The organism is Shewanella saliphila (assembly GCF_014648295.1).
GTDB lineage: Bacteria > Pseudomonadota > Gammaproteobacteria > Enterobacterales > Shewanellaceae > Shewanella > Shewanella saliphila.
This window is the reverse complement of sequence record NZ_BMQV01000001.1, coordinates 288,358-389,817: the sequence shown is the minus strand read 5'-3', so window position 1 is coordinate 389,817 and position 101,460 is coordinate 288,358. Positions and strand designations below refer to the sequence as shown.

The following is a 101,460-nucleotide window of genomic DNA, read 5'->3' as shown; positions in this document are numbered from 1 at the left end:
TACTTGGTGGATTGATTGCATATTGTTTAAAAGACGAGAAGCCATCATTAAATCTAACAGCTCAAGAACTTGAGCTGTTAGATAGCACTAATATCGTGTTTGCTTAACCAGATCTGAGGTTAACTAGGTGTATATCGATCAAAAAGCCCCTATGACGATTAATGTCATAGGGGCTTTTTAGTCGCGCTCAATAAAAAGGGCGAGTTATTTATTCTTTGTCTGCCGTTTCAGGTGTATCAACAACGGCTTCTGCAGGTGTGTCGGTGTCGTTATTGGCAGCCGCTTGCTCAGCCGCTGCAGCTAAAGCGATTTTTTCGCGTTCAGCTTTAGAAATATAACGCTCAACAGGTTTGCTGCTTGGGTTCGATGGCACGACTTTGTTTTTACGCGCCTTAGCACGCTTGGCCAACTTTTTGATCATCTCTTGCTTTCTATTCATCTGACTTCTTACTGTGTAAACGACAAACTATTCATATCATTTCAGAAGATAAATGGCTTATCAAAACGTGAAGACGCTGGTCTAACTGCCTTCGGCGGCTTCACGAGAAAATTGGAGGCTAATTTTAGCGTAATTGCTGGGGAGTATACAGCAGTTTATCAAAAAGAGTTTTTGAGGCGCTATGTCGGCATAGACAATGTGATGACATCTATTTGGCTATCGACCGAACTTTTTAATGTCTTTTTCGGTCGCACCGTCATTACATTCGCCTCGAATTTCAGCGCGATTCGTTTCAACGTAACGGCTCAATTCAACAAAACCGCCTTTGCAGTAACCGCTCATTTCGATGGTTTTTTGTAACCCTAAATCAACTTGTTGATGCCAAAGTTCGAGGCGTTTTTCAGCATTTCGTTGTTCAGCTAGATAGCTTTGCAAGTCTTGTTTACGACGAGACATGCGTTGCTCATGAGGTTGGTCATTGGGCAGGGCGCGGTCGGTTGCTGTCGCGAGTTTTGCTTTATAAGTAAAAAGCTTAATCCCATCGCCTTTTATTTGAGTGCTAAAGGTATCACGAAATTGGCCAGCAAAGTCCATCGGATCCGGTGGGTTTGAACTACACGCACTCAACAACACCGCACTACAAATAACTAAGCAAGTTTTAAACACTGATATCCCCTAAAGCCAAAATAATCTAATAAATCATACCTTAAGCAACCTTGGTGAAGATAGTCCGCACTCGGGTAAATTTATTTAAAGATGTTATTTACAATGTTAAGCCGCAATTGCTACGGCTTAATGTGACTTAAACAAGGTTGCTAGGCAAAGCGCTCGTTTAGGTAGCTGGTAATGGCTTTTGATTCGTATAACCATTGAGTTTGACCGTCTTGTTCAATGCGTAAACAGGGGACTTGTAACTTACCACCTTCGGCAGTTAACAAGGCTTTATTGGGTTCTTGTTTTGCGTCAACAAGGTTAATGTTTAGGTTTTGACGACGCATTTCACGGCGCACTTTTACACAAAATGGGCATGCGGCATATTGATACAACGCTAATGATTGCGTTTGTTGGTCGATAACATCTTGTTGCTCTGGTGGGCGTTGACGTTTTTTAGGCGCAAATACAAAATTTAATAACAAAATAATTCGACCTAAAATCCAGCGAACAATAAACATATCTATCCTTAATTATTATCATGGTAAGCCCGTTACATTTTGGGTAACGGGCCAATAAAAAATTAGCCGCAGTCTACTCGAAGTTTACTTTGGATAACAGGGCTTAACTATTTTGCTTGTAACTCTAACATGGCCATTGCTGCATTTTGATTGGTGTTTATTCGGCTTTCAAGCACAAATATTTTACCTGCATCGATTTGGCCTTGTTCTACTAAATATGCTTTTACGGCGCGAGCACGTGCTTGGGCGAGCAAACCTAGGTCGTCGGCACTCACTTGTTGATTGTTTTTCAACATGTTGTATAAGCTAATATGCCAGCGGGTGGTCAATTCTTCTGGGGTTATTTCTGGTACTTCTGCCACGATGGTTTGTTTGATGTCGTTAGGTAATTGGCCTAACTCTTGTTCAAACAATACGTAAAGCGCATCGGTTAATGGCCCCGATGCTGGGAATTGGCTGGCTGACAGATGTTGAGGCAGTGCAGGCAATTTCATTGCTGCTGTTTTAGCGAGTTTTTTGTGAAGTTTACGCTCAGCTAGGGCAGGTTGGTCGTTAGCAACATCAACACTGCCTTTAATATTGAGATTGAGTAATGGTCTTTCAATCAATGCGCTCGCGAGTTTGTCTAAGGTCAATTGTTGTTGGTGTTCAATGGTACTGACACCATGATCAAAACTGACTTTATCGATGGCTTCTTCGCTACCGACAAGGCCTGCAATAAATGAAAACGGTGAGGTCACGACTTTAGTGATGACGTTACCCAGCGCATTAACAATCACGCTGCCAAAGCTAAAGCTGGGTGAGTCAATGTCGCCTTCCACATCAACGCCTAAGTCGATAACACCATGACGGTCTTGCAATAATGCTACCGCAAGGCTAACCGGCAAGCTTGTGGCTTCTTCGCTATTACTGCGTTTACCCAATTTTAGTTGGTCAATCACAAGGTGGTTGCTGCCAACCAGTGCGCTGTCTTTTAATTGGTAGTTTAAATCTAACGACAGTTGACCTTTGTCGATGTAATAACCTGCATAGGTGCCTGAATACGGATTAACCGAGGTCAGTTCGACTTTTTTAAAGTTGAGATTTAAGTCTAGATACGGTTGCTCTAGCAGCGGGTTAACATCGCCTTTTAACGTAACAGGGGCATATTTATCAATTTTACCGGCTAAATCTACTGATGCAGTGGTTTGTGGGTTTGAAGATAAATTGGTGATATCACCATTGAGTAACTCAATGCCAGAAGCAAAATTGGGTGTCAGTGAATTATCTGCAAAAAAGGCAGAGCTGTCTTTAAAGCCAATTCGATTAATGTTGATCTGCATTTGTGCGCTGTCGGCATTAGCCTCTGGAGACTCTTGCGTTGCGGCACTGACCGTTTGCGGCTCTGATACTTCAGCCTCGGGTGTGTCAGTGGCCGGGGTATTGTCATGAATTAACTGACTGATATTCGTGCTTCGGTCTGCAGAAATGATCAAACGGCTAAACAGGCTGTCGAAGTTAATCTCATCAATATCAATTTTGGCTTGTTTACGGTCATATGACAGCTGGTTTATGTCCATGGTTTCCCAGTTCAATAACGGCTGTTTGAGCACATTGTCTTTAATGTCGAGCTGGGCTATTTGGGCTTGGCCTTGGTAAATTAAGCTGTCGTTAGCATCTGCACTTAAGGTGCCTTTTGTCGAAAATATACCATCAGTAACGGTGACATTAATATAAGGAGCAATATAGGGCTGTAAGCGAGTTAGCAGCATATTATTAAAGTCGATGTCGGCATTAATGCTTTGGGCTAATACATCAATTTGTCCGTTTGAATTTAATTGGCTTTGCGCGTTAATGCCGGTTGAGAATTGGTAGTCAATCGGGCTTGAAAAATCTGACACCACTTTGCCAGTGCTAACATTTATTGGACCAAGTTGCCAAATGATGATGTTGTCGCTGGCAATACCTTCGCCTAAGGTTACTTGATACTGGTCGAGTTTAAGTTGATTTAGGGTGACTAACCATGGCTGGTCTTGCGAGGCCGGTTGTGTTGGCTGTGTTTGGGCTGCAGTATTGACGTTATCTACACTATTGACGTTTTCAGGGGTGTTTGGTGCTGATGTTGGCGCTGCAGTATTGTCCGCGTTGCTGACTAGCTCTGTGTTTTTAGGGAGTAATAAGGTCGCTAAATCAGCGCCTGTTGGGGTGATATTGAGGTTTATGTTACCCTTTTCGGTGTAAAATTCATCAATAGTCACTTGCTGTTTTGGGGTATCAACATTGATGTTGTTTATTGCCAGCACCCCAATCGATATCTTTTCATCTTGTTGATGAACAGCCTTAACGTTTTCAATGATGATGCGGGCTCGACTAATCTTAATGTCGCTTATTGGCGCGAGAGCTTCATCTTGTAGGGCGATGTTATAATGACCATTAACACTTAATTGCCCCTGAGCTAAATTAATGGCGAATAGTTGGTCGATAAACGACCAGTAGCGTGATAAGTCAATGTTAGCTAAATTGATGTCGCCTTGTAGCATTAAGGGCGATAATTGCAGTTGACCTTGCAGGTTTAACCCGCCTTGGTACTGATCTTCAATGGCGATGTTAAATTGATTGACCAAGTCTTGCTGGTCTTCAATGGCTGCCAGGATGCTATCAAATTGGCTGAGCTTAAATTGAATATTGGGGTAGCTAATCAAGGTGTCGGTCACTTGATCATCGAGCGTGAAGGTACCCTGTATAAGCTGAATATTTGCCATGCGCATTGATAACATTTCTGCAGCTTGGGGTTGCTGCTCTGCTTGTTGCGCACTACTGTCACTGGCAATACGTTCTATGATGTCACTGAAGTTAAAGACATCATGCTGTTGCTCATCTTGACGACGAGCAACACGGATTTTAGGCTGTTCTAATACGACATCTTCTAACACTAGGCCCATTATTCGCAATGATTGCCACACTTGTAAATTTGCGTATAAACGATCAAAGCTGACAAATTGTGCGTCATCGTTTTGCTCATTAATTGCAAAACCAGTCACGGTGAGCTCAGTGGTAAAGGGATTAATGCGGATGTCTTGCACAATGACCTGACGCCCGAGTATATCACCTAACTGTTGTGGTAATTGTTGCTTTGCTATCGCAGGTATTAAACCGCCTAAAATGGCGCAAAACAGTAAATACAAGCTGACAAGCCAAAATAGCCATTTTGGGTAGGCTGGACGACGTTTATAGCGGGTGCGAACTTGGGTAAAAAAGGATGTCATAGGAAATTATCTTGATCAATGCAGGGTCACAATGGTCTATAGTAACAAATAAAATGAAATACGAGGATTATTTTATAACACAAACAGATTAATTTACTTTGTTCTTCAATGATGCTAAATTGTTAAATATAAAATTTAAGTTTATGTTATTAATAGGTTTTATTTTAACCGCCATGGCGGTTATCTGTTTGCGAATACATCTAATCGATGTAATAGTTTAGATGTAATAGTTTATTGGTCACATACCAATATTCCGCTCGTTAACTTAATCTACAGCAAGCTCGACTGCTGTTATGACTACTTTCAAGGATGATTAATGCAAATTCGTCTCGCTTCGAGCACTGATCTAGCGCCACTGAGTCAACTTTTTGATTTGTATCGCCAACAACTTAACCAGCCTGCTGATTATTCAGCTTGTCATGCATTTTTAAATCATCGTTTAGTTGAAAACGACAGCATGATTTTTGTCTGTATCAAAGATGACACTATGGTGGGTTTTACCCAACTTTATCCTTCATTTTCTTCTTTATTATTATCGCCTGTTTGGTACCTCGAAGATGTTTACGTTGTGCCTGAATATCAACAAGCTGATGTTGAGGAGTTAATGTATCAAAAAGCAGAACAACTGGCTCAAAGCACTGGGGTGTTATTGATTAACCATTATGAGCAACAGGTTGTAAATGAACAATGTACAGCTTAAGACTCGCGCAATTTATTGACTGACACTGACAACTAGGTATAAACCTCGGTTCTATTTTCTGATAAAATAGCCGAGGTTTTTTTGTGTCCTCTATATAGGTTTAACATTCGAGATGTGAGCCGATAACAGGGACGAGATAATGTTAAGGAACAGAGATTGAACAAGAGCGTCGCGACAAATTTAATAGCCGCCATTTTTGTATTGGTCGGTTACGGCTTAGAACAGCAAATCGTATTCACCATTGGTTTATTTGCATTATCGGGTGCAATCACTAACTGGTTGGCCATTCATATGTTGTTTGAAAAGGTGCCCGGTTTATATGGCTCAGGAGTGGTGCCGTCGCGTTTTGAAGAGTTTAAGGCCGGTATTCAGCATTTAATGATGCAGCAGTTTTTTACTCAAGAAAATATAGATCGTTTTTTAACGAGTAGCAGTGCCAGTAATATTGATTTAACCCCAGTAATTGAAAAAATTGATTTAGCGCCTTCATTTGATGCACTGGTTGATACCATTGAAAAGTCGTCATTTGGTGGCATGCTGGCAATGTTTGGCGGTACTGAAGCGCTTATCCCATTAAAAGAGCCTTTTATTGAGAAAATGAAACAATCTTTGGTCGAACTCGCGCAAAGTGATCAATTTAACGCTATTTTAGTGAATGAACTTGAGCAACCGAGTGTCATGGCCGATATGCAAGCTAAGGTCGCTAATATTGTTGAGCAACGCTTAAACGAGTTAACCCCAGAATTAGTGAAGCAGATTGTGCAAGATATGATTAAAAAGCACCTAGGCTGGTTAGTGGTATGGGGCGGCGTGTTTGGTGGCATTATTGGCGCAATTGCAGCGATAGCGCAATGAGTTGATGGTGCTATAAGTCGATGGCGCAATAAGATACTCGCAAAGCCTCTGCACACAGTAGATACAATGTTTAATTCAATTTAACAGAGGTCAATATGAGCCAGCACAACAGTATTAATTATCTTGAAATACCGGTTAAAGATGTGCTGGCTACTAAAACCTTTTTTAACAAGGTGTTTGGGTGGCAATTTCAGGACTACGGCCCACAATACAGCTGTTTTTTACAGGTGGGCATTGACGGTGGTTTTTACCAGTCGTCTAGCCAGTTTACATTAGCAACAGGCAGCCCATTGATTGTATTGTACAGCCAAGATTTAATGGCCACTCAAACCGCAATTATCCAAGCCGGTGGTTTGATTAGCCGCGATATTTTTAGTTTTCCTGGTGGTAGACGTTTTCATTTCACGGACGTAAATGGTAATGAATATGCGGTATGGTCAGAATAAACCGACACTTGAAACCCCTTGTGTTAGGCATTGCTGCTTAGACAGTAACGATGTGTGCTTAGGTTGTCATCGCTCATTAGATGAGATCTTGGCGTGGCATTCGATGAACGATCAACAAAAAAGCGCGCTAATCGCGATTTTGCAACAGCGCGCAATCGCAAGCCAAAATCGTTAACGGTATTGGGCTTAATATTGTTATGTCGTTTGAGGCTCTATATCCGTTCTAAATAAGGTAAACCCGCGGGCTTGATAGTTTTGCAATGCACTTGGGTGATCTAACGAACAGGTATGCACCCATACTCTGCGGGTATCAGGTAGTGCCCAAGCATGCTCAATGGCTTTAGTGAGTAAATAGCCGCCAAATCCTTGACCAATAAAGCGCTCTGCTAAACCAAAGTACATGATTTCGACATTGCCATTCTCTTGTTGCTGTAATTCAAAATAACCCGCTGGCGAACCATCTACATAAGCAACATACAAATGCAGGTTGTCGGCTTCGCTATAAGCTTGCCATTGGCTGTCTGTCCACGTCAGCTTATCTGTCCACTCCCATGCCGCGCCCACAAACTGATACAGAAATCGATTAAATTGGTACTGCTTAATATTGACCTTAACCAAGCTCAAACCATTTGCCTGTTGCTTAGCTTGCAGTTGGTTTGGGGTCGTCATTTCGAGATTAAAAATACTGATATCTGCCATCTTTTACCTTTACCGAAAACCAAATTTGACTAAGTTATACAAAAACACCACCGATTAAGGTGGTGTTTGTTATGCGACTTGCAATTAATAGGCGCTAGCGTGAACGTTTTTCACTGCACGGCCCGACGGGTCGTTAATGCCTTGCAAGCTGGCGTCCCATAATAGTGCTTCTGGTGTAGAGCAAGCAACAGTTTTACCGCCAGGTACGGTTTCTGCCGCACTGGTGAGTGGGAAGAACTCTTCAAAGAAACTGCGATAGAAGTAGGCTTCTTTCGACTCTGGCGTGTTGTATGGGAAACGGAATTTAGCGTTAGCAAATTGTACGTCATCCACGTTAGCCGCAGCATGTTCTTTTAAGCCGTCAATCCAAGAGTAGCCTACACCATCACTAAATTGTTCTTTTTGACGCCATACCACTTCTTTTGGTAATTTGTGCTCAAATGCTTCACGTAAAATGTGCTTCTCAATGCGGCCGTCTTTAGACATTTTAGCTTCTGGGTTTAAGCGCATGGCCACGTCGATAAATTCTTTATCTAAAAAGGGGACGCGGGCTTCAAGTCCCCAGGCTGCCATGGCTTTGTTAGCACGTAAGCAGTCAAATAAATGTAGTTTGTCTAATTTACGCACTAATTCTTCATGGAACGCTTGTGCATTAGGCGCTTTATGGAAGTATAAGTAACCGCCAAACAACTCATCTGCACCTTCGCCAGACAATACCATTTTAATGCCCATAGCTTTGATTTTACGTGCCATTAAGTACATTGGCGTGGCAGCACGAATGGTGGTGACATCGTATGTTTCTAAGTGATAAATCACTTCTTTAATGGCATCTAAACCTTCTTGGAACGTATAGATAATGGGGTGGTGAATGGTGCCAATGGCATCCGCTACTTTTTGCGCAGCAACTAAGTCTGGAGACTCCGCTAAACCCACCGCAAATGAGTGAAGTTGCGGCCACCATGCGCCCGTTTCGCCATCGTTTTCAATACGATGCTTGGCATAAGTTTGAGTGATTGCTGAAATCACAGATGAGTCTAAACCACCTGATAACAGCACACCGTAAGGTACATCTGACATTAACTGACGTTTTACCGCGGCTTCTAATGCTTCACGTAATTCTTCAACACTGGCTGGATTATCTTTAACTGCGTCAAAGTCTTTCCAGTCACGTTGGTAGTAATGGGTTGGTTTACCGTCGGCTGAATATAGGTACTGACCCGGTAAAAACTCTTCTACGGTTTTACACACTGGCATCAGAGCTTTCATTTCTGAGGCTACATAAAAGTTACCCGATGCATCAAAGCCAGTGTAAAGCGGAATAATACCAATGTGATCACGGCCAACTAAGTAAGTGCCTTTGGCTTTGTCGTACAGTACAAAAGCAAAGATGCCGTTAAGCTTGTCTAAAAAGTCGCAACCGTATTCTTGATAAAGAGACAGGATGACTTCACAGTCTGAGTTAGTTTGATACTGGTATTTATCACCTAACTGGGCTTTAAGCTGCTTGTGGTTATAGATCTCACCGTTTACCGCTAATACTATGTTGCCGTCTTGGCTAATAAGAGGCTGTGCGCCGTGGTCTACGTCAACAATGGCTAAACGTTCGTGCGCTAAAATCGATTTGTCGTCTGCATAAATGCCAGACCAATCTGGTCCGCGGTGACGTAATAACTTTGACATTTCTAAGGCAACTTGGCGTAGTTGGCTTGCATCTGTTTTGATATCTAAAATTGAGAATATTGAACACATAATACGGCTCCAGCAGCGTTGGCTAATCTTTATCTGTTTGCTACTTTGCCAGCATTTTCGTTAACTGCCAAGTTAGTTTTTTGAGATAACGTCATAAATATGGTCTTTTTAATGATTTAATCTTTATCACTGCTATCTTTAAATGATTTTTGTGCAATGAAATGTATTATTTATTGATGAATTGATAATTATATTGCTTATATCGTCAAGATTTTTACGATTTAACAATTCATTTTAATTAAATGCATAGTTGCACTGAACGAGTGCGTTTGCCGTTTATTTGAGCAAATTGGCTGTGAACGCTGTTTTGCTGGGGATGTCGATGTCAAAGTGGGTTGATTATGCACCGATGCAATGCACAACAATTGTGCATAAAAACCATAAAAAAAGCCCATCAGCGAGTTGATGGGCAAATCCTTGGGTAGGAAGGAATAAGTTATTTGGCTGGCCGTAATGAGTGAAACTCTGAGTCGGCATAATACCCTGGCCAATGTTGATTATTGCCAAGCGTTTGTGCTGCTTGATAATAAACCGCTAAATCTTGCAGTGCACCCGATAGATCCCATTCAGCTCGATAATGATCGCATACATTGTGATAACAGCCTTTCATGGTATCGCTCATGGCAGCTTTGTATTGCGCGGTAGCTTCATCAAGCGGCTCAGCACCACCACCGGCAAATACCGCAGGTACACCTAACTTGGCAAAGCTGAAGTGATCTGAGCGAAAAAAGCCGCCTGATGCTGGGTTGCTTTCGCCAGTGGTGACCCGGTGTTGACTTGCCGCAGCCTTATCTAAATACAATTCTAATTCAGATTGGCCTTTACCTACGATGGTGTAATCTTTGGTTTTACCATAAATATTGGTGCTGTCGAGATTAAATACCGCGACGGTTTTATCGATGGGATAAATTGGGTTTGCAGCGTAATAGCGTGAGCCGAGTAAGCCTTGCTCTTCGCCTGTGGTGGCAATAAAAGTGAGCGAACGTTTAAGGCCTTGGCCAGCTTTTGCTTGCTTAGCAAATTGACGGGCAATTTCTAAAATACCCGCGGTGCCAGAGGCGTTATCTAATGCGCCATTATAAATTTGATCGCCTTGTTTGCTGTCATCTTTACCGATGTGATCCCAGTGGGCGGTAAACACAATATGTTCATCAGCCTGGCTACTGCCAGCTAAAGTCGCTACGACGTTGTAGCTGTCGGCGTATTCAGCTTTATTGGCAAATTTAATTGAGGCGGTTTGCGCTAAATCAACGTTTAATGCACTGTCGGCAGCACGGTCCATTAATGCGCTGAGTGACAAGCCGGCTTTATCAAATAAACGGTTAGCAGCGTCTAATGTTATCCAACCTTCGACTTGTACCCGAGCATCTTGTTCGGCTTTGGCGAGCACTAAATCTTGTTGAGGGCCAGTCCAGCTGTTTTCAACCACAGACCAAGGGTAAGAGGCTGGCTTAGTGTCATGAATAATGATGGCGCCCAGCGCTCCTTGTCGGCTGGCTTCTTCAAATTTATAGCTCCAGCGACCGTAATAGGTCATGGCTTTACCATTGAACTTTTGTTCATCAGGATGCGCAAAGCCGGGGTCGTTAACCAATATGACGGCAATTTTGCCATGCATGTCGAGGTCTTGGTAATCGTTCCAATTATATTCTGGGGCATTGATGCCATAACCCACGAAAACCAGTGGTGCATTTTTTATACTGACTTGATTGTTATCGTGGCGGCTGCCAAGCACCACATCTTGGCGATACTGTAAATCAATGCCTGCTAAGCTGACTTGCTGTTGTTCGCTGGCGGTATAACTCACCATAGGCACAGGTTGTAAATAGCTGCCGTTGACGGCACCCGCAAGGCCCATTTCTTTAAATGCGGCAGATAGGTAATCGAGTGTGAGTTTTTCACCTAGGGTGGTCGGTGCACGGCCTTCAAACTTGTCTGATGACAAGGTTTTAATATCAGATCTAAAGCGTTGCTCGTCGAAACTGACTGAAATGGGGGCGACCTGAGCAATGGGTGTTATTGTGCTGGCATCGTCACCATTACAAGCACTGAGAAGCGCAATAGCGCAAAAAGGAAACCATCGTTTCATGCTCTATCCTGATTATCGTTTTTATATTTTCGGATCAGCATAATGGATCAAGCCAGCGCGCGATGACAAGGGCACTGGCTTGAAAATGTGTTACCTAATGTAAATGAAATGTTTACGCTAAACGAGCTTACACCACGTCAATGTCGCCTGCACAGGCAAACACATGGTTCGGTCTGAACGGTTCTTTTTCAATATCTCCCATTTGGCTCACGCCACTGGTGACCAAAATGGTTTCGAGACCGGCTTGGAAACCCGCCAAAATATCGGTGCGCATATTGTCGCCAATAATAATGGTGTTTTCAGAATGTCCTTGAATATGATTCAGCGCCGAGCGAATAATCCATGAGCTGGGTTTACCCACGTAAAATGGCATTTTGCCGGTAATCCGCTCAATGGCGGCACACAATGCACCACAAGCTGGGCTATAAGCCGGACCATGGGTGTCTGGGTTGGTGGCAATAAAACGCGCGCCGCCCGCCACAAAACGAGATGCTTTATGGATCATGTCCCAGTTGTATGAACGGGTTTCGCCCACAATCACAAAATCTGGGTTAATGTCGGTTATGGTAAAGCCTGCGTTGTATAACTCGTGGGTGAGGGCGCCTTCCCCAATCACAAAGGCTTTAGTTCCGGTTTGGTGTTTAAGAAAATCAGCCGTTGCCATTGCCGAAGTATAAAAGCAGGTTTCGGGTACATTAATGCCCGCCGCACCCAGACGGTTTTGTAAGTCTTTACCGGTTTGAACAGGATAATTAGTGAGAATAACCAGCGGGTTGCCTTGCTCTAGTACGCGGTGAATAAATTTATCACTACCAGGAATTAACTTGTTGTCGTGCAGTAACACACCATCAATATCACATATAATATTTTTCATTCTTTCATTTCTTCCTTCAAATACAACCTGCCTACATCTAATGCTAATTCAGGCCAGAAAACAACGATTAAATGCAAAAAAATACAGGCTTGAGAGGCGTAAACCTGTGATAGTGACTAAGGCATAAATGATGAGGTTTCGATACGTTAGGATCTACTTTTTGCGATTATCTTGCTTTTTGCTCGGATGCTAAAGCACTTATTTAATACTCTTTTGAACGAGGCTCAAAAAATAAAAAAGTATACCAATGTCATTTCTATGTACGTCAGGCTAAAGTATGATGATGTTATAAATTTGTGAGGGATTATAAGTTTGTAACACTTTAGGCTGTGCCCACACACATATTAATGACGGATATCGACCTAGATCTGATTACTTGTGTGCCGTAAATGACAGTCTTTTTGCCCGGCGATATCCTATAAGATAATTTGGGATACACATTTAAGGTTCCTCAATAATGTTTGATTTATCAATAAAAAGAATGCTTCAAATAACCTGCGCACTTGCTTTATCCGCAATGATTATTCTTGCTTGGATAGGCAGTTCTCAGCAGTCACAAATTCATAAGCGTGTCGTTAACGAAGAAGCACAAGTCGCTGCCATTTTTGCACTCAAAGATACCCGATATTACGTGGTACAAATTCAACAATTTTTAACCGATGTCGGAGCCACCAAAAGTGATGAAGCAAAAGCTGAAGCGCTTGAAAGCCTAAATGGTGCACTGGCCCAGCTTGATATTCTCGTTGATGCTGCTCCAGAATTTTATCAGCAAGCCCAAGATATTAAACGAAAAGTCAACGATGTGTATAAGTCGGGGATCAATATGGCCGATGCCTATTTAATTCAGGGCACAGAGGCGGGTAATCAGCTGATGAAAGGTTCTGGCGGCTTTGATGAGGTCTCATCAGATCTTGCTGATGATTTAGACCAACTGGCTAATCAAATTGATAACCATTATAGCACCGCAGTAAAACAAACCTTGTCAGCGAATAAGACTGCGGCGCGGGTGCAGTTTTGGGGCAACCTTGCTTTGGGCGTGTTTCTTGCCATGATTTTGTTTGGGTTATATCGTGCAATTATTAATCCATTGAGGAAATTGGATGAATCGATGCGCAATGTGGCATCGGGCGCTAAAGATTTAACCGTTAAACTGGACGACAGTGGCAACACTGAAATCGCTAAAGTGGCGAGTAGTTTTAATGTGTTTGTAAAGCAAATCCACGATTTAATTACCGATTTTAATGACAATAGCCAACAATTAGGTACGGCCAGTGTGCAGTTAACAACAAGCAGCAATGAAACGTTATCGGGCATGCAACGTTTACAAAGCGAAACTGAACAAGTGGCTACTGCGATGAATCAAATGCAAGCAACGGTCATTGAAGTCGCTAACAATGCAGAGTTGGCTGCACAAGCAGCAAAAGACTCCGATACCCAAGCAGGGCAAGGTGATAAGGTTGTTCAACAGACGATTACCTCAATAGAGCAATTGGCAAATGGGGTAGAGCAAGCAGCCAGTGCGTTGCATCAATTAGAAAAAGATACCGATAACATTGGCAGTATTTTAGAAGTGATTCGCAGTATTTCTGATCAAACTAACTTACTGGCTCTTAATGCGGCCATTGAAGCTGCCCGCGCCGGTGAGCATGGCCGTGGTTTTGCGGTTGTGGCTGATGAAGTGCGTACGCTATCAAAACGTACACAAGATTCAACGAATCAAATTCAACAAATGATTTCACAATTACAAGCAGGTGTGAAAGATGCCGTGTCGGTGATGGATTCAAGCCGTCAACAAGCGTTAAACAGTACCGAACAAGCAGCCCTTGCCGGCGAGGCGTTATCGAGCATTACCCATTCTGTAGCGACGATTGCCAATATGGCGACTCAAATTGCCACCGCAGCAGAAGAACAGACAGCAGTAACAGATGAGATTAATCGCAATATTGTTAATATCAGTGATGAGGCTGGTTTAACCGCAACCAATGCGCAGCAATCTTACAGCGCCAGTGTCCAAGTTGATGAGTTGTCACAGCAGCTACGCAGCCAAATTGGTCAGTTTAAAACCCATTAATGTATAGCGCCAAATACAAAAATGCCTGTTATTGCTAACAGGCATTTTTTATTTTGTTGATGTGGTTAATGTTAAACAATTAACCGCGGATCAGGCTTAACATTCAACGATGTTAACCGCTAAACCACCTTTGGCGGTTTCTTTGTATTTACTGCGCATGTCTTTGCCGGTGTCCATCATGGTTTTGATGACTTTGTCTAGCGACACCTTATGGTTACCGTCGCCGCGCAGAGCCATGCGTGAAGCATTAATGGCTTTTACCGCGCCCATGGCATTACGTTCAATGCACGGCACTTGCACCAGGCCGCCAACAGGGTCGCAGGTTAACCCTAGATTATGTTCCATACCAATTTCAGCGGCGTTTTCAACGTGCTCAACGGTGCCGCCCATAATTTCCGTTAATGCGGCTGCCGCCATAGAACAGGCTACGCCAACTTCACCCTGACAGCCCACTTCAGCACCAGAGATAGAGGCGTTTTTCTTGTACAAAATACCGATAGCCGCAGCGGTGAGTAAATAACGGCTACACACGTCAATATCGACTTCTTGAACAAACATATCGTAGTAACACAATACCGCAGGGATAATACCGGCAGCACCGTTGGTTGGCGCGGTGACGACGCGATCGCCCGCGGCATTTTGCTCGTTAACCGATAATGCAAACAGGTCGACCCAGTCCATTGCTGTTAATGGGTCGATATTATTACGTCCTTCAGCTTTTAAACGACGATACAGAGCAGGCGCTCGGCGGCGCAGTTTTAAGCCGCCTGGTAAAATACCTTCTTTTTGATAACCGCGTTCAACGCAGTTTTTCATGGTTTGCCAGATATGCCACAAACCTTGCTTTACTTCGTCTTCGCTGGCGATACTCAGTTCGTTAGCCATCATTAAAGACGAAATACTTAAACCGTTATCACAGCACAGTTGCAGTAATTGTAACGCACTATTGAAGTCGTATGGCGCCTGTTCAATTGGCGTTGCTGGCGAGGCATTACGTTGGGTGATTTCATCTTCATCAAGAATAAAGCCGCCACCAACAGAGTAATAAGTGCGCTGATAAATGCATTCGCCTTTAGAGAAAGCATATAAGGTCATGGCATTGGCGTGTGCTGGTAGGGTTTTACGTCTGTGGTAAGTGATACCGTCATCACGAGTAAACTTCACTGAGCGTCCATCGGCGAGAGTCAGCTTTTGACTGCTAGAGACGGTTTCTAAAATGGCATCAATAGCATCGGTATCGACCGTTTCTGGATCTTCACCCATTAGGCCCAAAATCACCGCTTTACCAGTGCCATGGCCTTTACCCGTTTGGCCAAGGGAGCCAAACAATTCTGCTTGTAATTCATCGGTTTGATCCAATAAATTATTGTCTGCAACATGTTGGATAAAAACTTTACCGGCTTTCATAGGGCCCACTGTGTGTGAGCTTGAAGGGCCGATACCAATTTTAAACATGTCAAATACGCTAATCATCTTGAGTAACCCTTGTTGAGTCGTTTATTTTTTTGATTATTAATGAGTATAATCGCTTGATATCATCTTGGCGGTTTATCTCTTTTGTTGGCAGAGTATCCCACAGTTTGATGCATGACAGTTCATTAGATTTTTTTATGCATAATTTTTTACATTAGCTTGCCTTATCATGCACAATAACGGCAAGTTTACGACGCTGACAATATTATTAGGGGAACAGTTTGAGCTATTTAATGATGGATTTGGCTGGTTTAACAGTGTCTGAGCTGGAAGCTGAACAATTATGTCACCCTAAAGTGGGTGGGATTATTTTTTTTACGCGTAATTTTGAAAATAAAAATCAATTAATAGAATTGGTTAAACAGGTTCGTCACATTCGACCTGAATTATTGATCGCCGTTGACCATGAAGGTGGCCGGGTACAACGTTTTCGCGACGGTTTTAGCTTGATTCCTGCAATGGGAGATATTTTACCTGCGGCAAATATGGATTTAACATTAGCAAAACAATGGGCGAAAGAGTGCGGGTTCTTAATGGCAATAGAGCTGCTTGAATGCGACATTGATTTAAGTTTTGCGCCGGTATTAGACGTAAATGGCATTAGTGAGGTGATTGGTAAGCGTAGCTTTAGTCCAAACCCTAATGAGGTGAGTGCGCTTGCACAGCAGTTTATTATCGGCATGAACGAAGCTGGTATGGCTGCAGTGGGTAAGCATTTTCCTGGCCATGGCAGTGTTGCGGCTGACTCGCATATTGCGATGCCTGTAGATGCTCGCACTAAAGAGGAGGTTGAAGCCTTTGATATGCTGCCGTTTAAACAGCTAATTGACCAACAACAGCTACAGGGGGTAATGCCTGCACATGTGGTGTATTCGTCAATAGACCCAAACCCTGCAGGTTTTTCATCTTACTGGTTACAAACCGTGTTACGTCAACAATTGGCCTTTGATGGGGTGATATTTTCTGACGATTTAGGCATGAAGGGCGCAAGCTTTGCGGGTGATTACCTTGGCCGAGCAAAAGCGGCGTTAGAGGCAGGTTGTGACATGATTTTAGTGTGTAACGATCCTGTTGGGGTACACGCATTATTGAGCGAGTTTGTCTGGCCAGCAGATGAACCTCTGCACACGGCGCTGGCGCTTAAAGGTCAGCCTAATCAGGTAAAACAAGCGCTAGCACAACAAGCTCGCATTGAAGCGGCAAAACGATTGGTGGATACCATTCGACGTTAACGGTTAAGAATGACTTTTGTTAAACGTGACTTACTAATTTGGGCTTGTGTTAATGGGCTTGTGCTTAGTAGAGCTTGTATTTAGCGCAATAAAAAACCGGATCAGCTGATCCGGTTTTTTATCGGGTAAACTCGTAGGGTTTAGCCTGCATAAGGCATTGGCTGGCCTTGTGGCTTATAGCCGGTTAAATCAATCGGCTTAACACTGGTGGGTTGGTCCATTTTACGAATTTGCATCACAATCCCCAGTTGTGGATGGTCAAAATAATGCATCTCACCACTGCGAACACGGCGATTTTGAATCAGTGGAATACTCTGTAAAAACGGCGCTAATTGCTTTTTGCCTTCAATTTCTAATGCAGCGTATTCATTAAATGCAGCCGGCGTTGACTCAATCATTTTTTGAGTCGGTTTGCGCAAGGCCAAATTGTTTTCGATGTAGAGGTAATGGTTCAAGTAAATATTAATAGAACCATCAAGCTCCCAAACCGGTTTGATTTTTGGCGCTTCATAAAACCCACCTAGGGCGCTGTAATCACCCATTGGCATACTCATACTGCTTTCTGCAGGCTTATTAACGCTTAAGCCATAGTAGTCAAAGGTTTTAGAGTAATCTTTACCGCCAAATATGCGTACTGGTTTTGCTAAACGGCGCGATTGCATATTTTGCTGCCACGTTAAATGCACTAGGCTTTTTACGTATGGTTCGCGGCTGATGGTGCGAATAACATCTTTAAATTGAGCTTGGCTTTGGGCGAGTAATACTGTGCCTTCGCCTAAATAGGCTGATTGTGGTGTCTCCGCGCCAATATTCACAGGCACTTCACTTGGGTGCGAGGCAATATTATTACTGACTTTTGGGTCATTACAGTCGCTGGTGTCGCTGGCCCAATCGGTAGAGCTACACCCTGTTAAAGCCGCTGCAACACCAGTGATGTCGGTACTGATCACTGGAGTGATCAAATCGACAGTGTTATTTGCCAATGTTGGAGGTGAGGCGTCTAGCCACTTTTCAACCGAAGGGTTTTGGCGTTCAAATACAAATACTTCAACTTCAAACCATGACTCGGCATGGGCTGTAACGCTGTGGGATAGCGCTGTGATAGCGGCGATAGATATCGCAATTTTACGAAGCACTATTTGTCTCCAGTTTGATGTTTGGCGAACTGTTCAAGCAAGGTGTTGACTAATTCAAGACGCTCTTTGCTTGTTTCAGCAGGAATGTTGAACTTTAACTTATTTGGCCCGTCCATTCGATAGATTTGTGGCTGGTTTTGCAACAAACCAATAATAAACATCGGATCGACGCTGTTTTCTTGCCCAAATTCAACACTGCCACCTTTAGCATGCATTTCAATTTTAACAATGCCCAGTGCGGTTGCCTGATGTTTAAACAAGGTGAGCGCCATTAAATTACGTGTTGGGTCTGGCAGCATGCCAAAGCGGTCAATAAATTCGACTTTAAGCTCGTCGAGCATATTATCGTTTTCGCAGTTGGCGATACGTTTATATAGTGACAAGCGCATATTAACGTCGCTGACATAATCTTCAGGCAGTAGGGCTGGGATACGTAAATCGATTTCAGCCTTGGCGCTCATCATGTAGGCAAGAGAGGGCTCTTTACCTTCTTTTAACGCTTTTACGGCGGATTCGAGCATTTCCATGTATAAGCTAAAACCAATTTTAGAAATATGGCCGCTTTGTTCATCACCTAATAATTCACCTGCACCGCGAATTTCTAAATCTTGAGTGGCGAGCATAAAGCCTGCACCAAGATCTTCTAAAGCATCAATGGCTTCAAGACGTTTACGGGCGTCGGGTGTCATCCGTTTTGGGTGCGGCGTCATCATATAGGCATAAGCCTGGTGATGCGAGCGACCGACACGGCCACGTAATTGGTGTAATTGCGCTAAACCAAACATGTCGGCGCGGTCGAGAATAATCGTGTTGGCGCTAGGCACGTCGATGCCGGTTTCAATAATGGTGGTACACACCAACACGTTAAAACGTTGGTGGTAAAAGTCTGACATGACTTTTTCAAGATCGCGTTCGCGCATTTGGCCGTGAGCGGTAACAACACGCGCTTCTGGCAATAAATCGCGTATGTTTTGTGCTGTTTTTTCAATGGTTTCAACGTTATTGTGTAAGTAATACACTTGGCCACCACGGAGGATTTCACGCAATATGGCTTCGCGTACTGTGGCTTTGTCGTATTCACGCACAAAGGTTTTAACCGCTAAACGTTTGGCGGGTGGTGTGGCGATAATGGATAAGTCGCGCATGCCCGACATGGCCATGTTTAAGGTCCGTGGGATTGGTGTGGCGGTGAGCGTTAAAATGTCAACGTTAGCTCGCAGCGCTTTAATCTTTTCTTTTTGACGGACACCAAAGCGATGTTCTTCATCGATAATCAATAAGCCTAAATTGTTAAAGTCGGCTTCGGCTGACAATAGCTTATGAGTACCAATAACGATATCGACTTTACCTTCAGACAACTGTTCGACTACACTTTTTTGCTCTTTGGTGGTTCTAAAGCGTGACATCACTTCGATGACAATCGGCCAGTCGGCAAAGCGGTCTTTAAAGTTTTCGTAGTGTTGTTGAGCCAGTAGGGTGGTTGGCACTAACACTACCACTTGTTTACCGGCATTAACGGCAACAAAAGCCGCACGCATGGCGACTTCGGTTTTACCAAAGCCAACATCGCCACACACTAAACGGTCCATGGCGAGCGGGGCTTGTAAGTCTTCTAGTACAGCATTAATGGCGGTTTCTTGGTCGACGGTTTCTTCAAAAGGGAAACCTTGGCTGAATTGGGCGTACTCTTGCTCATCGATGGCCATGGCATCACCCGGGCGAGCTTGACGACGAGCATAGACATCCAATAACTCAGCAGCAACGTCTCGAATACGTTCAATGGCTTTGCGCTTTGCTTTAGCCCAGGTTTCGTTACCGAGTTTGTTAAGGTGCGCATCACCGTCGCCACTGGCGTTAAAACGGCTAATTAAGTGCAATGACGACACGGGCACATAGAGTTTGTCGCCACCTGAGTATTCAAGTTTTAAATATTCAGCAACCAGTCCACCGGTATCGAGGGTTTCTAAGCCCTGATACAAGGCTACGCCGTGCTCTAAATGCACAATCGGCTGGCCGACTTTTAACTCAGCTAAGTTTTTAACGAGTACATCAGAGCTAACTTGTTTTTGCTTTTCTCGGCGACGTTGCTGAGAAATACGTTGGCCAAATAATTCGGTTTCGCAAATAATGCTGACCGCACCTTTAGGCGTATCGGTTAATACGCAGCCTCGGCTGAGTGGCGATACCATTAAGCCTATTTTGTCTTTAGCTTCAAGGTAGTCATTAATGTGCTTGAACTGTTTAGGTTTGATGCCAATTTTGTCTAGCAGCTCAAGCAGGGCTTCACGGCGACCCTCAGATTCTGCACTGAACAACAGTTGGGTGTGGTTAGCGCTGTACTCTTGCAGGGCAATAAGCGGTTGCTTGAGTTTATGGTTGGCATTAATGTCGGGCAGTTTTTCTACATTGGCAACGACAGCATGAGCGGGTAACTCAAATTGGACTAATGGCTGGCCGGCATTGTCGGTGTCGTTAACATCATGTTGCTGAATAATTTGCGTGCGAGTTAATGGTTTAAAGGCAGCAAATAATTCGTCATGTAATAAATATAATTCTTGCGGTGCCAGCAGCGGCCTTAATGGATCGATGCGTCTGTCTTCATAACGCACTGACACTTCATGTAAGTGGTTTTTGCTGGCTTTGTCGATGTCGCCTAAGGTGATCAGTTGACTGTCTTTAGGTAAATAGTCAAACAGTGTGGCGGTGTCGTCAAAAAACAACGGTAAGTAGTTTTCAATGCCTGCAGGCATTAAATTACGGCTGACCAGTTGGTATATCGACTCAGCTTCTTTTGAGATCACTTCAAAACGGCGACGGTAGCGTTGTCTAAAGCCTTCAATGGCATTGCTGTCGGTAGGAAATTCTTTTGCGGGCAACATGCGTATGGCATCGCGCGCCATGCCGGAACGTTGGGTGTCAACATCAAAAAAGCGAATCGATTCGACTTCGTCATCAAACAATTCTATGCGCAGTGGTTGGCGAGAACCGGTAGGGAAAATGTCGATAATCGAGCCACGAATCGCAAACTCGCCATGCTCATACACCTGTTCAACTAAGTGATAGCCTGTGTCGGTTAGATGTTGCCTGGCTTGCTGTAGGCTGTAAATGTCGCCTTTGTTGAGCACCATCACATTGGCGGTCATAAAGGATTTTGGCGGTAGACGCACCATTAAGGTGTTTACCGGCACGATGACCACGTTATGTTGATGTTGGCTAATGTTGGCTAGGGTTTCGAGGCGCTGTGAAATTAAGTCTTGGTGTGGCGAAAAATTGTCGTAAGGCAGTGTTTCACGGTCTGGAAATAAGCACACATTGATATTGCTGTTTTGCAGTAAATAGCTTAATTCGACTTCAAGTGACAGTGCACTTGGGGTGTCGTGGGTGACAATAATGCTGGTACCGATATGTTGCTGAATTAACCTGGCGAGGGTGATGGCCTGTGAGACCCCACCTAATGTTGCCAAAGTTTGTAGTTGTTGGCCTTTTTTTACACTCGGCGGCGTGAGTACACTAAATTGTTTCATTAAAATCTTTTTCAATTCCGTTTACTGTCAATGTGTATTGATATGTGGGTTAGCGTCGTTGCTTATCAATATTTTGTTTGCGCTTTTTAAGCATTTTTTGTTGTACGGCCAAACTGGCTTTAACCAATTGTTCGATATCATCTTCAAGAATTTGGCTAAATTCAAGTTGGCAATGCCACAGAGTGTCTTGGTCATCATCTTCGTCGATGGGGGTGCACTCGATGACTTGGCAAATGCACAATAATGCGACCACTTCGGCATGCAAATAAATATGTGCTTTGTGGTAGTCACCCACATTTAACTCAAATGTGCTGGTAATGCTGATGCCGCTGCCACCAAATTGATTACCTTTAACTTGTTGGCCTTCTTGTACTTCTTTTTCCAGTACATGTTGTAACACTAAATCGACTTTACGTGATTGCAGCTTTAAAAAATCCACCACGGCTTTGGCGTCATTATCTAAATTACGCAATTGTAGTAAGCAGTTGGCTTCAAGGCTTTTCACTTCGGTTAACAATTTTAAGCCAACCGATTGCATGTCTTTTAGCTCATCTTCACTGGGCAAACCTTGGGCTGTATCCCACGGTGAAAGGTATGCGTTGAAGTTATGAGGCACACTAAAATAAGAATTGCTGTCAGGTATCAAGGTTTGCCTCTTTATTTATCCCACTAATAGCCCTATTATCGTGCCCAACTTAATGATTTAGCAAGTCATACGCAATGGCTTGTTGGTTTCATCTTCACAATTAGCTTGATTGTCAGACTAATACGCTGTGATGAGCGCATAGGATTAGTATTTTTTTATGAATTTCGGATTTTCGTTTTTTATCGGCTACCGTTACTGGCGTGCGCGAAAAGCCAATGCTTTTGCCTCTTTTATTACCTTTTTTGCTGTCTCAGGTATTTTTTTAGGGGTGGCGGCATTAATTGTGGTGAGTTCGGTAATGAATGGTCTTGAAGGTCAGCTTAAAAATCGTATTTTGGGCGCGGTACCGCAACTTACATTAATTAACGAAACCGGTTTTAATGATTGGCAATCGCTCACTCAGCAGGTGTTGACGGACGATGGCTTAAACCAGCATATCCGTGGCGTTGTGCCAACGACGACAACGCAAGCGATGATCCAGTCGAGTAAAAATATCAGCGCAGTACAAGTTTATGGGGTTTACCCTGAGCTTGAGCAAGCCTTATCCAGTATTGCCTCACATACCTATTCAAATGCCTTTGAGCAGCTCATCGCCGCTGATTACAATATTGTGCTCGGGAGCGAACTTGCTCGTAAGCTCGGTGTGAACAGTGGTGACCGAATTCGTTTACTCAGCGGCGATGGTGTTGTGTATTCACCTATGGGGCCGGTGCCGAGCCAGCGTAAGTTTACTGTGGCAGGGGTATTTGAGATGGGCTCGCAAGTTGATGCCAGCGTAGCCTATGTACATTATCAAGATGCGCGTAAGTTAAAGCGTCAAAACAGTCAAGAGATCGATGCGCTGCGGGTGTATTTAACTGACCCATTTAGTGCACCGCAAATCGCCCCAATGATGGTGAATGCCTTTGCTCTGCAAGACGTTGAAATTACAACCAGCGACTGGCGCCAGGAGTATGGCCATTTATTTTCTGCGGTGAAGATGGAAAAGAACATGATGTCGTTAATGCTCAGTTTAATTGTGGCCGTTGCCGCATTTAACATGGTGTCAGCATTAGTGATGATGGTGGTCGATAAAACCACCGATGTTGCGGTATTAAAAACCCAAGGTGTTACTACCTCATCAGTGATGGCGATCTTTGTCGTGCAAGGGTTGCTGAATGCGTTACTGGGTTTGATATTAGGAACCGTGGTGGGCATTGGCTTAACCTTAAATTTAAATAGCATTTTATCTGCGCTTGGCATTGCCATTTTAGGGGCAGGGCAAACCTTGCCGGTCGCATTGTCGGTAACCCAATTGAGTTATATTATTGTTGGCTCGCTATTAATTACCTTACTTGCCACTCTATACCCTGCGCTGTCGGCTGCTAGGGTTCAACCTGCTTCTGCTTTGAGATACGAATAATGAGTCAAACACAAACCGCGTTATTACAAGTTAACCACGTCAGTAAGCAATATCATGACGGTGAAGTGATCACCCATGTGTTATCTGGCGTGGATCTAACGGTTTATAAGGGCGAGCAATTAGCCATTGTCGGAAGCTCTGGCTCAGGTAAAAGTACCTTATTGCACATTATGGGCACCCTAGATACACCGACATCGGGGTCAGTGATATTAGATGGTGAAGATTTATATCAATTGTCTGCTGCTCGCCAAGCTCAGGTGCGTAATCAGGATTTAGGTTTTATTTATCAATTTCATCACTTATTGCCTGAGTTTAGTGCGTTAGAAAACGTGGCGATGCCGGCGTTTATTCAGGGTAAAGATAAAAAACAAACCTTAGCCGATGCGCAAAAACTGCTCGAGCGGGTTGGCTTAGGCCACCGTGTTAATCATATTCCGGCGCAGCTGTCTGGCGGTGAGCGTCAACGTGTGGCGATTGCACGTGCCTTGATTAACAAACCTAAGTTGGTGCTGGCCGATGAGCCTACCGGTAACTTAGATGCCAGCAGTGCCGATAATGTGTATGCGATGATCCGCGAACTGGCACATCAATTTGATACCGCTTTTGTGGTGGTCACCCATGATTACAAATTAGCGGCCAAGATGGATCGCCAATTAACCATGAAAGATGGCGTGTTACAAAGTGTTGATGCAGGACAAACCGAATGAGTAAGTGGTTACCGTTAACCATTGGCTGGCGCTTTTTTCGCGCCAGGCAATCAAATCGCTTTATTGGCTTTATTTCGTTTGCGTCTACAGCGGGCATTGCGCTCGGTGTCGGGGTGTTGATTGTCTTGTTATCGACTATGAATGGCTTTGAAAAAGAGCTGCAACAACGTTTGCTTGGCGTGGCATCTCACGGCGAGCTTGTCGGTGTTAATGAACCTATTGCCGATTGGCAAGCGATTGCCAACAGTGCGCAAAATTTACCGCAAATTACCGGAGTGGCACCGTTTATTCGTTTGCAAGGTTTAGTGCAAAAGCCGGGCGGGTTTCAAGGGTTAATGGTCAGTGGGATTGATATTAACCACGAAGCCGATGTGTCGACCATTAACCAGTATATGTCTGCCAAGGCGTGGCAATCATTGCAGGGCAATCAAAATAACATTGTTTTAGGCCGCAGTTTAATTGAAAAGCTCGAGCTTAAAGTCGGCGATACCGTCGCGATGTTTACCCCTGATGCCAATAATAGCCAATTAACGTCGGCTAAAAGTCATCGGTTTGTGGTGTCGGGTGTATACCATGTGGGCGGCGAAATTGAATCGACTCAGGCATATGTTCCCATTGCTTATTTAGCTGACATATTGGGCTTAGGTACTGGGGTTAGCGGGGTGCGCATACAAGTTGAAAATGTGCTTAATGCGGCTTCAGTTACCCGAGATTTAGGCTTTGCTCAAGAGCAATATTTGTACATTAATGATTGGACTCGATCGCAAGGGCATGTGTATCAAGACATTCAATTGGTGCGACTGGTCATGTACCTTGTATTAGCGCTAGTGATTGCGGTGGCCTGTTTTAATATTGTGTCGACCTTGGTGATGGCGGTGCGCGATAAAGCTTCTGAAATCGCTATTTTAATGACCATGGGCATAAGCCGTGGCGCAATTATGTTGATTTTTATGCTACAAGGGGCGTTAAACGGCATCATGGGCTGCACGATTGGCGGCATTATTGGGGTTGTTTTTGCTTATAACTTAAGTGCCATTGCACAGGGAATAGAGCAGCTATTTGGTTTTCAGTTGTTGGCATCTGATATCTACTTTATCGACTTTTTACCGTCTGAATTACATCGCCAAGATGTGGTCGTTGTGTTGGTAATGGGTTTGGTGATGAGCTTACTCGCCACGATTTATCCGGCCTGGAAAGCAACAAAAATAGCCCCCGCGACAGCATTGGCTGGTCGATAAGGTTACCGGTAGCGAATGGCATGTGAACAATGCTTTGAATCAATATTTAGACAAAAAATTGGCCGATGTAAGCGCTGTATGGTGCAATTAACCGTATTGAGCTTACTCGCTTGGCCAATCTGGTGGCATTATTTTGCAGACCAGCCTAAAACGGTTGAGTCTATCGCACTGCTGTTTTTTGCGATTAGTTTTACTGGCCTGCTTTGTTTGCACTTATTGGTTTGGTGTTATCGTAAGCTTTATCAAAAATGACACCTGCGCTTATAGCGGTTCAAGCTGTTTTTGTTGACCAAAAGTGTCGGCGTCGGTTCCACGTTTCCAATAGCCTGTTGCACTGATTGCCCGCAGAGGCAATTGTTGCTGCTCAAGAAAATACTGCTTAATTGCCCGAACTTGTGAGGCTTCTAAACCGATAAACACCTGTGTGTCTGTGGGCACAGCATCGAGCTGTTTAACTTTATGTTGCAGCCATTTATCTTGCTCGATGTCGGTAATACTGGGTGTTAATATCAACCAGTCGATGTTAAGCAGAGGGTGTGATGCCAACAAGGCTTTTTCTTGCTCACTGTGGGCTATCATAATCACATTGCCAGTCGCCGTTGCGGGTATGCGCTCAATTAAGGCATTAACGGCATTAATTGAGGTTGAGTCGCCCAACAATACATAATGATGGCCATCAAATTGGCTCATTTTTAATGGTCCTGGACCCGCTATGGCCACCTTATCACCTACTTGAACTGTGCTTGCCCAATCCGTTGCAGGTCCGCGATGTTTGTTGATGACAAAATCGAGACTAAGTAGGCCTCGCTCTGCGTCAAAGTCGCGAATGGTATACGAGCGTTTAACCGCTGCATTAGGGCCACTGACTTGAGTATTCAGTTCAATCTCACCTGCTTGAGGGATCAACACTTTCACATAAGCACCTTGTTGATTGGCGGGGAAGTCAGCCAGTTGCTCTCCACCTAATACAATACGGCGTAAATATGGGCTAATATCAGTAATATCACAGATGTGAGTCACTCTTACTGATGGTTTTTTGGTTCTAGGGGAATTCATATAGGCTACCTGTAAAATGATGTTGCACACACGGGCGATTTAGATGATAATGTCTACTATAGTCATTGTGGTTGATTAAGTCAACTATGTTGTGTGTATCCGGTTGTCATAGTCCGCTGAGATTACACTAAGGATGTTTTGTGTCTGAGAATATAAAAGAACCGCTGTTTAATTTATTACACAGTATGAAGCGCTCATTGCGCCAAGCTATTGAGGTCGATGATCTAGGCATAACGCCTCTCCATATGCGCGTACTTAAAATTATCTCTTTTTATAACCAAAAGGTGACGGCTAATGATATTGTGCAGAAAACCCTAATAGACAAAGCACAATTAGCCAGATTAATAAAAGAGCTTATTGGTTTAGGTTATGTGAGCAAACTCGACAATCCAAATGATAAGCGCAGTTATTACTTAGGTATTAGTGGTGAAGGTGAGCAGATAGTTAAGCAGTTGAGCACGGCTGAAAATCGAGTTAACGAAATAATGAAAAGTGGTCTAACAGAACAAGAGATTGCTGATTTTGCGCGATTAGCGAAACAAATGGCGCATAATTTAAATCAGCATAATGAGTAATACCTTTCTTAACGCGGTTTAGATAAGCATCAGATATTAAAAAGGCCACTCACAGTGGCCTTTAACTTTTTGTGACAGAATGCGACGGGTTATTTATCCGCCTTTCTTTGCTGCCATTTAAATAAAATCGAATATCGCCACATACTTTTAATCACCACAAATCCAGCAATGGCAGACACGATACCTAATGCGATGCAGCCCACTAAAAAGGGGGGGCCAATAGTTGATATTGATGCCTCAATCCATGTCCACGTTGCTTCAAAATGAAACGCCTGTGCTTTATGCCCCAAGATCTTAGCGCCGACCATATAAGCGGCATAAAACATAATGGGCATTGTTAGAGGGTTGGTTATCCACACGAGTGCGACTGCAACGGGGAGATTAACATTAAATAAAATAGCTAAACCTGCAGCTAATACCATTTGAAATGGCATAGGAACCCATGCCACAAATAAACCTACCGCAAAGGCGCCAGGTGCAGATTTACGATTTAATGCCCATAAATTGGGCTTATGCAACAAAGTGCCAAACATCCGTAAATACTTGTGATCACGGAGTGTTTCGGGTTTTGGCATAAATCTTTGGATTATTTTTTTTGGCATATTTGTCGATTAATGTCTTAACTCATTCACTATGAATCGATTTATCTATGGCTTTTGTGCCTGTTCTTTATCAGCGATGTTATGGCCTTCGCTGGCACCCCTATGGTGTTTGCCTATCTTGTGCTTACTGGTGTTACTTTGCCTTAAAAAAATCCCGTTTTTAGCTGGCGGTATCTTTGCCGCGTTGTGGATCAGTCTGTTTTTTCAGTGCCTTTATTTACACCAAAACGCCGAAAAACCCGAGCGAATTCAATTTAAGGCGCAGATAGTATCACTTGTTAGCCAAAACAGCGACTGGATAAGTTTTGATGTGCGAGTTTTACCCACAGCCCCATATTCATCTTATTTTGAAGCGATGGCCTTATCTAATGTGCAGCGATATTACCGATTAACCTGGCAAAAGCCAGCGAAAATTGAGCCTGGGCAGATTTGGCAATTTAATGCCCGATTGAAAGGCATCAGCAGCATTCAAAACCAAGGTGGTTTTAATCAACAAAAGTCCTTTATCAGTCAGCATATTATCGCAAAAGGGCGAGTTAAACAGGCTGAGTTAATCAACAGCTCAACCTCAATAAGACAAGCGATTATTGATATTACAGCGCCTATTTTAGCCAGGTTTAGTGAAGGTGATATTTTACGCGCATTGATTTTTGGCGATAAAAGTCAATTAAGCGAACAACGTTGGCAGCAACTTCGACAAACTGGTGCAGGGCATTTGGTGGCCATTTCGGGATTGCATCTCTCGGTGGTATTTGGCTTGTTTTATAGTCTGTTAATGTTGTTGTCACGCTTGTTTGTTGCCACTCAGCATCGGGGGTATGGCATCGCCATAATGCTTATTGCGGCAATGATTACCCTTGGCTACGGTTATTTATCTGGCTTTGCCGTCGCAACGCAGCGTGCGCTGTTAATGATGCTGTTATTAGTCATCTTTACTGTGGTAAAGCAATATAACAATAGCTGGGACCGTTTACTGTATGCATTATGTATGGTGTTATTGCTTGATCCTTTTGCCATGTTAAGCGCTGGCTTTTGGTTATCATTTTTAGCTTTAACGATTATTTTGCTGGCCGTTAAACCTGAGCGTCTTAACGTCGAACCTAACTTGACTCATTTACACGATAAGGCGCAACCCGTTTTAGTACGTGCAAAGACCAAACTCAACCGTTTTTATCATCAAACTGTGCTTGGCCTTAAAGTCTTGTGGTCTATTCAGTGGCGTTTAGCTATTGGCTTAGGGTTATTGCAGGCCGTGTTGTTTGGCACCATGACACCGCACAGTATTTGGCTCAATTTATTGTTTGTACCTTGGTTTAGTGTCGTGGCTATCCCTGTGGTGATGTTAAGTTTTTGCCTATGGTTAGGCACGTTTGTGCTTATGCAATTATTGGCTTTGTCGCCTTCGGTGATTAATGAGAGTGGCGAAAACATATTTTACATAGCTAATCTCAGCCTCGAACCATTTGTGTGGTTGTTATCGTTAAGTGACTATTTGCCATATAGTCTGGTTAAGGTCACCGAGCAATGGCTAATGGCTTTGCTGTTTTTATGCATTGCACTTGGTTTGCTGCATTATCGACGTTATAGCAGTCGTTATCGTTCTTGGGTATGGTATGGCGTTGCGGTATTACTGTGTCTGCCCATTGTGTTACAAACTTACGCGGCTAGTTGGCAAGAAGGGCATGTTAGTCATCAGCCTAACACCGCGCCACAATGGCAAATGCATGTGCTTGATGTCGCTCAGGGCATGGCGGTAGTTCTGCAACACGGTCAACATGGATTGATTTATGATACAGGTGCGGCATATGGTGACTTTAGCTATGCTGCTCGCGCTATAGTGCCGTTTATTGCGGCCAAAGGGATCACCAGTATTGACTATATTGTGGTGAGTCATGCTGATAACGATCATGTTGGTGGCTTATCGCTGTTATCTAAAACCTATCCTAACAGTCACATTATTGCTGATTTTAACGTTGAACCTTACGCCAAGCGCCCAGCCTATCAAACATGTCGTGGCAAGCTTTGGTGGCAAGGTATTGAATTACAATTTTTAGACGATACCCTGCACAGCGATAATGACAATGATCAATCTTGTGTCTTGCGCTTAGATGATGGCAAGACTGCCGTGCTATTGACTGGCGATATTGAAGCGCCACGTGAACAAGCATTGCTTAACGCCGATTTAACGCTAGCTGCAGAAGTATTATTGGTGCCTCACCATGGAAGCCGAACATCGTCTACTCCCGCTTTTATTGAAGCGGTTCAGCCTCAAGTCGCAATCGCCACCGCGGGTTTTGCCAATCAGTATGGTTTCCCTAAAGAAGATGTCATGGCACGATATCAAGACCTCGGGATAGTAACCCTACATACCGGACATCAAGGGCAAATAAGCCTCAGCTTTACAGAAAAAGGCTACAAAATAGCCACTTACCGCCATCATTTAGCGCCATTTTGGTACAATCAATTGTTTAAATTTGGTGAGAGACTTAAAGCAGAGTAGAATACGCCTCATGTTTGCTAGTTAAGTATTGGATTCAATGTCAGCATCAACTTCTAATGATAAGAATGAAATCTGGGTCGTTTTTAAACGTCTGATGACCTATGTAGTCCCTATGAAAACCAAGTTTATAATGGCCGTTCTTGCCTTATTGACTTATGGTGCCGTAGACGCTGCTTTTATTGCCTTTATTAAGCCGTTTATTGATGAGGGCTTTAGCCAAACGCCTTCGGTTGTCGCTGGTGTCGACGTGCCGACTCACGGTGGTTTTAATGCCGACAACAATATTATGTTTATGGCCCCAATCGTGGTCATTTTAATGTTCAGCCTTCGTGGTGTCGCTAACTTTGTGTCTACTTATTGTGTGTCTTTTATTAGTGCGCAATTAATTATGGACATGCGTCAGCAAGTGTTTGAGCATTATTTACGCTTACCAGTCAGTTATATTGACCGTGAAAACAGCGGTAACTTGATCTCACGGGTGACCTTTGACACAGAGCAAATCGCCCGAGCATCTGGCAGTGCGTTAATTTCAATTGTGCGCGACAGTATGACCGCGATAGGCATGTTAGCCATCATGTTCTATTACTCGTGGCAGTTGTCATTGTGTATTTTGGTGATTGGTCCACTCATTGGGATTGTGATCAGTGTCGTCAGTCGTCGTTTTCGTAAAGTTTCTAAGCAAATTCAGTCAGCTATGGGTGGGGTAACCGCGACTACTGAACAAATGATTAAAGGTCATAAAAACGTATTAGTGTTTGGTGGACAAGAAACCGAGCTTGAGCGTTTTTATAAAGTTAACGATCGTAATCGTTATCAAAATATGAAGTTAGCTGTAGCTCAATCTGTGAGCCAGCCACTGATTATGGTGATTGGTTCATTTGCGCTGGCATTTGTATTGTATGCCGCCACATGGGACAGCATGAAAACCGATTTAACAGCAGGGACTTTTGCCGCTATTTTGGGCGCGATGCTTGCCATGTTACAACCCATTAAAAACTTAACCCGTGTTAATGCTGAGTTTCAGCGTGGTATTGCGGCATGTACAACGGTATTTGAATTACTCGATACTGCACCAGAGTCAGATAACGGTACATTTACTGTCGAGCGCGTACAAGGCAAACTGCGTTTTGATAACGTGACTTTCTCATATCCAGAGCAAGATAAAGCCGCACTTAATGGCATTGATTTTGAAGTTAAGCCGGGCAAAACCGTGGCTTTAGTGGGACGTTCTGGTTCGGGTAAATCAACCATTGCCAGTTTGATTACCCGTTTTTATGGTGGCTTGAGCCAAGGCGATATCACCCTTGATGACACCAGTATTTATGACTATCAGCTTAAATCATTGCGTAATCAGGTGGCGTTAGTGTCGCAACAAGTGACGTTGTTTAACGACACCATTGCCAATAACATCGCCTATGCATATCCAGGTGAAGTGACCCGCGAACAAATTGTTAAGGCAGCAGAGCTTGCTTATGCAATGGAGTTTATTAATACCTTACCCGAAGGCTTAGAAACTCAAGTCGGCGAAAACGGCGTATTACTTTCAGGCGGTCAGCGCCAGCGTATTGCCATTGCAAGGGCCATGCTTCGTGATGCGCCTGTGCTCATTTTAGATGAAGCAACCTCTGCGTTAGATACTGAGTCTGAAAAAGCCATCCAAAAAGGCTTAGACAATTTACGTCATAACCGCACCTCAATTGTGATTGCTCACCGTTTATCAACCATTGAAAGCGCCGATGAAATTTTGGTTATTGACCAAGGGCAAATTGTTGAGCGCGGTAATCACAGTGACTTGATTGCTCAAGCGGGCATTTACGCCAATTTATATAAGATGCAGTTTAGCCAATAAGGCGAGGGTTATGCAGCAACTCATCCATCGCATTTGGTATCAAAACCATTGGGCTAAATGGCTATTATTGCCGCTGTCTTGGTTATTTTCATTGATATCAGCCACACGGCGAATGTTGTTTCGTTTCAATATTAAATCTGCCAACCGTTTGCCTGTGCCTGTTATTGTGGTGGGTAATATCACTGCTGGTGGCAGTGGTAAAACCCCAACGGTTATTTACCTCATCGAACTGCTTCGTCAGCAGGGGTATCGACCAGGAGTGATAAGTCGCGGCTATGGCGTAGATATTCAAGGGTGTTTAGTGGTTAATAGCGGCGCTAAAGCCTGTGCAGTTGGTGATGAGCCGGCAATGATTGTGGCGCGCACGCAAGTGCCTATGGTGGTTGGCGCTAAGCGAGTTGATGCGGCGAACTTACTGTTGGCCAATTATGATGTAGACGTGATTATTTGCGATGACGGCTTACAACATTATGCATTAGCACGAGATATTGAAATTGCGTTAGTGGATGGCGACCGACGTTATGGTAATCAATGGTTAATCCCCGCAGGCCCATTACGAGAAGGGCTTTGGCGGCTTAATAGTGTCGACTTTGTGATTAATAACGGTGGTCCAGCACATGTCAATGAAGTGCTGATGAGTTTAACGCCTGCACCGCTAACCCAGGTTGACAATACATTGGCTGAACAGTTTGACCCACAACAGCCTGTAGTTGCTATGGCTGCCATTGGTAATCCGCAACGTTTTTTTAATACTCTTAGCCAATTAGGCTATAAAATAGCGAACGAAGTTGAGTTTACCGACCACCAGGCATTTGAACCTGCACAGTTACAAGTATTATCTAAAGTACACCCATTAGTGATGACTGAAAAAGATGCGGTTAAATGTCGCGATTTTGCTCAAAGTCACTGGTGGTATTTACCGGTAAATGCGAAGCTTACCCCAGAATTTGATCAAGCATTTTTGAGCCAACTACAGTCTGTGGCTCAAACAAAAAAAGGATTGTCTCATGGCATTTGATAAAAAATTACTCGAAATTGTGGCTTGCCCTGTATGTAAAGGTAAGTTGGAATATGACAAAGAAGCGCAACAGTTAATTTGTAAATTTGATAAATTAGCGTATCCAATTACGGAAGGTATTCCGGTGCTATTAGAAAATCGTGCCACGCCTTGGGTTGCTGAGTAACCCGTAACCTAGCGATATGCTGATAAACATAAAACGTCCTTTGGGCGTTTTTTTATGCCTAATTGTAAAATCAAACCTCGAGTGTTATGGGTTTTTTCAGATTGTTAACAAGCTATCTCTTTGTTGCAAATAAAACGCTAAAAATATATGTAATAACAACTAAAGTCATGAGTTTATTTGAAATTATTGATAGCGAGGAAGATAATTTCATTATCAGTAATACAGGTCTTTTGACTAGGTTGTCTTATGGCTGACAATGATGATTTTCAAAAATTAGTTGCCCAAGTGATAGATGAGCACCGTGGAGAGCGGGTGGTCGCATTTGAATATTTAGGTAAACGCTACTGGCTTAAACAAGTTGAGAAACTTAGCGGCACTATGCGTTTGTTAAAGCAGAATTCTACAGATGCTTTGCATAAAGAAATTAAGGTGTTAACCCAGTTGGCTAAGCAAGGTGCACCAGTGCCTGCGTTGGTTGGCGCGGGTAAGGACTACATGGTGGTAGAAGATGCCGGCGCAACGATAAAGGACTTACTATTACACTGTCCTGAAGCTCATTGGCCACAAATCCTTAAAGATGCAGCCATAGCATTAGCTACTTTACATACCATGCAATTAGCACATGGCCGACCCGCATTACGCGATATTAGTTGGTGTCAGGGGGAGGTTAAGTTTATAGATTTGGAAGCCCATCAGCAGGGTAAATCTATTGTGTCGCAGCAGGTGCGAGACTTATTGGTGTTTATTCATAGTTTGTATCGCTATATCGGCCCACGAAATACCTTAATTACCCAAGCTATCAATGCTTACCGTGCGGCTGGAGGCGAGTTTGTATGGCAAAAAGCAAAACAGTTTTTAGTTTCCTGGCAGTGGCTATTCTATTTTGCACGACCATTTAAAGATATGGGGGGCAGAGACATAAAGCCGGTATACTGGGTGTTGTGGCATTTCAGGTATGCCGATAATAATGCCGTAATAGCCTGATAAACGATAAAAAGCTTGCAAGTCTGCAAGCTTTTTATAACGGTTAACGATTAGGGTAAGTTTTTAGGCTGTAAATCTTGATAAAGAGTGTCTATCCATTTCTCTGCCGAAATAAACTGCCATCCCCAATCTTGATATTCTTGTGGTACACCTTGTTGTTTGATTTTAGCCAGGTCATGACCCATTTCGATTTCACCGCGCATCCAATTAATGCTGTCGTCCAGCATATGTTTAAATTTTAATAACTCGTTGCGAGTGGCGAGTTCTCCATGGCCGGGGATCACCTGAGTGTTGTTGTCGAGTTTGTCTAATATGGCACTGACATTGTCGCGATAACCCATCACCGAACCGCCACCATTTAAGTCTATGTATGGGAAGCGGTCTTTAAAATACAAATCACCCATGTGGACAATATTGGCTTTTTGCCATATCACCACACTGTCGCCGTCGGTATGACCAGGGCCTAAGTGGATAATCTCAAGAGTATCTTGGTTAAAATGGATGGAAATATTTTCAGCGTAGGTAATCACCGGCAGCGCTGATTTGGGTGTTTTACTGTCTTCACTTAAGCGTTTTAGTACATTGTGATGGGCGAGGATGGTGCCGGTCTTACCAAAATGGGCATTACCGCCAGTATGATCACCATGATAGTGAGTATTGACAATATACTTAGGGTTGCCTGCTTGAATGTCATTTAACGATGCTGAAATTTTTGCGGCTAATGGGGCAAATTGATCGTCAATAATCAATAAGCCGTCACTGCCTGCTGATACGCCAATATTGCCGCCAGCCCCCATGAACATATAGGTGTTGTCAGCGAGCTTTTTTGAGGTGATTTTGACATCGCTCATGCTGTTATCGGCCATAAGATTGCCACTGAATGTCAATATGGCCAATGTGCTGAGCCGAATCAATTGAGTTTGAAATCTCTGTTTCATGTCTGTCCCTTTATTTATACTGTTTTACCTGCGATAAACTACCGTTTAATACTGATACTTAGGCTTGTTTGATCACTTGTAGGTTACAAACTTGTTATTAATATCGTTGTTAAGTCCAAGGTAGCAGCTTTTGAGCAAAATTGTTGGCTAAACCTAAGCGAATGGCTGCCTTATGTCGTATTAAATATAGCGCCTGATAACACAATGGCACTAAATACAAACTGGTTACAGTTGAGAAGATAAGTCCACCAATAATGGCAATGGCCATGGGGGAGTATGGTGGGCCACCGCCGCCAATTTGAGTGTCGCCCATGGCCAGTGGCACTAAGCCCAGTACCGTAGTGGCCACTGTCATTAATACCGGACGCAAGCGAGTAATACACACATCACTAATGGTTTCGCTCAGTTTGTCTAAATCCGGTGTCATTTGATTAATTTGATCCACTAAAACAATGCCGTTATTCACCACAATGCCCATTAAAATTAATATACCAATCATGGCCATCACCGACATAGGAGTGCCTGTCAGCCATAGGGCCCAAAATACCCCTGTGATGGAAAACATTATCGAGGTGATAATGGCGGTGGGTAGCAATAATGATTCAAATAAGGCCGCCATCACGATATAAATCATTGCGATAGCTAAAATCATGTTCACTGCCATGATGGACTGATCTTCATCTTGACGTTCAAAGCCACCACGAAGCGAATAACCATAACCGTAAGGAAAGTTGATTGAGTCCATGACTTGGGTGATTTTCTCTTGTGCTTCTTCTGTAGTGAAGTCATCAAGGTTTGCGCCAATTGATAAAGCAGTTTGGCGGTTAAAGTGTCTAATGGTGTCAAAGCGAGGCACTATGGTGGCTTCGGCTAAACTGTCGAGTGTATAAACTCTATCACCCTGGCGAATAATTGGCAGTTGCTTAAGTTTTTCAAGCGAATTTTGCCAACTTTTATCATACGCCAACTCGATACGAAGCTCGCCACTGGGGTCATGCCTAAACGAGCGTAAAGGTGAACCGCGAAGAGCAATTGCAATGTTTGACGCTATATCGCTTAAGGTCAGATCAAGTCTTGCAGCCATTTCACGGTCAATCACTACAACCACTTCCTGCTGGGCACCATTAACTTCAGACCGCACATCCACAAGGCCATCAATATTACTTAGCAATGGCACGACTTGTTCGCTGAGACGTATAAGTTCAGAGGTTGAGCGGCCAGTTAATGTCACTCGGATACCATTATTGTCATTGCCCCAACCAAATTGTGGCGTGGCGATTGAAAACTTAGGAAACCCTTCACGGATCATCTTTTTCAATTCGCCCATTTCAATAGGGATATCCTTTTGCAGCAAAATGGTTGATTGTGCATCTTGGGGTGCGTAATAACTGTATACAGCGTCGATATAAAAAGCATCTTTGTTGCTGTATAAGTAGTCTTCCATGCGATTAATCAACGCTTCGGTGACGGCCAGGTTATGCCGACCTTCAAGTTGATAATTAATGTACAACCGCTCATTACCTTCACCATCGCCCTGGTCTTGTTGCACTAAGCTTAATGGCAGTGCTGTTGAGACTAATAGTGCTATGGCTATCACGCCAGAACGTTTTGGCCGAGCTAAAATCCAGCGTAAACTGCGTTGATAAAATAGTGCTAAACGATTGTTGTCATTAACCGGCTTTACTTCAAAGTGAAACCGGTTAAGCATGAGTGGAATGAGGGTTTTCGCCACTAATAATGACGCGGCGAGTGATACACAAATCGCGACGGCAACGTGCTCTAAAAAGATGGTGAGCTGGACTTTTACACCAAAAATATTGGGTAAAAACACGATGGCTGTAGTTAGTGTGCCGGCCAATACCGCCAGTGAGACTTTTTCGACTCCTGTTAATACCGCTTGCTGATTGGCTTTGATTTGGCAGGTGTCGTCAATATTTGCGGCTTGTTTTTGTTGCAGCACACTTTCGGTAACCACCACGGCATTATCAATCAACATACCGACGGCTAACAATAACCCCATCATGGATAAAATATTTAAGCTGTAGCCTAAAAAGTACATCCCGGCCAGAGTCATACATAATGAAATCGGCACCGATGACACCACGACTAAGGTCATTTTGAGATTGCGTAAAAACAAATACAACACCCCAAATGACAATACTGCGCCCATTAAACCCGCGAGAAGTAAGTCTTTTAACGATGATTTAACCCCAAAGGCTTGGTCTTCCATGATAAACAGCTTAATGCCATTAAACTGCTGATCTTGCTTAACCTGCTCGATAACCTTAAGCACCCGGTCAGACACTTCAACTAAGTTAGCGCCAGATTCTTTAAATACATCAATGCCCACGGCGTATTTTTGATCTAAGTGTCGGCCTTCTTCTTTTTCGGGCAACGCGTAACTCACCGACGCGATGTCTTGTAACTGGATCCCTGGGACAATTACCAGCGTATTGATGTCGTCGAGACTGGTAAATTCTCCCTTGGGTGTCACTTGGTACACTTGTGAGTGAGTGCGAATCGTACCGGCACTAATTACGAAGTTTTCGGTTAACAAGCGAGTGCGTAAATCAAGGCTATTAAGCCCTGATGATGCTAATTTATCGGCATCTAGGCGAATTTCAATTTGCTTTTGTTCCACGCCATATAGGGTGACTTTTGAGACGCCTTCGACACGCTCGAGTGGTTTACGTAATTGCTTGTCGAGTAAGTCAAAAGCGTTTGATAGTTCACGTTCACTCGAAATCCGAATCGTCAGCACAGGCATATCGGCAGTCGAAAACTGTTGAATAATGACGCGTTCGACATCTTTTGGCAGTAGGTGCCTCACAGAGTCTATTTTTTCACGTGCTTCTAGACTTTTGGTGGCAACTTCTTGGCCCCATTTCATGTTTAGTTGAATAAACGCGCCGTCTTGGGTTGAATCAGAACGCACTTCTTCAATGCCGCTCATGGTCGCCAATGACTCCTCGAGCACTTTGGTGATGTCGCGTTCAACTTCGGCAGGGCTTGAACCTTTGTATGGTACATTGACGACAATTTGCGGAATATCAATGCCCGGAAACATCTCTAGTGGCAGCATGCGGCTCGCAGCCATGCCAAATAACATGATGGCTAAGAAAAACATGCTGGTGGTGACCGGACGCTTTATTGCCAGTTGGGTGATATTCATGCTGGTGTCTCCGCAGTGTTTATCTCAACATCTTTGGCATCAAATTGTTTGCGATCAAAGAGGGCATATAGCGCAGGGATCACCAATAATGTCAGTAGAGTCGACATACACAGACCAAATATTACCGTAATGGCCATTGGCGCGCGTACTTCGCTGCCATCACCCATGCCAATTGCCATGGGTAATAAGCCCAAGGTGGTGGTTAAGGTTGTCATCATGATGGGGCGAAGCCGTGATTGCGCTGCGTCATTAATAGCGCTCAGTTTTTCCTGGCCTTGTTGGCGTAGCTGATTAATTCTATCAACCAATACAATGGCATTGTTCACCACAATTCCTGCCAACATAATCAAGCCAATAAACACCACCACACTAATGTGAGTGCCAGTGATAAATAACCCAACAATACTGCCAGCAACTGCCATAGGTACAGCGATAAGAATTAATAGCGGATGCAGTAACGATTCAAATTGACTGGCCATCACTAAGTAAACTAAAAATATAGCCAACACTAAAGCAATTTTAAGCGAGTCGAATGAGTGCTCCATTTCTTCATTTTGCCCGCCAAATCGGGCTTGTATTGAACTTGGTAATTGTTGCTTGGACAGTATTTGCTGTGCTTCAAGTACTGCTTCAGTTAAATCACCATAGGCTAAGTTTGATGACACAATGGCCACACGTTGTTGGCTAATACGGTTAATGGCAGAGGGGCCAATTTGCAGGTCCACTGCAGCAATTGCGCTTAATGGGATTGGTTGGTTGCTGTTAGGATTAATAATTAATGATTCTATGTCGCTGATTTGATCGCGCTCGGCTTGTTCGCTACGCACAAGAATATCCACTTTACGGTCACGTACTGTAAATTGGCTGGCAATGGTGCCGCCGACGCGCTGAGCAATACGATTCGCTACCGTTGGCGCATCCATGCCAAGGGCTGCTAAGCGTGCATGGTCGAAGCGAATACTGATTTCAGGTTGACCATCACGCAGTGTGGTGTTGACGTCGCTAAATCGATCATTCTCTCCTAAGGCTTTAACCAGTTGGTCAGCGCTTTGTTTGAGTAACGTTAAGTCATAGCCTGATAGCTCAATTTCTAACGGGGTTTTAAAACTAAACAGTTCAGGGTGTTCTATTTGCGCTTCAAGCTCAGGGATGTTGCGCGCGGTCTGTCTGAGTACCTGGCTGACGGCATTAAAGGCGAAATGATCGGCCAATACCACTTGTAAACGGCCCCAATTTTCACCGCCCCGAGCAGTATCGGATGTCATTAAGCCGCCGCTACCCGCTTGGCTGTAGGCGTGTTTTACATCTTCACGGTCTTTAATTGATAAGGCTAATTGTTGTAACACCGCATCTGTCTCACTGACTTCGGTGCCAGGCGGTAATAATATTTCGACATAAAATTCACCTTGGTTCATGGGGGGGATAAGCTCCATTCCGAGTTTAGGTAATAAGCTACTCGAGGCTAATGTCACCATCAACGCGATAATGAGAGTGAACACCTGATGACGTAATGCATGGCGCAGTATGCGGTAATACAATGCTTCTATACGTCGATAAACCCAATTAAAGCTCGCGCAAATGGGGGTGAGTAAAAAGCCAAGTACACTGCTGACAAAGCGGCTGATGACGATCATGGCAGTGAGTAATCCTGCGGGTAAGTAGCTGAACAAGAGTGCCAATGGAAACTTAACAACCGCCAATAGGTAATATCCAATTTTGCCTCTAACGCTAGTGGGTTTGGCAACTTTTGGCGTGTCGACCGGCTTAGGCAAGCTAGTAAAGCCTTGTCGAGAAGCCAGCATTGGAATTGCCGTTAACGCGACAAATAATGAAGCGAGTAGTGCAAAGGTCACGGTTAACGCCTGGTCTGCAAACAAGGCTCCGGCAATACCGTCAACAAACACTAAGGGCAAAAACACCGCTAATGTGGTTAAGGTTGAGGCAAAAATAGCGCCAGCAACTTCTTTACAGCCAGTCACAGCAGCATCAATCTTATTCATTCCAGCCGATTTATAGCGGTCAATATTCTCCAGTACCACAATGGCGTTATCGACCAATAAACCGATAGCCAGTGCAATACCGCCAAGTGACATAATGTTTAAGCTGATATCAGCAAAGTACATCATATTGAACGTGGCAATGACCGAGAAGGGGATTGATATAGAAATAATCAACGTGGCAATAATATCGCGTAAAAACAGATATATCACCAGCATGGCTAATAAGCTCCCAAACAGGGCTGCTGAGGTCACTTCATTGACGGCACTTTCAATAAACTCAGATTGATCGTAAATGACGTTAAGTTGATTTTTATTGTCAGCTTGATTGATATTAGCCAGCTCAGCATGAAGCTTTTTTGCGACCGCAACCGTATTGGCATCGCCTTCTTTATAAATGGCTAACTCAATAGACTCCATTTCACCTATTCGAGTGATGTCGCTGCGTTCTTTATAGGCGTCTGATATGACCGCAATGTCAGACAGTCTTACCAGGGTTTGCTCATTTCGATAAACAATGACCTGGCCAAGCTCTTCGAGTGAGTTGAATTGATTTAAGGTTCTGACGAGGTATTCTTTGTCACCTTGCACAACTTTACCGGCAGATAAATTGATGTTTTCTTCATTAATGCGGCGTTTAATTTGGTCTGCGTTAAGGTTTAATTGACTGAGTTTTTGCTGATTAAGCTCAATATGCACTTCTTGCTCGAGCCCACCTGATAATCTAACGGCTGCCACACCCGACAATGCTTCAAGGCGACGCTTAAGTTCTTCATCTGCAAAGGTACGCATTTGTTTAAGTTGTTCAGCATTGGCGTTGGGCACTGAAAATGCTAAACGCATTATGGGATCAAGATTAGGGTTAAAGCGCAATAACAGCGGTTTATTAATGTCTAACGGCAACTCAATGGTGTCGATTTTTTCGCGCACCTCTAGGCTTGCCATGTCCATATTGGTGCCCCATTCAAACTCGAGTACCACATCAGACATACCAGAGCGCGAGATAGAACTAATTTTGCGTAGGCCTTTTACCACTCCAACCGCTTCTTCTATAGGTTTTGACACCAGTTGTTCAATCTCAACCGGGGCTGCGCCATCGTATGCGGTGCGAATGGTCACGCTGGGGTAACTTAAGTCTGGCAACAGTTTGACGGCAAGGCGTGAAAATCCAACCATGCCAAATAGCATTACGGCAAGCATGAACATCCACACAGTGACCGGACGCTTAACTGAGGTCTTTATCATTGACATGATCTTGCTCCGTTATCGAATGGCTGCAAAGCTAAGCGGGGTAATAATTTCTACCAGAGATTGGTCTTTGAGGTTTTGTTGGCCGCGGATAACAATTTGTTCGCCTGCGCTAACACCCGATAAAATCTCTACTGTGTTGTTTTCACGATAACCCAGGCTGACTTCACGTCGCTCGGCTATGGTGTCGTTAATGACATACAGCGCTTGAGTATTGTCCTGGTTTATCAGGGCATTGTAAGGCACGGTGAGTACATTTTGATGGGTGTCGTATTTAAGCTCGACGCGAGTAAACATGCCCGCTTTTAAGGCCGCATCCTGATTTGGAACTGCTAATGTCACTTTAAATGTGCCACTTTGTGCATCAACAATCGGACTAATCCGCAGTACTTTTGCGTCGATTGCCGCTGTGTGGTTGGATTGTTGTTGAATAATACTGGCGTGTTGGCCAATGCGTAAGCTGGCTAATTGTTGCTCTGGTAGATGTAAAATCCCATGGAGTTGATCTTGATTGACCACATAAAACAGCTCTTGAAACTCTTTAGCCATATTGCCTAGTTTGATATGACGTGCAGCAATGACTCCGTCAATGGGTGAGGTGATTTGGCTTTCTTTGACTTGCAGTTCGGCGAGATCGCGTTGTGCTTTTGCAGCTTGTAGATTAAATTCGAGTTTAGCCATGGCATCTTGGCTAATAAATTCTTTATTGCTCATTTTATTTAAACGGTTTAGCTCTTGTTCAATGATTTGCACTTCGGCTTCTGAGCGATTGAAATCGTAACGTTGGCGTTTAGCATCAATCACTGCAAGCACTTGTCCTTTAGTGACTCTATCGCCTTCTTCAACATTGATTAATTCAACGATTCCGGCAATTCGGCTCATCACATGTGACTCTTCTGGCGCTTCGAGTGTCGCGGTTGTGCTGTAAAATGACGACACATTACCCGTCTCAACCAGCGCTGTTTCAACTGGGATTGCAAACTTTTCTTCTTCTTTTACTTGCTCAGTCTCACCACTGCATGCACTCAATGCTGCAATGCAAAGAAACGGGATTGCCAATTTTTTCATGCTGTTGAACCTATCCATGGGGTACCTGCCAGTGTTATATTTTTGAAGTCAATGACGGTAATGTATGCAGCTTTGCATAAATTGAAAATCGTCACGTTATCATCTCTAATCAATGTTAATGAGTAACTAGTAAGCACTTAGCGTGCCAAGTATTAAAGTGGCATAATAACAATGGTTTAGGTAACTTTTTTAACAAAGTTAGCTAAATTGACAATGTTAAAATAGTTAAAACAATTAACTATTAGTGAAATTGGTTAATGCATAGATGGCGGCAAATGTGACGTCATAAATGAATTTAATAAGGAAATAATAATGAGAACAACATGGTTAGTTGTCGTGGCATCAGTGTTGATACTGACATCGTGCAGTTCACTCGTGAGTCAGCAAACGGGCAAACAGTCAGTTTCAAGTAGTTTAATGAATTTTCTCTATCCTGAAAAAACAGATAAAGCCGCCCACAGTCCTGAAATACCGGTGTTAAGCTTACCTGTTAACGTTGGGATTGCTTTTGTTCCGTCAAGCGGTTGGAAAGGTGATGCGATACATAATAAGGATCAGTATGAGTTGCTCGAAAAAGTCAAAGCATCGTTTGTGCAATACGATTATATTGACCGAATTGAAGTGATTCCCAGCACCTATCTGGCTGGCGGGGAAGGCTTTAGTACATTAGAACAAGTAGGGCGCTTATACGATGTCGATGTGATGGCGTTAGTGTCATACGATCAAGTGACTCAGTCGGTCGAAAATAATGCCGCTTTACTTTATTGGACGATTGTTGGGATGTACGTGATCCCTGGTAATGAAAACACGGTGCAAACTTTTGTTGATACTGCGGTATTTGATATTAAAAGTCGCAAAATGTTATTTAGAGCCCCAGGAATAAGTAAGCTCGAAAAGCGCACGACTGCTGTCGGTATAGACGAAACATTGTCTGAAAAGTCGATGGAAGGATTTAATATCGCCGTGACGGATATGAGTCAGAACTTAGATGATGAATTAGCGCGTTTTAAAATAAGGGTAAAAGAAGAAAAAATTGCTAAGGTCGAGCACAAAACTAATTACAGCGGTGGGGCGATTGAACCTTTACTGCTGTTTTTAATGTGCCTAATGACATTAATAGCGACATGTAACAGACAGCGTAAACTCAATTAAAGCGGTCGATAATAACAAAAAAGCGCCTTTCGGCGCTTTTTTAGTTTGGTTAATCAGGAGATTAACGCTTATCGACACTCACAAAGTCACGCGCAGAATCACCAGTATATAACTGACGTGGACGGCTGATTTTGTGGCCTGGTTGATCTAACATTTCTTTCCAGTGAGAAATCCAACCAACAGTACGCGACAATGCAAATAGCACGGTAAACATACTGGTAGGGATACCAATGGCTTTCATGATGATACCAGAGTAGAAATCGACGTTAGGGTAAAGCTTCTTAGAGATGAAGTACTCATCTTCAAGGGCAATACGCTCAAGTTCCATCGCTACGTCTAATAATGGGTCAACCACTTTCAGTTCTTGAAGCACTTCATGACAGGTTTCACGCATCACTTTAGCGCGAGGGTCGAAGTTCTTATAAACACGGTGACCAAAGCCCATTAGGCGGAATGGATCGTTTTTGTCTTTCGCTTTCTCGATATATTCAGGAATGCGGTCAACACTACCGATTTCTTCTAGCATCTGAAGACACGCTTCGTTAGCACCACCATGAGCGGGCCCCCACAACGAAGCAATACCAGCAGCGATACAAGCAAATGGGTTTGCACCTGAAGAACCCGCTAGACGTACTGTAGATGTAGATGCATTTTGCTCATGATCAGCATGCAACACAAAAATACGGTCCATTGCTTTTTCTACAACAGGATTGACTTTGTACTCTTCACACGGAGTAGCAAACATCATTGACAAGAAGTTACCCGCATAACTTAAATCGTTACGTGGATAAATAAACGGTTGTCCCACTGAGAACTTGTAGCACATCGCTGCAATTGTCGGCATTTTTGATACTAAACGAAAAGCTGCTATTTTACGATGCGAAGGATTGTTAACATCAAGAGAATCTTGATAGAAAGCAGATAGTGCGCCCGTTACACCACATAGCATAGCCATTGGATGAGCGTCTCGTCTAAATCCTCGGAAGAAATAAACAATTTGATCGTGAACCATAGTGTGTTGTTTCACTGTGGTTTCAAATTCATCAAAAGCATCTTTTGTCGGTAATTCACCGTAAAGAAGCAAATAGCATAAATCTAAGTATGTCGATTCTGTTGCAAGTTGCTCAATTGGATACCCACGGTGTAACAAGATACCTTGCTCACCATCGATATACGTAATTGCTGACTCACAAGATGCAGTAGCTAGAAAGCCTGGGTCAAAAGTGAAATAACCTTTTTTACCCAGTGTACTGATGTCGATAACGTCAAAACCTTCAGTACCTTTCTTAATCGGTAGGTCGATTGAATCGTTTCCTGGTAACTCTAATTTGGCTATATTATCAGCCATACCCCGTTCTCCTTACTTCATTCTTTTCTATGAGTGCGGCATGTTAAGCGGACATTACTGTACAGCGAATATGGATCACAGATCAATTTAAATAAGCGTTTAAATTTGTTAGACCATGGTATATATCGTCGCAAAACCGCGCTGTGCTTGCATTAGAATAAAAAATTAATAAAAAAACTTATTTTGCATAATGTGAGGTTTGTATTTGACAATTCGCGCGAGTATACTTGCCTGCGTCCCTAAGGGAGACCAACGTCACAGTTTAGTAATCATGAATTTACGAGCTAAATAGTGATTTCTCAACTGACTAACGATGTGTGAGAGTAGTCTGTTTTTTGTTTAATCGTGTTATGCCGAATGTCGACATTGTCCATTAAGCAAAAAATAGACACATAACAAAAATAATGCTCAATGGAGCTGAGTGAGCAGAACGTGAAGAAGCAAAGACCTGTCCATCTAGACCTGCAGACGATCCGCTTTCCTGCAACAGCGATCGCGTCAATCCTACACCGCATTTCCGGTGTCATCATGCTATTTGCTATTGGTATCCTTCTTTGGTTGTTAAATTCAACTTTAACATCAGCAGAAGGTTTCGCTAGCGTACAATCCTTGTTCGATGGTTTCGTGATGAAGTTCATCCTCTGGGGAATTCTAACCGCGTTGGGTTATCACTTATTAGGTGGCATTCGTCATTTAGTAATGGATACCGGCCGCTGGGAAGAGTTACCTTCAGGTACAGCATCAGCTAAGGCTACATTTGCACTAGCAGCAGCCTTTTCAATCATAGCGGGGATTTGGGTATGGTAACAAACGCAGCAAGTTTTGGGCGCAGTGGTGTTCATGACTATATTTTATTACGCGCAAGCGCAGTGATCCTCGCTTGTTATACTATTTTTTTAGTTGGCTTTATCGCGTGTAGTGCCCCGTTAACCTTCGAGATTTGGAATGGCTTATTCAGTTCACTTCCAATGAAAGTATTTACACTAATAACGCTCGTTGCTTTACTTATCCATGCGTGGATTGGTGTATGGCAAGTGTTGACTGACTATGTCAAGCACACTGCGTTACGTGGTGTATTACAATTTACCTTTGTTGTGATCGCGTTTAGTTATTTAGCGTCAGGCATTGTAATAGTGTGGGGTGTTTAAGTGAGTATTCCAGTACGCGAATTTGATGCAATCGTAATCGGCGCTGGTGGCGCTGGTATGCGTGCAGCATTACAGATTTCTAAAGAAGGTAAAAGCTGTGCGCTTTTATCAAAAGTGTTTCCAACTCGTTCACATACCGTGTCTGCTCAAGGTGGTATCACCGTAGCATTAGGTAATGCGCACGAAGACCATTGGGAACAACACATGTATGACACGGTTAAAGGTTCTGATTTTATCGGTGACCAAGAAGCCATTGAATTTATGTGTCAAACCGGTCCAGAAGCCATTATTGAACTTGAGCAAATGGGCTTGCCATTTTCTCGTTTTGAAAACGGCACTATTTATCAACGTCCTTTCGGTGGCCAATCTCGTAACTTTGGTGGCGAGCAAGCAGCACGTACTGCTGCCGCGGCTGACCGTACAGGCCATGCACTACTTCATTGTCTTTACCAACAAAACGTTAAGCATAAAACAGATGTTTACTCTGAATGGTATGCTTTAGATCTTGTTAAAAACGAAGATGGCGTAGTTGTGGGTTGTACTGCAATTGAAATTGAAACCGGTGAAATTGTTTACTTTAAAGCTAAAGCAACCATTTTAGCGACGGGTGGTGCAGGGCGTATTTACGCATCGACCACCAATGCTCACATTAATACTGGTGACGGTGTTGGTATGGCAGCTCGTGCTGGCGTTCAGCTACAAGACATGGAAATGTGGCAGTTCCACCCAACGGGTATTGCTGGTGCTGGGGTACTAGTAACCGAAGGGTGTCGTGGCGAAGGTGGATATCTTCTAAACAAAGACGGCGAACGTTTCATGGAACGTTATGCGCCTAACGCAAAAGATTTGGCATCTCGTGACGTGGTTGCACGTTCAATGATGACTGAAATCCGCGAAGGTCGTGGTTTAGATGGTCCTTTAGGTCCACACTGTCTGCTTAAACTTGATCACTTAGGTAAAGAGACTTTAGAAGCCCGTTTACCAGGCGTATGTGAATTATCTCGTACGTTTGCACACATCGATCCGGCTGATGGTCCAATTCCTGTGTTACCTACTTGTCATTATATGATGGGTGGTTTACCGACTAAGGTCAGTGGTCAGGTTGTTCGTAAGAACGAAGATGGCACTGAACAAGACGTATTAGGTTTATTTGCAGTAGGTGAGATTGCTTGTGTATCGGTACACGGTGCCAACCGCTTAGGTGGTAACTCTTTACTCGATTTAGTGGTATTTGGTCGCGCTGCGGGTCAACATTTAGGTAAAGCATTAGATGCAACGCCTGATCCAAAAGCCGCGTCTGACGTAGAAATTAATGCATCACTTGCTCGTCTTAATCGTTGGGAAAGCAACAAAGACGGTGAAGATCCTGCGGTTATCCGTAAAGACCTTCAATTGTGCATGCAATTAAATTTCTCTGTTTTCCGCAGTGGTGATGCCATGGCTGAAGGTTTAGAACAGCTTCAAGCTATTCAAAAGCGTCTTGAAAATGCTAAGTTATCTGATAACTCAAAAGAATTTAATACTCAACGTATTGAATGCTTAGAGTTAGACAACTTAATGTCGACGGCGCTGGCGACTGCTTATGCAGCTAACTTCCGTACTGAAAGCCGCGGCGCGCATTCTCGTGAAGATTATTTAGAACGTGATGATGACAATTGGTTATGTCACAGCTTATTTGACCCAGTCACAACTGCAATGAGCAAGCGTGATGTCAACATGGCACCTAAATTACGTGAAGCGTTCCCACCTAAGAAACGTACCTACTAAGGCAGGAGTTGCAAAGATGAAATTAACATTTGCATTGTATCGTTATAATCCTGATGTAGATACCAAGCCTTACATGAAGGATTACACCCTAGAAGTGCCTGATGGCTCTGATATGATGGTGTTAGATGCGTTAATCAAACTGAAAGAACAAGAACCATCGCTTGCGTTCCGTCGTTCATGCCGTGAAGGTGTGTGTGGTTCTGACGGTTTGAACATGAATGGTAAAAACGGCCTTGCGTGTATCACGCCATTATCTACCTTTAAAGGTAAGAAAATTGAAATCCGTCCTTTACCAGGCATGCCGGTAGTTCGTGATTTGGTTGTAGATTTGACACAATTCTACAAGCAATACGAAAAAATTAAGCCTTATCTGATTAATGATGAAAAGGCCCCAGCTCGTGAACATTTACAATCACCTGAAGAGCGTGCTCATTTAGATGGTTTATATGAATGTATCATGTGTGCATGTTGTTCTACTGCTTGTCCATCATTCTGGTGGAACCCTGATAAGTTTATCGGACCAAGTGGTTTGCTCCATGCATATCGTTTCTTAATTGACAGCCGCGACACGGCCACCGAAGAGCGTTTATCTGAACTAGATGACGCTTACAGTGTGTTCCGTTGCCATGGCATCATGAACTGTGTTGATGTTTGTCCAAAAGGATTAAACCCAACTAAAGCGATTGGTCACATTAAGTCAATGCTGCTTAAGCGAGCTGTTTAATGCACCAAGCTGAGCAAAATAGTTTACGTTATTGAGCTCAATTGAGAGCCATCTTCCTAGTGGGGGATGGCTCTTTTGTGCGTTTAAGTAAGACCTTCTGCTATTATCATTAGATAATTTCAGTCTACGTGTGATGTAATTTAGGTTACTCACTGTTATGTTTATGGCTAGCACGTGTATCAAGTTTGAAAGGAATAACAATGCACCAAGGCATCATGAAAGCCTGGCTCGATTCATCACATCTAAGTGGTGCTAACTCGACCTACGTAGAAGAGATGTATGAAGCCTATCAAGAAGATCCGCAATCAGTGACTGCTGATTGGCAGCTTGTTTTTGATAACCTCCCGTCAGTGAACGGTGCCTCTATTGAAGTACCTGAAGCCGCCCACTCTAAAGTTCGTGACTATTTCCGTAGCTTAGCCCTTGAAAGTCGCTCTAAAGGCGCTGCCCGCGTAAGTGACCCTGAGCTAGATGCGAAGCAAGTTAAAGTTCTACAGCTCATTAATGCTCACCGTTTTCGTGGTCACCAAAATGCGAATCTCGACCCATTAGGGTTATGGAAGCGTGAAGCTGTTCAAGAATTAGATCCGGCTTACCATGGCTTAACCGCTGAAGATATGCAGCGCGAGTTTAATACGGGTTCATTCGCCTTAGGCGGTGAAACCATGAAGCTTGCAGACATTATTCACGCGTTGAAAACCACCTATTGTGGTTCAATTGGCGCCGAATATATGCACATTACCGACACTGACGAAAAGCGTTGGATCCAACAACGTCTTGAGCCAACGTTAGGTAAAGCAAACTACGATAACGCTATCAAGAAACGTATTCTTGAAGGCCTGAACGCCGCCGAAGGTATGGAAAAATACCTTGGTGCTAAGTTCCCAGGTGCAAAACGTTTCTCGTTAGAAGGTGGTGACGCGCTTGTCCCTATGATGCGCGAAATCATTTACCGTGCGGGTGAAGCCGGTACCAAAGAAATCGTTGTGGGCATGGCTCACCGTGGTCGCTTAAACCTACTGATTAATATTTTAGGTAAGCGCCCAGCAGAACTGTTTGACGAATTTGCAGGTAAACACGCAGATACTCATGGTTCAGGTGACGTTAAGTATCACCAAGGTTTCTCATCAGATTTTGAAACGCCAGGTGGCAATGTCCATTTAGCGTTAGCCTTTAACCCATCTCATCTAGAGATCGTCAATCCTGTGGTTATTGGTTCAGTGCGTGCTCGTCAAGACCGCCGTGGTTGTAAAGACGGTCTACAAGTGATGCCAATTACCATTCATGGTGACTCAGCAATTACCGGTCAAGGCATTGTACAAGAGACATTTAACATGTCTCAAACTCGTGGCTTTACTGTGGGCGGAAGTATCCGCATCGTTGTGAATAACCAAGTGGGCTTTACTACCTCTAACCATGCTGATGTGCGTTCTACAGAATACTGTACTGACATCGCTAAAATGGTTCAGGCGCCAATTTTCCACGTCAATTCTGACGATCCAGAAGCTGTTGCATTTATTTCTCAGCTTGCTGTTGATTATCGTAACGAATTTAAGCGCGATGTTGTAATTGATTTAGTGTGTTATCGCCGTCATGGTCATAACGAAGCGGATGAGCCTAGTGCAACACAGCCGCTTATGTATGCCAAAATCAAAAAACACCAAACGCCTCGTAAAATCTACGCTGACAAACTGATTGCTGATAACAGCATTGCTGCTGATGAAGTGACCGGCTTAATTAACCATTACCGTGATGCATTAGATGCCGGTGATTGTGTAGTAAAAGAATGGCGTCCTATGACGTTGCACACAGTCGACTGGGCACCTTACCTTAATCGCGAGTGGGATGAAGATTACGCCAGCGCCATGACAATGGAACGCTTACAGAATCTTGCCGATAAAATGGTGGATATTCCTGAAGGTCATACATTGCAGTCTCGTGTTGCGAAAATTTATGGTGACCGTGCTGCCATGGCAAAAGGCGAGAAGCTATTAGATTGGGGTTTTGCTGAAACCCTTGCTTATGCATCTATCCTTGAAGACAACAAGCGTGTACGTATTACCGGTCAAGACTCTGGTCGTGGCACTTTCTTCCATCGTCATGCTATTTTGCATAACCAAAAAGATGGCACCACTTATTTACCATTGCGTAATGTGGCAGACGAGCAAGCACCTATCGACATTACTGATTCAGTACTATCAGAAGCATCGGTGTTAGCCTTTGAATATGGCTACGCTACAGCAGAACCAGGCGGCTTAACCATTTGGGAAGCGCAGTTTGGTGACTTTGTTAACTGTGCTCAAGTGGTAATCGATCAGTTCTTATCATCAGGTGAGCAAAAGTGGGGCCGCTTATGTGGTCTAACAATGTTGCTTCCGCATGGTTATGAAGGTCAAGGCCCTGAGCATTCAAGTGCCCGTTTAGAGCGTTTCTTACAACTTTGTGCTAACCACAATATGCAGGTGTGTGTTCCATCAACACCGGCTCAGGTTTATCACATGTTGCGCCGCCAAGTTGTACGCCCAATGCGTCGTCCACTCGTGGTGATGTCGCCTAAATCGTTACTACGTCATCCATTAGCCGTGTCTAGCATGGAAGAACTTGCTGAAGGGACTTTCCAAAATATTATTGGTGAAGTTGATACCTTAGATGCAAGTCAAGTTGATCGCGTAGTGTTTTGTAGCGGTAAAGTTTACTTCGAGTTACTTGAAAAACGCCGTAAAGAAAACATTAACAACGTTGCCCTTATTCGTGTTGAGCAGTTGTACCCGTTCCCTGATGTGGAAATGCGTGCAGCACTAGAAACATATCAACATGTTAAAGACTTTGTATGGTGTCAGGAAGAGCCACAAAACCAGGGTGCATGGTACTGTAGTCAGCATCACTTCTGGGCTAACATTCCTGCAGGCGCTCAATTAACTTATGCCGGTCGTGAAGCGTCAGCTGCACCTGCATGTGGTTATCCTGCGTTGCATGTACACCAGCAAGAATCATTAGTGAATAGCGCATTAAAACTGTCGTAATAGATAATTTATATAAAGGGAAGCTTTCAATGAGTATCGAAATTAAGGTACCCGTATTACCAGAATCAGTTGCTGATGCAACGATTGCTACTTGGCATGTTAAACCTGGTGAAGCGGTCACTCGCGATCAAAACTTAGTTGATATCGAGACTGATAAAGTTGTTTTAGAAGTGGTTGCACCTGAAGATGGTTCAATCTCTGAGTTGCTATTCCAAGAAGGCGACACGGTTTTAGGCGAACAAGTTATTGCTAACTTTGTTGCGGGTGTTGTGTCTGGTCAAGAAGTGACTAAAGCAGAAGCGCAAGCTCCTGCTGCAGCCAGCGAAGCGGCAAGTGATGAGTCAAGCGATGCATTAAGCCCATCTGTGCGTCGTTTAATTGCGGAGCATAATCTTGATGCTGCCAATATTAAAGGCACTGGTGTTGGTGGACGTATTACCAAAGAAGACGTTGAATCATTTGTTAAGTCTGCACCTGCTGCGAAAGCCGCTCCTGCTGCAGCGCCGGTTGCGCCGTTAGAAGGTCGCAGCGAAAAACGCGTTCCAATGACTCGTTTACGTAAAACCATTGCCACTCGTTTATTAGAAGCTAAAAACTCTACGGCAATGTTAACCACGTTTAACGAAGTAAACATGAAGCCAATTATGGATATCCGTAAGCAATATCAAGATATCTTTGAAAAGCGTCATGGTATCCGTTTAGGCTTTATGTCTTTCTACATTAAAGCGGTAACAGAAGCACTTAAGCGTTTCCCTGAAGTTAACGCATCAATCGACGGTGATGACATTGTTTATCACAACTATTTCGATATCAGCATCGCAGTATCAACACCACGCGGTCTAGTGACACCAGTATTACGTGATACCGATACCATGAACTTAGCTGAAATCGAAAAAGCGGTTCGTGAGTTAGCCATTAAAGGCCGTGACGGAAAACTTTCTGTTGCAGATATGACGGGCGGTAACTTCACTGTGACTAACGGTGGTGTTTTTGGCTCGCTAATGTCTACCCCAATTTTAAATCTGCCACAAAGCGCAATCTTAGGCATGCATGCCATTAAAGATCGCCCAATGGCAGTCAATGGTCAGGTTGAAATCCTGCCTATGATGTACCTAGCACTCTCTTATGACCATCGTATTGTTGATGGCCGTGAGTCAGTTGGCTTCTTAGTCGCGATTAGAGACTTCTTAGAAGATCCAACTCGTCTGCTACTTGATCTATAAGTCAGTAGATAAAACCCTCGTCGCTGGCTCAGGTTGAGCCAGTTGGATTTGATTAGAAGTATATGGATAGATCATCATGAATTTGCATGAGTATCAGGCAAAAGCGTTATTTGCCGAATATGGTTTACCAGTCTCTGAAGGTTTTGCATGTGATACTGCTCAAGAAGCAGTAGAAGCAGCGGGCCACATTGGCGGAGATTTATGGGTAGTTAAATGTCAAGTACACGCAGGCGGCCGCGGTAAAGCGGGTGGCGTTAAAGTGACTGGCAGTAAAGACGAAATCAGAGCATTCGCTGAAAACTGGTTAGGTAAAAACTTAGTCACTTACCAGACTGACGCTAATGGTCAGCCAGTGGCTAAAATCCTAGTTGAAAGCTGCACTGACATCGCCAATGAATTGTACTTAGGCGCAGTCGTTGACCGTAGCACACGTCGCGTTGTGTTTATGGCGTCAACTGAAGGTGGTGTTGAAATTGAAAAAGTGGCTGAAGAAACGCCAGAACTTATTCACACTGCAATCATCGATCCGTTAACAGGTCCACAAGCTTATCAAGCGCGTGATCTTGGCTTCAAGTTAGGCTTAAACCCAACTCAAATGAAGCAGTTCACTAAGATCTTTATGGGTCTTGCGAACATGTTTAACGATCACGATTTCGCATTATTAGAAATCAACCCACTTGTTATCACCACTGAAGGTAACCTTCACTGTTTAGATGGCAAGATTGGTATTGATGGTAACGCATTGTTCCGTCAACCAAAAATCAAAGCGATGCACGATCCATCTCAAGATGACGCTCGTGAAGCGCACGCGGCTAAATTTGAATTAAACTATGTTGCTTTAGATGGCAACGTAGGTTGTATGGTTAACGGTGCAGGCCTAGCAATGGGCACAATGGACATCGTAAACCTACATGGCGGTAAGCCAGCTAACTTCTTAGATGTTGGTGGTGGAGCAACCAAAGAACGTGTTGCTGAAGCATTTAAGATCATTCTTTCTGACAGCAATGTTAAAGCAGTATTGGTTAACATCTTCGGTGGTATCGTACGTTGCGATATGATCGCTGAAGGTATTATCGGTGCAGTGAAAGAAGTGGGCGTTAAAGTGCCAGTCGTTGTACGTCTTGAAGGTACTAACGCTGATTTAGGTCGTGAAGTATTGGCGAAATCTGGTCTTGATATCATCGCGGCAACCAGTCTAACTGACGCGGCTGAGCAAGTAGTTAAAGCTGCGGAGGGCAAATAATGTCTGTTTTAATTAACAAAGATACCAAGGTAATCTGTCAAGGTTTCACTGGTGGTCAGGGTACTTTCCACTCTGAGCAGGCGATTGCTTATGGCACGCAAATGGTGGGTGGTGTTTCTCCTGGAAAAGGTGGTCAAACTCACCTAGGTCTTCCAGTGTTTAACACGGTTAAAGATGCGGTAGCGGCAACAGGCGCAACAGCCACTGTTATCTACGTACCTGCACCATTTTGTAAAGATGCAATCCTTGAAGCAATCGATGCTGGCCTTGAGCTCATCGTTTGTATCACTGAAGGCATCCCGACACTTGATATGCTACAAGTGAAAGTGAAGCTAGAAGAAACTGGCACTCGCATGATCGGTCCTAACTGCCCAGGTGTTATCACTCCTGGTGAATGTAAGATTGGTATTATGCCTGGTCACATTCACAAGCCTGGTAAAGTGGGTATTGTTTCACGCTCTGGTACCTTAACGTACGAAGCGGTTAAGCAAACAACTGATGAAGGTTTCGGCCAATCTACTTGTGTAGGTATCGGTGGCGACCCAATTCCTGGTACTAACTTCATCGACGTATTGGAAATGTTCCAAAACGATCCACAGACTGAAGCGATTGTTATGATCGGTGAAATCGGTGGTAACGCTGAAGAAGAAGCGGCTGCTTATATCAAAGCAAACGTAACCAAGCCTGTAGTATCTTACATTGCTGGTGTAACTGCACCAGAAGGTAAACGTATGGGCCATGCTGGCGCAATTATCGCTGGCGGTAAAGGTACTGCTGAAGACAAGTTTGCGGCTTTAGAAGCTGCAGGCGTAACCACTGTTCGCTCTTTAGCTGACATTGGTAAAGCATTGCGTACTAAAACTGGCTGGTAATACTTTACTAGCGGCTTAATAAAAGGCGCTTCGGCGCCTTTTTTCTTGCCTGTTTAGATGGATTTAATTGATGGCCATTGTGAATATTATTTTTCCGATTATGTTTATAGTTGCACTTGGCTATGGGCTTACTCGCGCTGGTTTTTTTAATAAAGAGCATATTGCTGGGCTGAGCAAATTTACCTTTTATGTCAGTATTCCCGCGTTTTTATTTACCAATATGTTGGCGGCGCCATTTGCCCAAAGTATTGACCCATCATCGTTACTCGCTTTTTATTTACCCGTGTTATTTGTGTTTGCTGTTGGATATCAAATTAATCGATATTTTGGCGCGAAAACGCAACAGCGCAGCGACGCCAGTGCCGTTTATGCGTTGGGGTGCAGTTATTCCAACACTGTGATTGTGGGCTTACCTGTGATTACGGCTGCATTAGGTCAAGCAATGATTGGTTCGATATTCATGATCATTACTTTTCATAGTGCGTTTTTATTTGCGTTAACCTTTATATTGGCTGCCCGCTCGCAGCAACATGGGTTTTCATGGCGTAATTTTACCCGCTCAATGGTGTTAAATCCGGTGGTATTAAGTATCAGCCTTGGGATTATCGCTAATGGTTTAAATATTGAATTAGGCGAGCAACTTGATGAAGGCCTAGCATTATTAGCCAAGCCAGCGCTGGCCTGTGCTTTATTTGTATTAGGGGCTAATCTCAGCTTTTATCGTATAGGTGACAACTGGCGCTTTGCCTTGCTAGCAAGTTGCTTAAAAATACTATTATTGCCGGCTTTGGTTTACCTGATGGCAGATAGGGTGTTTGAGTTTTCTGAACAAAATACCGTTATGTTAGTCTTGTTAAGTGCATCACCGTTAGGCGTAAATGCTTACCTTATCGCCACCGAAATTAAGCAATATCAATCAACCTTAGGGAGCACAGTGGTGTTATCGACTTTATTATCTGTGTTGAGTTATAGCTTATGGTTGATGTGGTTGGTATAGCAGAAATGATAGACAATAAAAAACCAGCAAGATTGCTGGTTTTGTGCATAACACACTGACTATTCGTCGGCGTGATCGCAAGTGTCGTTGGTGCAGTGACCATAAAGATACAAACTGTGGTGAGTCAGTTTTATATTATGACGCATGGCGATTTCGTCTTGACGACGTTCAATCACTTCATCAGAAAACTCAATGACCTTATCACAGGTTAAACACACCAAATGGTCATGGTGTTGTTGTGTCGACATTTCAAATACGGCTTTGCCACTTTCAAAATGATGACGATTGAGGATCCCAGCATCGTCAAATTGGTTTAATACACGATATACCGTTGCTAGGCCAATCTCTTCGCCAACTTCGAGCAACTTTTTATATAAGTCTTCGGCACTGATATGCTGATTCTCAGGCTCTTGCATCAGTTCTAGGATTTTAACTCGCGGCAGGGTTATTTTTAATCCGGCTTTTTTTAGCGCTTGATTTCCATCTGTCATTGCTAATCTCTTGATTGCAGAACCCATCGGTTCATCGGTGGATAATCTAATCATTATATGTCTTGAATATAAAAACATAAACCTCTTAACGCGCTTAATCAACCTATATGAAGAATATTTAGTAAAACACGTACTTAAGTTGATAGTATTTGCGTGATATCGCTTTAATATCATCAGTAAGCTTACTAATACTAAGGGATTATTGCACCTATTAAATGTAAGGTTATGATGAGACTATGTGATTTGTAGAAGAAAAAACTTTGCTAATTCGTAGTAGAGTTTAATGATATCGCCCGAGAAAGTGTTAATGTTAAATTAAAGCAATATGTAAATGATAACAACAATAAAGGACGTAACATGTACCGGCAAATTGTGGTACTGACCGGCGCGGGGATTTCAGCTGAGTCAGGTATTAAAACCTTTCGTGATCAACATGGCTTATGGGAGGAACATCATATAGAAGATGTTGCTACACCAGAGGGATATGCTCGTGATGTCGAGTTGGTTGAACGTTTTTATAATTCACGTTGGCAGCAACTCCACAGTGGTGAAGTATTACCGAATGCAGCCCATGAAGCGTTAGCCAAATTGGAGGCTGAATTTGACGGTGAATTACTCGTCATTACTCAAAATGTTGACGACTTACATGAGCGCGCTGGTTCTCGTCGGTTATTGCATATGCATGGCGAATTATCTAAAGGTCGTTGCCCACAGTCATTACAAACGTTTGCATTACGTGAACCTTTTGGCGTAGATAATTGCTGCACTTGTTGTATCCCAGGTAAACGTTTACGACCACACATTGTATGGTTTGGCGAAATGCCTTTTGGTATGGACAGAATTCATGATGCATTAGATCATTGCGATTTATTTATTGCCATTGGCACATCGGGGACCGTATATCCTGCTGCTGGTTTTGTCGATTCTGCAAATCATCATGGTGCACAAACCGTAGAAGTTAATTTATTAGCCGCAGACAGGCACAGTCAATTTCAATATCACTTAACCGGTAAAGCGGGGGAGATAGTGCCAAAGTTAGTGGACAAAATTCTTGCAGGTGAGGTGATTGGCAGTGACACAGCAGACTGAAATGCTAGGCTCTCAAGGTGCTAATGCTAAGGTCGCAATTATTATGCGTGGTTTACCCGGTAGTGGTAAGTCATATTGGGTTGAACATTATATTGGTTCATTAGGCATTGAACAGTCATTTCACATTCGACAATATGGTTATTTTTCAACTGATAATTATTTTTATGTCGATGGTGAGTATCACTTTAATCCTCAAAAGTTAGCCCAATATCATCAAGCTAATTTAACCGCCTTTATTGAAGCATTAGCACGCCAGGAACCTGTGGTGATTTGTGATAATACCAATGTGGCTCAATGGGAGTTTATGGCTTATGAAGCCGCGGCAAAAGCGTTAGGGTATCAGGTTCGTGTCGTGTTAGTGGGCCAGCCTAAAAATGCAGAGCATCAACAGTTATGCGCTGAGCGTAATCGTCATCATGTTCCGTTAGGTCATATCCAAAAAATGGGCCATTTATTTGAAATAAACGAGTGAAAAAGCAATAAAAAAGGCGCTTTTAGCGCCTTTTTGGTATCATTTTCAATGTATTATTGCGGTGCAACAGGAGTAGTTAGGTCAATGCTATAAATAGCAAAACCAGATACTACGTCATCAGTTGTTGGCAACTTAACCATTTTGCGCTGTTGATTTTCTGCAACAAAATTATCGGCTAATTCGCTGTCCTGGGTTTCAAAACGAATGTCTAATGCCACGGTAGCATTGTCGATAGTTTTAAAGTCCCAGTTGTAATCAGCAGATGGGTCAACCATTGCATCATATCCGCCAGTAGCATTCGGTTGCGACTCGTCAGTAATGTAAGCAGACAATGCATCACGGTTGGTATCTGGCAGTTCTAGCACTACATGATCAGAACCAGTACCAGCAAATGAACCACCAAACGCGCGGTAGTTATTTGACGCTACAACAAATGACATTGCAGCTAATTCGTCACCAGTTATCACATTACCTTCATCATCAGTGTAAGCTAAATCAACAATACGATTAGCATCGGCGTCAACTACTTCACAGCTGCTGTTAAACTTACTCGGTTGAGTTACGTCAATGTTGTAAGTTAAGCCATCGATAACATCAAAGTTATACGTTGGGTGGCCAGCACGATTAATTAAGTATTGCGGTGTGCTTACTGTTGGGTCAATTTGGTTAAATTGGTTGGCTGAACATTCAAGCCAATCTTTTAACTCTGCACCTGTAGCTTTAACTGCAACCATAGTATTTGGATAAAGGTATAAATCAGCCGCGTTTTTGTACGATAAGTCACCAGCAGGCACTTGTACATATTGGCTTGCATCACCTTCAGCATAACGTCCACCGGCTTTAAACGGTGCTGATGCAGATAGAATTGGTAAGTCTTTTAAATCATCAGTGATTAAGGCTTCTACGCGGGCGATTTGTGCATTTGATACAATTTGAACGGTAGGATCATCTTGTACTAATGTTAAAAAGCTATACATGTCAGCAGCAGCAACACCAATGGGTTGACTTACATATTCAATCGTACCGTTATGTTCTACTTCAATTGCATCACGTAAACTGTCTTCACCATCAACTAAAGCCACTTTGTTGGTGTTGTCGTAAATTGGACGTGCAATTGCAGTTGATTCTTCATGGATAACGGTCCATTTGTCTTCAACTTGGCGTAATACTAGGTCAACGACACCAAGGTTATCACCCCAACGACCAGGCATTACAGCTGGCACGCCGTTTAATAGGCCTTTGTCTACGTCAGTGTTTGGTAAGTCACTGTAGGTTGCGGATGGGAATACCGAGTGGCTGTGACCGAAGAAGATTGCATCAATGCCATCAACATTGGTTAATGCGTAAGTGGCATTTTCTGCCCAAGGATCACCTGGGTTTTCGCTCGAACCAATACCAGAATGCGGAATGGCTAAAATAATATCAGCGCCTTCAGCTTGCATTTGTGGCACAAATTTATTTGCTGCTTGAACAATGCCTAATACTTCAACCTGACCTTCTAAATTAGCTTTATCCCATTGAAGGATTTGAGGTGGTACGAAACCAATATAACCAATTTTAATGGTGTGTTCGTTACCATCAACGTCAGTAACAACTTTATCTTTAATGATATATGGGGTGAACATGTTTTCATTAAATAACACATCATCCCAACAGCCATCTTTGTCTGCACAAATGACGTTAGCATTAATATATGGGAAGTTAGCACCGTCTAATGATTGTTCTAAGAATGATAAACCGTAATTAAATTCATGGTTACCAATATTACCCACTTCATAGTCAAGCGTGTTCATTGCTTTGTAAACTGGATGAGTATCGGTAAGTATATCGCTTTCGGTTTTGAATTTATTTGCAATATAGTCGCCCATCGGACTACCTTGTAATAAATCACCGTTATCGACTAATACTGAGTTTGTCACTTCAGCACGTGCAGCATTAATTAGGCTGGCTGTACGCACAAGGCCAATGGTTTTATCTTCACTACCAGTATAGTAGTTATAATCCATCATATTAGTATGAAGATCAGTAGTTTCCATGACTCGTAAATTAATATCAGCGCTAACAACGCTATCGTTATCAGAATCACAAGCCGTTAAGCCCATGGCTCCTGCAATAACAACTGCAAGTAGTTTTTTATTTAACATATTTGTCTCTCTGTTTTTTTGACCCCGAGGCGTATTTTTTGTTTTTGCCTCATACGTAGTGTTAACAATTTTTATCAATATTGATGACAAAGTGAAAACACTGCGTGAGTATAAACAGGATAAGTGAATAAATTGTGATGAAACGCCAATTTAATTTAAATAAAAGGTGCGTTTGCTCAATTATTCTTCGTTATTAGACGATGTAGATATGTTGCAACGTAACCTTAATGTAAATATAAGATAAATAAATTAAAGATCATGTTTAATATTCATAATTAAGCATGAGTGAGATTAATATTTGAGAAAGGAAGTGGTTGAAAAGTTTATTTGAATATATATTCACATAGTGTGTTGTTATATTCGCAATGACCATTCGGTCATTGCGAATATAATAAAGTTTAAGCTAATAAACCTTTATTTTAAAAAGCCTCTGCTGCGTAATAAAGGTTCAATACCGGCTTCTTTACCTCGGAACTCTTGGTAAAGCTCCATAGGATCTGCGCTGCCACCTTTTGATAAAATATTATCGCGGAATTTTTGTGCCGTTACCGGATCAAATATGCCGTTTTCTTTAAAGGCTTCAAACGCATCAGCGCCAAGAATGTCAGACCAAAGGTAGCTGTAATAACCTGCTGAATATCCGCCAGCAAATATGTGCGAGAAATAAGTGCTGCGATATCGTGGGGCGATTTCATTAATCAAGGCCATCTTGTTTAATGATGCTTGCTCAAATTTAGCAGCATCCCGAAGCGTATTATCTTCTAATGAGTGCCAATCTAAATCGAGGTAAGTCGCCGCCATGTATTCTACTGTGGCAAAGCCTTGGTTAAATTGGCTAGCTGCCTGGATTTTCTCAATTAATGATTGTGGGATCACTTCACCTGTTTGATAGTGCGTGGCAAATTGAGCCAGCACTTCAGGTTGGGTCATCCAGTTTTCCATCACTTGTGATGGGAACTCAACATAATCACGTGGTACTGCTGTGCCTGATTGAGAGCGATATTTCACATCAGACAACATGCCGTGTAATGCATGACCAAACTCATGGAATAGGGTGCTTGCCTCATCAAAGGTTAATAACGCTGGCTCATCGCCTGCAGGGCGAGGGAAGTTAAGTACATTAACCACAATCGGCTTAGAATCAACACCGTTCATATCATATTGCTTGCGGTACGAGTTCATCCATGCGCCGCCACGTTTACTTGGACGCACAAAGTAATCGCCCATAAACACTGCCATCAGGCTACCGTCTTTATCGTAAACTTCCCAAGTGCGAACGTCTGGGTGGTATGTCGGCAAATCATTGCGCTCTTTTACTGTAATGCCATATAAACGATTAGCAGTATAGAAGACACCTTTCAGGGTGTTATTAAGCGAGAAATATGGCTTGGTTTGTTGTTCATTAAAGCTGTATTTCGCTACGCGGATTTTGTCAGAATAATACCACCAATCCCAAGGTTGGATGGTAATGTCAGCACCTTGCGCATCAACTAACGCCTGCATGTCGCTGACTTCATTGTTGGCTTTTTTGATGGCCGCAGGCCACACTTTATCAAGTAATTTGTATACGTTTTCTGGGGTTTGTGCAGTACGTTCTTCGAGTACAAAGTGGGCATGACTTTGGTAGCCCATAAGTTGTGCTACTTCAGCGCGTAATGCCGCAACCTGAGCTAAAATGGCTTTGTTATCTTGCTCGTTATCGTTATTACCTCTTGATATATATGCTTTATATATTTTTTCACGTAATTCACGGTTATCAGCGTAAGTTAAAAACGGCGTAATTGATGGACGATGTGTCGTAAAGACCCATTTGCCTGGATGACCTAGGCGAGTGGCTCTGCGCGCAGCGGTATCAATGACATCTTGAGGTAAACCAGACAATTCTTCTGGGTTATCTATTACCAGTTGAAATGCATTGGTTTCAGCCAGTAAGTTATCTGCGAAAGCGAGGTTTAATTTACCAATCCGTTCATTTAAATCGCGTAATTTATTTTTATCATCAACTGATAAATTCGCCCCGCCGCGAGTAAAAGCACGGTAGGTATCGTTTAGGAGTTTAGCTTCTTCGATATTAAGTGATAAGTTTTCGCGCTGGTTATAAACCGTTTTGACACGTTGAAACAATTTATCGTTTAAGTAGATATCATCTCTAGAGGCTGACAACTTAGGTGAAATTTGCTTTGAGATGTCTTGTAGGGCTTCGTTGGTGTTGGCACCGGTTAGATTAAAAAATACCGAAGTGACTCTGGTGAGCAAATCGCCTGAGAACTCTATTGCCTCGATAGTGTTGGCAAATGTGGGCGCTTGAGGATTATTAGCAATAACCGCAATTTCTTGTTGTAATTCTGCAATACCGGCCTCAAAGGCTGGCATATAGTCGTCCGTAGTAATTTGGGCAAAGTCTGGCATTTCGAAAAATGTGCCGTAAGGCTTAAAAAACGGATTATCAGCATGTTGTTGTTTTATTTGCTCAGCTGTTAATGGCGCTTCTACAGACGCTTGTTGCGTTGATGAAACCGAGCATGCATTTAGTGCAAAAATTAACGCAATGCTAGCGACAATAGGCTTAAGGGTTGCTCCCTTCATAAGGTGTCCTCTTGATTAGGTTTTCTATCCTCAATAATGAGCAATAAAATGTGAGTCGTGTTCATTTTGGTTTTACCGACAACATTCTACTTATTTAGACGTGAAGATGATGAATATAGATGTAAAGATGTTGATTAGTTTGTAACAAAAAAACCGAGCAATTTTGGTTGCTCGGTTTTATTTGGACGATTTGTAGATCTTTATAACATTAATTGCATCATTAATGCCCTATTGCTGCAGAGCCTGCACGTCTAGGGTCTGACGCCCCAAAAATACCTTGCTCAGTCACCATAATCGATTGAGTGCTACCAATCGATTGCTGGGTTTTAACTTGATGGCCTTTTGCTTCAAGCAGTGAAATGGTATCGCGGTTTAACGTATGCTCAGCCCAAATAAAGTCTGGCTGCCACTGATGATGAATACGTGCCGCAGCTGTAGCTTCGGCAATATTCAACTTATGGTCAATCACATTCATGATGATCTGTAAGGTGATGTTGATAATGCGCGAGCCGCCTGGGCTGCCTGTGACGATAAAGGGTTTACCGTCTTTCATCACAATGGTTGGGCTCATTGAACTTAATGGGCGTTTATTGCCTTGCACTGCATTAGCGTCACCACCAATTAAACCATAACCATTTGGGGTTCCCGGTTTAACTGAAAAGTCGTCCATTTCATTGTTTAATAGAATCCCGGTGCCTTTAGCCACTAATCCAGAGCCATAGCTAAAGTTAAGGGTATAAGTGTTAGCTACAGCATTACCCCATTGATCAACAACAGAATAGTGGGTGGTTTGATCGCTCTCATACCCAGCAATTTTACCCGGTTTGATTTCACTGCTTGGGGTAGTTTTATTGATTGCGATTTTATTGGCAATGGTGTCGGCGTATTCACGACTAGTTAATTGCGCCACCGGAATGCTGACAAAATCAGGGTCACCCAAAAACTCGCTGCGATCGGCATAGGCGTACTTCATGGTTTCAGCCATTAGGTGCAGTGTATTGGCTGTATTGTGGCCTAATTGATCGATAGGAAACTTTTCGAGCACATTGAGCATTTCAATAATGTGGATCCCACCTGACGACGGTGGTGGCATAGAGACGATTTCGTAACCTCGATAATTACCGCGAACAGGCTCACGTTCAACCACTTTGTAATTGGCTAAATCTTGTAAACTCATTACCCCGCCAGCTTCTTTTACTGCCGCGACGATTTTCTTTGCCGTTTCACCTTGGTAAAAACCGTCAGTACCTTTTTTGGCAATGAGTGATAACGAATGCGCAAGCTCTGGCTGCTTTAAAATTTCATCAACTTGATAGTCACTGCCATCAGCATGGAAGAAAATTTCAGCTGAACTTGGCCATTGTGAAATACGCGATTTTAAGCCACTTAATGAATTCGATAAATCAGAAGTGACGACAATGCCATCTTTAGCTAACTTTATCGCTGGTGCGATGACTTGTTTTAAACTCATCGTGCCGTATTTTTGTCTAGCAAGTTCCATCCCCATCACGGTACCAGGTACACCCACGGCTAAACCATGTTCACGGCTCAGTTTATCAACGGCGTTACCTTGTTCATCTAAAAAGATGTCTTTATGAGCTTTGCTAGGGGCTGTTTCACGGTAATCTATGGCGATGGTTTTATTTTGTTCGGCTAAATGCACTAACATAAAACCGCCGCCACCAATGTTACCTGCTCGTGGTAAGGTGACTGCGAGGGCATAACCAACTGCAACAGCGGCATCAACAGCGTTACCGCCTTGCTTTAAAATATCAACACCAATTTGACTGGCGATAGCCTCTTGGCTTGAGACCATGCCATGTTTGGCATAAATTGGCTGGGCGGTTGCCATTTCGCTGAAAATAGAGGTTTCATTAGCATAAGAAGGCGTACTATTTAAAACGGGGTAGCACAAGGTGACAGATAATGCTGCGCTAAGTAATAAGGGTTTCAATTTAGGGAGTCGTTTCACGATCATTCCTTGGTGTTGATTTATTTGATTAAGTTGTAGAACATGCCACATGACTATGACAATTGGTATGAGAATTTAAACCAATTTATTTAAGCATTAACGGGTAGGTATCGGTGGAAAATAACGAGGCACTAGTTTATCAATTCAGATTTACTAATACTATTAGTGAAATAACAAAAAGACAATGGAATGAATATTTTGATGCTAGTCAACCCTTTACGCGTCATGAATATTTATCCGCTTTAGAGTTAAGCCAATGTGTGAGCCATAAAACCGGCTGGCAGCCGCATCATCTTGTGGTCACTCAAGGTGATACGATTGTGGCGTTAATGCCTTTGTACATTAAAACCCACTCCTGGGGAGAGTATGTGTTTGATTGGGCGTGGGCCGAGGCTTATGAACGTAATCAATTAGATTACTATCCCAAACTGGTGAGCAGTATTCCTTTTACGCCAACAACGGGTGCACGTATTGGCTTTTTGCCTTCATTAAGCGATATCGACAAGCAGCACGTCACTTCAGAAATCATCACAGTAATAAAGCAGCAATTAAGCGAGCGGCAATGGTCTTCTTGGCATGGGTTATTTAGTCATAAAGCCGAACATACTCTGTGGGCAAATACTGGCATCATTGTGCGTCATGGTTGCCAGTTTCATTGGCGCAATAATCACTATGTGGACTTTAACGATTTTTTAACTAGCATGAGCTCAAGAAAACGTAAAAATATCACCAAAGAGCGTGCACAAATACAAAAAGCGCAACTGCGTTTTACCTTTGTGAATGGCGATGACGCCACCGACGAGCAATGGCAAGGTTTTGTTCGCTGTTACCAACAGACTTACCTTAAGCGCTCTGGTCACCAAGGGTATTTATCTGCGGCATTTTTTAAGTTAATTGCGCAAACGATGGGAGAGTCAATCAGGTTATTAATGATTCACAATGCACAAGATGAGTTGGTGGCGTCGGCGCTATACTTTGTTTCCAACACACATTTATACGGTCGTTACTGGGGGGCGTTGAGCGATTACGATGGTTTGCATTTTGAAGCCTGTTATTATCAAGGCATCGAATATGCGATCGCCAATCAGTTACATGTGTTTGACGCGGGCGCGCAAGGTGAACATAAAGTGGCAAGAGGTTTTTATCCGGTAGCGACTTATTCAAGCCATGTGATTGACCACCCTGCATTTAGTGATGCCATTGAAAATTTTTGTCAGCAAGAGCAAGCACATATTAAATTGTATATTGAGCAAATGACGCAACTGTTACCCTATAAAACCAGTAATTAATCTCGTTTTTTGGGTGTTAATCCAGTGCGAGCCACACACCTACAAGCATCATTAAGCTGCCGGCGATACGGTTCATCCAGCGGATATTATCGCCACGGCTTAAAAACAAACGTAAGCTTTTGCCGCCGCTGGCATAGGCCAACATCGACACACTTTCGGTTATCATAATAATACCCAGCAACACACCAAGCTGTGGGCCAACAGGACTGTCGACATTGATAAACGGCGGAAGTAACGAAATCATAAACGCCCAGCCTTTAGGATTGGCAATGGCGGTAATAAATCCTTGGCTGATTAAGCTTGCTCGGCGGGTGTTGACTTGGGCACTGTCGATAACCGCCATTTTACCTTTGGCGCGCCACATATTAATGCCGATATACACTAAATAACCGCCACCCAGCCATTTAAGTAAATCAAATACCTGTGGGTAATTCAGCATAATACTGGCTACGCCCAGTACGGCTGCAATGGCCACTAATGCCACTCCGACCAGCTCACCTAGCATCATCCATAAGGTTTTACGTACGCCAACGCTCATGCCCAGAGTCATGGCTAAGGTCATGCACATACCTGGGGTGATGGAGACAAAAAAGAAGGTAGGAATAAACACAGCAAGTACGGTGTAATCAGGCATTGGCGTCAATTATCAATAACAGAATGTGGCCAAGTGTAATGGCCTAAAATGATAAAAACCAGCAAATTGCTGGTTTTTATGTATCAAATTATACCGATTGGTTACAGCACGCCGCGTTTCATTTGGTCGCGTTCAATTGATTCAAATAACGCTTTAAAATTACCTTCACCAAAGCCTAAGTTATTTTTACGTTGAATGATTTCAATAAAAATAGGCCCAAATAGGTTTTTGGTGAAAATTTGCAGTAAATAACCATCATCATCGCCATCAACCAAAATTTGGTGATGCTTAATACGATCTTGATCTTCAGTGACTTGCGGTAACTTTTCAAAAATGGTGTCGTAATATTCAGGAATAATATCTAACGTTTGGATTGACGTGCCTTCCATTGCATCTAAAGACGCCACAATATCACGGCTTCTAAAGGCTAAATGTTGTACCCCAGGGCCGTTATATTCACCTAAGTATTCATCAATTTGGTTGTTGTTATTGCCTTTCCCTTCATTGATTGGGATACAAAAACTGCCATCGGGTGAACGTAAGGCGTAAGAGACTAATGCCGTTTGTGCACCACTAATGTCAAAATAACGCACTTCGGTAAAGCCAAAGATATCTTTATAAAAGTTGGCCCATTTTTCCATGGTGCCTTTGTAGACATTATTGGTTAAGTGGTCGACTTCCATAAAGCCTTTTTCTGGAGTCACAATGGGTTGCTCTAAATCGACAAAATCGGTTTGATAAATATTGTTATCTTCACCAAAGGTATCGATAAAATAAATTAAGCTGTCGCCAATACCGTAAATGGCGGGATAAGGCATGTCTTTACTGGCCTCGGTAGCGGGTTTTGCGCCGCGAATAACGGCTTCATTATAAGCAAACTCTGCGTCTTCAACGCGCCAGCCCATTGAACAAATAGCTGGCCCGTGTGATTTAGCAAATTCAGCTGAAAAACCACTACGGCTTTTATTGAGTAAAAAGTTAATGTCGTTTTGTTGGTAATAAACGATGTCGTTGTTTTTGGCTTTTTTTAACATCGAAAAACCAAAATCAATAAAGACCTGGTGCATATATTCGGTATCTGGGCTGGCAAATTCAGTAAATTCGATGCCTAAAAGTCCCAGTGGATTCAGTTCGCTAGCCATTTTGTTTTCCTTTATTTTTCTGTCAACACGCCATCACTCTTGGGTGACTTGGGTTAGTTAAATTACATCTTAGTTTTCTAACCAAGAACGGTTGTAGTCAGCACTCATGCAATGTTGCACATGAGTGGTTAAATTGAGTGGGGCGAATGTATCGACCATCACTGCGTATTCGTATGTTTCTGTTTTGCCTATCGATGCTTCTGTGCGCCCAGGTTGAGGACCGTGTGGCACCCCTTTTTGATGTAACGTCATGTAGCCAGCTTCAATCCCGGTGCGGCTCATAAAGTCGCCGTCGACGTAATAAAGCACTTCGTCACTGTCGATATTGTTGTGGTAATAAGGTGCAGGTATAGACTTGGGGTGAAAGTCATAAGGGCGTGGCACAAAATTGCAAATAACAAAGTTGTGCGCACTAAAGACTAAATGTTCAGATGGCGGTAAATGGATCTGGCCAACTTTAGGGGCGTATTCAGTAATATTAAACGCCCAGGGATACACACAACCGTCCCAACCGACTAAATCGAATGGATGCCATTGCAACATCATTTGCTGGTAGCGCTCGCCAAATTTACACACTAAGGCAAATTCGCCTTTTTCAACCACTGCATCGGTTAAGGTTGGGGTGCGAATATCGCGTTCACAATACGGCGCCGACTCGAGCATTTGGCCATATTCATTTCTAAAGTGTTTTGGTACTTCAACCATTGACGACGATTCAATCACAAACAAGCGTACATTTTGATAATCGTTAAAGGTTAATTGGTAAGTGGTTCCGCGCGGGATGATCAGGTAATCCCATTTTTTGGTGTTAATAACGCCGTATTCGCTTAATAGCTGACCTTCGCCTTCATGAATAAAGACCACCTCATCTGCATACGCGTTGCGGTAAAACTCATTTGTTGGCTCAGTGACCTTAGCGGTATACATGGCGACATCGTTATTAAAAAAGATTTTATTACGTGCGCTAAAAAAATTGCCTTGGCAATCAGCCTGACGTGAATCGAGCTTGTAGTTTTGAATTAATGGGTCTTGCCATTGTTCGCCATGACTTAACGCGTATGGTTTAACATCAATCGCTTTGGTGGGCATATTATGATGATATTTATTGGAATAAATATTTGAAAACCCGTGAGTGGAGAACAACTCTTCACGGTAAAGTTCACCATTTTCTTTTTCGAAAGCAATGTGACGCTTTGGCGGCACTTGACCTTGTTTAACATAGAATGGCATTTGATTGTCCTCTGGCTAATCAACAGCATGTGACGTGGCTGATTGTTCATTATTGTTATGGCCTAATCGCACTGGGCAAACCAATATGTGATCTTATTAACAATTTAGTGGTAAAGATCCACAAAAAAAAGAATAATAAATCACTTATCTCAATCAAATTATTAGATTGTCTTGTTTGCTTTACATAAGTGTATTGATAACAAGACACAGGAGCGGGTATGCGGATTGATATTGATGCGTTTAATGTTCTGCAAGTCCTTGTTGAAGAAGGTAGTTTTTCTAAAGCCTCTGAACGTTTACATAAAGCGCAGTCGGCGGTGAGCTACCAGGTTAAGAAGTTAGAGCAACATTTAGGGGTGACTTTATTTAATCGCGATAACTACCGAGCGGAGTTAACGCCTGAGGGTAAAGTCATTTTGGCTGAAGGTCAGCGACTATTGCAGCATTTGGCCAATATAGAACATTTAGCCAGCCGCTACAGTCAAGGCTGGGAGCCTAAGCTTGAATTAGTGATTGATGGTGCGTTACCCATGGAGCCCATCATGAGCGCATTAAAGTTGATGTCAGAGCATAATATTCCCACCAAAATTCAGTTAAACATGGAGTTTTTAGGTGGGGTGCAACATCGATTTGAGCGCGACCAAGCAGATTTGATGCTAGTAAAAGATTATCGTACAGGGCCTTCTTATCATCCTATGCCATTGCCGACGATAACCAGTGTGCTTGTAGCTGCAGGTTTACATCCACTGAGTCAGCGACAAGGCATTAGTTTACCTGAGCTACAACAGCATGTTGAGCTGACCATCGAAGATTCATCACCGGGTAAACGTGCGCGTGATGAAATGCAATTTGGTGGCGATAAAGTATTTTATCTGTCAGGCTTTATTATGAAAAAAAATGCATTATTAAAAGGCTTGGGTTTTGGATGGATGCCGGATTTTTTAATCACTGAAGAGTTAGCCAATGGTGAGTTAACGGCAATTGATTTTGTTGGCGGCAATCGTTTTAGTTTTACCCCGCAATTGGTGTCAACGTTAGAACGTCCATTAGGCCGAGCAGGGCAATTATTCACTGAACTTATCTTGCAAGAATTTGCCTTGTATCAACAGCAACAAACAGGATTAAGTGGTGCAGGTTTAGGTTAAATAAGTGCTTGCAATATTTTGAGACATATTATGTCACAAAGTTTCCATAGGAATGAAAGTAACAACTTGTTAACCTAATGCAATAATATCGTCCGTGCTAACGCTTAACCTGCCACACTCATTTTTAAGGAGCAAAAAATGACCAGAACATGTCACGAAGTTGATTACGAAATTATCGGTTCAAGTATGCAATTAGTTGAAATTGAACTCGATCCACATGAAGCTGTGGTCGCCGAAGCTGGAGCCATGACATACCTAGAAGAAGATATCGCTTTTGAAGCTAAAATGGGTGATGGTTCTGAACCTGAATCAGGCTTTTTTGGTAAATTGTGGGGCGCAGGTAAGCGAGCAATTTCGGGTGAGGGGATTTTTATGACTCACTTTACCAACGAAGGTGGCCGTAAACGTAAAGTCGCATTTTCAGCTCCTTTCCCTGGCACTGTTTTAGCTATTGATCTTGCTGAGCATAATGGTGAACTGATTTGCCAGAAAGACAGTTTTTTAGCTGCAGCGCTGGGGACTCAAGTCACGATGAAGTTTAACAAACGCCTTGGCGTGGGATTCTTTGGTGGTGAAGGCTTTATTTTACAAAGTCTTAAAGGCGACGGCATGGCATTTGTGCATGCTGGTGGCACCTTAATTAAAAAAGAATTACGCGGTGAAACCTTACGGGTTGATACCGGTTGTTTAGTGGGTTTTACCCCAGGCATTGATTATGATATTCAGCGTGCTGGCTCACTTAAGTCGATGGTATTTGGTGGTGAGGGTTTATTCCTCGCGACGCTGCAAGGTCATGGCACTGTGTGGCTGCAAAGCCTACCGTTTTCTCGTATGGCTGACCGTATTATTGCCCATGCACCTTCAACCGGTGGTAAAGATCAAGGTGAGGGTTCAGTGTTAGGTGGCATTGGACGAATGATTAATTAACTTTTCATTTTTCGCTATTCATAAAAAAAGGGTGACTGAATTCAGTTACCCTTTTTTGTACTTAAATCACTGGCCTAACGCAACAATATGAGTAAACTCATCGGCTGTGACAGGTTGAACGCTTAACCGTGCACCTTTGGTAACTAATACCATGTTTAGTAAAGCCGGGTCACTTTTGAGTTGCTTTAAACTGACGAGTTGATTCAGTTTTGCAGTAAATTGAATATCCACTTGCCACCACCGCGGCTTGCCTGGATCTGACTTAGGGTCAAAGTAACGAGATTGCGGCTCAAATGCACTTTCATCAAGTTTAGGCTGGCTAACGACAGTGGCAATGCCTACAACACCTGGCACTTTGCAGCTTGAATGGTAAAACAACACTTGATCACCAAGGCTGATTTGATCGCGAATAAAATTACGTGCTTGATAATTTCGTATGCCTTGCCAAGCCATTGTATTATTTGGACTGTTTTGTAAATCATCAATACTGATGTCATCGGGTTCTGATTTCATTAACCAATATTTCATGCATTACTCTTTATATTTATTATTGGGTATATATTACCATCCATACAGCAAAAAGCCGACAACATGCTGTTATCGGCTTTAAGGTAAGAGGTTGTTTACACTGGTTTGGTTACCACTGTTTGACCAATTGGCGTTAAGCTTAACAATGCTAACTTAATATGCTGTATCGCAAATGGGATACCAATAATCGTTACAAAGCAGGCCAGTGCATGGGCTAAATGACCAATCGCCAACCAAATGCCAAAGAATAAAAACCAAATAACATTACCGATTAAGCCTAAGCTACCGGTACCAAGATCTTCATGGCCGGTTAAATGTTTGCGGTTAACGCTTTCTTGTCCAAATGGCCAAAATGCCATTTCACCAATCACAAAACACGCGCGACCAAATGGGATACCGACAATACTGATAAAGCATAAGAGTCCGGCAAGCCACCAGGCTAAGCCCATCACAAAACCGCCTAAAACAAACCAAGCAATATTAAACAGTAAACGTAAAAGTGACATTGTTTTTCCTTATTGAAATCTAAAAAATACAAAGCGGGTACTGAACTGACTTAAGTTTAACTAAGCGATATTTATGCCAAAATTGTAACCTATTGATTATATGTGTTTTACTATGATTTTAAGCAGAAGGGAATAACGCGCGTTAGTGAAATCGTTAAATCAATCGGTGAGTTTTATCATTTATTAGTTAAAATACTCATATCAAGTATTTAGAGATCCCCAATGTTTGCTATAAGCCCTGTACAGTCAATGCTATTTGAAGAAAAAACTATCTTTGTCAAACGAGATGACTTATTACATCCTGACTTTAGCGGTAATAAAGCGCGTAAGTTTTATCATTTTTTATCGCACGATTATGATCATATTACTCAACTTGTCGCTTCGGGTTCTGCTCAGGCGAATTCGTTATATTCGATGTCAGTGTTGGCAAAGCAACAAGGTTGGCAATTTGATTACTATGTTAGCCATATCAGCGATTTTATTCTCAAGAACCCAAATGGAAATTATGCCGCGGCCATTGCCAATGGCGCTAATATTATTGATGTCAGCCAACTTAACCAAGGCCATCAATATCAACAGATGCATTTAGATGACGTCGTACAACATATTGTTGCATCAGACTACGATAATGAAAAGTCATTGTTACACATCCCTGAGGGAGGACGCTGCGAGTATGCTGAATCTGGTGTCGGCATATTAGCGACAGAGATTATTGACTGGGTAATATTACACAAGATCCACGCATTAAAAATATTTTTACCCTCAGGAACCGGTACAACAACAGCGTATTTAAATAAACAAATAATGCAGCAATTGGTCAGTAAAAATATTAAAGGTATCAATATTGAGGTGTTAACCTGCAGTACGGTTGGCGGGGATGATTATTTACGGCAACAATTTTCGCAATTAGTTACTCCAGAGTATTTTCCAACCATAGTGAATGACGGACGAAAATACCATTTTGGCAAATTAACTCAGCGTTGTTTTGATATGTGGCAAACGGTTTGTCGCTCAGGGATTGAGTTTGAATTGTTGTACGATCCGGTTGGATTTTTAGTATTAAAACATTATTTACAACAATATCCGCAGTGGGACGGCGACATCTTGTATGTACATCAGGGTGGGGTTTTAGGTAATCAAACTATGCTACCTAGGTATCAGCGAAAATTTGGTCATACTGAGTAAATCAGCAAAACGGTTGACTGCTAACCAGGGAATAAAAGTTAACGTTAGTGAAGTGTAATAAGGGGAGGTTCATTTTGCTCTGTTTTAATAAACATCGGTAAGTGAGAGGAGAATACCGAGTAATGAGTTTATTAAATAACAGAGCAAATGATTAACGCTAGGCGTTAGGAGTATTACTTATTTGCAGTGATTAACCATTTCATGAAGGTTAATGCTTCAGTACGCTTTGAAAAGGTTTTCTTGTTTTTACCTTGGCTGTCAGTAAAAGCAATTGAATTTTTGTTTGACGAAATTGAGTTAACTGGAAAACTAACTGAAATTTCATGTCCATTAATGTTGTATGACATATGCCACACTCCTTATTTTTGCTATTCACCCTTGGGTGAGTAAATTGTTCAATAAAATATCCTTGGCATTTTTTAGTGGTGCAAAAGATTAACTTGTCGAGATTTAACTTAACCTATTCTGAACTCACTAATCAAGTGTTGTTATATAAATAGTTGATTAGCGTCAGTTTAACTTGTGATCACAATGAATGATCTGGTTTAACTTGCCAACTAAAATATTACGTTTTCACTTAACTTAGTCAGTTGAACATAATTATATGACAATAACATGACCATAAAAGTTTGTTTTTTAAGTGCTACAAACATTGGCCGCTAGGGTCATTAAAAATGTATAGAAGCTTGTCTTGGGTTTACGAAGGAAGTTGAGCAGACTTTCAGGTAGGTACCAAAATTAACAAGATTTTTAAATCTGTATAGATTCTATACTCACTTTTCTTTTTTAGCAACAACGTTTTTGCTAAAAAAGACAAAAGATAATCAAATTGTTTGTAAAAACGGCTGTTAACACCTTTGCTTCTTAGTAAGTATTTGAAAATATAGGTTTTTAAATAACCGTAAGTTTTCTAATATTCCTACGTTTAGTTTATAGAATTACGATAACCGTGGTTATCGTAACTCTTAAAATAATGAATTAACTTAATTAATACAGTAAATCACCTATAGGATTAAGCAGCTTACTGAACCCTTTAGTAAAGTACAGTGGCGCATCAACGATGGTATAACACAAGCAACCTTCGGTGGTTTTAGGTGAATGTTGATGCGCTTGATCAAGCAGCATAAAATCACCAGGCTTGTACGTGTTGTAGCAATCGCTAAATTCGCCCGCTAATAATAAGGTTAACTCAGCTCCTTTATGGGTGTGCTCTGGTATTTCGCCATTGGCTGCAATGTGCAGCAAACTTGCTCTTGCCTGTGGCTCACCAGTGTCTAAACGTAAACGACTCACTTTACCTATGCCTTGCCATGAAGCATTTATTTGCTTTCTAAAAACTCGTGGCAATGCGTATTGCTGACCTTTAATGGTGACTGTGTTGTCAACTACCTGTGGTTGCGGGGTCGGCTCAGTGTCTAAATTGTCTAATGTTGATGACATAAATTGGTCTAAAAGGCCACTTAAGCCAGCGTCATCAAATTGTTCTGCTACCGTTTGTTGCTCGAACTCTTGCTCAGATAGGGCAATGGTCATTTGATCAAGTTGCTGCCGACAATGTTGGCACAATTCAGCATGAGCAGAAATGGCAATCGACATCGATAACGGTAATTCGCCTTTAGCATGGAGAGACAGCAAATGCTGATCAGGGTGGTAATTAATCATAATGTTTCTCCATAAAGCTTTTTAACTTTTCTAGCCCGAGTCTAAGTCGAGATTTAACGGTACCAATAGGTATATTGAGTTTGTCTGCAAGTTCTTGTTGTGTCAGCTCCTGCATGTAAATCCCCTGTACGACCTGACGTTGCAATGGCGGAAGATCTTCAACATGTTGTAATAAATTGGCCGACAGTAAAAAGTCGTCATCATTATTTTCAGCGTCATCAGACTCAAATAAAGGCCAGATGTCGTCGCCGAATGCGTCTTCACGGTTGTGTTGTACTTTGCGAAGCATGTCAAAACATTGGTTACGCATAATGGTGAACACCCAAGTACTCACAGCTGCTTTGTCAGCGTTGTATAAGTGCGCTTTGGTCCATACTCGCGCCATGGTTTCTTGAACTAGGTCCATGGCTAAGCCTTGTTGACTCAGACGTTGTACTCCAAATGAGTTTATTTTGGGTGCAAAATGAGAAAACAGGCTTGCAAAAGACCGCTTACACCGATTATTAGCCACTTGCATCATTAAGTGAGCAAGTTCATCTGCCATTGGATTGGGTTCGTCTGATTTCATAGCACCACTTCGTTGATTGGACGATCTTGCGGTAAGATTTCCTTTATCATAACGAGTTTGTGCGCTTTGTGATTGAACATTTTCCATTTTTTTCACTCGCATCCAGTAAAAACACAATTGAATAGGTCACTTTTGCCTTTTTGCAGGGCCAAAATCCAATTTGCAAAAGGGTGTTGTTTATCCACTAATAACTCATACGCAAGGTGAAGATAAACGGATCACATTCGAGCGTTATTTTATAATGTCGAATAAAAATGATTTAGCTAACAAATGGTCGTGACTGTTAATACATTGATACTTTTCTTTGGCACTTAAAGGAATAACTTCTAACCAACGCTGACACACCCAAGCAATATCATTAAAATTATCATCTGAATAATGAGCTAAATGCTGCGGGTACTGCTGCAGTAGTTGTTTAAGTGTTTTGCTTAAAAACTGATCTTTTTTGCGCTCTAATGGCTTAATGTGTGGTTGAGCTACTTGGGCTTCAATGAGATCGCTCGGCCAACTGTCTATTAATGTCACGTCGGCACGTTTTAAGCCATCATGTTCAACATCGATTTGGTTGATAGAAAAGGTTTGCTTGCCTTGAACACTAATCCCTAACAGACCATCATCGAGCGTTTCAAAGTCGATGATCTCGGTTAGCGTGCCAATAGGTAAAATGGTTTTTTTGTCATCAGCAAGCATACATAATCCAAAGCCCTGTCCACTTTTGAGTGATTCAGACACTAAGCGTTTGTATCTAGATTCAAAAATACGTAATTGCGTGTACCCTTGCGGGAGCAAGCATATGGGTAATGGGAAAATTGGAATAATCATTACAGCCTCTGGATCAAATAACAGTGCATCTGACCCATTGTACGAGCTGCATGCTATTGTTGATCACCTTGTGGCACCCAAATGAGCTTATCTTCACTTATTGACAATGCTGCAAGCTTGTTGATAAAGCGCTGTTTGATTGCTGGGTCTAATCTTGGGCTGCGCGACAAAATCCAAGCATATTGATTATTAGGTCCAATCACTAATGAGTCTGTGTACTGGCCTTGGCTATTTTGTTCGATATCATGAATTTGATAAGCGCCGTAAAAAGGCCCAAAGAAAGACACTTTGAGTAAACCTTTTTTGTCTCCGTCAATAAAGTAGGCTTTGCCTTCTGCTTGGTCCCATTGCTGTTCGTCTTGTTTAAATCCTTTGTTAATCACCACCACTTTGTCACCGTCAATGCTGTATTGCGCTGTCACATTAGTCATTCCTCGCTCAAATGAATGATCTAGGCGGGCGATTTCATACCAGGTGCCTAGATACTGCTGTAGTTCAAACGGTTTAACGACATCTACAGGTTCATCGATGACCGTGCAGGCAGATAGCCCAAGTAACGATAATCCGAGCAATGGTAAGGCGACGAGATGATGTAATGACTTTTTCATGGTTAACTCCGTTTGATACAACAATACCGTTTAGCGTCGACTATACGATTTAATGGGTTGGTTTGATCTGCAATTGACAGCTTTAATCTCATTTTGTCGGTTGTATCATGCTTACAAAGCCCTTTTAAAGGCGTTTTTTAGTATAATTAATTTGATTGTTATTTTAGTTAGGTGGATTGCTTCATGAATAAAGTGCTCGATACGGTAGACCAACGCACCCAATTAGTCGGTGAAAACCGTTTAGAACTGTTGTTATTTCGCATTAGTTCAACACAATTATTCGCGATCAATGTGTTTAAAGTTAAAGAAGTGGTGAAGCTACCAGCAATAAATATGTTGCCCGGCAGTAATCCAAAGATTTACGGTGTGGCTAATATCCGTGGTACATCCATTCCGGTTATCAATTTACGCGAAGCGATTGGCTTTTCAAAAATACCGATTACTGACGACAGTAACTTAATTATTACTGAGTACAATCGCAGTGTGCAGGCCTTTTTAGTCGGAAAAGTTGAGCATATTATCAATATGACCTGGAGTGATATTATGCCGCCGCCGAAAACCTCAGGGGCACATAATTACTTAACCGCCATCACCAAGGTTGAGCAAGAGGGTATGACGCACTTGGTGTCGATTATTGACGTAGAGAAAGTCTTGGCTGAAATTATTGATTATGATGTGAGTTTGTCTGAAGGGGTGCTCGATGAGAGTCTTGTGCCGAATATGCCAGGGCGTAAGGTGTTAATCGTGGATGACTCATCAACCGCCCGCAAACAGGTACGCGACACATTAAGCCCTTTAGGCATTGAAATCATCGAAGCTTCCGACGGATTACAAGCGTTAAGGCTATTACAATCTTGGGCTGATAATGGCACTCAAGTAGCAGATGAGTTGTTAATGATGATAACCGATGCAGAAATGCCAGAAATGGACGGTTATAAGCTGACCGCAGAAGTACGCGCCGACCCGCGTATGACCTCGTTATTTATTACCTTAAACACATCATTAAGTGGCAGTTTTAATAAAGCCATGGTCGAAAAGGTAGGCTGTAACGAGTTTATTTCTAAGTTTCAACCTGACTTGTTGGTGAGTGTGGTTCAAGACCGTTTGCGCAACCTGCTGGCACCATAATATAACAGTGAGTGCGGCAAATACCGCACTCAGTCAATGAGTCCCGCGTTTCAATCACTAATCATTGATAGCGAGCAATGTGACTTGCTTGTCACTGATCAGCATCTTCAATTAATTCGTCGATAATTTTTCGCTGGTGTTCATGGGTAATGCCAATGTTAAGTCTGGCTATTTTTATCGCATGACCGAATTTTGCTTTACCTAATAAAGTGACTAATTGTTGTAAAAATCGCGCATCTAATGACAAGGTATTGCTGTAGTGCTCTATGGCTTTGGGTAATGATGTAAATCTCACACCATCAAACTCAAACCCTGCCTGATAATGACCATTCTCACCGTCTAGCATGATGCCATCAAGGCTAAGAGGCCAGCCTTTAGCGTTAATGCGTCCTTGGGCTATTTGATACATCATCCAGGCGCTTTTTTTAAAGCCACCAAAAATTTTGCATTCAAATTCAGACTCTTCTAATTCTTGCTCTGTCCAATTAATGCCGATAGCTAAATCTTTACGGTAAATATGCATTAATTGATCTTTAACCGCATCGCGGCAGTCCCAAATCGAGGTTAATGGGTTCTTTTTCGCTAATCCTAAACATTCTTTACAAGCTGGCACCGCAAGCGATGGATGTGGCGTGTGAGTCATGCGGTAATAATCAAATACTTGATTACTAGGTTCTGCGCAAAACCAGCAGGTATGGCGCTGCTCGAATGGAATATCAATTAATGTAGGCATAATGAGGCACGCTTTCAATAACAAATGGTGTACTTAAAATAAAAAAGCCGCTCATAAAGAGCAGCTTAAATAGTGTCGATTCAAAAAGTATTACTCTTTTTCGTAATCGACTAATTCTTTCGCTAATACGATAGGGTCAATTTCTTCGCATTCTTGATCGGCTTCCCAATCAACACCAATCAGTACGCCATCGTCATTTAAATCGCCAACCCAATATTCTAAAAACTCAGTCAGGGTAATGGTTACCGCTTTGTAGTCGGCCCATTCTTCAGTGCAGTGACTGGTCGCAGCAGCTTCGCTAGACCATAAAGGCATGACATCGGTTTCTTCAAATTCAGAAGAATCACATACTACCCAGCCTTCACCGGTTTCATCTTGTAAGCCCCATAGCACTTGATGCTGTTTTACGTTTTCGATAAAGCTGATTAGCGCAGGTGTTTGTTCGGTCATGATAAGTCGCTTTAATGAGTGAGAATTGATTTCATTATACGGACTCAACGCATAAGGAAAAGGCCTAATTAATGACAATTATGTTTATGTTGAAACTTTGTACCAATTGAAATGTAAAAATGCAATTTCTGATAAATAAACAGGGTTTAATGCTAACACCTCTTGTTTCCTGAATGGCGATGCGTCACGATATTCGTCATTCATTTGTGATAAGTAAGTGTTTTCATGACCCATAAAAGCCGTTTTTCAGTGTTTATTGCTTCAATGTTTGTTTCAAGCTCCTTGCTCAGCGCTTGCGCTGCGTCGGCATCACCTGAGCCTGCTGTTAACCTCACACCAGTACCTGTGCAAACAGACTTTGCAACTTGTGTGATTAACTTGCAGCAAAAAGCCAAAGTTGCCGGGATCTCACAGCACATTATTGATACAACCGTGGCTAATTTGAAGTATGTGCCTAGAGTCATTGAACTTGATAATCAACAACCTGAATTTACCACTACGTTTGGCGATTACTTTGAAAAACGCGTCACAACATGGCGGGTTGAGCAAGGTCGCAAAATGTTGGCCAAACACCACGACTTATTGACTCAATTAACCCATGATTATGGTGTGCCAGGGCAATATATCGTTGCTTTTTGGGGCCTGGAAACCAATTTTGGTAGTTATAAAGGCAGTATGCCTGTGCTGGATTCATTAGCGACACTCGCTTGCGATCCTCGTCGTAGTGATTATTTTACCGGTGAACTATTGCAAGCACTTAAGCTTAAACAGCAATATCAGTTTGACGACAGCAAAATGGTCGGCTCTTGGGCCGGTGCAATGGGGCATACCCAGTTTATGCCAACCAATTACCGTAAATATGCTGTAGATGGCGATGGTGATGGAGTTGCTGATTTATGGAATAGCGAAGCCGATGCATTAACCTCAGCGGCTAATTTTTTACAGCACCTTGGTTGGCAAGCCGATGAACGTTGGGGCAGAGAAGTATTGCTACCGGCCAATTATTCATTTGAGTATTTAGGCAGTAAATCGACCTTACCATTGAGCCAATGGCACGCGCTTAATATTAAAAAAACCAATGGCCAGGCTATTTCAACCCCGGACATGCAAGCCGCTTTGTATTTACCGGCAGGCCATACAGGTCCAGCATTTTTAGGTTATGCCAATTTCAATGTCATTATGCGCTGGAATCGCTCAGAGTTTTACGCCATTTCGGTGGGGCATTTGGCCGACAGAATTAATGGGGCGCCTGCGTTAAGTCGTACAGTACCTAAACAGCCACGACTAAGCCGTGATATCGTCAAACAATTGCAAATCAAACTGAATGACCAAGGGTTTGATGTTGGTAAGGCTGATGGTATTTTAGGCCGCAACTCGGTGTTAGGTTTACAAGGTTTTCAGAAAAAACATGGGTTAATTGCTGATGGTTTTCCTGATGCAAAGACCTTCGATAAACTTGGGATTAAGCCATAACCATAAGCATTCAACGCGAGTAAACCTAGTTGAGGCTAACTTTTTGTGGATGCCTTTGCGGGCTTTTGTTAAGCTTCGGCAAATTTTTGTTTTAAGGAATAATGATGAGCATTAAAGACGATATGATTGTGCAGTTTAATTACACTCTGCGCGATGAAAAAGGCGAAGTGATTGAGTCAAACGAAGGCCGCGATCCTATTGCGTACTTACATGGCCATGACAACATGATGCCTGGTATCGAAGATGCCATTACTGGTAAAGAAGTGGGCGATAAGTTTTCTGTTACCCCACCTGCAGCGGATACCTATGGCGAGCGTCAAGAAGGCGCTGAGCAACGTGTTTCTGTAAAGCATTTAGTCGGTGCCAAGGTATGGAAACCCGGCATGGCAGCCATGATACAAACCGAACAAGGTCAACGCCAAGTGACCGTGCTTAAAGTCGGTAAATTTATGGCGACAGTTGATGTTAACCATCCATTAGCCGGCCGTGAACTGACTTTCGACATTGAAGTTGTCGGTACACGTGACGCATCAGACGAAGAAATTGCCCATGGTCATGCCCATGGTGCAGGTGGTCACCACCACTAAATAGCCCTAGCTCAGGATAAGTAAGATTGCTGTTTAACTTGAAATCCCAAGTGAATCACTTGGGATTTTTATTTGTGGTGCATAAAAAGGAAAAATCATGGTCATCGACTTTTCAATCGGTAAAATTATTGTCACCGTGAATGAAATTCAGTGTCGTTTTCATGACAACCAGATTGTATTAACGGCTTCGGTAGATGATATTAGTTGTTTTCATCAAGGGCTGGTTATCGCAGCCGATGCCGGTACGGTTCGTTGGAGTATCAAACTTGATAATGCTGCGCAATTAGAACAAGTATTAAATTGTACGGGTATACAAGCCCAGTAATGCCGAGTGCATCCAGATTACTCACAACGCTTGAAAGTATGATTGTAAGAAGCGATTGCTATAAAAAGGATAAGTCATGTCATCTCTAGATAAAATTGTAATTGAACCACAAACCCCTGCTACAGCGTGTGTAATTTGGCTTCATGGATTAGGTGATTCTGGTGCGGGGTTTGCGCCTGTCGTTCCGGTATTAGGCTTACCTAGCGATCACCGCATTCGTTTTGTGTTTCCTCACGCGCCAGAACAAGCTGTAACCATTAATGGCGGCTTTGTGATGCGCTCTTGGTATGACATTAAAAGTATGGATTTGCATGACAGAGCTGATTTGCAAGGTGTGATGGCGTCAGAGCAAGCTGTGAAGCAGCTAATTAATGAGCAAATTGCCCAAGGCATCAATGCCGATAAAATCGTGCTTGCGGGTTTTAGTCAGGGCGGGGTAATGAGTTTATTTACCGGCTTGCGATTTGAGCAACGCTTAGCGGGCATTATGGCACTGTCTTGTTATTTACCCGGTGGTGAGGCATTGCCTGAGCAATTATCTGAAGCCAACCGATCCACACCTATATTGCAACACCATGGTGAGCAAGATGATGTGGTGCCATTATTTGCAGGAAAAATGGCATATGATGCACTCATTGCAGCTCACTATCAGACAACATGGAGCACATACCCAATGGCGCATAGTGTGCTCCCTAACCAATTAACTGACATAGGTCAATGGTTACAACACCAACTTAACTAAAAGTACTGTTGCATTGTTTTTATATGTAAACAATCAGCTTTGTTAATGTTTTTGTAAAATCAGCGTTTTTTTAACGACTTAGTGGGAAAATCCATTAAGTCGTTTTTTTTACTTTTCGTTAACCAAAGATTTAACATTTCACTGTTTTTCACAAAGGATAATTCAAAGTCTAAGCGATTGTAAATATTGGATTAAATGTCATATTTTGTAATAAAAATGACATCAAAAGCCGTCAATGTTGTAATATTAAGTCCGTGATATGGATATGTCACAGATTTAAATAACTTATTATAATTCGGGGTAAATCATGACAAACATGTTAATTAAAGGATTAGTTGCAACAGCTGTACTTACAGCATTAACCGGTTGTAGCAGTGACGATGACAATAATGAAGTAGAAACACCTGTTGCCACGACCTGTGCAGAAGCGGGTGCCGAGTGTAAAACCTTTACCGTTTTACACACTAACGACAACCACGGTCGCTTTTGGGAAAACAGTGATGGTGAGTATGGTATGGCGGCGCGTAAAGCGCTGATTGATCAAATCCGTGCAGAAGTAAGCTCAAATGGTGGTGAAACACTCGTGTTATCTGGCGGTGACATTAACACGGGTGTTCCAGAATCAGATTTACAAGACGCGCTACCTGACTTTATCGGTATGAACGAAATTGCCTATGATGCAATGGCTGTAGGTAACCATGAATTCGATAACCCTCTTGCGGTACTCGATTCGCAACGTTCAGTGGCAAACTTCCCAATGCTTGCGGCAAACATTTATAGAGCTGACGGTACTCGTTACTTTGACGCTTATAAAGTGTTTGATGTAAATGGTTTACGTGTCGCTGTTATTGGTTTAACGACTGAAGACACTGCTAAAATTGGTAACCCTGAGTATATCTCAGATATTACTTTTACCGATCCGACAACTGAAGCGGCAAAAGTGATTGCTGAAATCAAAGAAGCAGGCACTGCAGATATCATTTTTGCCGCAACACACATGGGCCACTATGCTGATGGTGAAAACGGCAGCAATGCACCTGGCGATGTAGCTCTAGCACGTGCACTTACTGAAGGCGACTTAAGTGCCATTATCGGTGGTCACTCACAAAACCCAGTGTGTATGGAACCTGATACAAATGCTTACGCTGACTTTGAACCAGGTGATGACTGTGCGCCAGATATGCAAAATGGCACTTACATCATGCAAGCGCACGAATGGGGCAAATACGTTGGCCGTGCTGACTTTGAATACTTCAATGGTGAGTTACAACTTGCAAGCTACCAGTTAATTCCGGTTAACCTTAAAACAACAGTAACAGATGCCGATGGCAATGAAACTGAAGAATTTGTTGCTGATGAAATTACACCTGATGCTGATTTAGAAGAGTTGCTTTCTTACTATCAAGAGCGTGGCCAAGGCCAATTAGATGAAGTGATCGCAAGCACTGACGCATTCCTTGACGGTGAACGTGCTAACGTGCGTAACATGCAAACTAACCTAGGCCGTTTAATTGCTGAAGCACAACGTACTAAAGTAGGCGCAGACATCGGTGTGATGAACTCTGGTGGTGTACGTGCTTCAATTGAAGCGGGTGACATTACATACCGTGACGTACTGACTGTTCAACCATTTGGTAACACTGTAACGTTAATGACCATGACGGGTGCTGAAGTGACTGAGTATTTAAATACTGTCGCTTCATTCCAACGTGGTGCAGGGGCTTATGCTCAAATCACGGGTGTTAAAATGACCGTTGACTGTACTGCTGAAACCGTTGCTATTAGTGAGATTAACGGCAAAGATTATAGTGCCACTGATTCTTATAGCTTCACGGTACCAAGCTTTAACGCTGCAGGTGGTGACGGTTACCCAGTGTTAGACCCAATCCAAACGGGTTATGTTGATGCAGAAGTGTTATACACTTTCTTCCAAGAAAAAGAGTCAATTGTTGCAGCTGACTATGCTCCAGTAGGCGACATTGTTTATGAAAACTCAGATAGCCCATTAGGTTGTACTATCACAGCTAACTAATATAAGCCTAAGGCCTCGTCCTTATGCGAAGATTAGTTTGTGAGTATGAAAAAAGGTAGCCTAGGCTACCTTTTTTGTTGCTAACAAAGAGGGTTACTGCCAAGCAATGTGTGTGGTTAATGTATGGCTCTCACCTGGTGCCAGCTCGACGTTATCTTCAAGTACGTTAGCGGCTTCTAAACACACCATCGTCAAATAATCTTCACTATTAAAGCGAGATAAACGCACAGACTTATCTATCCATGGGTTCCACAATACCGCTGACTGACTATTTTCACGACTCACAAGAATGGTACCGTGCGGAGTATGCAGCGCTTGTTGCGGGGCTAAATCGGTATAAACACGATCGGTTTCTCGGTCAAACTCAACGCTGTCATGTGGTTGTTTAATCGGACCTTGGCCAAACTCGATGTATTTTGAGTGGCTAAAACCTGTCGCCTTTAACTGATGGATATCACTAATAGGGAAATAACTGTGTAATGCTTGAGTTAAGCTAACATGAGTTTCACCTAAATTGGTGTTAACGATACTGACCGACAAGGTTTCGCTTAAGGTAAATAGTACCTTAACTTGAGTGTTATGCGGCCAATATTGTCGTTCAAACTCACTTTGTGGCAAGGTAAACACGAGGTCTACGACTTGATTACGCATATTAACCGACTCTAGTGTCCAGACTTTATTACGCCCAAAACCATGTTGGGGATACTCTGGGTTTTCATGTGCACCAAACCAGGGCCAACATACCGGAATACCACCACGGATCCCATTGCCTGGTTGGTAATCATCTGCAGATGACACCCATAACAAAGGGGATTGACCTTTTGGAGTGAATTGATCAATTTGCGCGCCTTGCATAAAGATCCGCGCTTGGCACAGTTCAGTATTGACGTCGACATATTCAAGACCATTTGGGTGTTTTTGGGTGGTAACAGAACCCATAGTGAGTGTCCTTGTGTTAAACAACGTTAAAATCAAATCGCTAAATAGATTAATAGTTTAGCGCATTTGTGCCAAGCTGATAAACATTGATCGGATGGTTCAACTGAATCAGCGAGTAAAATACAGCATTCTGTTGTTTGCTGGCATGGCAACATCTTGTTGTAGATGTAAATTCTGTTGTTTGGCTAACGATGTAATCCATTCGATATCACGAATGCCACTGTGAGGATTTTGTTGTTTTAGCCAGTCATCAAATTGTTGATTACTGGCGCTAGTATATTGACCTGCATAATTAAACGGGCCATACACTGCAACACAACCTTGTGTTGCTAATACTTGGCCGCAACCAGCAAAAAAGGCTTCAACTAGCGGTTTGCTCATAATGTGTAAGGTATTGGCGCTATAAATAGCATCAACCTGAGTGGTAAATTGTGGCCATGACTGGCTAACATCTAGCGCAACCGGATCCGCCAGATTGCCCAAAGGAAAATGTGCTAGCCGCGCCTGTAGGTTGACCAAATAAGTTAATTGATCGCTAGGTTGCCAATGAAGATGGTCTAAGTGTGTCGCAAAGTGAACACAGTGTTGCCCTGTGCCCGAACCCACCTCAAGCACATGGTTTGATTGAGCAAACCATTGCGTTAATAGGCTTAAAATGGGCTGTTTGTTGTTTTCACATGCTTGTGAAAAGGGCAGTTGTGCCAGCGGGACGGTATTTAACATTAAGACAGGTCGACTTTTTCCATTTCTAATTGTTGCAATGCAATGACGGCTTGGGTGCGGTTACGCACGCCGAGCTTTCTAAAGATTGCTGTGGCATGTGCTTTAATCGTGGCTTCAGACACCCCAAAGTCATAAGCGATTTGTTTATTGAGTAAACCTTCAGCAAACATTTGCAAAACACGATATTGTTGTGGGGTTAAATCTGATAATCGGCTTGCCATTTTGTCAGTTGGATTATCCGAAACCGGGACTAACTCAGTGCCTGCAGGCAGCCAAATGTCGCCATATAGTACAGCGCTTAATGCATCTGTTAATGACTCCATCGACGCAGATTTAGGAATAAAGCCACTGCTACCATAATGCACTGCACGGCTAATGGTGTTGATGTCTTCATGTGCCGAAATCACCACCACAGGTATATCAGGGTAATGAGTTCTTAGGTGTATCAAGGTCGAATAACCATGAGAACCTGGCATTTGTAGGTCCAATAAGATTAAATCAAATTGAGCGTCTTGAGTATCAAGTACTTTTTGCAGTGCTTCGGCACTGTCAGCTTCAACCCATTCGGTTTTTTCGAACGCACTGCTTAATGCTTGTCGTAATGCATTACGAAATAACGGATGATCGTCAGCGATGATGATGTTTAAATTTTCGAGCTTCATGGCGTTTTTTATTCTATGTTGCACGTGAAGATTAAATCAATGTAACAGAAAACGAATCAAATATTCTATCGCTTTCTGTCACATTGGAATTGATTTTAGTGAAAAAATATCAAAACTAGACTTTAGTCTAAGGTGTCAGTTTTGTTCAATACAACCCTGACGGCTGACATTGCTGGCTGTTAACCGTGAGGCCATACCTGAGTTGGTTGACGATCGGCATCTACCGCGACAAAGGTAAATACTCCACGGATAGCATGTTCACGATGATCTTTATACATATCTTCAACATAGATATTGACTTCGACTTTTAGCGAGGTGTTGCCAACATGAATCACTTTAGCAATCAATTCAGCTAAACTGCCTGCAGGAATAGCTTTGTTAAAATCAATTCGGTCTGAACTCACAGTGACTAATGATTTACGACAAAAGCGTGTGGCAGCAATAAAAGCGGTTTCGTCCATCCAGGCTAATGCATCTCCACCAAACAAGGTGTTGTGATGGTTGGTATTAGAAGGAAAAATCGCTTTAATCACGCGAGCTTCAGATTGAGCGATGCGTGCGGCCATATCTTCAGGGAATTGTGTTTCGGTTTGAGCAGGGTTTAGAGCAAGAGACATACTTGGACCTAGTGTAATGCAAAATGACAGGGTTAAAACGCTGCGCATTGTACTGCATTGGTATCCATTGTGTCAGACAAATTGCATTTTATTACTTGGCCATACTCGCTAGTCATCATTTTTATCAAACGTTAATCAGCAAAAGACACATAATCAAATAATGCATTAGGGCTAAGTACATCGATACTATCAATATCGGTTAATAGGACAACAAGCGGCTGCTGATGTTGATCTATACCTTTTATCGCTTGTTGTTTTTGATCATCCAAACTGACATAACAAGTCGTGTTAAAACGCCCGCGTACTTCTGTGCCAGACACCAATATCAATGTTACTTCATACTGATGCATGCACAAGCTTTCGATATAGTCATAACAACTACATGTTATGGATGCCATGGTGCGCTCTTGTTATTGAATATCACGATTTAATAACGCAATAATACGGTTGAAACTTCACGATTATTTTTGTCTACAGTGACGATGTATAAACGGTCAAATTCGTTGGCGTCATTAATCACAGGTTGTTTGTCTGCGCCAAGCAATTCTGCTAATGCCGTTGTGGTATTACTGTGACCGACCACCAAAATGTGACCTTGCTGATTTAACAATACTTCTGCTGCCTTATTAAGGTTGGACGGGTCATATAAGCTTAGCTCTAGGTGCTGCTCTTCGGCAACAGCGAATGCCGTTTCACGTGTGCGTTTGTAGTCTGTGGTATACACTTTTGTCAGCAAGGTGCTGGATAACACATTGGCTAGACGCTTTGCACTTAATTTGCCTTGCTCGGTTAAACTAGGATCGGCGCCTTGGTTTTTTTCAGCATGGCGCACTAAATAAAACACTTTTGCACCGGCAGCAGTGGCTGTGTTTATATTATCAATATTAGTGGCGTGTACGCTAAAAACACTGCAACAAAAAATAATTAAACTGCTTAAAAGGTTAGTCATTATTTGGGTTTTATTCAAAGTCATGTATTCATCCATTAATCTAATTCATTGAAGTTCAACGACCTAGATGTTAGCAGAATTTTTATTATGTTACTGTGACAAACAAATAACTGCAGTATGTATCGTTATTGTTTAGGTTTAATTTGTATCATACTTTGCCTGTTCCTCTTTATGCGGTAATACTTTACTGTCTCACGTTGCTTAGCCATCACCACTGTAAGACAGTTAAATAAGGATCATTTATGTCTTCATCGTTAGCGGCCGAAATTATTCAATTAGAACTGGATGATGCCCTGCCTGTTTGGCGTCATACTATTTTTATGCGCTTATTTACCATTTTAGCGATCATCTGTATTCCGGTTTATATCACCAGTGTGTATGTCTGTATCAAAGAAGGCATATGGTTTATGGCGGTATTTGATTCATTGGCTTACGGCTTGTTGTTGTTTGTATTGTTTTATCCCAATTTGCCCGACTCGGTGCGTTATTTATTCGGTTGTTACTTATCCTTTTTGATTGGTGCTGGTTTTTTAGTGGTATTGGGTCCATCCGGTGCAGGCTTTTTTTGGTTATTTGCTTTTCCACCATTGACCAGTATTTTACTCGGTGAAAAATCAGCAATCACGGCACAAATAGTCAATGTCGTATTTTTGTTAGGCTTGGGGGCCGCATATCATTTGCAATGGCTTGACTGGCCAGTAATGGAGCATTTTTCGACACTTATTTGGTATGTGGTGGTGATTAACTTTATCGTGACTTGTGCCATTGTGACTCAATCAACATCGTATTTATTAGGTAAACTAAGCCAGTCTTTGCAATCAACTATTGCGTCTAGGCAAGCAACCGTAATTGGTTTAGCCAAACTAGCTGAGTACCGCGATAATGATACTGGCGCACATTTAATACGCATGCAGCAATATGCCAACATGTTGGCTAAACAGCGTTTAGAAGATGAGCAAGTCCCTGAAGAGTTAACCGATGCCTTTATTCAAGAAATTAGTTTGTCATCGATTTTACACGACATCGGCAAGGTGGGGATTGCAGATCATATTCTACTTAAACCGGGTCGATTAACTCCTGAGGAATTTGAACACATTAAAGCGCATCCTGTGATGGGAGCTAAAGTGCTTGATAGCCTATTAAAATACGCTCCTAAATGTGAGTTTTTATTAATGGGCCGAGATATTGCTGGAGGCCATCATGAGAAATGGGATGGCAGCGGTTACCCTAAAGGGCTAAAAGGTGAGGTGATTCCATTGTCAGCAAGGATTGTGGCATTAGTGGATGTATATGATGCATTAACATCACCACGTTGTTATAAACGCCCATTTACACATGAAGAAGCCATTGGAATTATTATGGATGGTCGAGGTAAGCATTTTGATCCAGCTTTAGTTGACAGCTTTATGCTTATTGAACAACAGTTTGCTGAACTATCCCATGCGTCGCTTGCACATTACTCTGCAAACTATCAGCAAGATAACCAATAAAAATGCCAACGGGTTACGTTGGCATAGTGGCGTGCAAAACTGAATGTTGAGCTCTTATTTTGATAATAGCGTGATGCGCTCGCGTGATGCTTGTGCTAATTCACGTAATAATTTTTCAGAATCAGCCCAGTGTAAGCAAGCATCAGTGATACTTTGACCGTAAACTAATGGCTCACCTTCAACCACTTTTTGATTACCTTCAATCATAAAGCTTTCAGCCATAATACCAGCGATGGCGGTGCTACCATTGCGCATTTGTTGCATAATACTGTCTGCTACATTTAACTGGTTTTTATGCTGTTTCTCACTGTTACCATGGCTAAAGTCGACAACCATACGTTGAGTCACGCCCACTTTTTCTAGCTGTGCTCGAGTCACTTCAATGTCTTGTGCTGAATAATTTGGTGTTTTACCGCCACGTAAAATAATGTGACCGTATGGGTTACCGTGAGTACGGTAAACAGCCATAGCACCATCTTTATCTGGTGAGTAAAAAATATGCGGAACTTGTGCAGCTCGAACCGCATCAACGGCAATATTAATATTACCGTCAGTGCCATTTTTAAAACCAACAGGGCAAGACAATGCTGAGGCCATTTCGCGGTGAATTTGGCTCTCAGTGGTGCGCGCACCAATAGCTCCCCAGGTGATGAGGTCGGCAATATACTGACCGTTTACCATGTCTAAAAATTCGGTGGCGATTGGCAGTTTAAGTTCAGTAATTTGTTGCAGTAACTGACGCGCCAAACGTAAGCCTTTGTTGGGGCTAAAGCTGCCATCTAAATCAGGGTCTGAGATTAAGCCTTTCCAACCCACAATCGTCCGTGGTTTTTCAAAATACACTCGCATTAAAATACACAAATCGTCTTTAAGCTCATGGTGCAGTGCAGATAACTTTTCTGCGTATTCTAAAGCGGCTTTAGTATCATGAATTGAGCAAGGGCCAATAATGACTAATAAACGTTGGTCTTCGCCTGCAATAATCGCCTCAACTTCACGACGTTGTGCGACGAGGTAATCAGCTGCATCTTGGGTTAAAGGATATTCTGAAGCTAACTGAGCAGGAGAGATAACTTTGCTTAATAAGGTTGTTCTTAATTCATCTGTTTTAATAGTCATGCGTATTACCGAAAAATCGTGAGATGCATCAGCATCATAATGCCTCGGATTATATACCCAAAGAAGTTAAAGATGCGAGGCTTCACCTAGGATTCTCCCCGTTAAAAAACAGATTGCCCTAAGCGTTCAAGACGAATCAACCAAGGTTAAGTTCGTCTTTGATGATTAAATGACCTAATTAAGTGGGGTCTAATTGTTTATTTTTTAGAACATATGACGATCTAAACCGGTAATGTCGAGGATTTTTGTGGCAATTTCTTCAACCGAATGATTGGTGGTATTCACAAAGGGAATACGCTCTTTTTTAAACAACATTTCCACTTCTTTGACCTCAAGACGGCATTGTCTTAATGACGAGTAACGGCTGTTTTCCATGCGGCTTTGTCTAATTTCATGCAGTCGATGTGGGTCAATTGTTAGGCCAAATAATTTCGATTTATTGCGTTTAAGCGACTCCGGTAACTTTAGATGATCCATGTCATCCTCAGTAAAAGGGTAGTTTGCAGCCTTAATACCAAATTGCATTGATAGGTATAAACTCGACGGCGTTTTGCCACAGCGAGACACGCCTAATAAAATAATGTCGGCTTTATCCATGTGTTTCATGGTTTGGCCATCATCATTTTCCATCGCATAGTTAATGGCGTCGATACGGGTGTCATAACTGTGATTACTTTTACCATGAGTACGATGCAAAATCGGCTTTGCTTGCACCCCTAAGTGTTGTTCGAGTGGCGCAACAAAGGTGTTCAAAAAGTCGTAATCGACACATTCACTCGAAAAAATCACATTGCGGATCTCAGGATTAATGATCGAATGGAACACAAGTGGTCTTTCGCCTGTTGTAATAAAACAATCATTTATTTGTTGTTTAACTTTTTGTGCACGTTGAACCGTTTCAACGAACGGAATTGTAAGTGCTTCAAATTCAATGGGAAACTGTGAAAGTACCGCATGCCCAAAAACCTCTGCTGTGATCGCGGTCCCATCTGAGATATAAAATACTTTTGGCGTCATTATGACCTCTTGTAGTAATAAAATTACAAATAAAATTATAGATTTACGCGTGTTGTATGGGAGTGTAAGATGCTATTGCCCTCGTGTGAAGTGGCCACTGAAATAAAAACTTGCGGAGATAAAACTGTGCAGCAATACGTACTCTGGTATCAAGAATTAGGCATGGGTGATGTAAACAAGGTTGGCGGTAAAAACGCATCCCTTGGAGAGATGATCAGCAATCTAGCTAATGCAGGAGTTCAAGTTCCTGGTGGTTTTGCTACGACCTCTCATGCGTTCAATGAATTCCTTGAACAAAGTGGAGTTAACCAGAAGATTTTTGACATTCTGGCTACATTGGACGTTGATGATGTCAATGAACTGGCGAAAGTCGGTGCACAGATCAGACAATGGGTCATTGAGACTCCATTCCAGCCTGCATTAGAAAATGCTATTCGTGAAGCTTATGAGCAATTATCAAGTGAAACGCAAGACGCTTCATTTGCCGTGCGTTCTTCAGCAACTGCAGAAGACATGCCGGATGCATCATTTGCGGGTCAACAAGAAACATTCTTAAACGTAAAAGGGTTCGAAGCCGTCATGCTAGCAATTAAGCATGTATACGCGTCACTCTTTAACGACCGTGCAATTTCTTATCGTGTTCACCAAGGTTATGAACATCAAGGTGTGGCTTTATCTGCTGGCGTGCAACGTATGGTGCGATCAGACAAAGCGGCTTCTGGGGTGATGTTTACCATGGACACTGAATCAGGTAACAACGACGTTGTCTTTATCACTTCATCATTTGGTTTAGGTGAAATGGTAGTACAAGGTGCGGTTAACCCTGACGAATTCTATGTGCACAAACCAATTTTATCGCAAGGACATCAAGCTGTTGTGCGTCGTAACATTGGCAGTAAACTGATTCAAATGGTTTATTCAGATGATGCTTCACATGGTAAGCAAGTCAAAATTGAAGATGTTGCCGCAGAGCAACGTCGCGAATTCTCTATTAATGATGCTGAGGTAATGGAACTGGCTAAACAAGCCATGATCATTGAGCAACATTATGGCCGTGCGATGGACATCGAATGGGCAAAAGACGGTAACGACGGTAAGTTGTATATCGTTCAAGCGCGCCCTGAAACAGTTCGTAGCCGTGAAGATGTGCAATTAATTGAACGTTACCATTTAAAAACCAAAGGCGATGTGATTTCAGAAGGTCGTGCTATTGGTCATAAAATTGGTTCAGGTGTGGCTAAAGTTTTAGCTTCAATTGAAGACATGGACCAAATTCAACCTGGTGATGTATTAGTGACAGACATGACAGACCCTGATTGGGAACCTATCATGAAGCGCGCTAGCGCCATTGTGACTAACCGTGGTGGCCGTACTTGTCATGCTGCGATTATCGCACGTGAACTCGGTGTACCAGCTGTTGTGGGTTGTGGTGACGTGACTGACCGTATTAAGAGTGGTGACTTAGTGACCGTATCTTGTGCTGAAGGTGACACTGGTTTGATTTATTCTGGTGAGCAACAGTTTGAAGTGGTGACAAACCGCGTTGATACATTGCCATCATTACCAATGAAAATCATGATGAACGTGGGTAACCCTGATCGTGCATTCGACTTTGCTCGTTTACCAAACGAAGGTGTTGGTCTAGCACGTTTAGAGTTCATCATTAACCGCATGATCGGTATTCACCCTAAAGCGTTGCTTGAATTCAACGACCAAACCGCTGAGCTACAATCTGAAATCAATGACATGATTGCCGGTTACGACTCGCCAGTTGAATACTATGTTGCTCGCCTAGTTGAAGGTATTGCTTCAATTGCATCTGCTTTCTACCCGAAAAAAGTCATCGTACGTATGTCAGACTTTAAGTCTAACGAATACGCAAACTTAGTCGGTGGTGAGCGTTATGAGCCTGAAGAAGAAAACCCAATGTTGGGCTTCCGTGGTGCTAGCCGTTATATTTCTGAATCATTCCGTGATTGTTTCGCGCTTGAATGTGAAGCCATTAAACGTGTTCGTAACCAAATGGGCTTAACCAACGTTGAAGTGATGATCCCATTTGTTCGTACTGTTAAAGAAGCATCACAGGTTATCGAATTACTGAAAGAGCAAGGCTTAGAGCGTGGTAAAGATGGTTTACGCGTTATCATGATGTGTGAGCTGCCATCTAACGCCTTATTAGCTGACCAATTCCTTGAGCATTTTGATGGTTTCTCTATCGGTTCAAACGATTTGACTCAGTTAACACTTGGTCTTGACCGTGACTCTGGCATTATCAGCCACTTGTTCGACGAGCGTGATGACGCGGTTAAAGTATTACTGTCTATGGCCATTAAAGCGGCGAAAGCCAAAGGTGCTTATGTCGGCATTTGTGGTCAAGGTCCTTCAGACCATTCAGACTTTGCAGCTTGGTTAGTTGAGCAAGGCATCGACACTGTGTCTTTAAACCCTGACACTGTTATCGATACTTGGTTATATTTAGCCGAAGCTCATGGATAAATAGTGTTAAAAATGCAGTCCAACCTGCATTTTTATCATGTTGCAACAAAAGCCGCTTTTTAGCGGCTTTTTTTTGTTTATAATGGCAACAATATACCCATAATGAATAAGTCCTCTATGTTACCTTTACTATCACATAAACAAACATTAGAACCTATCTATCTAGATTACCTTGACGCACTTGAGCAAAGTGAATTTGAAGGTGAAATAGACAAACGATACAGTGCTCGGCTTATTCAAGCGACCGATAATTCGGTATACCAATTTTTACCTCAAGCAGTAATTTATCCTTTACATCAACAAGATGTCGAACTTGCTCTGGCACTGGCATCACAGCCAAAATATAAAGCTGTTACCTTTAGTGCGCGTGGTGGTGGTACCGGTACCAATGGTCAATCATTAACCCATGGGTTGATATTAGATGTGTCTCGCCACCTTAACCAGGTACTCGAAATTAACGTCAAGCAGGGCTGGGCGAGGGTACAAGCGGGTGTTATTAAAGACGCATTAAATGATGCATTACGCCCTCATGGACTGTTTTTTAGTCCTGATTTATCCACGTCTAATCGAGCCACAATTGGCGGTATGGTGAATACTGATGCATCGGGAGCTGGTTCACTGGTTTACGGTAAAACCTCAGATCATGTATTAGGTGTGACCAGCGTACTTGTTGACGGCAGCGTATTAAACACACAACCTCTTGCTGCTGAAGCTATTGATAATCAGCCTCATGGTGACAACACACTGGCCAATACTATTGCCAGCCAAATTGCAGCAGTATGTCAGCAAAAGCGCGACACCATTATTGAGCGCTTTCCCAAATTAAACCGATTCTTAACCGGTTATGATTTAAAACATGTGTGGAATAACGATCTGACTCAGTTTGATTTATCACGCATTTTAACGGGTTCAGAAGGCACACTGGCGGTCATTACCGAAGTTAAACTAAATCTAACTCCATTGCCGACGACTCGGATGATGGTCAATATCAAATATGACTCTTTTGAATCAGCATTACGCCACGCACCATCGCTGGTAAACGCTCAGGCTACTGTGGTTGAAACCGTTGACTCAAAAGTATTAAACCTTGCGCGCGAAGATATTATTTGGCATTCAGTCGCCGATGAAATTAAATCAGTCCCCAATAAGGTGATCGAAGGCCTTAACATGGTCGAATTTGCCGGTGACGACAATGATGTTAAAGCCAAAGTAGCCAGTTTAGAGACGATGTTAACAGAGCAGCTTAACCAACAACAATATGGTTTAGTCGGCTTTCAAATCACTGGCGACCGAAACAGCATTAATAATATTTATGCCATGCGTAAAAAAGCTGTGGGCTTACTTGGTGCCACCAAAGGTAGCCGAAAACCCCTAGCATTTGCTGAAGATACCGCAGTACCGCCAGAAAATCTTGCTGACTTTATTATGGAGTTTCGCGCATTATTAGATGGCCATAATTTGCAATATGGCATGTTTGGTCATGTTGATGCCGGTGTGTTGCATGTGCGCCCCGCGCTCGATATGTGCGATCAAGCTGATGAGAAACTGCTTAAAGTCATTTCTGATCAAGTTGCAGCATTGACCCTTAAATATGGCGGTTTAATGTGGGGCGAACACGGTAAAGGTGTCCGCGGCGAATATGGCCCAGACGTATTTGGTGATGAACTTTACGGCGTACTTGAACAAATTAAAGGCTGGTTTGACCCTGATAATCGTTTAAATCCGGGTAAGTTAGTAGCGCCGCCACAGTCGGGTCCATTAATGTTTAATGTCGACAGTGCCAAGCGTGGCGGTTTCGACAGACAAATCCCGGTGCAAACGCGAGATGCATTTCCTGATGTGATGAACTGTAATGGTAATGGCTTGTGTTTTAACTACAGCAGTTACTCTCCGATGTGTCCGTCATTCAAAGTCACAGGCGATAGAGTGCAATCACCTAAAGGCCGTGCAGGCCTAATGCGTGAATGGTTGCGTTTACTTGAAACTGAAGGTGTTGATGTTGAAGAGCTTGCAAAGTCTAAATCTTTAGGTTGGATGCAGCGCACCCAAAATACCATTAATAACCAACGTGATTACGATTATTCTCATGAAGTGATGGAATCACTCAAAGGCTGCCTGGCCTGTAAAGCCTGTACAGGGCAGTGCCCGGTTAAGGTCGATGTGCCTAAATTTAGAGCGCAGTTCTTTAATATTTATTACAAACGTTACTTACGTCCAGCAAAAGACTACCTAGTGGCTGGTATTGAAGATTCATTACCGTTAATGGCATCAATCCCTAAACTGACAAATTTTGCATCGCAAAACCCATTGAGCCAATGGGTGATTAAAAAGACCATTGGTTATGTTGATGCGCCTAAGTTGTCAGTTCCTACTCTCAAGCAACGCTTAGATGGCCATGTGAGCCGGGGTTATGATTTAGACGCTTTGTGCGCGATCCCAGAAGCAGACCGCAGTCAGTATGTACTGGTAGTGCAAGACCCATTCAATAGCTTTTATGATGCAGGCTTGGTTTATCGTTTTGTTCAACTAATTGAAAAATTGGGTTTAAAGCCGGTATTATTGCCTTTTAAACCGAATGGTAAACCAACACACATAAAAGGCTTTTTAGACAAGTTTGCCAAAACAGCCCAAGACAGCGCCGACTTTTTAAACCGTGTTCACGCGCTTGGCATGCCAATGGTTGGCCTCGACCCTGCGTTGGTATTGTGTTATCGCGATGAATATAAAGAGGCACTAGGACAACGTCGTGGCCCATTTGAAGTTAAGCTTGCTAATGAGTGGCTTAGTTCTGTCATAGCCAATCGTGCTGAGGCAGAGCCAGTAGCCATCGACGCACCACAATACACTTGGTTTAGTCACTGTACTGAATCGACGGCAAAACCTAATACTGCCAATGAGTGGAAAGCCATCTTTAGTCACTTTGGCGCTAAGCTTAATAGCGTGAACTTAGGCTGTTGTGGTATGGCGGGTACCTATGGCCATGAGCTTGAAAATCTTGAACGCTCAAAGCAGCTATTTGATATGTCATGGCAATCTGGAATTGTCGATATTGCTGAAAACAGCCAAGTGTTAGTGTCAGGATATTCTTGTCGAAGCCAGGTTAAACGCTTTGCAGGCTTTAAACCTCAACATCCAATTGAAGCTTTGCTTAAATTACTCAACTCATAAGGTTAATAACATGGCAGATGAAACAACGGCATTAAACGCATTTACTCATCCTGATGGGGTAGCGTTGTGCAGTGATGATGTGTTGTTTCATATCCAAGCAAATGGTGATTGGCTGTATCTCAACAGCCCGTTGCCAGCTAAGTTTGCTGCATTGTTCAGCAGTATTTTGCACTGCATCGACAATGAATATTTGTTAATTACCCCAGTTGAAAAAGTCAAAGTTAGCGTAGAGCAACACCCATTAATAATGGTTGATTATCAACACAAGACAGAGCCGACTCAATTAATCTTTTCCAGTAGTATTGGCACACAACTTCCACCGGTGAATATTGCAGATATTACCGTGACAGATGATGGTATTTATGTCCCATTAATAAGGGGATTAACTGGTAAGCTTAATCGAGCTTGTTATTACCGATACATTAATGAATACATTTCGTTTGATTAACGTGAGGCTATTCAGCTTCCCAACATTTTTTGGCTTGTAAACGGCATACTCGGAATTGCAATCACTAGCTTATGGCGCATCAATGCGCCTTGTGAGCAATACAATGACTCACCTTGATATTTATAGTCATAAATACAAGCGGTTAAACTTTTTTAAGCTATATATTCATTCAAACTAAGGCTAAAGAGCTTCTCTTAACGTATAGACATGGTAATCTTAATTTGTTCGCGCGAGTTTAGTTGCTGAGCATAGTGATGCAAACTGGATATGCCAATGACGATGTAGGAGGTATCATTTGAAACGATTTGAAAGTTTAAGTTACCTGATTTCTCATCTTAATATTGCCTTACAGCAAGAACTCGACACGCGCTTAAAGCGTTATGAGTTAGACAGCAAACTTTGGCCAGTGTTATTTGCTTTATGGCAAGAAGAGGGCTTAAGCCAAACCGAGCTATCAAAACGTTGTGACGTCGCCAATTACACTATGACTCGCCTGCTCGATAACCTACAAGTGCAGGGATTTATCACCCGTCATCAAGAAGCCGACAATCGCCGTGCTTTTCAAATATTTTTAACCGACAATGGTAAAGCATTAGAGCAAGATTTAGTGCACGAAGCCGAGTGGGTCAATGAACGCTTTTTAGCAGTACTTACCGAAGCTGAGCAAGATGAGTTTATGCGCCTGCTGAATAAAGTGAATCAGTTTAGTCTGTAAGCTTTAAGAGCAGCGTTGCTTTTTCCTTTTAAATCAGTGTGCTTGACCATTTTTTGTCCGATTGTTTGTTTAAGCTATGACCACAGGCCATTAACGTTCAGAGTACAGGGTAAAATGCTTGCGTTATTTGGAAACTCTCTGCGTTCCCAGACGAAAAATGCATAATTTACGATGGGGGATAGTGCAACTTTACACTTCATCTGTAGCGGGCTTACAAATGTCGGATAAATATCCAGTGTCAGCCAGACCTCCCACCTTTATGTTCTGTGTATAAAAACAGTTGTCATGATTTGTGACGCATTTTTTCGTTGAATAGGCTAATAAGTAAACTAAACCCGTGCGAATAATAAATCGCAAAAATTGTAACGTTATGATATTAATGTCTTTTTATTTTTTGCCGAATATTAGGTCTACTTTCACGCGCAAGCTCGCTTTTATTGGTTCGTAGAGTTAAATAAAACAGCTTTACATCAATAAGATAGTAAATGTAGGATGATATTAATCAATAACTTAAAGGGTCGGCTTTAAATTTGTTTGGTCGTTCGATAGATTAGCCACGCATGTAGCAAAACTGTAGGACTATGATAAGTCATTAAAAGTGCTTGTTTTTATTATAACCGAGGGCAATCGTTGTTATTTGAGGCCTTGTTTAATGGAGGATGGTATTATTTTTCCTGTTCTAAGTTCACAACGGTTAACGTTAAACGCGATTAATGAAGCTGATAGGCAAGCGATTTTTGGGCTGTTTTCGAATTCCAATGTGGTTAAATATTATGATTTAGACGCTTTTGAGCATATTTCACAGGCAGATGAAATCATCGCTTTTTTTAATACTCGGTTTGAACAGGCTGTTGGGATCCGTTGGGCGATACGCCTAAAAGAAACCGGCGAGCTAATAGGTACATGCGGGTTTAATAGCTGGTCTGAAAAAATGAAAACGGCAGTAATAGGCTATGATTTAAACCATCGCTACTGGGGGCAAAGTTATACCACAGAGGCTATTCAATTAATCATAAAAGCGGCTTTTGAAGGTGTGTTAAGTTGCGGGGCAATTAACCGTATTCAGGCCGATACCGTGCTAGGAAATAAAGCGTCTGAAGCCGTCCTTAAAAAGCTTGGCTTTTGTGAAGAGGGTATTAGACGGCAAAGTGGTTTTTGGACAGGTCAATTTCATGATTTAACGTGTTTTGGCTTATTAAAATCTGAATACTGTGAAATATAAACCAAACACGAATAAAAGGAGTTAATAGTGCGAGTTGCTAATTGGGTCAATTTACCCTTTTTAATCATAGTTCTCTGTGTTACTTCATTTTCAGCCAATGCCGTTGAGGTTTTGCCCATGCGAGACAGGGCTGCATTTATCGACGATATTTTAGCTAAACGGGTTGATCAATTATTGCCCAAGCTAATGAATGAACATAAGTTAGATATGTGGGTCATCATTAGCCGTGAATACAATGAAGACCCCGTCATTAAAACACTATTACCCGCAACATGGATATCTGCACGCCGTACAACAATATTGGTGTTTGCTCGTAAAAATGACGGCACAATAGGTGCTCATGCCATTGCCCCTTATAACGTTGGTCATGCTTTTGAAAAAGCATGGGATAAAACAACACAGCCTAATCAATGGTTAGCGCTTAATGCATTAATTGAACGCTATCAACCTAATAGTATTGGTATTAATCAATCTGAACACTGGGCACATGCAGACGGACTCGTTGCCACAGACAAAGATAACCTGTTAGCGCATTTACCTAAAAAATATAAAAGCAAAATTGTTTCGGCAGAACCGGTTGCCATTGGCTGGTTAGAGCAACGTATTCCAGAAGAAATTGCAGTTTACAAAGATATTGTAAAATTGGCGCACTCTATCATTGCCGAAGCCTTTTCAAACAAAGTGATAACGCCCGAGCAAACAACCACTGACGATGTAGTGTGGTGGCTAAGAGAACGTGTTGTTGAACTTAAGCTACAAACTTGGTTTCACCCAACCGTTTCAATTCAGCGAGGAGGAGATGTTAATCTCGAGCACGGATCAGACTTAAGCCATGGCGATGAAACACAAGTCATTTTACCTGGCGATTTATTGCATGTAGATTTTGGGATAAGCTATTTACGCTTAAATACCGATACCCAACAACATGCTTATGTATTAAAACCGGGTGAGACTGAAGCGCCACAGTATTTGCAAAAGGCGTTGTTGTCTGGCAATCAACTCCAAGATGTATTTACTGGGCAATTCGCTCAAGGGTTAACTGGTAACCAGGTATTAGC

General features: G+C 42.6%; 88 protein-coding genes and 1 pseudogene (1 of these 89 only partly in view). 46 read left to right on the top strand and 43 right to left on the bottom strand.

What is annotated here, in order from left to right:
• A pseudogene (locus tag IEY48_RS20650) lies at positions 1 to 107 on the top strand (IS982 family transposase); the annotation flags it as partial.
• 101 nt (positions 108 to 208) lie between these two features.
• Here IEY48_RS20650 and IEY48_RS01675 read toward each other — a convergent pair.
• The 4 genes from IEY48_RS01675 to IEY48_RS01660 form a co-directional block, all read right to left on the bottom strand.
• Positions 209 to 439 (bottom strand): DUF2986 domain-containing protein, encoded by a 231-nt coding sequence (locus IEY48_RS01675; RefSeq protein ID WP_188916585.1) that lies wholly within the window; start codon positions 437 to 439, stop codon positions 209 to 211.
• Positions 440 to 655: 216 nt separating this feature from the next.
• Positions 656 to 1,105 (bottom strand): hypothetical protein, encoded by a 450-nt coding sequence (locus IEY48_RS01670; protein WP_229786284.1) that lies wholly within the window; start codon positions 1,103 to 1,105, stop codon positions 656 to 658.
• A 149-nt stretch (positions 1,106 to 1,254) separates the two neighbouring features.
• The gene (locus tag IEY48_RS01665; protein ID WP_188916584.1) at positions 1,255 to 1,611 is read right to left on the bottom strand and encodes a glutaredoxin family protein; all 357 of its coding nucleotides are present in this window, start codon (positions 1,609 to 1,611) and stop codon (positions 1,255 to 1,257) included.
• Positions 1,612 to 1,718: 107 nt separating this feature from the next.
• The gene (locus tag IEY48_RS01660; RefSeq protein WP_188916583.1) at positions 1,719 to 4,856 is read right to left on the bottom strand and encodes a DUF748 domain-containing protein; all 3,138 of its coding nucleotides are present in this window, start codon (positions 4,854 to 4,856) and stop codon (positions 1,719 to 1,721) included.
• Between the two features lie 316 nt (positions 4,857 to 5,172).
• Between IEY48_RS01660 and IEY48_RS01655 the strand changes: the two genes are divergently transcribed.
• The 4 genes from IEY48_RS01655 to IEY48_RS01640 all read left to right on the top strand — a co-directional run bounded on the left by IEY48_RS01655 (position 5,173) and on the right by IEY48_RS01640 (position 7,032).
• Positions 5,173 to 5,556, top strand: a complete 384-nt coding sequence (locus IEY48_RS01655; protein ID WP_188916582.1) for a GNAT family N-acetyltransferase — start codon at positions 5,173 to 5,175, stop codon at positions 5,554 to 5,556.
• A gap of 156 nt (positions 5,557 to 5,712) precedes the next feature.
• Entirely contained in the window at positions 5,713 to 6,411 is a 699-nt protein-coding gene (locus tag IEY48_RS01650; protein WP_188916581.1) for a DUF445 domain-containing protein, read from the top strand.
• Between the two features lie 95 nt (positions 6,412 to 6,506).
• On the top strand, positions 6,507 to 6,857 hold the full coding sequence (locus IEY48_RS01645; protein ID WP_188916580.1) for a VOC family protein: 351 nt from the start codon (positions 6,507 to 6,509) through the stop codon (positions 6,855 to 6,857).
• A complete protein-coding gene (locus IEY48_RS01640) occupies positions 6,838 to 7,032 on the top strand; it encodes a DUF1289 domain-containing protein (protein ID WP_373293680.1) in 195 nt (64 codons plus the stop codon). The genes IEY48_RS01645 and IEY48_RS01640 overlap by 20 nt, the downstream gene beginning before the upstream one ends.
• 20 nt (positions 7,033 to 7,052) lie before the next feature.
• Here IEY48_RS01640 and IEY48_RS01635 read toward each other — a convergent pair whose 3' ends face one another.
• The 4 genes from IEY48_RS01635 to IEY48_RS01620 form a co-directional block, all read right to left on the bottom strand.
• A complete protein-coding gene (locus IEY48_RS01635) occupies positions 7,053 to 7,556 on the bottom strand; it encodes a GNAT family N-acetyltransferase (RefSeq protein ID WP_188916578.1) in 504 nt (167 codons plus the stop codon).
• An 84-nt stretch (positions 7,557 to 7,640) separates the two neighbouring features.
• Entirely contained in the window at positions 7,641 to 9,305 is a 1,665-nt protein-coding gene (asnB, locus tag IEY48_RS01630; RefSeq protein WP_188916577.1) for an asparagine synthase B, read from the bottom strand.
• A 436-nt stretch (positions 9,306 to 9,741) separates the two neighbouring features.
• A complete protein-coding gene (locus IEY48_RS01625) occupies positions 9,742 to 11,394 on the bottom strand; it encodes a M28 family metallopeptidase (RefSeq protein ID WP_188916576.1) in 1,653 nt (550 codons plus the stop codon).
• Between the two features lie 127 nt (positions 11,395 to 11,521).
• Positions 11,522 to 12,268: an HAD-IIA family hydrolase gene (locus tag IEY48_RS01620; RefSeq protein WP_188916575.1), complete on the bottom strand. Its 747-nt coding sequence runs from the start codon at positions 12,266 to 12,268 to the stop codon at positions 11,522 to 11,524.
• 457 nt (positions 12,269 to 12,725) lie between these two features.
• Here IEY48_RS01620 and IEY48_RS01615 point away from each other — a divergent pair, with 457 nt between their 5' ends.
• Complete coding sequence (locus IEY48_RS01615) at positions 12,726 to 14,339, top strand: methyl-accepting chemotaxis protein (RefSeq protein ID WP_188916574.1); 1,614 nt, start codon at positions 12,726 to 12,728, stop codon at positions 14,337 to 14,339.
• Positions 14,340 to 14,435: 96 nt separating this feature from the next.
• Here IEY48_RS01615 and IEY48_RS01610 read toward each other — a convergent pair whose 3' ends face one another.
• Complete coding sequence (locus IEY48_RS01610; protein WP_188916573.1) at positions 14,436 to 15,812, bottom strand: L-serine ammonia-lyase; 1,377 nt, start codon at positions 15,810 to 15,812, stop codon at positions 14,436 to 14,438.
• Between the two features lie 221 nt (positions 15,813 to 16,033).
• On the opposite strand from IEY48_RS01610, the gene nagZ reads away from it, so the two are divergent.
• Positions 16,034 to 17,044, top strand: coding sequence for a beta-N-acetylhexosaminidase (nagZ, locus tag IEY48_RS01605; protein WP_188916572.1), 1,011 nt, complete (start codon positions 16,034 to 16,036; stop codon positions 17,042 to 17,044).
• 140 nt (positions 17,045 to 17,184) lie between these two features.
• Here the strand turns inward: nagZ and IEY48_RS01600 are convergent, their stop codons facing one another.
• Genes IEY48_RS01600 through IEY48_RS01590 form a run of 3 tightly spaced genes read right to left on the bottom strand, consistent with a single transcriptional unit; the run spans position 17,185 to position 22,350 of the window.
• Positions 17,185 to 18,180, bottom strand: a complete 996-nt coding sequence (locus IEY48_RS01600; RefSeq protein ID WP_188916571.1) for a peptidoglycan binding protein CsiV — start codon at positions 18,178 to 18,180, stop codon at positions 17,185 to 17,187.
• Complete coding sequence (mfd, locus tag IEY48_RS01595) at positions 18,180 to 21,704, bottom strand: transcription-repair coupling factor (protein WP_188916570.1); 3,525 nt, start codon at positions 21,702 to 21,704, stop codon at positions 18,180 to 18,182. The genes IEY48_RS01600 and mfd overlap by 1 nt, the downstream gene beginning before the upstream one ends.
• A 49-nt stretch (positions 21,705 to 21,753) precedes the next feature.
• Entirely contained in the window at positions 21,754 to 22,350 is a 597-nt protein-coding gene (locus IEY48_RS01590) for a hypothetical protein (RefSeq protein WP_188916569.1), read from the bottom strand.
• A 157-nt stretch (positions 22,351 to 22,507) separates the two neighbouring features.
• Between IEY48_RS01590 and IEY48_RS01585 the strand changes: the two genes are divergently transcribed.
• Genes IEY48_RS01585 through IEY48_RS01570 form a run of 4 tightly spaced genes read left to right on the top strand, consistent with a single transcriptional unit; the run spans position 22,508 to position 25,949 of the window.
• Positions 22,508 to 23,752 (top strand): lipoprotein-releasing ABC transporter permease subunit, encoded by a 1,245-nt coding sequence (locus tag IEY48_RS01585; protein WP_188916568.1) that lies wholly within the window; start codon positions 22,508 to 22,510, stop codon positions 23,750 to 23,752.
• Positions 23,752 to 24,459 (top strand): lipoprotein-releasing ABC transporter ATP-binding protein LolD, encoded by a 708-nt coding sequence (gene lolD / locus IEY48_RS01580; protein ID WP_188916567.1) that lies wholly within the window; start codon positions 23,752 to 23,754, stop codon positions 24,457 to 24,459. Before IEY48_RS01585 ends, lolD begins: the two co-directional genes overlap by 1 nt.
• Positions 24,456 to 25,697 carry a lipoprotein-releasing ABC transporter permease subunit LolE gene (lolE, locus tag IEY48_RS01575; protein WP_188916566.1) on the top strand — a complete coding sequence of 414 codons (1,242 nt, stop codon included), beginning with the start codon at positions 24,456 to 24,458 and terminating at the stop codon, positions 25,695 to 25,697. Before lolD ends, lolE begins: the two co-directional genes overlap by 4 nt.
• Positions 25,698 to 25,712: 15 nt before the next feature.
• The gene (locus IEY48_RS01570; protein ID WP_188916565.1) at positions 25,713 to 25,949 is read left to right on the top strand and encodes a DUF3624 domain-containing protein; all 237 of its coding nucleotides are present in this window, start codon (positions 25,713 to 25,715) and stop codon (positions 25,947 to 25,949) included.
• 9 nt (positions 25,950 to 25,958) lie between these two features.
• On the opposite strand, the gene IEY48_RS01565 is transcribed toward IEY48_RS01570, so the two are convergent.
• Positions 25,959 to 26,753, bottom strand: coding sequence for a siderophore-interacting protein (locus IEY48_RS01565; protein ID WP_188916564.1), 795 nt, complete (start codon positions 26,751 to 26,753; stop codon positions 25,959 to 25,961).
• 140 nt (positions 26,754 to 26,893) lie between these two features.
• Here IEY48_RS01565 and IEY48_RS01560 point away from each other — a divergent pair, with 140 nt between their 5' ends.
• On the top strand, positions 26,894 to 27,328 hold the full coding sequence (locus IEY48_RS01560; protein ID WP_188916563.1) for a MarR family winged helix-turn-helix transcriptional regulator: 435 nt from the start codon (positions 26,894 to 26,896) through the stop codon (positions 27,326 to 27,328).
• Between the two features lie 89 nt (positions 27,329 to 27,417).
• On the opposite strand, the gene IEY48_RS01555 is transcribed toward IEY48_RS01560, so the two are convergent.
• Entirely contained in the window at positions 27,418 to 27,930 is a 513-nt protein-coding gene (locus tag IEY48_RS01555) for a DUF2062 domain-containing protein (RefSeq protein WP_188916562.1), read from the bottom strand.
• Between the two features lie 31 nt (positions 27,931 to 27,961).
• Here IEY48_RS01555 and IEY48_RS01550 point away from each other — a divergent pair, with 31 nt between their 5' ends.
• The 5 genes from IEY48_RS01550 to IEY48_RS01530 all read left to right on the top strand — a co-directional run bounded on the left by IEY48_RS01550 (position 27,962) and on the right by IEY48_RS01530 (position 34,447).
• Positions 27,962 to 30,430, top strand: coding sequence for a DNA internalization-related competence protein ComEC/Rec2 (locus IEY48_RS01550; protein WP_308424876.1), 2,469 nt, complete (start codon positions 27,962 to 27,964; stop codon positions 30,428 to 30,430).
• A gap of 37 nt (positions 30,431 to 30,467) precedes the next feature.
• Complete coding sequence (gene msbA / locus IEY48_RS01545; protein WP_188916560.1) at positions 30,468 to 32,279, top strand: lipid A export permease/ATP-binding protein MsbA; 1,812 nt, start codon at positions 30,468 to 30,470, stop codon at positions 32,277 to 32,279.
• A gap of 10 nt (positions 32,280 to 32,289) precedes the next feature.
• Positions 32,290 to 33,297: a tetraacyldisaccharide 4'-kinase gene (gene lpxK / locus IEY48_RS01540; RefSeq protein WP_188916559.1), complete on the top strand. Its 1,008-nt coding sequence runs from the start codon at positions 32,290 to 32,292 to the stop codon at positions 33,295 to 33,297.
• Complete coding sequence (locus tag IEY48_RS01535) at positions 33,287 to 33,463, top strand: Trm112 family protein (RefSeq protein ID WP_188916558.1); 177 nt, start codon at positions 33,287 to 33,289, stop codon at positions 33,461 to 33,463. Before lpxK ends, IEY48_RS01535 begins: the two co-directional genes overlap by 11 nt.
• Positions 33,464 to 33,709: 246 nt before the next feature.
• Positions 33,710 to 34,447 carry a phosphotransferase gene (locus IEY48_RS01530; protein WP_188916557.1) on the top strand — a complete coding sequence of 246 codons (738 nt, stop codon included), beginning with the start codon at positions 33,710 to 33,712 and terminating at the stop codon, positions 34,445 to 34,447.
• A 50-nt stretch (positions 34,448 to 34,497) separates the two neighbouring features.
• On the opposite strand, the gene IEY48_RS01525 is transcribed toward IEY48_RS01530, so the two are convergent.
• From IEY48_RS01525 to IEY48_RS01510, 4 genes are all read right to left on the bottom strand, one after another.
• The gene (locus tag IEY48_RS01525) at positions 34,498 to 35,385 is read right to left on the bottom strand and encodes an MBL fold metallo-hydrolase (RefSeq protein WP_188916556.1); all 888 of its coding nucleotides are present in this window, start codon (positions 35,383 to 35,385) and stop codon (positions 34,498 to 34,500) included.
• Between the two features lie 109 nt (positions 35,386 to 35,494).
• Positions 35,495 to 38,557 (bottom strand): efflux RND transporter permease subunit, encoded by a 3,063-nt coding sequence (locus IEY48_RS01520; RefSeq protein WP_188916555.1) that lies wholly within the window; start codon positions 38,555 to 38,557, stop codon positions 35,495 to 35,497.
• Positions 38,554 to 41,805 carry an efflux RND transporter permease subunit gene (locus IEY48_RS01515; RefSeq protein WP_188916554.1) on the bottom strand — a complete coding sequence of 1,084 codons (3,252 nt, stop codon included), beginning with the start codon at positions 41,803 to 41,805 and terminating at the stop codon, positions 38,554 to 38,556. Before IEY48_RS01515 ends, IEY48_RS01520 begins: the two co-directional genes overlap by 4 nt.
• Before the next feature lie 12 nt (positions 41,806 to 41,817).
• Entirely contained in the window at positions 41,818 to 42,888 is a 1,071-nt protein-coding gene (locus IEY48_RS01510; protein WP_188916553.1) for an efflux RND transporter periplasmic adaptor subunit, read from the bottom strand.
• A gap of 294 nt (positions 42,889 to 43,182) precedes the next feature.
• Here IEY48_RS01510 and rhlP point away from each other — a divergent pair, with 294 nt between their 5' ends.
• The gene (rhlP, locus tag IEY48_RS01505; protein ID WP_188916552.1) at positions 43,183 to 44,022 is read left to right on the top strand and encodes a rhombotarget lipoprotein; all 840 of its coding nucleotides are present in this window, start codon (positions 43,183 to 43,185) and stop codon (positions 44,020 to 44,022) included.
• A gap of 61 nt (positions 44,023 to 44,083) precedes the next feature.
• Here rhlP and IEY48_RS01500 read toward each other — a convergent pair whose 3' ends face one another.
• Positions 44,084 to 45,370, bottom strand: coding sequence for a citrate synthase (locus tag IEY48_RS01500; protein ID WP_188916551.1), 1,287 nt, complete (start codon positions 45,368 to 45,370; stop codon positions 44,084 to 44,086).
• Positions 45,371 to 45,781: 411 nt separating this feature from the next.
• On the opposite strand from IEY48_RS01500, the gene sdhC reads away from it, so the two are divergent.
• The 9 genes from sdhC to IEY48_RS01455 all read left to right on the top strand — a co-directional run bounded on the left by sdhC (position 45,782) and on the right by IEY48_RS01455 (position 56,367).
• Positions 45,782 to 46,177 carry a succinate dehydrogenase cytochrome b556 subunit gene (sdhC, locus tag IEY48_RS01495; protein WP_188916550.1) on the top strand — a complete coding sequence of 132 codons (396 nt, stop codon included), beginning with the start codon at positions 45,782 to 45,784 and terminating at the stop codon, positions 46,175 to 46,177.
• A complete protein-coding gene (sdhD, locus tag IEY48_RS01490) occupies positions 46,171 to 46,518 on the top strand; it encodes a succinate dehydrogenase, hydrophobic membrane anchor protein (protein WP_188916549.1) in 348 nt (115 codons plus the stop codon). The genes sdhC and sdhD overlap by 7 nt, the downstream gene beginning before the upstream one ends.
• Positions 46,519 to 48,285: a succinate dehydrogenase flavoprotein subunit gene (gene sdhA, locus IEY48_RS01485; protein WP_188916548.1), complete on the top strand. Its 1,767-nt coding sequence runs from the start codon at positions 46,519 to 46,521 to the stop codon at positions 48,283 to 48,285. It abuts the gene before it with no gap.
• A 16-nt stretch (positions 48,286 to 48,301) separates the two neighbouring features.
• Positions 48,302 to 49,009 (top strand): succinate dehydrogenase iron-sulfur subunit, encoded by a 708-nt coding sequence (locus IEY48_RS01480; RefSeq protein WP_188916547.1) that lies wholly within the window; start codon positions 48,302 to 48,304, stop codon positions 49,007 to 49,009.
• A gap of 200 nt (positions 49,010 to 49,209) precedes the next feature.
• Positions 49,210 to 52,032: a 2-oxoglutarate dehydrogenase E1 component gene (gene sucA / locus IEY48_RS01475; RefSeq protein ID WP_188916546.1), complete on the top strand. Its 2,823-nt coding sequence runs from the start codon at positions 49,210 to 49,212 to the stop codon at positions 52,030 to 52,032.
• A gap of 29 nt (positions 52,033 to 52,061) precedes the next feature.
• A complete protein-coding gene (odhB, locus tag IEY48_RS01470) occupies positions 52,062 to 53,255 on the top strand; it encodes a 2-oxoglutarate dehydrogenase complex dihydrolipoyllysine-residue succinyltransferase (protein WP_188916545.1) in 1,194 nt (397 codons plus the stop codon).
• A gap of 76 nt (positions 53,256 to 53,331) precedes the next feature.
• Complete coding sequence (sucC, locus tag IEY48_RS01465; protein WP_188916544.1) at positions 53,332 to 54,498, top strand: ADP-forming succinate--CoA ligase subunit beta; 1,167 nt, start codon at positions 53,332 to 53,334, stop codon at positions 54,496 to 54,498.
• Positions 54,498 to 55,370 carry a succinate--CoA ligase subunit alpha gene (gene sucD / locus IEY48_RS01460; protein WP_188916543.1) on the top strand — a complete coding sequence of 291 codons (873 nt, stop codon included), beginning with the start codon at positions 54,498 to 54,500 and terminating at the stop codon, positions 55,368 to 55,370. Before sucC ends, sucD begins: the two co-directional genes overlap by 1 nt.
• Before the next feature lie 70 nt (positions 55,371 to 55,440).
• A complete protein-coding gene (locus tag IEY48_RS01455; RefSeq protein WP_188916542.1) occupies positions 55,441 to 56,367 on the top strand; it encodes an AEC family transporter in 927 nt (308 codons plus the stop codon).
• 59 nt (positions 56,368 to 56,426) lie between these two features.
• Here IEY48_RS01455 and fur read toward each other — a convergent pair whose 3' ends face one another.
• Positions 56,427 to 56,858 (bottom strand): ferric iron uptake transcriptional regulator, encoded by a 432-nt coding sequence (fur, locus tag IEY48_RS01450; protein ID WP_188916637.1) that lies wholly within the window; start codon positions 56,856 to 56,858, stop codon positions 56,427 to 56,429.
• A gap of 357 nt (positions 56,859 to 57,215) precedes the next feature.
• Here fur and cobB point away from each other — a divergent pair, with 357 nt between their 5' ends.
• Both cobB and IEY48_RS01440 read left to right on the top strand, forming a co-directional pair.
• Positions 57,216 to 57,947, top strand: a complete 732-nt coding sequence (cobB, locus tag IEY48_RS01445) for a Sir2 family NAD+-dependent deacetylase (protein ID WP_188916541.1) — start codon at positions 57,216 to 57,218, stop codon at positions 57,945 to 57,947.
• Between the two features lies 1 nt (position 57,948).
• A complete protein-coding gene (locus tag IEY48_RS01440; protein WP_188916635.1) occupies positions 57,949 to 58,419 on the top strand; it encodes an ATP-binding protein in 471 nt (156 codons plus the stop codon).
• A 53-nt stretch (positions 58,420 to 58,472) separates the two neighbouring features.
• Here IEY48_RS01440 and IEY48_RS01435 read toward each other — a convergent pair whose 3' ends face one another.
• From IEY48_RS01435 to ggt, 3 genes are all read right to left on the bottom strand, one after another.
• A complete protein-coding gene (locus tag IEY48_RS01435; RefSeq protein WP_188916540.1) occupies positions 58,473 to 60,563 on the bottom strand; it encodes a bifunctional 2',3'-cyclic-nucleotide 2'-phosphodiesterase/3'-nucleotidase in 2,091 nt (696 codons plus the stop codon).
• Between the two features lie 414 nt (positions 60,564 to 60,977).
• Complete coding sequence (locus IEY48_RS01430; protein WP_188916539.1) at positions 60,978 to 63,149, bottom strand: M3 family metallopeptidase; 2,172 nt, start codon at positions 63,147 to 63,149, stop codon at positions 60,978 to 60,980.
• A gap of 220 nt (positions 63,150 to 63,369) precedes the next feature.
• On the bottom strand, positions 63,370 to 65,127 hold the full coding sequence (ggt, locus tag IEY48_RS01425; RefSeq protein ID WP_188916633.1) for a gamma-glutamyltransferase: 1,758 nt from the start codon (positions 65,125 to 65,127) through the stop codon (positions 63,370 to 63,372).
• A gap of 107 nt (positions 65,128 to 65,234) precedes the next feature.
• On the opposite strand from ggt, the gene IEY48_RS01420 reads away from it, so the two are divergent.
• A complete protein-coding gene (locus IEY48_RS01420; RefSeq protein WP_188916538.1) occupies positions 65,235 to 66,410 on the top strand; it encodes a GNAT family N-acetyltransferase in 1,176 nt (391 codons plus the stop codon).
• Between the two features lie 16 nt (positions 66,411 to 66,426).
• Here IEY48_RS01420 and IEY48_RS01415 read toward each other — a convergent pair whose 3' ends face one another.
• The 3 genes from IEY48_RS01415 to IEY48_RS01405 all read right to left on the bottom strand — a co-directional run bounded on the left by IEY48_RS01415 (position 66,427) and on the right by IEY48_RS01405 (position 69,416).
• Positions 66,427 to 67,044: a LysE family translocator gene (locus tag IEY48_RS01415; RefSeq protein WP_188916537.1), complete on the bottom strand. Its 618-nt coding sequence runs from the start codon at positions 67,042 to 67,044 to the stop codon at positions 66,427 to 66,429.
• Positions 67,045 to 67,145: 101 nt separating this feature from the next.
• Positions 67,146 to 68,186, bottom strand: coding sequence for a 4-hydroxyphenylpyruvate dioxygenase (hppD, locus tag IEY48_RS01410; protein ID WP_188916536.1), 1,041 nt, complete (start codon positions 68,184 to 68,186; stop codon positions 67,146 to 67,148).
• 69 nt (positions 68,187 to 68,255) lie between these two features.
• The gene (locus IEY48_RS01405) at positions 68,256 to 69,416 is read right to left on the bottom strand and encodes a homogentisate 1,2-dioxygenase (RefSeq protein WP_188916535.1); all 1,161 of its coding nucleotides are present in this window, start codon (positions 69,414 to 69,416) and stop codon (positions 68,256 to 68,258) included.
• A gap of 218 nt (positions 69,417 to 69,634) precedes the next feature.
• On the opposite strand from IEY48_RS01405, the gene IEY48_RS01400 reads away from it, so the two are divergent.
• Together IEY48_RS01400 and IEY48_RS01395 are read left to right on the top strand one after the other, a co-directional pair.
• Positions 69,635 to 70,561, top strand: coding sequence for a LysR family transcriptional regulator (locus IEY48_RS01400; protein WP_188916534.1), 927 nt, complete (start codon positions 69,635 to 69,637; stop codon positions 70,559 to 70,561).
• A gap of 138 nt (positions 70,562 to 70,699) precedes the next feature.
• A complete protein-coding gene (locus IEY48_RS01395) occupies positions 70,700 to 71,488 on the top strand; it encodes a TIGR00266 family protein (protein ID WP_188916533.1) in 789 nt (262 codons plus the stop codon).
• Between the two features lie 66 nt (positions 71,489 to 71,554).
• Here the strand turns inward: IEY48_RS01395 and IEY48_RS01390 are convergent, their stop codons facing one another.
• Both IEY48_RS01390 and IEY48_RS01385 read right to left on the bottom strand, forming a co-directional pair.
• A complete protein-coding gene (locus IEY48_RS01390; RefSeq protein WP_188916532.1) occupies positions 71,555 to 72,016 on the bottom strand; it encodes an EVE domain-containing protein in 462 nt (153 codons plus the stop codon).
• A gap of 95 nt (positions 72,017 to 72,111) precedes the next feature.
• Entirely contained in the window at positions 72,112 to 72,522 is a 411-nt protein-coding gene (locus tag IEY48_RS01385; protein ID WP_188916531.1) for a YccF domain-containing protein, read from the bottom strand.
• A gap of 222 nt (positions 72,523 to 72,744) precedes the next feature.
• Between IEY48_RS01385 and IEY48_RS01380 the strand changes: the two genes are divergently transcribed.
• Positions 72,745 to 73,707, top strand: a complete 963-nt coding sequence (locus IEY48_RS01380) for a 1-aminocyclopropane-1-carboxylate deaminase/D-cysteine desulfhydrase (RefSeq protein WP_188916530.1) — start codon at positions 72,745 to 72,747, stop codon at positions 73,705 to 73,707.
• Between the two features lie 173 nt (positions 73,708 to 73,880).
• Here the strand turns inward: IEY48_RS01380 and IEY48_RS01375 are convergent, their stop codons facing one another.
• The 5 genes from IEY48_RS01375 to IEY48_RS01355 form a co-directional block, all read right to left on the bottom strand.
• A complete protein-coding gene (locus IEY48_RS01375; RefSeq protein WP_188916529.1) occupies positions 73,881 to 74,054 on the bottom strand; it encodes a hypothetical protein in 174 nt (57 codons plus the stop codon).
• Between the two features lie 640 nt (positions 74,055 to 74,694).
• The gene (locus IEY48_RS01370) at positions 74,695 to 75,369 is read right to left on the bottom strand and encodes a ChrR family anti-sigma-E factor (protein ID WP_188916528.1); all 675 of its coding nucleotides are present in this window, start codon (positions 75,367 to 75,369) and stop codon (positions 74,695 to 74,697) included.
• Positions 75,362 to 76,024, bottom strand: coding sequence for a sigma-70 family RNA polymerase sigma factor (locus IEY48_RS01365; RefSeq protein WP_188916527.1), 663 nt, complete (start codon positions 76,022 to 76,024; stop codon positions 75,362 to 75,364). The genes IEY48_RS01370 and IEY48_RS01365 overlap by 8 nt, the downstream gene beginning before the upstream one ends.
• A gap of 144 nt (positions 76,025 to 76,168) precedes the next feature.
• A complete protein-coding gene (locus IEY48_RS01360) occupies positions 76,169 to 76,759 on the bottom strand; it encodes an LON peptidase substrate-binding domain-containing protein (RefSeq protein WP_188916526.1) in 591 nt (196 codons plus the stop codon).
• Positions 76,760 to 76,812: 53 nt separating this feature from the next.
• Complete coding sequence (locus IEY48_RS01355; RefSeq protein ID WP_188916525.1) at positions 76,813 to 77,367, bottom strand: lipocalin family protein; 555 nt, start codon at positions 77,365 to 77,367, stop codon at positions 76,813 to 76,815.
• A gap of 183 nt (positions 77,368 to 77,550) precedes the next feature.
• On the opposite strand from IEY48_RS01355, the gene IEY48_RS01350 reads away from it, so the two are divergent.
• The gene (locus IEY48_RS01350) at positions 77,551 to 78,495 is read left to right on the top strand and encodes a chemotaxis protein CheV (RefSeq protein ID WP_188916524.1); all 945 of its coding nucleotides are present in this window, start codon (positions 77,551 to 77,553) and stop codon (positions 78,493 to 78,495) included.
• A 91-nt stretch (positions 78,496 to 78,586) separates the two neighbouring features.
• On the opposite strand, the gene IEY48_RS01345 is transcribed toward IEY48_RS01350, so the two are convergent.
• Positions 78,587 to 79,228: a hypothetical protein gene (locus tag IEY48_RS01345; RefSeq protein ID WP_188916523.1), complete on the bottom strand. Its 642-nt coding sequence runs from the start codon at positions 79,226 to 79,228 to the stop codon at positions 78,587 to 78,589.
• A 90-nt stretch (positions 79,229 to 79,318) separates the two neighbouring features.
• Positions 79,319 to 79,678 carry a DUF2750 domain-containing protein gene (locus IEY48_RS01340; RefSeq protein ID WP_188916522.1) on the bottom strand — a complete coding sequence of 120 codons (360 nt, stop codon included), beginning with the start codon at positions 79,676 to 79,678 and terminating at the stop codon, positions 79,319 to 79,321.
• Between the two features lie 225 nt (positions 79,679 to 79,903).
• Between IEY48_RS01340 and IEY48_RS01335 the strand changes: the two genes are divergently transcribed.
• From IEY48_RS01335 to ushA, 5 genes are all read left to right on the top strand, one after another.
• The gene (locus IEY48_RS01335) at positions 79,904 to 81,151 is read left to right on the top strand and encodes a lytic murein transglycosylase (RefSeq protein WP_188916521.1); all 1,248 of its coding nucleotides are present in this window, start codon (positions 79,904 to 79,906) and stop codon (positions 81,149 to 81,151) included.
• Between the two features lie 104 nt (positions 81,152 to 81,255).
• Positions 81,256 to 81,738: an FKBP-type peptidyl-prolyl cis-trans isomerase gene (locus IEY48_RS01330; RefSeq protein ID WP_188916520.1), complete on the top strand. Its 483-nt coding sequence runs from the start codon at positions 81,256 to 81,258 to the stop codon at positions 81,736 to 81,738.
• Between the two features lie 97 nt (positions 81,739 to 81,835).
• Positions 81,836 to 82,063: a DUF3389 family protein gene (locus tag IEY48_RS01325; RefSeq protein WP_188916519.1), complete on the top strand. Its 228-nt coding sequence runs from the start codon at positions 81,836 to 81,838 to the stop codon at positions 82,061 to 82,063.
• A 76-nt stretch (positions 82,064 to 82,139) separates the two neighbouring features.
• A complete protein-coding gene (locus tag IEY48_RS01320) occupies positions 82,140 to 82,805 on the top strand; it encodes an alpha/beta hydrolase (RefSeq protein WP_188916518.1) in 666 nt (221 codons plus the stop codon).
• Between the two features lie 307 nt (positions 82,806 to 83,112).
• Entirely contained in the window at positions 83,113 to 84,837 is a 1,725-nt protein-coding gene (gene ushA, locus IEY48_RS01315) for a bifunctional UDP-sugar hydrolase/5'-nucleotidase UshA (RefSeq protein WP_188916517.1), read from the top strand.
• Between the two features lie 93 nt (positions 84,838 to 84,930).
• Here the strand turns inward: ushA and IEY48_RS01310 are convergent, their stop codons facing one another.
• The 6 genes from IEY48_RS01310 to IEY48_RS01285 all read right to left on the bottom strand — a co-directional run bounded on the left by IEY48_RS01310 (position 84,931) and on the right by IEY48_RS01285 (position 88,751).
• Positions 84,931 to 85,776, bottom strand: coding sequence for a D-hexose-6-phosphate mutarotase (locus IEY48_RS01310; RefSeq protein WP_188916516.1), 846 nt, complete (start codon positions 85,774 to 85,776; stop codon positions 84,931 to 84,933).
• A 108-nt stretch (positions 85,777 to 85,884) separates the two neighbouring features.
• Positions 85,885 to 86,499: a DUF938 domain-containing protein gene (locus tag IEY48_RS01305; RefSeq protein ID WP_188916515.1), complete on the bottom strand. Its 615-nt coding sequence runs from the start codon at positions 86,497 to 86,499 to the stop codon at positions 85,885 to 85,887.
• A complete protein-coding gene (locus IEY48_RS01300; protein ID WP_188916514.1) occupies positions 86,499 to 87,161 on the bottom strand; it encodes a response regulator transcription factor in 663 nt (220 codons plus the stop codon). The genes IEY48_RS01305 and IEY48_RS01300 overlap by 1 nt, the downstream gene beginning before the upstream one ends.
• A 179-nt stretch (positions 87,162 to 87,340) precedes the next feature.
• Positions 87,341 to 87,778: an acyl-CoA thioesterase gene (locus IEY48_RS01295; protein ID WP_188916513.1), complete on the bottom strand. Its 438-nt coding sequence runs from the start codon at positions 87,776 to 87,778 to the stop codon at positions 87,341 to 87,343.
• Positions 87,779 to 87,909: 131 nt separating this feature from the next.
• Complete coding sequence (locus IEY48_RS01290; RefSeq protein WP_188916512.1) at positions 87,910 to 88,176, bottom strand: Rho-binding antiterminator; 267 nt, start codon at positions 88,174 to 88,176, stop codon at positions 87,910 to 87,912.
• A gap of 29 nt (positions 88,177 to 88,205) precedes the next feature.
• Positions 88,206 to 88,751 (bottom strand): SixA phosphatase family protein, encoded by a 546-nt coding sequence (locus IEY48_RS01285; RefSeq protein ID WP_188916511.1) that lies wholly within the window; start codon positions 88,749 to 88,751, stop codon positions 88,206 to 88,208.
• A gap of 218 nt (positions 88,752 to 88,969) precedes the next feature.
• Here IEY48_RS01285 and IEY48_RS01280 point away from each other — a divergent pair, with 218 nt between their 5' ends.
• Entirely contained in the window at positions 88,970 to 90,217 is a 1,248-nt protein-coding gene (locus IEY48_RS01280; protein WP_188916510.1) for an HD-GYP domain-containing protein, read from the top strand.
• Positions 90,218 to 90,271: 54 nt separating this feature from the next.
• On the opposite strand, the gene IEY48_RS01275 is transcribed toward IEY48_RS01280, so the two are convergent.
• Together IEY48_RS01275 and ppsR are read right to left on the bottom strand one after the other, a co-directional pair.
• Positions 90,272 to 91,336, bottom strand: a complete 1,065-nt coding sequence (locus IEY48_RS01275) for a 3-deoxy-7-phosphoheptulonate synthase (protein ID WP_188916509.1) — start codon at positions 91,334 to 91,336, stop codon at positions 90,272 to 90,274.
• 204 nt (positions 91,337 to 91,540) lie between these two features.
• Positions 91,541 to 92,353 carry a posphoenolpyruvate synthetase regulatory kinase/phosphorylase PpsR gene (gene ppsR, locus IEY48_RS01270; protein WP_188916508.1) on the bottom strand — a complete coding sequence of 271 codons (813 nt, stop codon included), beginning with the start codon at positions 92,351 to 92,353 and terminating at the stop codon, positions 91,541 to 91,543.
• A gap of 126 nt (positions 92,354 to 92,479) precedes the next feature.
• Here ppsR and ppsA point away from each other — a divergent pair, with 126 nt between their 5' ends.
• From ppsA to IEY48_RS01240, 6 genes are all read left to right on the top strand, one after another.
• The gene (gene ppsA, locus IEY48_RS01265; RefSeq protein WP_188916631.1) at positions 92,480 to 94,849 is read left to right on the top strand and encodes a phosphoenolpyruvate synthase; all 2,370 of its coding nucleotides are present in this window, start codon (positions 92,480 to 92,482) and stop codon (positions 94,847 to 94,849) included.
• Positions 94,850 to 94,966: 117 nt separating this feature from the next.
• Positions 94,967 to 98,017, top strand: a complete 3,051-nt coding sequence (gene ydiJ, locus IEY48_RS01260; protein ID WP_188916507.1) for a D-2-hydroxyglutarate dehydrogenase YdiJ — start codon at positions 94,967 to 94,969, stop codon at positions 98,015 to 98,017.
• A 10-nt stretch (positions 98,018 to 98,027) separates the two neighbouring features.
• Positions 98,028 to 98,465, top strand: a complete 438-nt coding sequence (locus IEY48_RS01255; RefSeq protein WP_188916506.1) for a DUF1285 domain-containing protein — start codon at positions 98,028 to 98,030, stop codon at positions 98,463 to 98,465.
• A gap of 295 nt (positions 98,466 to 98,760) precedes the next feature.
• Positions 98,761 to 99,180 carry a MarR family winged helix-turn-helix transcriptional regulator gene (locus IEY48_RS01250; RefSeq protein ID WP_188916505.1) on the top strand — a complete coding sequence of 140 codons (420 nt, stop codon included), beginning with the start codon at positions 98,761 to 98,763 and terminating at the stop codon, positions 99,178 to 99,180.
• 652 nt (positions 99,181 to 99,832) lie between these two features.
• Positions 99,833 to 100,402, top strand: a complete 570-nt coding sequence (locus tag IEY48_RS01245) for a GNAT family N-acetyltransferase (protein ID WP_188916504.1) — start codon at positions 99,833 to 99,835, stop codon at positions 100,400 to 100,402.
• A gap of 63 nt (positions 100,403 to 100,465) precedes the next feature.
• Positions 100,466 to 101,460: the 5' portion of a M24 family metallopeptidase gene (locus tag IEY48_RS01240; protein WP_229786289.1), read on the top strand. 316 nt of this gene lie beyond the right edge of the window; only the first 995 of its 1,311 coding nucleotides appear in the window; its start codon is at positions 100,466 to 100,468; its stop codon lies off the right edge, out of view.

Excerpts from the sequence above, each read along its gene's own strand:
- IEY48_RS01675 (WP_188916585.1), bottom strand. The coding sequence starts at position 439 with ATGAATAGAAAGCAAGAGATGATCAAAAAGTTGGCCAAGCGTGCTAAG.
- IEY48_RS01665 (WP_188916584.1), bottom strand. The coding sequence starts at position 1,611 with ATGTTTATTGTTCGCTGGATTTTAGGTCGAATTATTTTGTTATTAAAT.
- IEY48_RS01660 (WP_188916583.1), bottom strand. The coding sequence starts at position 4,856 with ATGACATCCTTTTTTACCCAAGTTCGCACCCGCTATAAACGTCGTCCA.
- IEY48_RS01655 (WP_188916582.1), top strand. The coding sequence starts at position 5,173 with ATGCAAATTCGTCTCGCTTCGAGCACTGATCTAGCGCCACTGAGTCAA.
- IEY48_RS01645 (WP_188916580.1), top strand. The coding sequence starts at position 6,507 with ATGAGCCAGCACAACAGTATTAATTATCTTGAAATACCGGTTAAAGAT.
- IEY48_RS01640 (WP_373293680.1), top strand. The coding sequence starts at position 6,838 with ATGCGGTATGGTCAGAATAAACCGACACTTGAAACCCCTTGTGTTAGG.
- IEY48_RS01635 (WP_188916578.1), bottom strand. The coding sequence starts at position 7,556 with ATGGCAGATATCAGTATTTTTAATCTCGAAATGACGACCCCAAACCAA.
- asnB (WP_188916577.1), bottom strand. The coding sequence starts at position 9,305 with ATGTGTTCAATATTCTCAATTTTAGATATCAAAACAGATGCAAGCCAA.
- IEY48_RS01625 (WP_188916576.1), bottom strand. The coding sequence starts at position 11,394 with ATGAAACGATGGTTTCCTTTTTGCGCTATTGCGCTTCTCAGTGCTTGT.
- IEY48_RS01620 (WP_188916575.1), bottom strand. The coding sequence starts at position 12,268 with ATGAAAAATATTATATGTGATATTGATGGTGTGTTACTGCACGACAAC.
- IEY48_RS01615 (WP_188916574.1), top strand. The coding sequence starts at position 12,726 with ATGTTTGATTTATCAATAAAAAGAATGCTTCAAATAACCTGCGCACTT.
- IEY48_RS01610 (WP_188916573.1), bottom strand. The coding sequence starts at position 15,812 with ATGATTAGCGTATTTGACATGTTTAAAATTGGTATCGGCCCTTCAAGC.
- mfd (WP_188916570.1), bottom strand. The coding sequence starts at position 21,704 with ATGAAACAATTTAGTGTACTCACGCCGCCGAGTGTAAAAAAAGGCCAA.
- IEY48_RS01585 (WP_188916568.1), top strand. The coding sequence starts at position 22,508 with ATGAATTTCGGATTTTCGTTTTTTATCGGCTACCGTTACTGGCGTGCG.
- lolD (WP_188916567.1), top strand. The coding sequence starts at position 23,752 with ATGAGTCAAACACAAACCGCGTTATTACAAGTTAACCACGTCAGTAAG.
- lolE (WP_188916566.1), top strand. The coding sequence starts at position 24,456 with ATGAGTAAGTGGTTACCGTTAACCATTGGCTGGCGCTTTTTTCGCGCC.
- IEY48_RS01570 (WP_188916565.1), top strand. The coding sequence starts at position 25,713 with ATGGCATGTGAACAATGCTTTGAATCAATATTTAGACAAAAAATTGGC.
- IEY48_RS01565 (WP_188916564.1), bottom strand. The coding sequence starts at position 26,753 with ATGAATTCCCCTAGAACCAAAAAACCATCAGTAAGAGTGACTCACATC.
- IEY48_RS01555 (WP_188916562.1), bottom strand. The coding sequence starts at position 27,930 with ATGCCAAAAAAAATAATCCAAAGATTTATGCCAAAACCCGAAACACTC.
- IEY48_RS01550 (WP_308424876.1), top strand. The coding sequence starts at position 27,962 with ATGAATCGATTTATCTATGGCTTTTGTGCCTGTTCTTTATCAGCGATG.
- msbA (WP_188916560.1), top strand. The coding sequence starts at position 30,468 with ATGTCAGCATCAACTTCTAATGATAAGAATGAAATCTGGGTCGTTTTT.
- lpxK (WP_188916559.1), top strand. The coding sequence starts at position 32,290 with ATGCAGCAACTCATCCATCGCATTTGGTATCAAAACCATTGGGCTAAA.
- IEY48_RS01535 (WP_188916558.1), top strand. The coding sequence starts at position 33,287 with ATGGCATTTGATAAAAAATTACTCGAAATTGTGGCTTGCCCTGTATGT.
- IEY48_RS01530 (WP_188916557.1), top strand. The coding sequence starts at position 33,710 with ATGGCTGACAATGATGATTTTCAAAAATTAGTTGCCCAAGTGATAGAT.
- IEY48_RS01525 (WP_188916556.1), bottom strand. The coding sequence starts at position 35,385 with ATGAAACAGAGATTTCAAACTCAATTGATTCGGCTCAGCACATTGGCC.
- IEY48_RS01520 (WP_188916555.1), bottom strand. The coding sequence starts at position 38,557 with ATGAATATCACCCAACTGGCAATAAAGCGTCCGGTCACCACCAGCATG.
- IEY48_RS01515 (WP_188916554.1), bottom strand. The coding sequence starts at position 41,805 with ATGTCAATGATAAAGACCTCAGTTAAGCGTCCGGTCACTGTGTGGATG.
- IEY48_RS01510 (WP_188916553.1), bottom strand. The coding sequence starts at position 42,888 with ATGGATAGGTTCAACAGCATGAAAAAATTGGCAATCCCGTTTCTTTGC.
- rhlP (WP_188916552.1), top strand. The coding sequence starts at position 43,183 with ATGAGAACAACATGGTTAGTTGTCGTGGCATCAGTGTTGATACTGACA.
- IEY48_RS01500 (WP_188916551.1), bottom strand. The coding sequence starts at position 45,370 with ATGGCTGATAATATAGCCAAATTAGAGTTACCAGGAAACGATTCAATC.
- sdhC (WP_188916550.1), top strand. The coding sequence starts at position 45,782 with ATGGAGCTGAGTGAGCAGAACGTGAAGAAGCAAAGACCTGTCCATCTA.
- sdhD (WP_188916549.1), top strand. The coding sequence starts at position 46,171 with ATGGTAACAAACGCAGCAAGTTTTGGGCGCAGTGGTGTTCATGACTAT.
- IEY48_RS01480 (WP_188916547.1), top strand. The coding sequence starts at position 48,302 with ATGAAATTAACATTTGCATTGTATCGTTATAATCCTGATGTAGATACC.
- sucA (WP_188916546.1), top strand. The coding sequence starts at position 49,210 with ATGCACCAAGGCATCATGAAAGCCTGGCTCGATTCATCACATCTAAGT.
- odhB (WP_188916545.1), top strand. The coding sequence starts at position 52,062 with ATGAGTATCGAAATTAAGGTACCCGTATTACCAGAATCAGTTGCTGAT.
- sucC (WP_188916544.1), top strand. The coding sequence starts at position 53,332 with ATGAATTTGCATGAGTATCAGGCAAAAGCGTTATTTGCCGAATATGGT.
- sucD (WP_188916543.1), top strand. The coding sequence starts at position 54,498 with ATGTCTGTTTTAATTAACAAAGATACCAAGGTAATCTGTCAAGGTTTC.
- IEY48_RS01455 (WP_188916542.1), top strand. The coding sequence starts at position 55,441 with ATGGCCATTGTGAATATTATTTTTCCGATTATGTTTATAGTTGCACTT.
- fur (WP_188916637.1), bottom strand. The coding sequence starts at position 56,858 with ATGACAGATGGAAATCAAGCGCTAAAAAAAGCCGGATTAAAAATAACC.
- cobB (WP_188916541.1), top strand. The coding sequence starts at position 57,216 with ATGTACCGGCAAATTGTGGTACTGACCGGCGCGGGGATTTCAGCTGAG.
- IEY48_RS01440 (WP_188916635.1), top strand. The coding sequence starts at position 57,949 with ATGCTAGGCTCTCAAGGTGCTAATGCTAAGGTCGCAATTATTATGCGT.
- IEY48_RS01435 (WP_188916540.1), bottom strand. The coding sequence starts at position 60,563 with ATGTTAAATAAAAAACTACTTGCAGTTGTTATTGCAGGAGCCATGGGC.
- IEY48_RS01430 (WP_188916539.1), bottom strand. The coding sequence starts at position 63,149 with ATGAAGGGAGCAACCCTTAAGCCTATTGTCGCTAGCATTGCGTTAATT.
- ggt (WP_188916633.1), bottom strand. The coding sequence starts at position 65,127 with ATGATCGTGAAACGACTCCCTAAATTGAAACCCTTATTACTTAGCGCA.
- IEY48_RS01415 (WP_188916537.1), bottom strand. The coding sequence starts at position 67,044 with ATGCCTGATTACACCGTACTTGCTGTGTTTATTCCTACCTTCTTTTTT.
- hppD (WP_188916536.1), bottom strand. The coding sequence starts at position 68,186 with ATGGCTAGCGAACTGAATCCACTGGGACTTTTAGGCATCGAATTTACT.
- IEY48_RS01405 (WP_188916535.1), bottom strand. The coding sequence starts at position 69,416 with ATGCCATTCTATGTTAAACAAGGTCAAGTGCCGCCAAAGCGTCACATT.
- IEY48_RS01400 (WP_188916534.1), top strand. The coding sequence starts at position 69,635 with ATGCGGATTGATATTGATGCGTTTAATGTTCTGCAAGTCCTTGTTGAA.
- IEY48_RS01395 (WP_188916533.1), top strand. The coding sequence starts at position 70,700 with ATGACCAGAACATGTCACGAAGTTGATTACGAAATTATCGGTTCAAGT.
- IEY48_RS01390 (WP_188916532.1), bottom strand. The coding sequence starts at position 72,016 with ATGAAATATTGGTTAATGAAATCAGAACCCGATGACATCAGTATTGAT.
- IEY48_RS01385 (WP_188916531.1), bottom strand. The coding sequence starts at position 72,522 with ATGTCACTTTTACGTTTACTGTTTAATATTGCTTGGTTTGTTTTAGGC.
- IEY48_RS01380 (WP_188916530.1), top strand. The coding sequence starts at position 72,745 with ATGTTTGCTATAAGCCCTGTACAGTCAATGCTATTTGAAGAAAAAACT.
- IEY48_RS01375 (WP_188916529.1), bottom strand. The coding sequence starts at position 74,054 with ATGTCATACAACATTAATGGACATGAAATTTCAGTTAGTTTTCCAGTT.
- IEY48_RS01370 (WP_188916528.1), bottom strand. The coding sequence starts at position 75,369 with ATGATTAATTACCACCCTGATCAGCATTTGCTGTCTCTCCATGCTAAA.
- IEY48_RS01365 (WP_188916527.1), bottom strand. The coding sequence starts at position 76,024 with ATGGAAAATGTTCAATCACAAAGCGCACAAACTCGTTATGATAAAGGA.
- IEY48_RS01360 (WP_188916526.1), bottom strand. The coding sequence starts at position 76,759 with ATGATTATTCCAATTTTCCCATTACCCATATGCTTGCTCCCGCAAGGG.
- IEY48_RS01355 (WP_188916525.1), bottom strand. The coding sequence starts at position 77,367 with ATGAAAAAGTCATTACATCATCTCGTCGCCTTACCATTGCTCGGATTA.
- IEY48_RS01350 (WP_188916524.1), top strand. The coding sequence starts at position 77,551 with ATGAATAAAGTGCTCGATACGGTAGACCAACGCACCCAATTAGTCGGT.
- IEY48_RS01345 (WP_188916523.1), bottom strand. The coding sequence starts at position 79,228 with ATGCCTACATTAATTGATATTCCATTCGAGCAGCGCCATACCTGCTGG.
- IEY48_RS01340 (WP_188916522.1), bottom strand. The coding sequence starts at position 79,678 with ATGACCGAACAAACACCTGCGCTAATCAGCTTTATCGAAAACGTAAAA.
- IEY48_RS01335 (WP_188916521.1), top strand. The coding sequence starts at position 79,904 with ATGACCCATAAAAGCCGTTTTTCAGTGTTTATTGCTTCAATGTTTGTT.
- IEY48_RS01330 (WP_188916520.1), top strand. The coding sequence starts at position 81,256 with ATGAGCATTAAAGACGATATGATTGTGCAGTTTAATTACACTCTGCGC.
- IEY48_RS01325 (WP_188916519.1), top strand. The coding sequence starts at position 81,836 with ATGGTCATCGACTTTTCAATCGGTAAAATTATTGTCACCGTGAATGAA.
- IEY48_RS01320 (WP_188916518.1), top strand. The coding sequence starts at position 82,140 with ATGTCATCTCTAGATAAAATTGTAATTGAACCACAAACCCCTGCTACA.
- ushA (WP_188916517.1), top strand. The coding sequence starts at position 83,113 with ATGACAAACATGTTAATTAAAGGATTAGTTGCAACAGCTGTACTTACA.
- IEY48_RS01310 (WP_188916516.1), bottom strand. The coding sequence starts at position 85,776 with ATGGGTTCTGTTACCACCCAAAAACACCCAAATGGTCTTGAATATGTC.
- IEY48_RS01305 (WP_188916515.1), bottom strand. The coding sequence starts at position 86,499 with ATGTTAAATACCGTCCCGCTGGCACAACTGCCCTTTTCACAAGCATGT.
- IEY48_RS01300 (WP_188916514.1), bottom strand. The coding sequence starts at position 87,161 with ATGAAGCTCGAAAATTTAAACATCATCATCGCTGACGATCATCCGTTA.
- IEY48_RS01295 (WP_188916513.1), bottom strand. The coding sequence starts at position 87,778 with ATGTCTCTTGCTCTAAACCCTGCTCAAACCGAAACACAATTCCCTGAA.
- IEY48_RS01290 (WP_188916512.1), bottom strand. The coding sequence starts at position 88,176 with ATGGCATCCATAACATGTAGTTGTTATGACTATATCGAAAGCTTGTGC.
- IEY48_RS01285 (WP_188916511.1), bottom strand. The coding sequence starts at position 88,751 with ATGACTTTGAATAAAACCCAAATAATGACTAACCTTTTAAGCAGTTTA.
- IEY48_RS01280 (WP_188916510.1), top strand. The coding sequence starts at position 88,970 with ATGTCTTCATCGTTAGCGGCCGAAATTATTCAATTAGAACTGGATGAT.
- IEY48_RS01275 (WP_188916509.1), bottom strand. The coding sequence starts at position 91,336 with ATGACTATTAAAACAGATGAATTAAGAACAACCTTATTAAGCAAAGTT.
- ppsR (WP_188916508.1), bottom strand. The coding sequence starts at position 92,353 with ATGACGCCAAAAGTATTTTATATCTCAGATGGGACCGCGATCACAGCA.
- ydiJ (WP_188916507.1), top strand. The coding sequence starts at position 94,967 with ATGTTACCTTTACTATCACATAAACAAACATTAGAACCTATCTATCTA.
- IEY48_RS01255 (WP_188916506.1), top strand. The coding sequence starts at position 98,028 with ATGGCAGATGAAACAACGGCATTAAACGCATTTACTCATCCTGATGGG.
- IEY48_RS01245 (WP_188916504.1), top strand. The coding sequence starts at position 99,833 with ATGGAGGATGGTATTATTTTTCCTGTTCTAAGTTCACAACGGTTAACG.